We start from the raw sequence: 115343 nt of genomic DNA, 5'->3' as shown, positions 1-115343 counted from the left end.
ATCAGATGACGCTGCTGGGGGTCGATCCACTGCGCCTCGGCAGGTGAGAGCCGGAAGAACCCGGCGTCGAACTCGGTGAGGCCGTCGATGAAGCCAGCCTTGCGCAGGTAGACCGTGCCCGGCTCGCCCTTGGTGCCGTAGTACTCCTCGATGTCCCAGCGGTCGGGCGGCACCTCGCGCAGGCGGTCCTCGCCGGCCATCAGGACATCCCACAGCTCCTCGATGTTCGCGGCGCCGGGGAAGACCCCGTCGAGGCCGATGACGGCGATGGCGTGGCGGTCGTCGTCGGGCGTGCCCGCGGCCTCGGCGGGGGCGGGGAGGGAGCTCGCGGGCCTGCTCCCGGCACCCGCGGCGGAGGCCGGGGGCGCGGGAGGAGACGGCGGGGATCCGGCGTCGGCGCCTGGGGACGGCACGGCCGTAACGCCGTACTCATCGCGCAGCTCGGAGGCGAGCCGCCGGACCGTTCCGACCTCGAGCAGCAGGGTGACCGGGATGTCGACGTTGAGCTTCTCCTGGATGTCCTGGGCCAGCGAGACGGCGAGCAGGGAGTCGAGTCCCTGTTCCTGAAGCGGCCGGTCAGGCTCGAGGGCGTCGGCCTCCCGCTCCAGGGCTGATGCCACCCACCCGACCAGGGCCGCCTCCAGCCCTTCGCCCGCCCGTTCCGGCGCGGCGCGGTGGCCGTTGCGCGCGGCGGGGGCGATGGCGGGAGTGGCCTTCCCCGCCAGCCCGGACAGGCCCGTGCGCAGGGCGTCCCGCTCCGGGCCCGGCTCCGGCACCCGGTCGGGCGGCGACGGCGAGAGCCGCTTCCAGGTGACGCCGTGGGCTTCAAGCACCGGGGTGCTCCCGTCGAGAATCACCAGGCTCGCGACGAGCAGGTCGGCGTCGGGGCCCGTGTCCCGGTCGCGCCGGGCGTATACGCGGGCCGTGCCGGGGAGCCGCCCGAGGACCGAGAGCCGCCCGATGGTGAAGGGCACGTACAGCCCCTTCGCGCCGCACGCGGCGAGCGCGACCTGGAACGCCCCGTCAAGCAGCCGGGTGTCCACCGCGCCAAGCGGTGGCAGTCCCGCCCGCAGCTCGCCGGTGGCCCATCCGGGGGCGGTCGCAAGGGAGGCGACCGTGCGGAAGCCGGGGCCGTAGCGGAGCCCGTCGCGCTCGAACGCGCGGTACATCGCGTCGAGATCCGCCTCCGCGAAAGCGTCGCCCGAGGGGGGCGCGGTGAACGCTGGCGGCTCCGGGTCGACCACCCGGCCGTCGCAGACCAGGGCGCCGGCCGCGTTGTGGAACCTGACCGACGCGCCCTCGCGTTCGGCGGAGAGGGTCTCCGGGCCCTCGACGGTCACGCGGAATGTCAGGTCGCGCAGGCCGAATCGGTCACGGCCGACGAGTTCGGCGACTCGGCCTGGATAGGCCGCGCCGGGCAGGGTCGGCCTGCCGAGGACCACGTGCTCGGCGGCCTCGTCCCGCGCGGCCCACGACCGGGCGGCACGGCCGGTCGGCGTCGCTGGCGCGGTCCCCGCGCTCTCCGCGCGCTCCGCGGGCTCCAACCAGAGGTAACGCTCCTCGTGCGGCGCGGTCGGGAAGCGGACGGGTGCCCGCCCCGGCCCGGCGGCGAGATCGGCCCCGGCGACGAACTGCCGGGCGGCAGCGGCGAGTTGATGCCGGTCCGCCCCGGGCTCCACCGGCACCGACCCGGTCCGGCCACCGCCGGAGGCGACACCCGCGTACAGGGAGCGCGCCTCGCTCACGCCGGCGAGGAACAGCCGCAGCTTGTCCTCCAGTTGCTCCACGCCGTCCACCACGCAGGCCAGGCGGTGCGGCGCCGCGGGACGGCGCAGGCTCGCCTCGCTCAGCGCGGCCAGGGGCGGGCAGTACGCGGCCCCGAGCATCAGCACCAGGCGCCGCGCCAGGGTGCGCAGCCCGGCCTCGGAGGCGGCCGACAGCGTCAGCAGGCGCGGGCCGTGGTCGGCGGCGGGCGCCGAAGGGGGCGCGGCCTCGACCACGACATGGGCGTTCGCGCCGCCGAAGCCGAAGCTGCTGACGCCCGCGACCCTGGGCCCCTCCCAGGGCAGGAGCCGGTCGGCGACGAACAGGGGCGAGCCGTCGAAGTCGAAGGCCCGGTTCGGGGTGCGGAGGTTGAGGGACGGCGGGATCGCGCCAGCCTGGAGCGCGAGGACCGTTTTGATGAGGCCGGCGATGCCGGCGGCGGGCTCCAGATGACCGATGTTGGTCTTCACCGAACCGATGGCGACCGGGCCCGTGGCCGCCCGGCCGACCACCGCGTGCAGCGCCTCCAGCTCGATGAGGTCGCCGAGCTGGGTGCCGGTGCCGTGCGCCTCGACGTATCCGATGCCGTCCGGGGCGGTCCCGGCCGCGGCCAGCGCCTTGCGCAGCACCGCTTCCTGGGCTGGCCTGCTGGGTGCCGTGAGGAACCCGGCGCCGCCGCCGGTGTGGTTGACGGCGCTGCCGCGGACCACGGCCAGCACGGGATCGCCGTCGCGCTCCGCGTCGGCGAGCCGCTTGAGGACGACGACACCGCAGCCCTCGCCGCGGACATAGCCGTCCGCCGCCTCGTCGAAGGCGCGGCACATCCCCTGCGGGGACAGCATCCCGCCGCGCGCGAAGGAACGCGTCTTGTCCGGCGTGAACACCAGGTTGGCGGCTCCGACCACGGCGGCGTCCACATCGCCGACGCGCAGGTGCATGGCCGCCTGGTGGAGGGCGACCAGCGACGACGAGCAGGCCGTGTCGACGGCGAGGCTCGGGCCTGACCAGCCGAAGACGTGCGACAGCCGGTTGGCGATCATGGAGATGGCGGTGCCCGTCGCCGCGTGCGGATCGGCGTGGCCGGTGCTCCGCGCCACGAGTTCGGGGAAGTCGCTCGCGATCGTGCCGACGAAGACGCCGGTGTCGGCGCCGAGAGAGACCTGGTCGTGACCGCTGCCCTCAAGCGCCTCCGCCGTCACGGTGAGCAGAAGGCGTTGCAGGGGGTCCATCCGGCGCGCCTCGCGGTCCGTCAGGCCGAAGCGCGCGGGGTCGAAGTACTCGACGCCGTCGATCCAGCCCATGCGCACGTCGTCGGCGTCCGTCCACAGGTGCGCCCAGCCGCGCCGTCCGGCCGGTGCCTCGCCGATGCCCGAGACGCCGTCGACGAGGTTCCTCCAGAACTCGTCGGGTGTGGCGGCGCCGGGGAACCGGCAGGCCATGCCCACGATGGCCAGGGCGTCGGCCCCGACGGGACGCCGCGCGCCCACGGGCCCGTCGGCCTCCGCCGACGCGGCGGGCGCGACGGGCGCGACGGGCGCGACGGGCGCGGCGGGTGCGGCGGGTGCGGCGGGCGCGGCGGGCGCCGACCGCTCGGGCGCGGCCCGTGCGACCCGCGCGGGGGCGACCGGCTCCGGTGCCTCTGCTCCGGCTGCGGGTGCGGGCCCGTCGGCGGCGCCGTCCTCCCGCGCGGCGACGACGCGCACCGCGCCCTCGTCCGCCAGCAGCCGGGCCAGCCTGGCCGGCGACCCGGTGGCGAAGATGGACGTGGTGCTGATCTGCGCGCCCAGCGCGCGGCTGAGCCGTGCCGCGGCGACGGTGACATTGGCCGACTCGCCGCCCAGGTCGAAGAAGTTGGCCTCCGTCCCGAAGCCGGAGCTCCCCAGGGTGTCCGCGAAGGTGCGCGCGATCACCTCGGCCAGGGCCGCCATGGTCAGGCCGACCGCCTCGCCGGCCGCCTGGGGCGGCGGCGCGGTTCGCTCGGTCGCGGGCGCGGGTTCCGCGGCCCTGACGATGGTGTCCCGCGTCGGCTCGGGCAGCCGCGACCTGGCGACCTTGCCGTTCTCCGTGAGGGGCAACGCCGCGAGGCGCACATAGGCGTCGGGCACCATGTACTCCGGGAGCGATTCCCGGACGAACGCGTCGAGTTCGGCCTTCGTCCCCGGTGCGTCGCCGACCAGGTAGGCGGTCAGCCGTGGTTCCCCCCGCCCCTCGAAGCGCGCCGCCGCGACCACGGCCGCGCCGACCCCGGGGCACCGCTCCAGCACCCGCTCGATCTCCGCGGGCTCGATGCGGTTGCCCCGCACCTTCACCTGGGCGTCGACGCGGCCGAGCCACGTGAGGGCGCCGTCCTCGCCAAGCCGCACCTCGTCGCCGGTGCGGTAGAGCCGTTCGCCGGTGACCGGGTGGGCGGGGAAGGCGTCCGCGGTGAGGTCAGGGCGCCGGCAGTAGCCCCGGGCGAGCCCCGCGCCCGAGATGTACAGCGTGCCGACCGCGCCGGGGGCACACGGCTCCCACCGCTCGTCCAGGACGTGGAACGCGAGCCCTGGCAACGTCTCCCCCAGGGGCGGGGGCGCGTCCACGGAGGTGACGCGGTGGCAGGAGGCCCAGATGGTCGCCTCGGTCGGCCCGTACAGGTTCCACAGCGCGCGCGCCGAAGCGTGCAGCGGCTCGGCGAGGCTGGCGGGCAGCGCCTCGCCACCGGAGAGGACGGTGAGGCCGGGCACCGGTCTCCAGCCGGTCTCCAGCAGCAGCCGCCACATGCTGGGGGTCGCCTGGGCAACGGTCACCTCGCCGACCAGTTCGGCCAGTCGGCCCGGGTCGCGGGCGACTGAGCCCGGGGCCAGCACCACCGTGGCGCCGACCGTCAGGGGCAGGAACAGCTCGAGCAGGGAGATGTCGAAGGCCACCGTCGTGTGTGCGAGCACCCGGTCGCCGGCCGAGACACCGAGGCGTTCGCCGATTCCCGTGAGGAAGTTGGCCAGTGCCCCGTGCTCGATCTCGACGCCCTTGGGTTCGCCGGTGGAGCCGCTGGTGAACAGGATGTACGCCAGGTCACCGCCACCGGGCGTGGCCGGCACCGCCGCCGCCGAGCCGTCCGCCTCCGGCACCCGCAGGGCCGGGCCGAGCGACGCGCCAAGCGCGTGAGTCGCGGCGTCGGTGAGCACCAGGTCGCACCCGGAGACCTCGGCGTAGCGCCGCAGCCGTTCGACGGGGTAGCCGGCGTCAAGCGGCAGGAAGGCGGCACCGGCCCGCAGGACGCCGAGCAACGCCGGCAGCAGGTGGGCGCCCCGCTCCAGCAGCACGCCGACGACCGAGCCGTGCTCGATGCCGTGGTCGTGGAGGCGGGCGGCGATCGCGTCGGCCCAGGCGTCGAGCCCGGCGTAGTCCAGTGTCCGGTTGCCGCAGCGGAGGGCGACGGCCTCAGGCCGCTCGGCGACCGCGGCGGCGACCAGGTCGAGGACCGTGGGCCCCGCCGCCTCGCTGGTCGCGTCCCCGGCCTCGGCGGCGGGGGTGACGGCCGGTTCCTCCGGCTCCGCGGTCGCGCCCCCGGCGTCGGCCGCGACGGGCCGCTCGCCGGCGGGAGCGGCGTCCTCGCCGTGGAACAGCGCGGCCAGGGCGATGTCCTCGACCCGTTCGGTGAACGCCAGCGCCTCGTCGGAGCGCATCGCGGTCTCCCGCACGAAGACCGTGGGCGGGCCGTCGTCGAGGCACAACAGGGCGATCTCGGTGTGCGGTTCCGCGGACGCCTCCTCGCCGGCCAGCCGTTCCAGCACCATGACCCGGGTGAAGGCCGGCTCCTCGGAGCCCAGCGGACGCCCCGCGAGGCCGAGGCGAACCTCGAGGTCGGCGGCGTATCCCTTCCGTTCCGCCGCCTCGTCCAGCTTGTCGAGCAGGGAGCGCGTGCTGTCCGCGTCAAACCGGACGGGGAAGCGGGCGGCGGCGATGCCATGCGTCCGGTCCGCGAGGGCACGCGCGGCCGACGGCGACCACGCGAAGTCGTAGACGGCCTCGCCCGTGCGCTCGGCCACGGCGGCGAGGAAGGCGCGCACGACGCCGACCGCCTCCTCGCGGGAGGCCGGGGTGAACGCCAGCTCATAGCGCCCGTAGTGCGCCGTGGCCGCGGTGAAGTCGTCGGCGGCCAGCGGCGCGGGGCGCAGCTCCGCCAGCCGCGCCCGCCACCACGGCTCGCGGGGCCGCAGCAGTCGCTGGGCGGCGGCGATGTCCTTGAGCCGCTCCGCCGAGACGGCGGGCATCGCGGCGCCCTCGACGATGCCCAGGCGCTGTGCGGCGGCCTGGCCGCTCAGGGCGCTTCCGTCGACGGCGAGGAAGTCGCTGAGGACGAGGTCCGCGTCCGGCGCCGCGAGGGTGAGCGCCGAGGTGGCCACCCCGAGCGCGATGGTGTTCTCGCGGGGTTCGTCACGTGGAATGAGCCTGACCTGCCGGGTGAAGACCGCGCCCTGCTCGGTGACGAGAGTCGGGATGCCGAGCGGGTTCGGGAAGGAGCCGTAGTCGAGGGCCTTGGATATCCGGACGGCCTCGGCGGCACTGGTGCCGGCGTGGATCACGCCGCCGGACGCCATGCGGGCGGACCGGCGGTAGAACCGCCGCTCGCGATCGCCGGTGTCGACCGGCTCGGGCAGGGTGCCGGCCACCACATGCGGGACGAGGTTCCGGAACAGCTCGATGCCGGTCTCGCTCGCCTCGTAGGTCAGGGACAGGGCGGTGGAGTGGTCGCGGATCGGGAACCACCGCTCCAGCAGCACGCCGCCGGCGTCCACGGCCTCCGCCATCAGGTGCCAGGTCGCCGCGTGCCTGGTCGCTCCCTCGTAGAGCGCCCAGGCCGGAACGTTGCTGCCGGAGTAGCGGGGCAGCGGGCCGTCGTGGAAGTTGATCGCGGCGATCCTCGGCAGGTCCAGGATCTCCCGGGAGAGGATCCGGAAGTTGACCACGCTGAACAGGTAGTCGAACGGCCGCCCCGACAGCGTCGCCGCCAGGTCGTCCGGGTCGTGCAGGGCGATGCCGTGCTCGGCCGCCCACGCGGCCGCGGCCGGGTCGTCGCTGAGGACGCCCTCGACGCGTACGCCGGCGTCGAGCAGCTGGGTGGCGCAATGGGTGAGGACCCGGGTTCCGCCGATGATGAAGCAGTTGCTCGGCATGCTCACCCCTCGGCCGCGGCGGGCTCGTCGGGGCGGGGCGCGTCGGTGCCGGGGGAGAGGCCGGTGCCGGGCGCCGGTTCCGCGGTCTCCGCCGCCACCCAGGCGTCGATCTGGGAGACGACCTCCTCGTCGAGGGAGAGCTGCCCCGGCCTCCACAGCGGGTTGGACAGGCCGCGGTGGGTGCGCTCGCACATCTCCCAGTCCTCGTAGTTCGCCTTGTCCCACAGGGCGAAGACGGCCTCGTGGGAGAAGTCCGCCTTGGCGGTCTCCGAGGGATGGAAGAGCCAGAAGTGCCGCACGAAGCAGGTGCCGGGGCTCTCGGGCCAGACCCACTGCATCATCACGTAGTCGGCCGTGAACCCGAACAGCAGGTTGGGCAGGATGGTGATCCAGTTGATCCGCTGCCGGTCCGCCTCCGGCACGAGGGACATGGGCGCCCGTTGGCTGCGCCCCGTCATGGAAACGGAGTTGAAGCCGCTGCGAATGGACTGCCAGGCCCCGACGATGTCGCCCTTGAGGTCATAGGTGCCCGCGTCGTCGAAGTCGGTGATGCGGTGCAGATCCTTGTGGGCGGTCGGGAAGTGCAGGCTCTCGTTGACGTTGTGCGCGACGAGCTTCCAGTTCGAGGCGACGGGATAGTCCTTGGCCTGGGCGCACTCGAGGTCGGCGAGCTCATAGACGCGCGCGAACTCGCCGAACTCACCCAGGGATGCGTCCAGGTCGGGCGCGTCGTCGGAGAAGGTGATGAACACAACGCCGTGGCGGATCTCGGTGCGGATGGGCAGCAGCCCGTTCTTCCCCTTCTCGAAGAAGTGGTCGAAGTATGTGCCGTTAAGGCTCTTGAGCTTGCCATTCCGGTCGTAGACCCAGCAGTGGTAAAGGCACACAAGGCTCTGCCGCTTCCCGACGGCCTCCTCCACCAGCTTGTAGCCGCGGTGCCGGCAGTAATTGTGGTACGCCTGGATTCCGTTGTCGCCGTGGATCAGCAGAACGGACCCGGTGCCGATGTTGAGGGTGCTGTAGGCGCCCGGCTCCCTGAGGCGGGAGACGTGGTCGACCGGCAGCCAGCGCCGGCCGTAGATGCGGTCCATCTCGCGCCGGTGCTGCTCCTCACCGGTGTAGAACTCGTGCGAACGGCCGATGCCGCCGGTTTCGAAGTACGGTCTCTGCTCGGACTGTTCGCTGATCAGCTGGAACATGCTGGATGCGCGCGTCATCTGCTGGCTCCCTCTGGGCCGAGGCGAGTTGTGGGTGTGGCGGAAGCGATGGCCGACGTGCCGGGGCGCGGCGGGCGCACCCGTGCCGTGCGCGACAGGAGCGCTCTCGGACGCGGCGGCGCCGGGGAACGTCGGGGCACCGCCGCGTGTCGCGAGGCTCCGAGGGAGACGGCGGTGCTCAACGGGCCGTCCCTTCCGGGACGGCCGGGGCGGCGGCGCCGTGGCCAGGCGCCGCCGGGGGCCAGCCCGAGGGGTCAGCCCGTGGGGTCGTAGATCCGCTCCTCCTGGGGCACACCCGCGTCGTCATAGAGACGGTCGAGAGCCTCGGGCGCGTAGATCTCGTAGTCCGGGACGATACCGCCGATGAGTCCGAGCATCTTGTTGGTCCACTTCTGGTCCCTGCTCATCGCTTCCATCGTCACGCGGAAGAAGGGCGGCAGCTCGGTGAGTTCCCCCAGGGTGGTGGTGAAGTCGTAGACGCTGGCGCTCTCCTCGTCGCGCACCTTGTTGTACTCAGCCAGCGCCTCCTCCATCGGGCGTTCGCCGGCGAGCCCCTGGTGAACGCGGTCGGCGAGCAGGTCGCCGTGGAGGAACGCGTCCGTGATGCCCCACCCGGTGTAGGGGTCCTTGTGGTACCCGGCGTCACCGACGAGCGCCCAACCGGGGCCATAGGCGCGGCGATAGTAGTTGTCCGGGTAGCGCATGGGCTTGAAGTCCTCTTCGCGCCTGCCTTGGTCGCGCAGCTGGGCGCCCATCTCCGGCTCCACGTCGTCGAAGACAGCCTGGAAACGGGCCTCCACGTCCTGCCGGAACTCCTTGAGCTGGCTCCGGGTGCAGATGGTGGCCAGCATCTGAAGGCCGTCATTGGTGGGCCAGGTTCCGAACCACCGCTCGTTGAGGCCGGTCTTGTGGTGCAGGCCCCAGTCAAGGCCGCTGTAATACGAGTAGTAGATGAAGCCGGCCGCGGGGCGCACGTTGTACAGCTCGGCACCGACCTTCTTGGCGACGGTGGAGTGGAAGCCGTCGGCGCCGATGACCACGGTGGCGCGGAACTCCCGCTCCTGGCCCCCGCCCTCGCGTCCCCGGATGCCCACGACGCGGTCGCCGGAGAAGACCACGTCAGTCATGGTGAATCCCTCGACGACCTCGGCACCGGCCCGGCGGGCGCCGTTGACCAGGATCTCGTCGAGGACGGAGCGCCGCGGACAGTACACGGCGTCGATACCGTCAACCGGGTCGGCGAATCCATTGAGCTCAATCCCGCGGTACGTGTAGTGCATCTTTCTCAACGCCGGGGTCTTGGCGGCGATGACCTCGTCGAGCAGACCCCACTCCTGGAGCTTCAAAAGCCCCGCCTGGTGAATGTAATGGGTCGACACGGTATCGCTCGGAAAAGAGGAGCGATCCACCATGAGAACTCGGTGGCCTTGGCGAGCCAAAAGCATGGCCACCGGCGAACCGGCGCAGCGGGCACCGACAACAATGACGTCGTACACGGGATCCCCTCAATTCATATTGAGATTTCTCCTGCGGCGAACTCCTGCCTGCCCGCACATGGTGCGCAACATCGATAGGGAGAGTATGGGTCTCGCCAAGTGAAGGTCAAGAGATGGATGTTGTCTCACGTGGCTGTGCTGTATACCGGAATCCCGCGGTCCGTTAACAAGGAGGACTTCGCAATGAATGGAGGCGCGCGTCTCGCCGACTCCGGCGAGTAGTCGCGCCCCGCGACCGGAGGCGTTGAGCCACTCGGTTCGCGAAAAGCCGAAGGCGTTTGCACTTCCGAGCCCGAGAAGCGATTGCCACTCTCTCCGCACGAGGGGCGGGCCCCTGTGGTCGGTTGCGCGGCTAATGGCCGGGACCACGAGGGCCCGCGGGTTCCCCGCGTCCGGGTGCCGCCACGCCAGCCGCCTGACACGGCGTGACCAACGGCCCCCGCCTCACCCCGTCCGGATCGAAGACCCGGGTTCACCGCCTCCGCGAGGGAGCGCCCCTCCCGGCCCTGACCGAAGCCGCGGCGACGATCGCCAGCGTCCAGTCCAGGTCGTCCTCCGCACCGCCCTCCCTCGGGACGGCACGGCGCAGGCCGCGCCACACCCCGGCCCGGGTCCACACGGTGAAACGACGGTGCGCCGTCGCCGGCGAGACGCCGAACACCCTCGGTAGTTGCCGCCAAGCGCACCCGCTGGTCAGTACGTATACGACCGCGGCGAACACCGCGCGTTCGTCACAGGGAGCGGTCCCGCCCCCCTGCGGACGGCAGCCGAACCGGGGCAGCAGAGGGCGGGCCAGCTCCCACAGGCCATCAGGAACCAAGCGGCGTGACAGATCCATGTCACGAGCATTGACGACCCATCGGTCACAACACCACCACATGAGACGACTTGTTGTAGAGATTTCGCGAAGCAATCGGCTAACGGAAGGCATCCCTCAACGGTTTGGGACGTCGCACACCAGGGTAACTTGACCCGCCGCGTGCCACTACGCGGCCTTTCTCCCACGGGAGCCCCGCCCCCGCGCCGAGACGACGAGGGCCGCACAGGCGCCGAGCAGGTGGCGGAATTTCGGTCACGATGGAGCGCGGCGCGGCGAGTCCGCCACTGACGATAAGCGCGTCAACCGTCGACCACTCTTGATTCCAGCGCGTCATCGCGCCTCCGGGCACGGAGTCGTGTCACATGATCTCCGGACGATCGCCGACCTCACCAGCCGCTTCCTTCACCGCTGACCACCATCGCCGCCGCAGACGGATCCGTTGGAGACAGAAGAGCCATGCGAGCGTTCGTGTTCGACGAGTACAAGCAGTCCCTCCACGAGGCCGAGGTGCCCGAGCCCACGGTGGGTGACCGTGACGTCCTCGTGCGCGTGACTGCGACCAGCGTGAATCAGCTGGACGAGCGGATCCGGCAGGGCGGGTTCAAGGCGATCCTGCCCTACAAGACCCCGCTGATCCTCGGGCACGATGTCGCCGGAACCGTGATCCGTGTCGGGTCGAGGGTGCGAGGGTTCAACGCCGGGGATCGGGTGTTCGCGCGTCCGCGGGATCACCGGATCGGGACGTTCGCCGAGCGCATCTCGATCGACGAAGCGGATCTCGCGCCCCTCCCGGGGCGGCTCAGCCCCGTCGAGGCGGCGTCGCTGCCGCTGGTGGCGCTGACCGCCTGGCAGGCCCTCGTCGAGCGCGGGAACGTGAAGCCGGGTCAGAAGGTCCTCATCCATGCCGGTGCCGGCGGGGTCGGCACGGTCGCGATCCAGCTCGCCAAGCACCTCGGCGCGCACGTGGCCACGACTGTCTCGGGGAAGGGCGCCGACTTCGCACGGGAACTGGGTGCGGACGAGGTGGTCGACTACCGCACCCAGGACTTCGAGGCCGAGCTGTCCGGATACGACTTCGTGCTGGATTCCTTGGGCGGGGAGAACCTCGCCAAGTCCTTGCGGATCCTGAAGACCGGCGGGAAGGCGGTCGGGATCGCCGGCCCGCCCGACCCTGCGTTCGCGAAGGAGAAGGGGCTGAACCCGATCCTGCGGGCCGCGATCGCCGCACTCAGCTGGAAGATCCGCCGACAGGCGAAGAAGCTCCGAGTGTCGTACGAGTTTGTGTGGATGCACGCCAACGGGGACCAGCTGCGGCGGATCGCCGCCCTCGTCGACGACGGCGCCCTCCGCCCGGTCGTCGGCGCGACGTTCCGCTTCGACCAGACCCCGCAAGCCCTCGACGCCCTCGCCAAGGGCGGCCGACGGGGCAAGGTCGGAAGGAAGGTGGGGAAGGCGTTCGTCGAGCGCCTCAAGGAGCGCGCCACGGATCGGGACAAGCCCATCAGCACCACGGCGTTCCGCACCCAGCTCAAGGCGATCCAGAAGTTCGGCCGCTCTGCCCCGTCAGACCTGTCGGTGATCACCCAGCCCACCCTGATCGCCAACGGCGACAACGACCGCATGGTCCCCTCCGCCCTCTCCGCGGACCTGCACCAGCGGATCAACGGCTCGGAGCTGATCATCTACCCCGACTCCGGCCACGGCGGCATCTTCCAGTACTGGGAGAAGTTCGCCCCCGCCGCCGCGAAGTTCCTCGCGGCCTGAGCCCGAAACGAACACCGAGCAGGAAGAAGACACCGTCGTCAGCGAGACCACCACATCGAAACCGGATGTGCCGAAGCACCTCGCTGGTCGAGCACGGCGTGCTGCAGAAGACCCCCTACCGGGAGCCCGCCCAGCGCACCCGCGACGCCTACCACCCCACCCCGGCGGGCGAGGAGGCAAAGGTCGTCATGGTCGCCATGCGGCAGTGGGGCGAAGCCCACGTCCCCCAGACCCAGGGATCGCGAGTAGCGCCCGTCGCCGTCGATACGAGCGAACGCGTCCACGCACGGCTGCTCGACCCACACGGCCAGATCATCCCCGCGGTCAGCGTCACCTTCGTCCGCGTGAGCACTCCCGAGGCCGTAACCCCATGAGACAAGGGACCGGATCAGTGCGGGAGGATCGCCGCGATCTGGGTGCGGATGCTCGCGAGGAGCTGGGGGATGCCCGCGTCCGCGTTCACGCTGGCACCCAGCTCCAGGAACACGATCGCCGAGACCACACGGGCCAGCGTCGCCGCCTCGGAGGCGGGCAGCTGCGCGCGGCCGGTCAGGACGCCGGTAACGGCTTCTTCGGTCTGGGCCACGATGGACAGCGCCTCGGCATGATGCGGCTCACCCGGGTCCCCGAAGACCATCTCCCGCAGGTAGGTGCGGCCGTTGTCGACCTGGACGCGGTTGCACTCCACGACCGGCGCGATGATCGCCGTCACGGCGTCCAGCGCCGTCTTCTCGCCATCGGCCGCGGCGCCGCCGCGCTCGAGCGCGGCGGCGTAGTGCGCGTTCTGCACGAGAAGCAGCAGCTCGCCCTTGGTCTTCGCGTACAGGAAGAGGGTGCCGGTGCCGATGTCCGCCGCGTCGGCGATCTGCTGCGTGGTGACCTCGTCCACACCGTGCTTCGCGAACAGCTCGCTCGCTGCCGCGGTGATGCGCTTGAGCTTGGCCTGCTTGTTCCGCTCGCGTCGCCCGAGCGGCGGTGTCGCCACTGACATCGTGCTCCTCCTCGGGAACAGACGCTGACTAATCTCAGTTCTGAGCATAGTCACTGCCGTGTGGGCTCGAATGCGCCGCCGCTCATTCTCCCACGCCTGTCCGCGACCACCGCGCGCACGGGAGGCGGTGGCGATCCGTACACCGGAAAGGAACATCACCCGTCATGACCTCCTCGTCTCTCTGGCAGCCGTTGCCCCTCGGTCGGCTCGAACTGCCGCACCGCCTGGCGCTGGCTCCCATGACCCGCAACCGCGCCGCCCCGGACGGCACCCCGAGCGAGCTGTCGGCGGAGTACTACGCCCAGCGCGCGTCGCTGGGACTGCTGATCACCGAGGGCACCCAGCCTTCCGAGGACGGGCAGGGGTACGTCAACACCCCCGGCGCCTACACGCCCGCGCACGTCGAGGGCTGGCGGAAGGTCGCCGACGCCGTACACGAGAAGGGCGGGCACCTGTTCATCCAGCTGATGCACGTCGGCCGGATCTCCCACCCGGACAACACGCCTCACCACCGGCAGCCGGTCGCGCCGTCGGCGATCTCCGCCGAGCAGGACATCTACACGCCCACCGGCCCCCAGAAGACGCCCGTGCCGCGCGAGCTCAGCGTCGAGGACATCCAGGGCGTGATCGGCGAGTTCCGCCACGCCGCGGCGTCCGCGATCGCCGCTGGGGCGGACGGGGTGGAGATCCACGCCGCCAACGGGTACCTGCTGCACCAGTTCCTCGCCCCCAACGCCAACCAGCGCACCGACTCCTACGGCGGGTCGATCGAGAACCGCGCCCGATTCGTCATCGAGGTCGCACGCGCCATCGCAGACGAGATCGGCGCAGACCGCACCGGCATCCGCATCTCCCCCGCGTTCCCCCTCGGCGGACTCGACGAAGGAGACACCGAGGCCGTGCGCGCGCAGTACCGCTACCTCGTGGGCGAGCTGGCGCGGCTGAACCTGGTCTACCTGCACGTGCACCACCTCGGCGACGACGAGCTCCTGCGTTCCTTCCGCGAGGCATGGCCGACCGCGGTCCTCGTCGTCCGTTACGGGCGCGACCGCGACGGCATCGCCGCGGACATCGACGCTGGACTCGCCGACGTCGCACCGCTCGGCCGGTTCGCCCTCGCCAACCCCGATGTCGTCGAGCGGCTCCAGCAGGGCGCGCCGTTCAACGAGGTGGACCCCGCCACCCTCTACACCGGTGGCGCGAACGGCTACACCGACTACCCGGTTCTCACCCGCGCCTGACGTTCACCCACAGCAGGAGAAAGACCAGTCCTCATGACTTCACTCAATGGAGCCGTCGTCCTCGTCACCGGTGCGAACGGCGGCATCGGCACCCACTTCGTCCGCGAGGCCCTCGCCCGCGGTGCCGCGAAGGTCTACGCCACCGCCCGCAATCCACGGGAGTGGGACGACGAGCGCATCGTGCCCCTCACCCTCGACGTCACCGACCCGGCGTCGATCCACGCCGCCATCGAGCAGGCCCAGGATGTCACGGTGCTGATCAACAACGCCGGCGCGAGCGTGTCCACTCCGGGGATCCTCGCGCAGACCGACGACGAGATCCGCAGCAACGTGGAAACCAACTTCCTCGGCCCGCTGTTCCTCGCCCGCGCGTTCGCGCCGATCCTGTCGGCGAAGGGTGGGAACACGGCGATCATCGATATCCACTCGGTGCTGTCATGGTTCGCGGTCATGGGGATCTACTCCGCGGCCAAGGCCGGCCTGTGGTCCGCCACGAACTCGTTGAGGCTGGAGCTGCAGCCGGCCGGCGTGCAGGTCGTCGGCGTGCACGTCGGCTGGGTAGACACCCCCATGGCCGCCAGCACCACCGACCCCAAGCTCGACCCCGCCATCCTCGTCGCCAAGGTGTTCGACGCGACCGAGGCCGGCGAGTACGAGGTTCTCGCGGACGACGCCTCCGTCCGGGCCAAGGCCGCGCTCTCGGCCCCGCTCGAGGCCGCGTACCCGCAGCTGGCCGCGGCCAAGTAGAACGCACGTGTGCGGAGGGCGGTGCGATCACCGCCCTCCGCACACGAGGTCGGGCGTCATCTTCGCGAGCGATCCGGTCTGTTGTCGTACGGTGGAACGATGCCCCTCTACGAGCTTGGTGCCCTCTCGGCCGTGCCCGCTTCCGAGCGGCCTGATCTGCTTGCCCCACCCGTGCTCCAAGCGATCACGACAGCGAGCCTGCTGGAGAAGACCGGCGTCGTCGAGATCGACCCTGACATGTCGGACACGGCCGCGACCCAGGAGGCGTTCGGACTTCCCGGCGATGTCGTAGCGAACTGCGTCATCGTCGCCGGCCGACGCGCCGGGGTTGAGAAGGTCGCCGCCTGCGTCGTCCTCGCCGACAGCCGGGCCGACATCAACTCCACCGTCAAGCGGCTCCTCGACGTCCGCAAGGCATCCTTCGTCCCCACCGAGACCGCGACGAGCACGACCGGGATGGAATACGGCGGGATCACCCCCATCGGACTCCCCGACGGATGGCCCGTCTACGTCGACGCGCGCGTGATCCAGCAGGACCTGGTCCTGCTCGGCAGCGGCATCCGCCCGTCCAAGGTCGTCATCCCCGGCATCCTGCTGTCGTCCCTGACGGGCATCCAGATCGTCGACGACCTCGGGATCTCGGTCGCATAGATCCGTCACACGGCTCGGCACACGGCGTCGGCGGCGCGTGGCAGGCGCGACTGCCCCGCCTCACAGCGTCTGCCGTGTGCCTCCGCTCGGTCCGCCGCGCCATTCTTGACCCGGATCGAGTCGATGCAATCGGGTCGAGCAGTGGAGGCGATACGGGATGTCCGAGGAATGGCCATGGTTGAAGGATCAGCCTGTCTTCACCAGACAGGGGCAGAAGGGCGGAAACGTCACCCGCGTGCCGCACGGTGCTTCAGTTGAGCCGGTGGGAGCCGGGTTTGTGCTTCTCGTCGTCGGGCTAGCCGTCAGCGCCGGGCTCGCGATTGCAGGGACCGGGCTCGCCGTCGCCGGCTCATCGGAGGATCACGGGCCGGACTCGTGGTGGTGGCTCGCTCTCGGGATCCCGGCCGCGGCCGTCGCGGTGTTCTTCCTCGCCGGCGTCTACATACGGGGCATGGAGCTGATGATGCGCGAGCGCCCTCGCACCCTGGTCCTGCTGACCGGGCTGCTCGGCGGCGTCGCCCTCGGTCTGGCCGCCCTGGCGGCATGGTGGGCCCGGCGTGCGAACGACATCGGTCTGCATCCGGAGCTGATCGAGTACGACGGGTGGAACAGAGGGCAGCTTGCCAACGCCGTTGTGTTCGCGACCGGCGCTCTCGCCGCGGCAGCCGCCTGCCTGATCACCGCGCTCTTCGCCATCCGGGGTGTACGCCGAGCTCGGCGCGACGTGGCACGGATCCTCCGACTTCGCGCGACCGGCACGCGGCGAGCGGGCGTCGTCGCCGCGCTGCCGGATCCAAAGGGCTGGGATCGGGGTGGGGACGTCCCGATCCGGTACCAGGAGGAGACCGGCGAGCAGCTGATCCGGATGCGGGTGAACACCTACGCGCATAAGATCCCCGTGCCCGGCACACCCGTGATCGTCTTCACCGACGCGAGCGGGGACCTGCTCGTCGAGCTCGACCCGGACTACCCGCTCGAATACCACCCCGACAACCACCCCTACGAGTCGGACAGCGGCGGCGGCGGAACCTGACGTATCCGGCTCGACGAGGGACGGAACTCACGCAGGGATCGGTGCAGCGTCGCCGATAGGATCGGGGCCGTGGCCACCGGATCACGTTCCCAGACGCTGACCATCGAGCTCGATACGGAACGAGCGCAGGCCCTCAGTGCTCTTGCGGAGCTCTACCACGCGACGCCCGAGCGGGATGGTCGCCTCCTGGGCCGAGTACCACATCGATCGCCTGCGTGCCGGGCAGACGCCCGACAGCGTGCCCTCCGGATGGCACATGGACGGCGGTGCCTGAGATGACGCAGCTGCGCATTCCCCGGTCCCTCAGCGGGCTGCGCCCCGCGCCCCCGCAAGGCGCGGTCACGGACGCGGACCGGTCGTTGCCGCACGGCCTGGGCGACCAGCTCCTGGCGCTGTACGCCCGCTGCGACGGGTTCCTGGCCGACTCGGGAGTCGGGGTCTACGCCGTCGAGGACATCTCCGAGCGCAATGCCACCTTCGAGGTGGCCACGTACGCGCGGGGGTTCGTGCTCTTCGGCGACGACTCCGGTGGCCGGGGATTCCTGCTCGACCCACGGCCGCCGAGCGTGGCCGTGCACACCAGTGATCTCGGGGATCTCGACCCCGCCGGCTTCGAGGCCGTCGCGGACGACCTGGCTGGCTGGATCGGGCGGCTGGCGGCTGCCGAGGCGGGATCGTGACCGGGAAGCGGTCCGGCGAGCGTTCTGCGGCGCCCGAGCGGCGGATCCGGGCCGCGCATCGCGTACATCACCAGGCGTCGAAGGGAGGCCGGTCCGCCCGAGGCGTCGGAACAGCTGCGCGCGTTCGCTGGGCGCGTCCTGGGCGGCCCGCGCACGCAGGACCGGACGAGCACCGAATGGCGGGGGCGTCTCGACGCGTTCGACGACGCGCTCGGAGCGCTCGAGGATGCGGGTGCCGAGGCGGTGACCGAGCACGCGCGGCCGCTGGCGTCGCTGGTCTTGGACGCCGAGGTGCGCCTCCTCGACGCGCGCACGGGCGAGCCGTACGAGGGCGTCTCCCCGGACGCGGGGAAGACGCGGCCACGGGACTCCCACAACCGGGGTGGATCGCGGCCTACTTCTTCCCGCTGCCAGACGTTCCTCCGTGCCGGAACTCCACCACGTCGCCGTCGCGCATCACATAGTCCTTGCCCTCCATGCGCGCCTTGCCGCGGGAGCGGGCCTCGGTGACCGAGCCCGCCTCCATCAGGTCGTCGAACGAGATGACCTCGGCTTTGATGAAGCCCTTCTGGAAGTCCGTGTGGATCACCCCGGCCGCCTCGGGCGCGGTGGCGCCCTTCTTGATCGTCCAGGCGCGGGCCTCCTTCGGACCCGCCGTCAGGTAGGTCTGGAGGCCGAGGGTGTCGAAGCCGACGCGGGCGAGCGTGGCCAGGCCCGGCTCGGTCTGGCCGACGGTCTGAAGCAGCTCGAGGGCCTCGTCCTCATCGAGCTCGGCCAGGTCGGCCTCCAGCTTGGCGTTGAGGAAGATCGCCTCGGCCGGTGCGACGAGCGCGCGCTGCTCGGCCTTGAACGCCTCGTCCGTCAGCTCGTCCTCGTCCACATTGAAGACGTACAGGAACGGCTTGACCGTCAGCAGGTGCAGCTCGTGCAGCGGCTCGGCGCGCTCGGTGCCCTGGGCGATGCCCGCGGAGAAGAGCGTGCGGCCGCCCTCGAGGATCTCCTTGGCCTCCTCGACCGCCGCGACCACCGGCTGGCGGTCCTTCTTGATCCTGGCCTCCTTCGCCAGGCGCGGCAGCACCTTCTCGATGGTCTGGAGGTCGGCCAGCATCAGCTCGGTGTCGATGGTCTCGATGTCGCTCTTGGGGGAGACCTTGCCGTCGACATGGACGACGTTCTCGTCGTGGAAGGCGCGGATGACCTGGCAGATGGCGTCGGACTCGCGGATGTTCGCCAGGAACTTGTTCCCCAGGCCCTCACCCTCGCTCGCGCCGCGCACGATGCCCGCGATGTCCACGAAGTCGACCGTGGCGGGCAGCACCCGCTGTGACGAGAAGACCTCGGCCAGCCGGGCCAGCCGCGGGTCGGGGACGCCGACGACGCCGATGTTCGGCTCGATGGTGGCGAACGGGTAGTTGGCCGCCAGCACATCGTTCTTGGTCAGGGCGTTGAACAGTGTCGACTTGCCGACATTCGGCAGGCCGACGATTCCGATCGTGAGCGACACGTGAGACTTCCCGGGACGAGGGGGCGGACGTAAGGCCGAACGCCAAGTCTACGGCCGGTGGCGCGGCCGCCAGACGGCGCGGGAGGACGGGAGGACAGTCATATGGCCCGCAAGCGTGTCCATCACGCTATCCGTCCCTCACCCCGGCTTACCTTGGTGCCGTGGAACACAGTACGCACACCACCCGTCACCCACGGCTCTCGCCCACCGCCGTGCGGACGCGGGTGCCACGGCCGTCCTCGAACGTGACCGCAGGGAGGGGCCCCCATGACCGCCCGGCGGAACGGTCATGGGGGAGCCAGCGGCGCCGCCTGCCCCGCCCCAGGCTCACCGGCCTCGGCTGCGGCGTGCTCGCGACGGCGTCGATGGTCGCGGCGGCCTGGCTCTGCGAGCCACTGGGCGGGGCGCCAGCGCTCTACGGGACGCTCTACGTGCTGACCTGCACGGCGACGGCGATCTGGGTCAGGCCAGCGGACCTCGCCACGGCGCCGATCGCCGCGCCGATCGCGTTCGCCACGGGCCTGCTGTGCTCGGCGGGCCCGACGCAGACGCTCACGGAGCTCGCCCTGCGCGCGCCCTGGGTCTTCGCCGGAACGCTCACGGCCTGCCTCGTCGTGCTCGTCCGCAAGGGGCTCGACTCGCTCCGCCAGCGGCTGCGCCGCCGCGGGGCCGCGGCCGCGCCACGCGGCTAGCCGACCGTCCAGCTGAGGTCGGTCTCGCCCGAGTACCGCTCGACGCTGGCGACCTCGGAGCCCTCGGGGATGAGGACCGACTTGCACAGCTCGGCCGTCTCGCCCTCGGCCAGCGCGTCGACGAAGTCCGAGTCGGCCGGGCAGCCGCTGGGGATCTCGGGGCTGCCGACGAGACTGGTCTGCCGGGCGTTGTCGGCCAGCGTCAGGGACGCGACGATCCCTGGGCGCGGGCGCTGGAGCGGGTCGCCGCCCGCGTGCTCGAAGCTGAGGAAGATCGAGGCGGGCACGAGCCCTTCGGCGGGCGAGGAGAGGTTCAGCGCCGCGAGGTCGGCGGCCGTGCCGACGTGCACCCGGTCCAGGGTGACCGCCAGGTCGGCGACCGCGTCGCCGTCCTCCCACGCGACCGGCTCGCTCGTCTCCCCCTCCGCGAGGGTGGCCGAGCCCCCGCCCGCCGACTGCTCCCCCTCGTCGGCCTGAGCCTCGTCCTCGGCCGCCGGTGACTCCTCGGTCGTCTCGCTCTGTTCGGCGCCAGCCGAGCCCGCCGCGTCGTCGTCCGAGTCGTCGGATCCGCAGGCCGCCAGCGCCAGCGCCAGCACGGCGGCGGGCGCGACGGCACGGAGCCATGCGGACTTGCCCCGCACCACGTGAATCTCCTGTGTCAAGGGTTGCGCACCAACTACCTCAAGTGCCTTGAGAGGCCCGATCATACGAACGGGACCCCTGGGGCGGGAGACAGAAGAGATACAGGTGAGATACGGGTGGGGTTCGCTAGCCGCGAACCTTCTCCGCGGCCTCCGCGCGCAGGTCGCGGCGCAGCTCCTTGGGGAGCGAGAACTGGATGTGCTCCTCCATCGGCTGCACGATCTCCACGTCGTCGAAGCCGCGCTCGGCCAGCCACTCCAGGGCCCCGTCCACCAGGACCTCGGGCACCGAGGCGCCGGAGGAGAGGCCGACGGTGGTGACGCCTTCGAGCCACGCCTCGTCGATCTCGCCCGCGTTGTCCACGAGATAGGAGGCGTCCGCCCCGGCACCGAGGGCGGCCTCGACCATGCGGGCGGAGTTCGACGAGTTCTTCGAGCCGACGACCAGGACGAGCTGCGCCTCGGCCGCGACCTGCTTGACGGCGGTCTGGCGGTTCTGTGTGGCGTAGCAGATGTCGTCGCTCGGCGGGCTGACCAGCAGCGGGAAACGGGTCTTGAGCGCGTCCACCGTCTCCATGGTCTCGTCGACGGACAGCGTCGTCTGGGAGAGCCAGACGACCTTCTCCGGGTCGCGGACCTCGACGGACGCGGCGTCCTTGGGGCCGTCGACCAGGGTGATGTGCTCGGGGGCCTCGCCGCTGGTGCCGATGACCTCCTCGTGGCCCTCGTGACCGATGAGGAGGATGTCGTAGTCCTGCCGCGCGAAGCGGACGGCCTCCTTGTGGACCTTGGTGACCAGCGGGCAGGTGGCGTCGACCGTGGCCAGCTTGCCGCGCTCGGCCTCGCGGTGGACCTCGGGCGAGACGCCGTGCGCCGAGAAGATGACGATCTCGCCCTCGGGGACCTCGGCGGTCTCATCGACGAAGATGGCGCCCTTCTTCTCCAGCGTGCGCACGACGTACTTGTTGTGAACGATCTCGTGGCGCACATAGATCGGCGCGCCGTACTTCTCCAGGGCGCGCTCGACGGCTATGACGGCGCGGTCCACGCCCGCGCAGTATCCGCGGGGTGCGGCAAGCAGGACGCGGCGGCGCCCGGCGTCCCGCCCGGTGTCTTCGGCGTCTCGATCCATGGGCCCATGGTACGGGGGCTCGGGGGCGGCCCGAGGGGACTGTCAGTGCTCGGCGCTAGCGTGACGGTATGGCAGTGCAGACGACGGCGGAGGCGCCCATCCCGGTGGGCGAGGTGTCCCGGCTCATCGGGGGGTGGATCGACCGGCTCGGCGCGGTGTGGGTGGAGGGGCAGATCACCCAGCTCTCGCGGCGCCCCGGGTTCGGGGTGGTCTTCCTCACGCTGCGGGATCCGGCGCATGACGTTTCGGTGCGGGTGACGTGCTTCCGCGGGGTCTTCGACGCGGTCGCCGACGTCATAACGGAAGGCGCGCGGGTCGTCGTGTTTGCCAAGCCCGAGTGGTACGCGCCGCGCGGCGAGCTGTCGTTGCGGGCGGCGGAGATCCGCGCGGTGGGGGTCGGGGAGCTGCTGCTGCGCCTGGAGAAGCTCAAGCGGGCGCTGGCGGCCGAGGGGTTGTTCGCGCCGGAGCGCAAGCGGCGGCTGCCGTTCCTGCCGCGGCGGGTGGGGCTGGTGACGGGGCGGGCGTCGGCTGCCGAGCGCGACGTCCTGGAGAACGCCAGGCTGCGCTGGCCCGCCGTCAGGTTCGCCGTGCGCAACGTCGCGGTGCAGGGCGTGCACGCGGTGCCGCACGTCATCGACGCGGTCGGGGAGTTGGACGCCGACCCCGACGTGGACGTGATCATCGTGGCCAGGGGCGGCGGGAGCGTGGAGGACCTGCTGCCGTTCTCGGACGAGCGGCTGGTGCGGGCGGTCGCCGCGTGCCGCACGCCCGTGGTCTCCGCGATCGGGCACGAGCCGGACGCCCCGCTGCTCGACCTGGTGGCCGATCTGCGGGCCTCGACGCCGACGGACGCGGCCAAGCGCACGGTGCCCGACGTGCGCGAGGAGATGGCGCGGGTGCGGCAGTTGCGGGACAGGGCGCGATGGGTGCTCGCGTCCAGGATCGAGCGGGAGGAGCGGGGCCTGGCGGCGGCGCGGGACCGGCCCGCGCTGGCGGAGCCGCACCGGATGGTGGAGGCGCGCGCGGAGGAGCTTGCGGCGTTGATGGGGCGCTCGCGGCGCACGTTGGCGCATCTGCTGGATCGCGCGCGGGCGGATCTGGCGCACACGCGGGCGCGGGTGGTGGCGCTGTCGCCCGCGGCGACGCTGCGGCGCGGCTATGCCGTGTTGCAGCGGGCCGACGGCTCGGCGGTGCGGGCGGCCGACGAGGTGGCGGCGGGCGAGGAGTTGCGGGCGCGCGTCGCGGAGGGCGCGTTCCCGGTCACGGTCGGCGAGCGGCCCGGGGCGGGCCGGCAAGGTGGGGCATAGGGTGACCGGCATGACGGAAGCGGACACGACGACGGATTCGGCTCAGGGGGCGGGCCCGGCGGAGGCGGCGGGCTCGGCGGAGGCGGCGCTCGGCTACGAGCAGGCCAGGGACGAGTTGATCGACGTGGTGCGCCGCTTGGAGGCGGGCGGTGCGACGCTCGAGGAGTCGCTTGCGCTGTGGGAGCGCGGGGAGGAGCTGGCGCGGATCTGCGGCCGCTGGCTCGAGGGCGCGCGGGCCCGCCTCGACGCTGCGCTGGCCGAGGAGGAGGGGGCGGCCGAGGACGGCGAAGAGGGGGAGGGGGAGCCGCGCTGACGGCCCCGGCTCAGCCCTGGACGGGCTCGGGGGTGAGGGCCGTGGCGAAGTGGGTGAGCCGGTCGAGGGGCGCGGTGCCCAGGACGACGGTGGTCACATCGGCGTCGCGGAGCACGAGCGCGTCGTACTTGTCGCCCTCGTAACGCGCCCAGTCGCGGCCGCCGACCGAGGCGGTCTCGCCCGTGTCGGTGGCGCCCTGGGTGATCTCCTCGATGAAGTCATCGGGGGCGCCGTCGGCCTGGGCGAGGGCGGCGTACTCCTCGTCCGGGTCGAGGAAGCCGAGGCGCCAGGTCGCGCCGAAGTCGCCCGCGGGCTGGTAGCGCACGGAGGTGGCGCGCCAGTCGGACGACAGGCCCTCGGGGACCAGCAGCTCATAGGGGGCGGCGCGGGCGGCCGTCGCCGCCTCGACGTCATAGCTCACGGTCGGGGTCGAACCCTCGGGCTGATCCCCGGGGTTGAGCGCCACCAGGGCGAACGCCCCGCCGCAGATGACCACGAGGGACACCACCATGTTCCGCACGGAGGCCAGGCCGCGCCGCCCGGCCGACGGCCTCGTGGCCTCGCCGGTCGTGCGGTCATCGGCCGCCGCCATGTCGTTCTCCGCGTCTTCCACCGCGTGGTTCGCCACGGGTCCATCGTCCCTCACGCCAAGGGCGACCGTGCGACCACCCCCGGGTTCGCTCATACGAGAGGAGGGAATGCTCATGTGTACCCCGCCGGTTACAGTCGAGGGGACCGCACCGTGACCGCGCCAGAAAGGTCGTCCCGATGACGGAGCACCATCTCCCTCCCCCGCTGGACGTCGGCCCCCAGGCCCCCGACCGCAACCTCGCCCTCGAGCTGGTCAGGGTGACCGAGGCGGGGGCGATGGCCTCGGGCCGCTGGGTGGGGCGCGGCGACAAGAACGGCGCTGACGGCGCCGCGGTTCGCGCGATGCGCGCGCTGATCTCCACCGTCTCGATGAACGGCGTGGTGGTCATCGGCGAGGGCGAGAAGGACGAGGCGCCGATGCTGTTCAACGGGGAGCGGGTCGGGGACGGTTCGGGCCCCGAGTGCGACGTGGCGGTCGACCCGGTGGACGGCACGACGCTGACGGCCAAGGGCATGGCCAACGCCGTGTCGGTGCTCGCCGTCGCGGAGCGGGGCGCGATGTTCGACCCGAGCGCCGTCTTCTACATGGACAAGCTGGCGACGGGCCCCGAGGCGGCGGAGTTCGTGGACATCGACGCCCCCGCCTCCGTGAACATCCGGCGGGTGGCCAAGGCCAAGGGCGGCAGCCCCGGCGATGTGACCGTGTGCATCCTGGACCGGCCGCGGCACGACGCGTTGGTGCGGGAGGTCAGGGAGTGCGGCGCCCGGATCAAGTTCATCCAGGACGGGGACGTGGCGGGGGCGATCATGAGCGTCCGCGAGGGCACGGGCGTCGATCTGCTGCTCGGCGTGGGCGGCACCCCCGAGGGCATCATCGCGGCCTGCGCGATCACATGCCTTGGCGGCACGATCCAGGGGAAGCTGTGGCCCAAGGACGAGGCGGAGCGGCGCGCGGCCCTCGACGCGGGCCATGACCTCGACCGGGTGCTGCACACCGGCGACCTGGTGCGCGGCGAGAACGTGTTCTTCGTCGCGACGGGCATCACCGACGGCGAGCTGCTGCGCGGGGTGCGGTATCGCGCGGAGACGGCGACGACCCAGTCGCTCGTGGTGCGTTCGCGCTCGGGCACGATCCGGCAGATCGACTCGACGCACCGGCTGTCCAAGCTGCGGGCGTACAGCGCGATCGACTTCGACACCGCGCGCTGAGCCCTGAAGGGCGCGAGATACGGCGCTGGATCCGGTGGGGGGGATCCGGCGGGGGCCCCGGGGCAAACGGCGGGCGGTCCCGGGCGGAGGAGCCGGGACCGCCCGCGGGGGGGGGGGGCCGCGCCGGTGTGGTGTGGGGGGACCGGGGGCGCGGCGTCAGGCGATGCGGCTGATGTCCGCGGGCCTGCCGCCCGCGGCCGCGTCTCGGCGCCGCCTGCGGCTGAGCACCACGCGGCGCTCGGCGGCGGTCAGCCCGCCCCAGACGCCATAGGGCTCGGGCTGGAGCAAAGCGTGCTCGCGGCACTCGAGCAGCACAGGGCAGCGGGCACATACCGACTTGGCCGCCTGCTCCCTGGAGAGCCTGGCCGCCGTGGGCTCCTGGGAGGGGGCGAAGAACAGCCCCGCCTCATCCCGCCGGCAGGCGGCCTCCGAGTGCCAGGGCCCCGCGAGATCTTTCGAACTGCGTTGCGTGGGGACGGCGGGGGACCACTGGGACTCATGTGGCGGTGACGATTGCAGCACGGTCAACTCCTGACGACGGCTACGGGGGTCGCTCCTGGCTGGTGGACCCTCACCCGTCAGGGGGTGCCGCTGTTCGCCTTCCCACCATGCGGCCATACGAGTGACGGTCCCCCCAGCCCTACCCACTGTGCGCACGTCTATGCACGGAGCGACAACATGGTCAGACGTATCAGCCGTCGCTGAGGTTCCTCAGGCGCTTCCCCCGCACGTGCCTCGCCTCGACCCCGCCCCAGATGGCCACACCCTGCACGACCACGATCGGGGCGTGGGGCTCGGGCGACTCGGCCTCGCGCACATCGAAGCTGCCCATGACGCCGCTGCCCGCGCTGCGCAGGCTGACGTTCTCCGGGACGCGGATCTCGATGCCTCCGCAGATGGCCGTGGCGTTGACCACGACATGGCGGTACTCGAAGATCGCCTCGGTCAGGTCCAACTCGACGCCGCCGCACACCGCCACGGCGTTCACCTTGGGGCCGACCCGCCAACGCCCCTGGCGCGTGGAGCCACTGAGGACGGCCACGACGTTCTTCGCGTTGGACACGCTCAACCCGTGCGAGCCGCCGCGCCGTTCGAAGGCGCGCGGAGGCGGGGGCGCATGGCCGGGGCCGGGGCCGGGGCCCTGGGGCTGGCCTGCGGGCAGGTCCTGGATCAGCGGCTCCAACTCGGCGAGTGTCTTGGCCCGGTAGACCGCCTCGACCCGCTCGGCGTGCTCCTCGGCGTCGAGCCGCCCCTCGGCCAGCGCCTCGCGCAGGATGTCGGCGATGCGGTCGCGGTCCGCGTCGGACGCCCGGACAGGCTGCTTCTCCAGCGGCACGGAGGGCCGGTTCTCAGCGTTCACGACGACCAGCGTACAGACACGCGATACATCGCGACCAGACCCATGTGGTAATGTGCTATCACACTGCTAGTACACCATCGACGGGGGCTCCCATGACCACCAACGATCAGACTGTTCCTGCCGACGCGCCCGACGCGCCCGACATGCCGCCGCCCAGCGTCAGGGAGTTCAGGGCGCGCAGCGTCCCCGGCGGCCTCGCGCTGCTGCTCACCCTGACCGGCTCGCTACTGGGCCTCGGCGGCGTCTTCGCGGGCATCGCGATCGCCGCGAACGGCTCCCCCGCCGTCGGCGTCCCGCTGCTGGTGGCGAGCTCGCTGCTCTTCCTGACCGCCCTCTTCCTGATGACCGGGCTCAACATGGTGGCCCCGGGCGAGGCGCGCGTCGTGCAGTTCTTCGGGCGCTACACCGGCACGATCCGCGACGACGGCCTGCGCTGGGTCAACCCCCTGACCACACGCGTCAAGATCTCCACCCGCGTCCGCAACCACGAGACGGCCGTGCTCAAGGTCAATGACGCCGACGGCAACCCGATCGAGCTGGCCGCGGTGATCGTGTGGCAGGTCGAGGACACCGCGCAGGCCAGCTTCGAGGTGGACGACTTCGTGGAGTTCGTGGGCACGCAGACCGAGTCGGCCGTGCGGCACATCGCGATCGAGTACCCGTACGACGCCCCGGAGGCCGACCAGTTGTCGCTGCGCGCCGACGCCGAGGAGATCACCGAGAAGCTGGCCGTCGAGCTGACCGCGCGGGTGCGGGCGGCGGGCGTGCGCATCGTCGAGTCGCGCTTCACGCACCTCGCGTACGCGCCGGAGATCGCGTCGGCCATGCTGCAACGTCAGCAGGCTGGCGCCGTGGTGGCGGCCCGTCAGGCGATCGTCGAAGGGGCCTGCGGCATGGTAGAGAAGGCGCTCGAACGGCTCGGCGACATGGACGTGGTGGAGCTGGACGACGAGCGCAGGGCCGCGATGGTGTCCAACCTGCTGGTGGTCCTGTGCGGAAGCCATGGCGCCCAGCCCGTGGTGAACGCGGGGTCCCTCTACCAGTGACCGAGGGTCCGCACTCCGAGGGGGCCGCGCGGCGCGCGCGCAAGCAGGTGCTGCTGCGGCTCGACCCGGCCGTCCACGACGCGCTCGCGCGGTGGGCGGCCGACGAGCTGCGCAGCACCAACGCGCAGATCGACTTCCTGCTGCGGGCGGCGCTGCGGGACGCGGGCCGCCTTCCCAGGGACGCGGGGCCGCACCCACGGCGCGGGCGGCCGCCCAAGAGGGTGGAGGATTAGGCGGGAGGCGCCATCTCGAACCACACGAGCTTGCCCGTGCTCAGGCGGGTCGCGCCCCACTGGCGGGCGAGGCGCTGGACGAGATAGAGGCCCCTGCCGCCCTCGTCCGCCGGGCCCGCCTGCCGCAGCCTCGGCAGCTGCGGCACGTCGTCGCCCACCTCGCAGCGCAGCACGTCGGTGCGCAACAGCCGGACGGACACGGGGCGTTCGGCATAGCGAACGGCGTTGGTCACCACCTCGCTGACCAGCAGCTCGACGGAGTCCTCCAGCTCTTCGAGCTCCCAGCGCGCCAGGCTGTCCCGCACCAGGCGGCGCGCCTCGCGCACCGACTCGGCGCGCGGGTCGAGGCGGCAGTAGGCGACGTTCCCCGGGGCGATGCCCTCGAACCTCGCGGCGAGCAGGGCGATGTCGTCGTCGCGGTCGCCGGGGCCGACGATGTCAAGGATCTCGTCGCACAGCGGCTCAAGCGGCGCCGCGGCGTCGGGCCGCGTCAGCCGGGAGATCTCCGCCAGCTTCTCCCTCAGGTGCTCCACGCCCGTCCACACGTCGCGGCTGCGGGACTCGACCAGGCCGTCGGTGTACAGCACGAGGGTGGCGCCCGCGGGCGCAGGCAGCTCGACCGTCTCGAAGTCGACGCCGCCCACGCCGATGGGCGCGTTGGGCGGGAGGTCGACCAGCTCGGTCGAGCCGTCCACATGAAGGAGAACGGGCGGCGGGTGACCGGCGTTGGCCGCGGTGATGCGGTGCTCGACCGGGTCGTAGACGGCGTAGAGGCACGTCGCCATCCGGTCGGTGCCCAGGCGTTGGGCCTGCTCGTCGAGGTGGTGCAGCACCTCCTGCGGCGGCAGGTCGAGGCCCGCGAGGGTCTGCACCGTGGTGCGCAGCTGGCCCATGATGGCCGCGGATGTCGTGGAGTGGCCCATCACGTCGCCCACGACCAGCGCGATGCGGCTGCCGGGCAGCGGGATCGCGTCGTACCAGTCGCCGCCGACGCGCGCGGACTGGGCGGCGGGGAGGTAACGGCTGGCCAGCCGCACGCCGGTGGGCTGCGGCAGGTCGTCGGGGAGCATCGTGCGCTGCAACTCGTCGGCGATCGACGCCTCACGGCCGTAGAGCACGGCCTTGTCCACGCCGAGCGCGGAGTGGGTCGCGAGCTGCTGGGCGACCTGAAGGTCCTCCTGCTCGAACGACTCGCGGTCGGGCCGCCGCAGAAACACCGCGGCGCCGATGACCCGGCGCCGCCCACGCAGCGGCGCGAGGATCGCCCGGTGCCCCTCGGGGAGCGCCACGGCCCCGGTCAGCTCGCGCAGCGCCGCCCTGGGCACCTGGGACTCCACGAAGACGGGCCGGACGCCGCGCAGCACCTCGGCGAGCGGCCCGTTCCCCCTGACCTCGACCAGCGGGGTCGCGCTGGCCAGGATCGGCAGAACGGGGCCCGAGCCGTCGCCGTGCACGTCGTCGAGGGATTCGAGCGAGGCGCCGCCGAGCGACAGGGCCTCGGGGATGCGGTCGGTGCGGCGCAGCTTGAGCACCATGGGCGTCACGGGCTGCTCGTCGCCGACCGGCAGGGGGTGTCTGAGGTAGACGAGGATGGCGTCGGAGAACGTGGGCACGGTGGCGCGGCACAGGCCGAGCACGATCTCGTCCAGGTCCATCCCGCGGGCGATGCGACGGGTGGCGGCCCCCACGAACCGCAGCCTGTCGGTGTCGCCCATCCCGCCGTTGAGCCCCTCGCCCGACGCCGGGCGGGCTGGCGGCTGCTCCGTCGACTCGGGCTCGGAGCGGGCGTGCGGCAGCGCCGGTCCTTCGGCGAACGCGGGAACGTCCGCCGTGCGCGCCGCGTGCTGCGGTGGGGTCGGGTCCGTCACAAGGGGAGATCCATCCAGGCGGGAACTAGCATGCGGAGTGGGGTCGTTGTGAGGTTGTGGGGGTCGATCCTACGTTTGGTGGCCAGGGGCGTATCAAGAGGCTCGTGGGTGGGGCCGCCGGACGCGGACATCGGGCACCGGAGCCGGGGCATCGGAAGCCAGGTCACCGGAAGCCGGGGCGTCGGGAGCGCTGTCGTCGGGGGCGCGGTCCCAGTCGGCGGGCAGCCGGGGGATCCGCCAGTGCGGATCGGGTCGCCATGCCACCCAGTCCTCGGAGAACGGCCTGTCCCACGCGCGGATCGCGCGGGTGGCCTCGCGCCCGGCCTCGCGGATGCGCTCCACCTGCCCGGCGTCCAGCAGTCCTGCCTGCTGTGCCTGGGCGAACTCATCCTCGTCCCGCCACTCCCAGCTGCGGTCGGGGTACACCGCGATATCGAGAAAATGGTCCTCCGAATCGACCCCTCCCGGCCACCGGCTCCGGGGTTCTTCAAGATTGACGTACCAGTTCTTGAAGCGCCAGCCCCGATCCCAGAAAAGCCACACCGACCACGGCTCGCCGGGGCGCGCGAGCTTGAGGACCCCGGCGCCGAGCCACCGGCCGTGAACGGTCGTGCGCGGCTTGGTGTAACGGGTGGCCAGCGGCTCGTCGTGCACGGGCGTGCCATCGGCGAGCTCGGGCCTGACGCACTCCGTGCCGGGCGCCATCCACACGGCCAGCAGATCGGGGGTGTCCTGGACAACGGTGACCGGTCGGCAGATGTGGAATTCCCGTGGCTCTCCCCGCCCATTGGCGCGATATCTCCACAGAATGTGGTCCCCCGGCTGCCACGGACGCGCACCGCCGGTCCCGTCTTCTCCCGTTGTCATCTACACATGGTATTCGGGTCGACGCGGAGGGCGGGCGCGGCCGGGGGCTGAAGCTCGAACGCTTGTCAAGGCCATGGCTCGGCCGTGAAGGCCGTGTCGTGGCCGTTGTCGTGGCCGTGTTGGTGCGGCTCGCGTGGTGCGGCGGCTCGGTCGTGCGGCGGTCAGGGGCGGGTCATGCGGAGGACGTCGAGCGCCTCGTCGAGCTGCTCGATCGTCAGGTCCCCGCGGTCGACGTAGCCGCCGTCGAGCACCGTCTCGCGGATCGTCTTGCGCTCGGCGAGGGCGCGCTTGGCGATCTTGGCGGCCTCCTCATACCCCAGGTAGCGGTTGAGGGGGGTGACCACCGAGGGCGAGGACTCGGCGTACTCGCGGGCGCGTTCGGCGTTGGCGGTGATGCCGTCGACGGTGCGGTCGGCGAGCAGGCGCGAGGCGTTGGCCAGCAGCCTGATGGACTCCAGCAGGTTCTTGGCGATGACGGGCAGCTGGACGTTCAGCTCGAAGTTGCCCGAGGCGCCCGCGGTGGCGACGGTGACGTCGTTGCCCGTGACCTGGGCGGCGACCATGAGAACGGCCTCGGGAATCACGGGGTTGACCTTGCCCGGCATGATCGACGAGCCCGGCTGGAGGTCGGGGAGCGCGATCTCGGCAAGGCCGGTGCGCGGGCCCGAGGACATCCAGCGCAGGTCGTTGCAGATCTTGCTGAGCGAGACCGCGATGGTGCGCAGCTGCCCTGAGGTCTCCACGAGGCCGTCGCGGGCGCCCTGGGCCTCGAAGTGGTCGCGCGCCTCGGTCAGCGGGAGGCCGGTGGCGCGGGCCACCTCCGTGATCACGGCGGCGGAGAAGCCGGGCGGGGTGTTGATCCCGGTGCCCACGGCGGTGCCGCCCAGGGGCAGCTCGGCGAGGCGCGGCAGCGAGGCGTTGAGGCGTTCGATGCCGAAACGTACCTGTGCCGCGTACCCGTTGAACTCCTGCCCGAGGGTGACGGGCGTCGCGTCCATCAGGTGTGTGCGCCCCGACTTCACCACCTCGGCGAATTCCGCGCCCTTGCGCTCCAATGCGTCGGCGAGGTGGTTCAGCGCGGGGATCAGCTCGCCGGTGACGGCGCCCGTGGCCGCGATGTGGATGGAGGAGGGGAAGACGTCGTTGGACGACTGGCTGGCGTTGACATGGTCGTTGGGGTGGACAGGGCGGCCGAGGCGCTCGGTGGCCAGGGTGGCGAGCACCTCGTTGGTGTTCATGTTGGACGAGGTGCCCGAGCCGGTCTGGAAGACGTCGACGGGGAAGTGCTCGTCCCAGCGGCCTTCGGCGACCTCGTCGGCGGCCGAGACGATGGCCTCGGCCATGTCCTTCTCGACGACGCCGAGCTGGGCGTTGACCGTGGCCGCGGCCGCCTTGATGCGGGCCAGGGCCGCGATGTGGGCGCGTTCGATGCGCTGGCCGGAGATCGGGAAGTTCTCCACGGCCCGCTGCGTCTGCGCCCGCCACTTGGCGTCCGCGGGGACCCGCACCTCGCCCATCGAGTCATGCTCGACGCGGTATTCGTTCGTACCACTCATGGGAGCGAATCTACCGGCCCCCGGTCAGCCGAGAGCTATCCGTCTGCCGCGCAGCGCCCGGCGCGCACGGCGTGTGCGCCAGCCCCCGTGTGCGCGAAGGAGCTCCTTGGCCACGGCGTCGGCCAGGAGGGAGTCCAGGGAGCCCAGTTGGACGCAGGCGCGCTCGGTGGGCCAGCCGTCGGGGCCGTGGTACGCGGCCAGCTCGGGGATCAGCTCGGCCCACTGCTCAGGCGAACCGGCCGCCTCCGCCTTGGCGGCGCGGCGGCGCAGCTCGTCGGCGCGGCGGCGCCGCTCGGCGGCGCGCCGGCGCAGCTCGTCGGCGCGCCGGCCCGCCTCGGGGCCGGGTCCTGCGCCGGACCCGGGTCCTTGGCGATCGGCGGGTGCCGGGCGGTCGGCAGGTGCCGGGCGGTCGGCAGGTGCCGGGCGGTCGGCGGGTGCCGGGCGGTCGGCGAAGGAGGGCGCGGTGCGGGGCGCGGTGCGGGGCGCGGACGCCGTGGGGCCAGGGGCGCTGCCGGAGGGCGGCGTGGGCCTCGGCTGGGGCTGGCGCTCGGGCTGGGGCCTTCGGGGCGGGGCGGGGGGCGGGGTCGCGGGGGCCGGGGTCGCGGGGGCCGGTCCGGCGTTGGCGCACAGGGCGCGGATCAGGTCGCGCAGCGCTCCCGCGACCTCGGCGGCGCCGCCCGGGCGGTCCTCGGGCGCCTTGGCGAGCAGCCGCAGCGCCAGCGCGTCCACGGCCCGGGGGATCCCGGGGCGCACGGCGCTCGGCGCGCGCGGCGGCTCGTGCACCTGCCGGTACATGACCTGCATCGCGGTGCCGCCGCGCGGGAAGACGGTCTCGCCGGTCAGCATCCCGAACAGCACGCAGCCCAGCGCGTACAGGTCGGTGCCCGGGCCGATGTCGCCGCCCGCGCACTGCTCGGGCGCCATGTAGTCGGGGGTGCCGATCACCGTTCCCGTGGCGGTGAGCGAGGTGCGGCGCTGCTCGCTGATGCCCTCGGCGAAGCGGGCGATGCCGAAGTCCAGGAGCTTGACGCGGCCATGGCTGAGCATCACATTGCCGGGCTTGAGGTCGCGGTGCACGATGCCCACGCCGGGGGCGTGCGCCGCCGCGAGCGCGTCGGCGATCTGCGCCGCCCACTCCAGCGCGACCGGCAGGGGCGGCGTTCCCTCGGCGAGGCGGCGGTCGAGCGACTGGCCTGGCACCAGCTCCATCACCAGGAAGACGGCGGGCCTGCCCGCGAACACGCCGGTGAACAGGTCGTGCACGGTCACGATGTGCGGGTGCGCAAGCTGCGCGATGGCCATGGCCTCCCGCTCAAGGCGCTTAACCAGGTCCGCCTCGGCGCCGTCCGTCGCGGTCTTGATGGCCACGTCGCGCCGCAGCCGCTCGTCATGGGCACGCCAGACCTGCCCCATCCCGCCCTCGCCGAGCTTGCTGACGAGCCGGTAACGGCCTTCCACCACATCGCCGACGGCCATGGGCTTCCCCCGAACTCCCCGATGTCAGTTGTCAGTGGGACGGCTTAGGATCCCACAGCAGCGTCCGGCAGCGGGCGGGGGTGCGGACGAGCGCGACAGGCGGAGCGGGAGGGGCGTGTGATGGCAGGCCGGTCGAGGCGGGGTGCGGGGTGCGTGGCCGCGGTGATCGGCCCCGCCCTGCTGCTCGGGCTGTTCGCCGCTCCCCCGGCGCGGGCGGCGGATGGCCAGCTGGCCGAGGCGGCCCAGGCGTTGGCCGAGGGGCCGGGCGTGTGGGTCGCCGAGGGGTACGAGGGGATCGACGACGACGCGGTCGCCCTGATGAACGCCAGGTACGGCATGGCCCGGACGCCGGTGCGGGTGGCCATGCTCACCGAGGAGATCCCCGAAGGGGACGCGGCCGCCGAGGAGTTGGCGGCCGAGGTGGGTCAGCCCGGCGTCTACCTGGTGTACAACGAAGTGCACACGCCCGTGAGCGACAGCCCCGACACATCCGAGGCGTGGGCGGTGTCAGGGGTGTCCGCGACGCTTGACGAGCTGGCCGCGGAGAACATGGAGCGGATCGGCATACCCTCGGGGAACTTCCTGCTGACCCTGCCCGACGCGCTCGACGGTGACCTGCGCCCCCGGGTGGCGCAGACGGCGGGCGGCGATGACCCGTTCTTCGTGGACCCGGCCGTGAGCGAGGCGTTCCCCGGGCTCGACGAGGAGATGCTGCGCGAGGCGTTCGCCGACGTGCCCTCGGTGCGGGTGGCGTTGGTCTCGGGCCTTGGCGGCGACATGGAGGAGGCGCGCGCGTCCATGCTGGACGGGCTGCCGGACGACGGGGTCGCGCTGCTGATGCAGTGGGAGGACGGCGAGTTCTCCGCGGTGGTGAGCGCCGGGTCGGGGGTGCCGTTCTCCATCAGCGAGCTGGAGATGGTGGTCGGCGCCTCGGGGATCACGGAGGTCCCCGCGGGCGAGCTGCCCGAGCGCGTGGCGCTCCTGGCGTCGGTGCTCGGGGAGGATGTCACGGAGGTGGCACGCGAGGCGCTGGCGGCCGGTCCCTCGGTGTATGTGCACCCCGGCGTGTCCGACGGCCACACGGACGCCGACACGGTGGCCGCGCTGGCCGACGACCTCGCGGCGGCCGACGGGGCGGCGCGGGTGGCTTTCCTGCCGGAGGGCGTCACGGAGTTGCAGACCGGCGACGACTACCCGATGTACGAGCCGGACGCGGCGCGGCTGATCGCCGCCGACGGCGGGAACGCCGCGGTGTTCCTCGTCGACCCCTACCACGGCGGCCGGATCTCCACGGTCTCGGCGACGGGCGACGAGGCGTTCGTGTGGGCGGCGGAGTTCGCGTGGAACGGCGAAGAGAACTTCGTGGCGTCGACGATGACATCGCTGCTCGAAGAGCTCGGCGCGTCGGCGATCTCGGGCGGCGGCGGGGACGCGGACGCCGGGGGCGGCGGTGAGGACGAGGCCGCGGGGTCCGAGGCGGCCGAGGAGCGGGAAGGGGCGGGCCTGCGGCGCTCCGTGCTGATCGTCCTGGCCGTCGTGGCGATCTGGGTGCTCCCGCCCCTGGTCATGCGGCTGACGCGCCGCCAGCGCAGGACCCTGGCGATGGACCGCCATCGCAGGCGCCTGGCGCGGCTGGCGCCCGATGAGGCGCGCGCGGAGCTGGCCAGGGCGAAGCTGGCGGCCCAGGCGGCGCGCGCTGACCTGATACGCCTCGGCGACGAGCTCGCGGACGCCCGGGAGCCGAGCGCGCCCCGCGCGCTGCGGATCCTGCAACGCCTGCGGGCGGAGTACGAGCGGCTGCTGCACGCCCAGGCGAACGTCCTGTCGGCGACCCAGGTGCCGGGGATACGGAAGGACACGGCACGCGTCCGGAAGGCGCTGCGCGCGCTGCGGTGACCCCGCCCACCGCCCCTCCAGGGCTGCCGCCCCGGGGTAACGCCCCCGCGCCGCATGCCCGCTGGCCGCATGCCCGTTGGCCGCATGCCCGTTGGCCGCATGCCCGTTGGCATCCCCGGCCCACCCGCCCCCGCGGGGGCCGCCCGCCCGAGAGGGCCGGAAGGCGCGGCCCGACGCGGCCGTTGCCGCCCCGGCCGCGGCGCCCGCCCGCCTCGTCGAAGGCGAGGCGGGCCACGCCGGTCGCGGCCCACGACCATGGCGGTGCCCACCCGCGCCCCGCGGGGCGGGTGGGCGGGTGGGCCGGGGTGGGGTCACTCCGTGCGGAGGCCGTCGGGGCGCATCATGTGCCACAGCAGGGGGAGGCTCACCAGGGTCACCGTCGCGATCATGCCCGCGCCGACGGCGGCCATCGGGAGGAACGCGAGCCAGCCGCCGACGCGCAGGTCCACCATCGACATCAGCAGGGCGCCGAGCCCCGTTCCGACGATGGCGGCGAGCCCGAGGCCGAGGACGACGGGGACGGCCGTCTGCCACAGGAGCGACGCGCTCAGCGTGCTGCGCCGGGTGCCGAAGGCCACGAGCGCGGACAGCAGGCGGCGGCGTTCCCGCAGCTGCTCCAGCATCGAGACGATCATGCTGGCCGTGATCACCGTCATCACGCCCGTGGCGCCGATGAGCAACGCCCGCTGTATGTCGGCGAGTTCCTCGGAGACCCGCCGGGACTCCAGCTCGAAGACCCAGGCGTCGCGGTGCTCGCCCCAGGCGACGTTCCTGACGTGTTCGAGGGTGTCGGGGTCGTCGCCGTCCGTGCGGACCACCGCGCGGGTCCAGCTGCCCGCCAGGTGCTCATCGCCAAGGGCGCCTGGGGTGGCGAGGATGCCCGCGTTGACATAGCCGGTGGGGTCGGTGCGGGGCTCGACGACGGGCGTGTTCTCGGGGAGGGTCCACGGCACGGGCGCGTCGCCATAGGGCACGCCCTCGGAGTCGACGCCGAGGACCAGCTCCTGGCCCGGCTCGACGGCCAGCTCCCAGGGGTCGCCCTCGCCGGGCGCGACGAAGAGGTCGCCGTTCGCGCACCGTTCGATCCTGGCCATCTCGCGCAGCACGGCGCAGTCGCCCACGACCACCTGGGCCGACGGCGTGATCCCGTCGACGGGCCGCGCGCCGGGGCTCTGCGCCGAGGTCGTCTCCCAGGCCAGGGCCTGGGAGACGCCGGGCAGGCCCTCAAGCTCGCCCGACAGCGCCGCCGCCGTCAGGCCGCCCTCGGTCGACTCGCTGACCTCGATCTGGGCGCGGTCGGGGTCCTGCCCCGTGATCTCGGTCTCCTCGTCGCTGACGCCCATGAACAGCATGTAGAGGGCGGTCGCCCCGGCCACCGCGACGGTGATGCCGCTGACCGTCCTGGCCGCGGCTCCGCTGCTGAGCTGGAGCCTCCTGGTGGCGAGTTGGAAGGAGACGGGGCCGCCGCGCAGGCGCCCCACGACGCGTTCGACGACCCAGGGCAGCAGGACCGTCGCCGCGACGAGCAGCAGCACGACGCCCACCGCGGCCTGGGCCTGCCCGCCGGTGCTTCCGCCGTCGAACGAGCCGCCCAGCATGGGCGCGAGCAGCACCAGGCCGAGCGCGCCTGGCACCAGCCGCCAGACCAGGCGCCGACGGCGTTCGGTGGCGTCGCGCACCACGCCGAGCGGTTCGATCGCGATGCCGCGCAGCGCGAGCAGCGAGACGACGACGGCCGCGACGGGCACGCCGACCAGGATGAGCGCGGCGAGCGGCGGGGCGGGCACGATGTCGTGGGGGAACGCGGAGAAGCCCCACACGGTGACGGTGCCGAGCCAGGCGCGCAGCAGGAGGAACGCGGCGCCGCCGAGCAGGAGCCCCGCGACGGCGCCGACGAGCGTCTCCCCCGCGGCGATGCGCCGCGTCATGTCGATGTCGGCGCCGACGAGGCGCAGCGCGGCGAGCCGTTGGTCGCGCCGTTCGCCGCCGAACCTGACGGCGGTGGCGATGAAGACGGCGATGGGCATCAGCAGGACGACGCAGATGACCACGACGAGCAGGATCAGCGGGGCGGGCAGCGGCTCGCGCCCCGTGGTCGCGTCGCTGAACACGTAGGCGGTGCTCGCGTCCTCGTCGGGGGTGTCCCCGTCGAGGGTGTCGCTGCCGAGGGTGTCGCTGCCGAGGTAGTAGTAGAGGTCGCCGGGGCCCTGGAGCCCTTCGTCGCCGATGGTGTCCCCGATGGGATGGTCGAGGCGTTCGGCGAGGAGGGCGCCCTCGTCGGACGCGAGCAGGCGCGCGAGCGCCGGGGAGACGGCCATCTCGCCGGGCGCGGGGAACGCGTCGAGCCCGGGCGGGGGTTCGGCCTCGGTGGCGGCCCCGCCGTGCGGCTGGAGGACCCAGCCGCCGATGTCCTCGCCGTGGTACTCGGTGGAGCCGCTGAGCGCCTGGAAGGTCTGGGCGGCGGGGGTGTCCTCGATGGCGGTTTCCAGCACCGGGTCGGGGTTGCGGTCGTCGCCGCGGTCGTCGCGCGCGGCGAGCATCGTGGGCACCGAGGCGGCGAGCAGCAGCACGATGACGCCGAGGCCGACGCCGAACGCGGTGAGTGCCGTGCGCGTCCAGCCGGGTCCGCCGGTGACGGCGAACCGCGCGCCAAGGGCCAGCTCCCTGGCCCAGGTGGCGGGGGACGTGGCTGATCGCTCGCTCACAAAGCCCCCGCCATGTCCCGGGCGCGCCCGTCGCGGACGACGACCTCGCGGTCGGAGTAGGCGGCCACGCGCGACTCGTGGGTGACCAGGACGACGGCGGCGCCGGTGTCGCGGGCGGCGGAGACGAGGAGTTCCATGACGCGCTCGCCGTTGAGGGAGTCGAGGGCGCCTGTGGGCTCGTCGGCGAAGAGGACGCGGGGGTTGTTCACCAGGGCGCGGGCCACGGCGACGCGCTGGCCCTGGCCTCCGGAGATCTGTCCCGGCCGGTGGTGGCGGACGTCGTCGACCTCGAGGCGCGTGAGCCACTCGGCGGCGCGCGCCCCCGCCTCCTTGCGGCCGACGCCGGTGAGGCGCAGCGGAAGGGCGACGTTCTCCTCGCACGTCAGCTCGGGCACCAGCTGGCCGAACTGGAAGACGAAGCCGAAGTCCCCGCGGCGCAGGGCGCTGCGCCCGGCGTCGGAGAGCCTGGCGAGGTCGCGGCCCGCGTAGCTGACGGTGCCGTCGTCGGGGGGCACGATGCCGGCGAGGCAGTGCAGGAGCGTGGACTTGCCGCTGCCCGAGGGGCCCATCACGGCGACGACCTCGCCCGACGCGATGGCGAAGTCGGCGCCCGCGAGCGCGGGGGTCGCGCCATAGGTCTTGCGCAGGCCGGACGCGACGAGCAGGGGCGCGGCGCCCGATGGCATGGTGGGGGCGGTGGGGGCGGTGTGGCTCATGCGCGGACCTCCGATGCGAGCCGGTCGAGGCGTGCGGCGGTCAGTTCGAGCCAGCGCAGATCGGCCTCGAGGTGGAACAGTGCGTGGTCGCAGATCAGCTGGTCGGCGAGGTCGCCGCCCATCTTGCGGCGGGTCAGCTCCCGCATGAGCCGCAGGTGCTCGGCGCGTTGGACGTCGAGGAGCGCGGCGGCGTCGCGGCCCGTGAGCAGGGCGAGCACGACCTTGGTGTACAGGACGCTCTGGAGGTACGGCTCGGGCTTCTCGGCGCGGGAGAGCCATATGCCGACATCGGTGATCCCGGCGTCGGTGATGGCGTAGCGCTTGCGCTCGGGCCCGCCGCCCGACTCGGTGCCGTCGACCTCGACCAGGCCGTTCTTCAGCAGCCTTGACATCGTCGAGTAGACCTGCCCGTAGTGCAGGGGGCGGTCGTGGCCGAAGTGGTTGTCGAAGGCCCGTTTGAGGTCGTACCCGTGGCTGGGTCCGGCCTCCAGCAGGCCGAGGAGCGTATGGCTGATGGACATGCCCGCAACTATACACGTGGTGTATACATCGCATGTATACACCACGTGTATACATGCGATGTGGAGTCGGTGGGGCCTCGTGACCACGGGTCCCGTCACCCGGGCAGCACGGAAAGGCTCCAACGTGGCAACGCCGCGTGCCCCGCCCGCGTCTGATCCCCTAGCGTGAGGAAGGACGCAGGGCAGGGCGAACGGGGCGGAGACGACGTGGCTGAGCAGACGGCGCCGGACGCGGAGCCCGGGGGCGCGGCCCTGACGGCGCCGGTCGCCCGAGCCGTGGCCGCGGGCGCGCAGGAGGCGCGCGGCGCGCTGCGCTCGGTCGCGGTCGTGGCGATACGCGTCGCCCGCAAGCCCTACTGGGAACGGCCCGGGTCCCGCTGGGTGGTGCGCCGCTGGCCCGATCTGACCGCGTGCCTGGCCGCCACGTTCTTCTTCTGGCTCTCCCTCACCCCCTCGCTGGTGCCGCGCCCTTGGTACTACCAGGGCGCCATCGGGGGCATCACGGCGGCGATCGGCTACGGGCTCGGCGCGCTGCTCAGCTGGCTGTTCCGGCTCGTCTCGCCATGGCGGCCGAGCCAGCGGGTGCGGGCGCGGGCGTGGCTGGCCTATCTGGCGCTGCTGCCCTTCGCGGTGGCGATCATGCTGGGGCAGAGCGCGGACATGCAGCGGGAGTTGCGCAGGCTCCAGGCGCTGCCGCCGACCCTGACGTGGCACTCGCTGATGATCACGGCCATCTCGCTCGTGGTGCTCGCCCTGCTGCTCGTGGTCGCCCGCGCGGTGCGGCTCGGCACGCGGCTGCTCACCCAGCTCCTGAACAGGTTCGTGCCCTGGCCCGTCGCCGTGGCGCTCGGGCTCGCCCTGTCGACGACCGTCGTGGTGATCGGCACGCGGGACGTCGTGTGGGACCGCGGGATCCTCGAGGTGGCCGACCGGATCGCCGCCGCCAAGGACCGCTCCACCGACCCGGGGGTGATGCGGCCGTTCTCGCCGCTGCTCTCCGGCAGCCCCGACTCGCTCATCGCGTGGGAGGACCTGGGCAACAAGGGCAGGACGTTCACCGGCACCGCCATCTCGGGCGAGGAGATCTCCGGCTTCACCGGCGAGGACGCGATGGACCCGGTCCGCGCCTATGTCGGGCGCGCCTCCTACGACGACTACGCGGACGGCGCCGAGCTGGCCGTGCGGGAGCTGGAGCGCACGGGCGCGTTCGACCGCGCGGTGCTCGCCGTGACCGGCACGACGGGCACCGGCTGGGTCAACCCCACGACCGTGGAGGCGCTCGAGTACATGCACGGCGGCGACACGGCCGTGGTCACCATGCAGTACTCGTACCTGCCGAGCTGGGCGTCGTTCATGGTGGACCGCAACGAGGCGGGCCTTGCCACCGAGGCGCTGTTCGACGCCGTATACGCGCGGTGGCAGCAGGAGCCCGAGAACGACAGGCCGCGGCTGCTGGTCTTCGGCGAGAGCCTGGCCGTCTCCGCGATCGAGTCGGCGTTCGACGACCTGGACGACCTGATCGAAAGGACGGACGGCGCCCTGCTGATCGGGCCGCCCGACTTCAGCCCGATCCACAGCGCGTTGCGGGACGACCGCGACGCGGGCAGCCCGATCTGGCGCCCCGAGTACGACCGTGGGCGGCATGTCCGCTTCGCGCAGTTCCCCGAGCGCGACCTGCTGCGGCCCGACGGGCAGCCGTGGGACACCCCCCGCGTCGTCTACCTCCAGAACGCCTCTGACCCGGTCGTCTGGTGGTCGCCCGACCTGCTGTTCAAGCGGCCCGAGTGGCTGAACGAGCCGCTGGGGCCCGATGTGACGGGCTCCATCGACTGGTTCCCCTTTGTCACCTTCTGGCAGACGACCGTGGACATGGCCGTCTCCTACACCTCCCCCGCCCCGCACGGGCACCGCTATGGCTCGGGGCCCGTGGACGCGTGGGCCGCCATCGCGCGGCCCGAGGGGTGGACGGCGACCGACACGGAACGGCTGGGCTGGCTCCTGGAGGTCCGCCACCCACCGCGGCGCGGCTGGGCGGGCTGAACGGGCCACGGCGCGGCCGCCGTTGGCCCCCCGCACGGCCCCCGCGCGGCCCCCGCGCCCTCCAGGACGGCGGAACGCCCCGGGCCCCGGCCGCCGTTGACGGGACCGAGGCCCGGGGCGTTCAGGGCCGCCCGGGGGCCCGCTCAGCGGGGCGGCTCCACCGCCGGGGAGACCTCGGCGATGGTCGCGCCGCCGCCCGACGACGCCCCCGCGCGGCGGTCCAACTCCTCCTGGTACGCCCGCAGATAGCCGACCACCGTGCTCGTCACCGCGATCAGCGGCACCGAGACGACGGCGCCGGGGATCCCGGCGAGCATCGAGCCCGCCGCCACGCCGAGGACCACCGCGAGCGGGTGCACGCGGACCATGCGGCCCAGGATGAACGGCTGGAGGATGTGGCCCTCGATCTGCTGCACCAGCAGCACGACGCCGAGCACGAGCGCCGCGTCCACCACGCCATTGGTCACCAGCGCGACCAGGACGGCGAGCGCGCCCGAGGCGATCGCGCCGACCAGCGGCACAAAGGCCGACACGAAGACGATCACCGCGAGCGGCACCGCCATCGGCACATCGATGATGAACAGGCCGATCCCGATGCCCACCGCGTCGATCAGCGCCACTATCACCGTGCCGCGCACATACCCCGTGAGCGTGATCCAGGCGCGCGGCCCGGCGCCCGCGACGCCCTCACGCGCCGCCCTCGGCACCAGGCGCAGGAACCAGTGCCACACGCCCCGCCCGTCGTAGAGCAGGAACAGCACCACGAACAGCGTCAGGCCGACGCCGGTCAGGAACTCGACGGCATAGTTGACGCCTTCGAGCCCGGCCGAGGTCAATGTGTCGGTGTTGTCGGCGATCCAGTTGTTGATGTTGTCGACCCACTCGTCGAGGTTCTCCTCGGTGATGTCGAACGGCAGCTCGAGCACCCAGTTCCGCAGGCGTTCCACGCCCTCCTGGATCTGGGTGGAGAGGTCTTCGGTGTTCTCTATGACCTGCCACACCACGAACCAGCCCATCAGGCCGATCACCGCGAACCCGATGAACGCGGTCACCGCGGTCGAGGTCCCGCGCCCGAAGCCGACGCGCTTGAGCCAGCCGGCGAACGGCTGGAGCAGCGCGGTGATCAGCAGCCCCGCGGCGAACGAGATGACCAGGAGGCTGACCGCCCCGACCACCTGCACAAGCACCCAGATCACGCCCGCGAGCACCAGCAGGCGCCACCCCGCCTCGGCCGCGACGCGCACGCCCCACGGGATCGCCTCGGCGGGCTGCGGCCGCAACGGCGCGGGCGGCGCCGGGGACGCGCCCCCTGGCGGCCCCGTCCCGCCCCCCTCGGCGGCGGGCTCGGGCGCGGGCGGCGGTGGCTCGTCGTCCGGACCGGCCTTGGTGGGCGCCGGGCCTACGGCCGTGTCGGCCACCACGCCCGCGGCCTCGGCCTCCGCCTCGCCGCGCGCCCCCGCCTCGTCCTCGCGGCGCTCCTGCTCGCGCTCCGCCGCGGCCCGGAAACCGGACACCCGCGACATGGCGCGGGTCATGCCGGTCTTCACCCGGCCCATTCTCGACATCCCTTGTCCCTCCGCCCCCATGAATCTCACCGCGATGCGGAAGGGACGTTACCGTGCGGCGGGTAGCGGGCGGGTCTCCCCCGGGTAACGCACCGACGCCGAAGCCCCGCGCCAGTGCGGCACGGGGCTTCTCGAACGCGCGAAGTATCTGGCGTCTCAGGGCGCTGAGCGGCGTTCAGTACCAGTTGTTGGCCTGCCAGAACTCCCAGGCGCCGCACGGGCTGCCATAACGGTCGTCCATGTAGTTCAGGCCCCAGCTGATCTGGGTGGCGGGGTTGGTCTGCCAGTCGGCGCCCGCCGAGGCCATCTTCGAGCCCGGCAGCGCCTGCATCAGGCCATAGGCGCCCGAGCTGGGGTTGGTCGCCGTGTAGTCCCAGCCGCTCTCGTGCTCGACGATCGCCGAGAAGCACGTGTACTGGTCGGCGGCGACCATCTGCTGGGCCATGGCCTGGATCTCGGCCTTGGTGTAGGAGGACTGGATCGGAAAGTCACCCGACCCGGCCGACGACGAGGCGGACTGCGCCGCGAGGGCGGCGCGTTCGGCCTCCTCCCGCTCGGCCTGCTCCTGCGCCTCGCGCTCCGCGTCCGCCTCGGCCCTGCGCTCCGCCGCGGCCTCGGCCGCCTGGATGCGAGCGGCCTCCTGGGCCTGGCGCCTGGCGTCGCTGTCGGCGGCGCTCGACTGCGCGTCCGCCTGCTGGGTCAGCGCGGCGGCGTGGGCCTGCACGCTCGTGCCAGCGGGTATCTCGGCGAGCAGCGTCGCGTCTGCTGCGACGACCTCGACATCGCCGGTGGCGGTGGACTGGTCCTCACCCGACGCGACACCGACGGCCGCGCCGACGGTGGTCACCGCCGTGGCGGACGCCACTGCGAATCCCCGGACCGACATCCCGGTCACACGGTTTCCTTCCGACATCGCCCGCTCGGAAACCCTGCGGGCGCAATCGTGCCCCTGACGCGGGCCTCCCGTTGGAACGTTGGGCGGGGAGGCACTGGCCCGGTCGGGGTCCCGCGCGGCGAACCTGCGGAACCTTCGAGTGGTGCGGGCGGCATACGGCGAGCGGCTGTTCAGTTGTAAAAAGCAGTCCTTGCGGTGTCCTTGGGGACATCGGTGCCGTATGCGGGGCCTGACAGACGCACACACTGCCGGACGCGGATACCCCGAAGCAATTCAGCCCTCTGTGGGAAAGCTCACAGGGCCGACGCCCTTGCCAAACCGCGAAAAGGCGTTCGCAGCGCCCCTGCCAGCGCGTTCGCCCGCCAAGACGGCGGCGCCGCGCGGCGATTCGCCCCTCCTCGCCCGTTTCGCTGAATAACGCACGGAATGGGCGCACATGCTCTCGCCCGCGCCTTTCGGCGCGGGCGAGCGGCGGTCACGCCGAGAAGGCGCGGAGAAAAGGCGTCAAATACGGCCGTCCTCCAGCATTTCCGTCACCAGCGCGGCGATCGGCGACCGCTCCGAGCGCGTCAAGGTCACATGGGCGAAGAGGGGATGCCCCTTGAGCTTCTCCACCACCGCGGCCACGCCGTCGTAGCGGCCCACCCTGAGGTTGTCGCGCTGCGCCACGTCGTGGGTGAGGACCACGCGCGAGTCCTGGCCGATTCGCGAGAGCACCGTCAGCAGGACGTTGCGCTCCAGGGACTGGGCCTCGTCGACGATCACAAACGCGTCGTGCAGCGAACGGCCCCTGATGTGCGTCAGCGGCAGCACCTCGAGCATCCCGCGCGCCACGACCTCCTCGATCACCTCGCGCGTCGTGACCGCGGACAGCGTGTCGAACACGGCCTGGGCCCAGGGGTTCATCTTCTCGGCCTCGGTGCCCGGCAGATACCCCAGGTCCTGGCCGCCCACCGCGTACAGCGGACGGAAGACGACCACCTTGCTGTGCTGGCGCCGCTCCATCACCGCCTCGAGCCCCGCGCACAGCGCGAGCGCCGACTTGCCCGTGCCCGCGCGGCCGCCCATGGACACGATCCCCACCTCGGGGTCGAGCAGCAGGTCGAGCGCGATCCGCTGCTCGGCGCTGCGCCCGTGGATGCCGAACGCCTCGCGGTCCCCGCGCACCAGCCTCACCCGGCCTTCGGGGGTGACCCGCCCGAGCGCCTTGCCGCGTTCCGAGGAGATCACGAGCCCCGTGTGCACGGGCAGCTCGGCGACGGCCTCGTCCGCGACGCTCTCCGTGGCGAACAGCTCGTCCACGGCCTCGGCGCCCAGCGTCATCTCGACCAGCCCGGTCCACCCGTCGGAGTCCGTGATCGCCAGCTCGGCGCGGTACTCCTCGGCCGCGAGCCCCACCGACGACGCCTTGATGCGCAGCGGCAGGTCCTTGGAGACGACGGTGACGTCGTGCCCCTCGGCCTGGAGGTTGCGGGCGACGGCCAGGATGCGCGAGTCGTTGTCCGCGAGGCGGCCCCGCTCGTTCAGCATGGCGGGGGGCAGCACGGCCGGATCCGAGTGGTTCAGCTCGACGCGCAGCGTGCCGCCGAGGTCACCGATCGGCAGGGGCGTGTCGAGCCGCCCGAACCGCACGCGGTACTCGTCGAGCCTGCGCAGCACCTGCCGCGCGAAATAGCCCAGCTCGGGATGGTGCCGCTTCGCCTCGAGCTCGGAGATGACGACGACCGGAAGGACGACCTCGTGCTCGTCGAAGCGGGTGATGGCCGCAGGGTCGGCAAGCAGGACACTGGTGTCCAGGACATACATACGCCGGTCGTTCGAACGCTTCTTGCTGATGGCCACGAGTGGACGAACCCCCTCGGATGAGGTGCGGGGAACAAGGCGCCCAGGGCGCCGGGGGTCGAGACGGCCGGCGCCGACCCGACACGCACGGGCCGGGTGCCGGCCCCGCTCCCCCGCTCAGTGAGGGGTGTCGTGGTGCGCAAACGGGCCTCCCGGCGGACCGCACCGACGCGCGGTCCGCGTGGAATATGCCCGCTCGCTGCGCATCTCATGCGAAGAACGCTCCGGGGCGGCACCGCCCCGGAGCGTCGCACGCCACCCGCACCACCCCGCCGCCCGCCCCGCGGCGCGGCGCTCAGACCCCGTAACGCCGGTGCCTGGCGGCGTAGTCGCGCAGGGCCCGCAGAAAGTCGACTTTGCGGAACGCGGGCCAGAAGACCTCGCAGAAGTAGTACTCCGAATGGGCGCTCTGCCAGAGCATGAATCCGGACAGCCGCTGCTCGCCGCTTGTGCGGATCACCAGGTCGGGGTCGGGCTGCCCACGGGTGTACAGGTGCTCCGCGATGTGCTCGACCTCGAGCGACTCGGCGACCTGGGACAGCGACTGCCCCTCGGCGGCCCGCTTGGCGAGCAGCGAGCGGACGGCGTCGGCGATCTCCTGGCGGCCGCCGTACCCCACCGCGACGTTGACCAGTATCCCGGTGCGGTCCCTCGTCAGCTCCTCTGCCTCGACCAGCACCTCGCGGGTGCGCTCGGGCAGGACGTCGAGCGCGCCCACGTGGTTGACCCGCCAGCGGCCGTCCTCGGCGAGGTCGCGCACGGCGCCCTCGACGATGGAGAGCAGCGGGGTCAGCTCCTCGGGGGCCCGGTTGAGGTTGTCCGTGGAGAGCAGCCAGAGGGTGACGACCTCGACATCCGTCTCCTCGCACCAGCCGAGCAGCTCACGGATCTTGGCGGCGCCCGCCTCGTGCCCCTGCTTGGTGGTGCTGCCCGCGGCCTTGGCCCAGCGGCGGTTCCCGTCGAGGATGACCCCGATGTGCTTGGGCCCCCTGTCGGTGTCGAGACGGCCCTCGACGCGCCGGGCGTAGAGCCGCACGGCGAGCCGCCGGAGTGTGTTCCTCATGGTCTGTGTGAACGCCTGCATGACCCTCCGTGCCCTCTCCCCTGCACCGGCACCCACACCCTAGCGCCCGCGGCGCACCGCCCCCGACACAAGAAGCGGGCCGGTCCGTAGGGGGGGATGACGGACCGGCCCGAGGGGGGGATTCCACCGTAACGCATGCGTGGCCCTCGTGGGCGCAACCTTGGCGACAATTCAGCTGGCGAGTCCGGCGACGATCAGCGCGGCGAGCGCGCCCGCGGCCATGAAGGGGCCGAACGCCACCGTCGTTCCCCGGCCCGCCCTGCGGGCGATGACCAGCGCGCCCCCGTATCCGGCGGCGAGCAGGAACCCCACGAACGTCCCCAGCACGAGCGCGTCCCAGCCGTACCACCCAAGGGCGACGCCGATGGTGATCGCGAGCTTGACGTCGCCGAAGCCCATGCCGAGGGGGTTGATCAAGAACAGCGTGAAGTAGACACCGCTGAGCACCGCCCCGCCGAGCAGCGCGCGGCCCAGGCCGCCGTCGGCGGCGTCGAAGAGGGAGGCGATCGCGAGCCCGGCGATCACGCCGACGGCCAGCGGCAGGGTCAGCACGTCGGGCAGCCGCTGCACGGCCAGGTCGACGGTGGCGAGCAGGACGACGACCGGGACGGCGAGCAGCCACACCACCAGCTCGGGCCGCGCGCCGACGGCGGCGGCGAGGGCGGCGCAGCACGCGGCGGTCACGGCGGCGAGGCGCAGCGGCGATGTGCCATAGCCGGGTCCCGGGGCGGCCGCGCCGCCGGCCGCGCCGTTCCCTGCGCCGTTCTCCGCTGGCCCTGAAACGCCGATGGCGGCGGCGCAGTCGGCGCACCGGCCCGGGCCGAGCCAGCCCCTGGGGCGGGGGGCCAGCGGATGCCCGGCCGGGCAGGCGCGGCGCCAGGGCTCCCCTGGTGGCACGGACAGCCGGTACGCGGCCCTGACGAGCAGCGGTCCGGCGCAGGCGCCGAAGCAGAGGGCCACCGCGATCAGGAAGGGACGCACGCCCGCAGCGTAGTCCTAGCGTGGGGCGGGCCGGCCTGCCCGATTGGGGGGGGGAAGGGCAGACCGGCCCGTGGAATGGGGCCGGACCGGAGCGGGGGGGTGGCTCACGGTCCGCCCCGCCAGCCGTCGCCGGGGTGGGAGTGACGACGCTGGCGTAAAAGATGTCAGCGGCTGCCAACATGGGGGGAACGATACCGCACGGTTCTTGGCCGCGTGACCCCCTGGGCGAGGCGACCACTCACCGCTGTCGGGCGCGGACGGTGCGGCGCAGGGACCGCCCGTACCACCGGGCCATCGCGCGCTGCACGACCCCCACGAGAGGCCATGCGGCCCGGGTGTACCACGTGGCGCCCCTGCTGAACGCGGTGACGTTCAGCCACACCGCGCCGTCCTCCGCGCGTTCCACCTCGAACGCCTCCTCGCCGGTGAGCGGGTGCCCCGGCAGCGAGCCATAGGCGAAGCCGACGCGGTCGGGCTCGTCGACCGCCCACACGACGCGGCAGGGCGCGGGGAGCCGCAGCGGCCCCGCGCCGAGGGAGGCGGCGACCGCCACCCCGGGGCGCGCGCGGGGCGCGTCGGCCTCCACCCTGAACCCCGCGGCGCGGTGCATGCCCCAGGTGGTGACGATCCGCCCGGCCTCGGCGAGGTCGTCGGGCCCCTCGCCCACCCTGACGCGCGCCCGCAGCAGCCGGTAGCCGGGCGGGGGCAGCGGGTCGTGGCGCTCCCTCGCGGTCGCGCCGACGTGCGGCGCGTAGGTGAGGTCGCCGGGGGTGGCGTTCATCTGAGCCCCTCCTTCTGCCGGTTCGGGTCCGGCGTCCTACGATGCACCTCACGCCGTCCGCGCACCCGGGGGAGCACGCATGACGCCGCACCAGACACCTTCGCAGTTCACTCCGCTCGGTCCCACGGATCCGCGCGAGGTGGCCGGATACCGCCTCCAGGCGCGGCTGGGCTCGGGCGGCATGGGCAGCGTGTACCTCTCTTATACGCGCGGCGGGCAGCCGGTGGCGCTCAAGGTGGTGCGCAGCGAGTTCGCCGAGGACCCGGAGTTCCGGCGGAGGTTCGAGCTGGAGGTGCGGGCGGCACGCCAGGTGCAGGGCGTCTACACCGTGCCGGTGCTCGACAGCAACACCGAGGGCGCGGCGCCCTGGCTCGCCACCGCCTATGTGCCGGGGCTCTCGCTCTCCGACGTGGTGCGCGGCCATGGCCCGCTGCCGATCGAGACGGTGCTGCTGCTGGTCGGCGGGGTCGCCGAGGCGTTGCAGTCGATCCACGCGGCGGGCATCATCCACCGCGACCTCAAGCCGGGGAACGTCCTGCTGGCGGCCGAGGGCCCCAAGGTGATCGACTTCGGCATCGCGCGCGCGGCCGACGTCACGGCGCTGACCGGCACGGACGTCCGGGTGGGCACGCCGTCGTACATGGCGCCCGAGCAGATCACGGGCGCGTCGGCGACGCCCGCGACGGACGTGTTCGCGCTGGGCATCGTCACGCACTACGCGGCGACGGGCGGCCACCCGTTCGGCGAGGGCGCGGCGCACGGGGTGATGTACCGGATCGTCCAGGAGGAGCCCGACCTGGCGGCGCTGCCCGAGGCGCTGCGGGGGCTGGTCGCGGCGTGCCTGGCCAAGGAACCGGCGGCGCGGCCGACCCCGGCGCAGGTGATCGACGCGTGCCGCGCGCTCGCGCCGGGGCAGACGTTGCAGCGCCGCGATAGCTGGCTGCCCGCGCCGCTGGCCGCCGAGGTCACCCAGCGCCTCCACGCTCGCCCGCCGTCCCCGGCCACCCCGCCCTCTCCCCTTCCACCGCCGCCCACGTCCCCGCCCACCGCGCCCACCGCGCCCGCGGCGGGTTCCGGCGGGGCGCCGCCACGGCGCAGGACGGCGATGCTGGTGGTGGCGACGGCGGTGGTGGCGGCGTTGGTCGGGGGCCTGCTCGCGGTGCGGATCGCGGGCGGCGGCGACGAGCCGGGCGGCTCGCAGGGCAGCGGCACGGACGCAGGAACGGACACCGGGTCGGGCCCCGCGTCGGGCGGGAGCGGGCAGGGGGACGAGGCGGAGGAGACAGCGGCGGACGAGCAGTCCTCAGGAGGCGACAACGAGGGCGGCCAGGACACCCGTCCCCCGGACACCGACCCGGACGCGCCGTACTACGTGGCCCAGGAGAACGTCCAACTGGACATCCGCGCACCGCTGTTCCACGAGGAGCGTAACGTGAGCGGCGGGCAGTGCCTCGGGGCCAACATGACACTGGTCGACCTGGAGGAGCTGACGGCTCAGACCGGCGTGCCCAACGGCAGCTTCGACCACCGAGGGGCCGAACCCGACATCGAGTACATGTTCTGCGACGACGACAGCGTGGTCGAGGACGGGATCTCGTTCACCCCCGAGCTTTTCGTGGGGTCCGTCGACAACCCCGAGCCCACCGCCGAGGAGTGCGTCGGCGCCGCGCACAGCTCACCCCTGCCGAATCCCGTCCCGCCCGACGACATCCTGCGCGACCACACCCTGCGGGAGGACACCGGTATCTGCATGGAGACCCCGGAGGGGACCGTGGTGCTGCTGTGGATCGACAGGGTCGAGGTCAACCCCAACAACCGCGACCTGCGCACCTACATCACCACGGCCACCCAGTGGAAGCCGAACGTCTGAGCGCGGTCACTCGTCGGTGGTGGGCCAGGAGATCTCCACGCGGCGGTTGCCCTCCCTGCCCTCCTCCGTGCTGTTGTCGAAGAGCGGGTAGTCCTCGCTGTAGCCGCGGACGTTGAACTGTATGCCGACCGGGTCCTCGATCAGGTCGAGAAGCACCTGGTGGGTGTTCCTGGCCCGGGCGTCGGACAGGGTCACTCCGCTCTCGTAGGAGCCCTGGTTGTCGGTGAAACCGAAGATGTTGACCTGGGCGGGCTGGTACTCGTCGATGGCCGCGGCGACGCCCATCAGCGCCTCGCGCGACTCGTCGGTGATCTCGTCGCTGCCCTCGCCGAAGATGACGTCGGTCTGCAACGTGAACTTGTGCGTGTCGCCGGTCACTTCCTCGCGCTGCTCGCCGCCACCGCCGCCGTTGGGCTCCTGGCCTCCGTCGTCGCCACCGGTGTCGTCGCCCGTGTCGCCCCCGGTGGCGCCGCCCGTCCCCGGCTCCTCGGGCGGCTGGCTGCCGCCACCGGTCTCGCCCGTGCCCATGTCCACCCAGACGAAGGAGATCTCGACCACGCGCGGCTCGGCCAGCGTCGCCCCGTCGCCCAGCATCAGGCCCGCCGCCTCGGGGTCGATCTCAGGGGGCGCGGGGGGAACGTACTCGGGAGGCTGCTCGGCCGGAGGGCTCGGCTCGTCCTGGGCGGCGGCGATCGCGGGCGCGCCGAGGACCACGAGGGCGGCCCCCGTCATCACGGCCAGCGCCGACCGGCCGGGGTGGTGCGGCAGGTACCTCATCGCGGTCCTCTCAGCGGATCTGGATGGTGGCGGGGGGCATCTGGCCGATGTTGAAGTCGACCTCGGTCGTCTCGGCCTCAGGCTCGGGGAACTGGGCGAACCAGTTCACCGTGTCCCCCGAGTTGATCAGAAGGCCGAAGTTGGTGCACAGGCAACGGCCCTCGGTGTCGCGGAGGATGAGATACCGGCGGCCCTCCTCCTGGGCGACCAGGCTGGCGCCCGCCATGGAGAAGTCGTTCCCCGCGAGCTCGCTCTCGGGGCCCGCCCACGCCGAGTCGCCCTCGCCCTCGCCGGCGGGCTCGTCGCCGCTGTCCTCGCCGTCGCCGTTCTCCGCGTTCTCGCCCGACTCCTGTCCCGTGGCACCCTCGTCGCCGTCGCCGTCGCCCCCTCCGCTGCAACTGGCGACGGCGATCACGAGCGCCGCGCCCAGGGCGGCGACGATCAAGATGAGGCGCGACTTGCTGTCACGGAGGTCCATCAGGCGCCATTCCTTTGTCTTCGATGCGTCGGTGGTGGGTGATGGTCGATCTTCGGTGGTCAGTCTTTGGCGTCAGTCAGTCTTCCAGGTGGATCTCGAACAGGTCGCGGGCGTCGGGGCGTTCGTCCTCGTCCGGGTCCTCTTCGCCCGGGTCGAAGATCCAGCCGGGGCCGTCCTCGCACTCCAGCTCGACGCGTTCGTCCTCGTCGGTCCGCAGCTCGCACGCCCCCGCGATCACGGCGGTCGCCTCGGCCCTGGCCGTCTGACTCTCCGTGCCGGGAATCAGCGACTCGCCCACGGTGTCGCGCGTTTCGACGACAACGGTGAAGCCGATGCCGTCGGCCGCCGGGCCGCAGTCGCGGACGACCGCGTCGTTCCTGTCGGCGAGCCGGGCCGCCGCGTCGCACGCGGAGCCCGTCTCGAAGCCGTCCCCGTCGAGGATGTCGCCGGGGTCGGTCTCCCCGTCCTCGCCGATGGCGTCGAAGAACGCGTCGAACAGCTCGTCCCTCGACTCCTGCGCGGCGGCAAGCGCCGCCGCGTCGGCCGCCGACTGCCCCGCGCTGCGGGTGACGGCGGCCTGGGCGAAGACGAACAGCGTCAGGGCGACGCCGAGAAGCGCGCTGACCATCCAGATGTAGAGCGGGAAGACCGCCCCCCGGTCGGCATGCGCTACTCCGCGCCCACGACGCGACCGACCGCGTCCCTGATGGCATTGGCGATGGTGGTCTCCAACGGGAGGGCCAGCACGGCCACCACCACAGCGGCGATCAGCAGCAGCAGGCCCGCGTACTCCACGAAGCCCGCGCCGCGGTCCGAGTAACGGCCGCTCAGGCGGCCTCTGATCGTCTGTCTCCAGCTCGACAGCAGCCTGCTCATGGCGTCCCTCTCCTGCGGCTGACCCGACGTCAGCCGGACTCTCCTGGCCACGGTACTGCGGAGCGCGGCGTACGAAGGCGGGGTGCACCATGCCCGATCCCCTCCCAGCGGGCCGACGCGTACAGCTATCGGCACCGACTGTGCCATACCGAGCGCGGCTTGGGCAGAGAGACCTGGCCGTTCCGTTGGCATGGTGTTGCCATCGATAGCTGAGCGCGACCCTCGACTCCGCGCAAGGGGCACCGTGCCCCGTGCGCGCGATCGCGAAACCCCCTGACACGGGCGGGAGTCAGCCGCCGCCCCCGCCGCCCCCGCCGCCCCCGCCGCCCTCGGTGAGGGAGCGGGTCAGCTCGTTCTCGTAGTCGTTCACCGTGGTGACCACCGTGTCGGCCATGTCCGCGAGGCCCGTGAGCTGTTGGGTGATGTCCTCGCGGCCGTCCTCCCAGCCGCTGACGAAGTCGTCGAGCGCGTCCACCACCCTGCTGTCGCCCAACGCGTCGTTGTACTGGTCGAACGTGTTCCCTGTGCGGTTCATGAAGTCCTTGACGCTCCGCAACCGCGGGGCGAACTCGGACAGTTCGCCGAGCGGGATCGCGAGCCGCTCGTCGCTGCCTGGCATCCTGTGCGCCTCCCCTCACTTCACGAGTTACTTCACACATCACTTCACACGTCACTTCACGAGTGTGACTCTCAGATGAACCGGAACGTCGACGTGATCGCGTCGAAGACGTCGAAGAACGAGTCGGCCAGGTCGAGCACCTGGCTGCTGCCCGCCACCAGCGCCACCGACCGCTCCCCCGGAACGGGGATGTACGTCTGCATCAGCACCGCCCGCACATGGCGCGTGTCGCCCGGCACCGGGATGTCCTCGATGCCGCGCGTGCGGGCCGCGGGGCCCACGTCCCTGATGTCGACCGTGGAGACCTCGCGCCATGGCTCCCCGGGGCGCACCCGGGGGCGGCCGCCCAACTGCCCCACGATGGACGCCGGATCGGTCGGCAGGACCTCCCCCGACGACGTGCGCGCGCCGACGATGGAGACCGTGAGCGACGCCGTGATCGGCGGGCTGCCGCCGAAGCTCTGCGCCATGCAGCCGCAGTACACGGCGCCCGAGTCCCACGCCTGGCGGGCCTGGCGGCGCAGGAACGACGCGATGACCTCCCGGTGCTCGCCCATCTCCGGCTGGGCGGCGACCCGTTCGTCGATCATGCGGCGGATGCTGTTGTCCCTGGTCTCGGGGCGCAGGTCGAACTCCCACCAGGAGTCCGGCACCGAGATGCGGAACTCGCGCCGCTCGACGACGACCGCGTCGACCCACTTGTCGGCCATGACCGCTCCTCCCTCTTCCCCCCGGCCCGCTACTCCCGCAGCGACTGCCCCAGCTTGTGGTCGAGGTCGCTGAACCCGTCTGCGGCGCCCTTCAGGAAGTCCCCCAGCCCCTGGAGCGCCTCGACCGCCTGCGTCCCACCGTCGTGGAACAGCTGGTACTGCTCGTCGAACGCCCCTGAGGACGCGGACGTGACATAGCCGTTCCTGACCAGGTCCGAGACATACGTCCGCAGCTCGATGAGCTTGAGCTGCAACTCGCCCTTGGCTTCGATCAGGTCGTCGCCCGCATCGCGCATGTCCTGATAGGTGACATCGATGTCGCCGTCGCGGCCCATGGGCAGCACCCCCTCCCGTCCAGCGTAAGGGGCGAGCCCGAAGGGCGCCCCGACGAATGCGTAACAGGAAGCCGACGGCGGCGCAACGCCCGCCGACCTCACGGGACTTGGCGTCTCAGTCGCCGCCGAGGATGCCGGAGAAGTCCGTGCCCGAGCCCAGGATCATGCCGGTGACGATGATGATCATGGTGGCGGGGACCATGAAGAACAGCGTCGCCATCGTCGCCATCGGGATGGCCCGCGCGGCCCTGCGGCGGGCGTTCTGGGCGTCGGTGCGGCGCATGTCGCGGGCGATCTGGATCAGGGTTTCGGCGATCGGCGCGCCCAGCTCCTCGCCCTGCTGAAGCGCGGTCACGAACTGGTTGACGGGCTCGGAGTCGTTGCGCCTGCGCAATTCGTCGAACGCCTGGCGGCGCGAGACGCCCATGTCCATCTGGCGCAGCGCGATGCGGATCTCGTCGGCCCAGGGGCCCGCGTAGCGGATGGAGACGCGGTCGAGGGCCTGGCGGAAGCCGAGCCCTGCGGAGACCACCACGGCCAGCACGTCGAGGAAGTCGGGCAGCGTGCGGTCGATGGCGTCGCGGCGCTTCCTGATGCCCTGCCATATGACGGCGTCGGCGGCCAGCGCCCCGAAGGCGATCGAGAACAGCGCGAAGAACGGCCACCCCGCCGCCACGAAGACCACCGTCGTGACCGCGCCGAAGATGCCGTAGACGGCGCGGCGTGCGGCGTAGCGGTCGAGGGTGAGCCCGTCGGGGTTCCCGGCCTGGTCGATGCGCAGCCGCTTGCGGTCCACCGCCTTGCGGCCCATGAGCCGCAGCACGAGCGGCGCGAACCGCATGCCGAGCCGGTCGACGGCCGAGCCCGTGGCCGTCACGCGCGACGCGCCGACCTCGAGGGCCAGCGCCAGGTCGGCGGGGAGCGGCGTGCCCGAACGCAGCATGCGCACCGCCGAGATGATGCCGAAGACGGCCGCGCCCATGGCGAGCCCGAGAAGCAGTCCCACGACCCAAGCCTCCTACAGCCACCGTCAGACGTCGATCCGGCCGAAGCGCCGGACCACCACGAAGCCGACCACATACAGGGCGAGCGCCACGATCATGGCGATCTGCCCGCCTGGGCTGCCGGTGACGCGGCCGAGCGCGCCCGGCTGCATGGCGTTGATCATCAGCAGCGCGCCGAGGCCGAGCAGCGGAACGGTGACGGCGGTGGCGTTGATCTCGGCGAGCATCGTGCGCACCTCGCGGCGGGTCTCCTTGCGCTCCTCGAGCGTGGAGGTGAGGTTGCGCAGCGACGCGACGATGGTGCCGCCCGCGCGGTTGGCGAGGATGAGGGTGGTCACCAGGACGTTGAGCTCGCGCGATGGCAGGCGTTCGCCCAGCTCGTGCAGGGCCTCCTCGAGCGAGCGGCCGACCGCCAGCTGGTTGGCGACGTCCGCGAGCTCGGCGCCCGCGGGGTCGTCCATCTCCTCGGCGGCCATGGACAACGCGGTGCGCATGGCGAGCCCAGCGGCGATGCCGTTGGCGATCAGCCGGGCCAGCTCGGGGAGTTGGCCGATGAAACGCTCGGTGCGGCGCGCCCGCTGCCAGCCGAGGAAGAGGTTGCCGCCCCACAGGGCCACGGCCGCGAACACGGGCCCGAAGAACGGCGCGAGCACCACCGACGCGATCAGCCACAGCGCGGCGACGGCGATCACGACATAGGCGGCGTACTCGCCGACGCCCAGGTCGAGGCCCGTGGCCTGGAGCTTGAGCCGCAGCCGCCGCCCCGCCTTCGTCGAGCGCAGCCGCCGGTCGAGCGCGTCGAAGCGGCGGCGGCGCCCCGGCTGCCCTGGATGCCCTGGATGCCCTGGATGCCTCGGCGGCCCGGTCTGTCCAGGGGAGCCGTCGGCGCCTTCGGCGGCGGGCACGGGGGCGGCGAGGCGCTCGATGAGGGCCTTGCGCTGGGCGCGCCCCGTGGCCCACAGCCGCAGGCCCGCGACCGCGCACACGAGCGCGAGCAGGGTGAGGCCGAGGGCGAGGAGCGAGAGGGAGTCCATGGTCAGCTCGCCTCCCTGGTGGTGAGATGGCTGTCGTCGAGGTGGACGCCGAACGCCTGCGGCACCTGCTCGCCCGCCAGATACAGGCGGTCGGCGACGGCACGCGGCACGGGGTAGTGCCTGAACCTGCCGCGCACGCGCCCGTCGTGGCCCATGGGCTCGGCGCGGAACTCCGCGGCGGTGGCGATGCGGAACGGCTCGCGCCCGTGCGAGGCGAGAAAGGCGATCTCGGCCATGCGGCGCGAGCCGTCGGGGTGTCTGACGAGCTGGACGAGGACGTCGACGGCGCTGTTGATCTGGTCGCGCAGCGCCTCGAACGGCACCTGGAGCTCGGACATCGAGGCCAGGGTCTGGAGGCGCAGCAGCGCGTCCTCCGCGCTGTTGGCGTGCACGGTGGCGAGCGAGCCGTCGTGGCCGGTGGACATGGCCTGGAGCATGTCCAGGGTCTCGCCGCCGCGGACCTCGCCGACGATGACGCGATCGGGGCGCATGCGCAGGGAGTTGCGCACCAGGTCGCGGATGGTGACCTCGCCCTTGCCCTCGATGTTGGGCGGGCGGGACTCAAGGCGGATGACATGGCTCTGCTGGAGCTGGAGCTCGGCCGCGTCCTCGACCGTGACGATGCGCTCGCCCTCGGGGATCAGGCCGCTGAGAGCGTTGAGCAGCGTGGTCTTCCCCGAGCCCGTGCCGCCCGAGACGATGACGTTGAACTTGGCGCGCACCAGGCCCGCGAGCAGCATCACCAGGTGCTCGTCGACCGTGCCGAACCCGATGAGCTCGGGGAGGGTGTAGGCGCGGGGGAAGCGGCGGATGGTGAGGGTGGCACCGCTGAGGGAGAGCGGCGGGATGATGACGTTGACGCGCTCGCCGGTGGGGAGGCGGGCGTCGACCATCGGATTCGACTCGTCCACACGGCGGTTGACGGTGGAGACGATGCGCTCGATCGTCTGCATCAGCTGCTCGTCGGAGGCGAAGCGGAGCGGCAGGCGCTCGACGCGGCCCGAGCGTTCGACATAGATCTGGTCGGGGCCGTTGACCATGATCTCGGTGATCGAGGCATCCTCCAGGAGCGGCTCGAGGATGCCGAGGCCAAGCGCCTCGTCGACGACGCGGCGGATCAGCAGGGCGCGTTGCTGGGTGGAGAGGACCGGGCCCTCGCGGCTGAGGATGTGGCCGAGGACGCGTTCGAGGCGGTCGCGGCGCTCGCTCAGGTCGAGGGACGACATCTCGGCGAGGTCGATCTCCTCGAGCAGCTTGGCGCGGTACGTCGCGACGAGCCGCCCGTCGCCGGGATCCGCGGCCGCGGGCTCGTCGGGCGCGGTGACACGGGAACGCAGGCCCATCGCTCGCTCCTTCCCCTCCGTGGTGTACATGTGTGTGGCGTGACGGTCGGTGGCTGAACGGTCGGTGGCTGAACGGTCAGTCGCAGGGCATCGTGACGGTCCTCGACGCGTCGCCGAAGGCGTCCATGAACGGCAGGACGGACGGGATGGCGACGCGGGCGGTCACGGTGGCCTCGTCGCCGCACAGCGCCTGCGCCTCGATGCTGACGGACAGCCACTCGCTCACGGCCGCCCGGCCCGCGCTCTCGTACTCGTCCTCGATGTCCTCCTGGGCGGCGGTGCGGGCCGCGGCGCGGGCGGCCGAGCCCGCCTGCTGGGCGGCATACCCGACGACCCCCAGCTGAATCGCGGCCAGCGCCACCAGGATGAGCAGCGGCACCCAGCCGATGAACTCCACGGCGGTGACGCCCTCGTCGCGCGTCCGCCGCGCCCTGCGCCCGGCCATGGCTCAGCCCTCCTCGGCGGCGCCCGCGGTGCCGGTGATCGTGATCGGGAGGTTGAGCGCACCGGGGAACAGCACGGGGACGCGCAGCGCGACGCGGGCCTGGCGGACGTTGCCGGAAAGGGGGCAGGAGATGTCGGCGGACCACGCGCTCGGCAGGTGCTCGCGCGCCGCGGTGGCGCAGGCCGCGCCGGGGTCGCCATCGGCCGCGGCGGCGGCACGGGCGGCCTCGTCGGCGGCGTTGCCCGCGAGGGAGAACGTGTAACCGATCACGATGCACTGCCAGATGACGCCCACCATCACCAGGATCAGCGGGAAGAGCCCCGCGAACTCGACCAGCACCGCCCCCCGGTCCCGCCGCATCGCCGCCGCCCGGGTCATGACCGTCTGCCCCGCCGTCTGCCCCCCGCGGGGGCCCGCTCGGGGGCGGTCAGGCCGAGCTCGGCGGCCAGCGCCCACATCGCGCGGCGCACCTGGCCACGGGCGTCGAGGTCCTGGATGCGGCCCGCGTCCTGGGCCTCCTGGAGCTCCTTGAACCCCGCGGGGACGACGTTGCGCGCCACCTGGGTGCCGGTGATGCGGGAGATCAGCTGGGGCTGGATGGCGCTGTTGCGGGCGAGGCGGTTGACGACGGTCAGCGTGTCGGCGGCCTTGCGGATGCGCAGCCGGTCCCACATGCGCACCATGCGGTTGACGGCGCGCACGGCGATGACGTCGGGCGTGGTGACGAGCAGGGCGACGTCCGCGGTCTCGACGGCGGCGGCGTTGGCGCTGTTCATGTGGGAGCCGCAATCCACCACGACGATGTCGTAACGGGCCCTGACCGCGCCGAGCAGCTGCCGCGCGGTGGCCTCGCTGACGTCCTCGCCGCGCTCGCCCTCGGCGGGCGCGATCAGCATGGAAAGCCCTGTCTCGTGGGCGAAGACGGCCTCGGCGAGCACCTGGGGCGCGATGTCCGCGATCCCGGCGAGGTCGGCGACCGAGCGCCTGAACTGCACGTCGAAGTACGAGCCGACGTCGCCGCACAGCAGGTCGAGGTCGACGAGGATCGCGCCGCGTTCGAACGCCCCCGACGTCTGCGCCGCCAGGGCGAGCTGGGTGGCGATCAACGTCGCGCCCACGCCGCCCTTGGCGCCCGAGACGGTGATCACGCGGCCGCCGGGGCCCGCGGGTGCCTGCTCGCCACCGCCGAGGTGGCGGCGCATCCCCGCGGCCCACTGGGCGGCCGCGGTCACGCGCGCGCCCAACTCGTCGTAGGACAGCGGGATCCCGGCCAGGCCGCGGGCTCCCGCGTCCATGGCCGCGGAGTACAGCTCGGGCGTGGGCGCGGCGGAGACCAGGACGACGCCCACCGCGGGGAAGCGCAGGGCGACCTCGCGGATCAGCTCGAGCGCGGGCAGCGGGCCCATGCGCTCGTGGACGACCACGACGTCGGGCAGCTCGGCGACGGACTCGTGGGTGAGGGAGGCCAGGGTGTCGAGGAGGGTGGTGGAGTCGGGCACGGGGCGCATCGGCTCGCTGTCGGGGAGCTGGCTCAGCAGCGTGATCAGCGAGCGGGCGGTGTCGGGGTCGCCCACCGCGGGGAGAATGCGCGTGGTCATCGGGTCACCTGGTTCTACGGGAAGAGCTCGTCGAGCCCGGCGTTGGGAGTGCCGCCGATGTCACCAATGATGGTGTACGTGCGCTCCTCCTCCGGAATCTCCTCCTCGTCGCCAGGGGCGACCAGGGCGAGCCTGACCTGTTCGGCGAACGCCTCGGCGTAGGTGACGCGTTGGGCGTCGGTGTTGTCGAGGGCGAACGTGATCGGCACGGCCTCGCGCCTGACGTCGTCGTCCTCCACCTCCGTCAGGTCGCCGACCTCGATGACCTCGGCGTTGTTCACCATCAGCCTGACGACCTCGTACTCGGACTCCTGATCGCCCTGGCGCTCGCGGACGTTGAACGCCGCGTACATGTTGATCGAGGCGCCGGGATAGATCTTGCCCGCGACGCCGGTGGAAGCGTCGATCATGACGGCGATCTCCTGCTGGCCCGGGTCGAGTTCGGGCCGGTCGGCGAGCATGTCGCGTTGCAGCAGGGATCCCTCGGCGAGGGGGCCGACGGCGACCTGGTCGTCGAGCTGGCCCAGGTCGGTGATGGCGGATGGCGGTATGTACCGCTCGGGGATGCGCACTTCGCGCACCTGGTCGGCCGTCACCTCCTGGTAGGGCTCGACGTCGGTGGTCAGCTCGAAGGCGGTCGCCTCGGGGCCGACCTTCGACTCCACGTCGTTGATCACCGCGAGCACGCCGGCGAAGGCGCCGACGGCGAGCAGGACCGATGCGAGCAGCAGGAGCATGCCGCGTCGCTGGCGAGCGTTCATGAGGCGTCTTCTACCCTCTCCGTCGTGATTCCCGTCATCCGCCGCCGGGGGCGAGTGCCCGGCGGCGCGCGGGCGCTATGGCGCGCGGGGGGCGATCCTGCCGCACGGGCGCGGAGCAGAACGCGCAGCGGTCGCCGATGAGCGTGAGGCCGCACCAGTGGCAGGCTTCCTGCCGCATCTGGCTCACCATCTGGTAAAGCAGCGACACATCGGGGATCGCGGCGGCGAACTCGACCAGCTTGGCCGTGGCCCACCACGCGGTGGACTCGGCGGGCATGGGCACGGGGTGGAGGGCCTGCACCTGCCACTGCCTGGCGAGGCGGCTGGTGACCCACTCGCTGCCCAGGGTGCCTGGCGCGTAGGTGAGGGTGGTGGAGAACTGCGGCCCGGCGAGCGTGACCTCGCCGTCGGCGCGCACCAGTTGGGGGGTGGGCCCGGCGAGGACGGCGCACTGGCCGCCGGGCGGGCGGGCCCCGGCCTGGGCGGGGAGGGTGACGGGCACCTTGTCGATGCGGCTGCCCGAGGCGAGCAGCGCACCCGCGTAGATGTAGTGGGCGAGCAGGCGGGCGGAGGCGCCGAGAACGCCGGGGCTGAAGTCGCAGGCGGACAGCTGGCGCAGCTGACGGACCAGCACGGCCGTGCCGAGCGGCGGGAGCGCGCTGGGCAGCAGGGCTATGCGGTCGGACTCCAGCATGGCGCGCACCGCGTGCAGCCGCTGGACGTAGGGCAGCGGCGTGGTGGTGGGGTGGACGGCGATGACATGGCCGTGGCGGCCGACGAGGTCGTTCATCTCGGCGAGCGCGGTGGGGAAGTCCTGGTCGCGGGGCGGGGTGAGGACATGGGCGCCGGGGGTGTGCTGGTCGGTGGGGGGCAGCACGAGGTCGGCGCTGGTGACCGCGATGGCAATCGGCATACCGCTCCCCCCAGGGCTGAACACCCGTCGTGTCCGCTTCCTCGTCCGCCAGTTGGGCAGCTTATCGACTCCGCCACCGAGGGGAACAGCGCGGAGAGGGCGGCGTCCCGCGCCGCCCCGCGCCAGCGGGCCCGGTCCGCCCCATTGACAGCGCTGCTGGTCTGGACCAATGTGTCTGCCCAACGGTGGCCACCGTTTCCTCCAGCAGCACCCCACCAACTGACGCTACGGAGGCGAGCGTGGAGAGCACCAACAGCTCCAACGGGACTAACGGCACCAACGGCACCAACAGCACCAGCCCGCGCCGGTACCGGCTGCTCGGGGCCACGGCCCTGGCCGGCGCCCTGGCCATGACCGGACCCGCCCTGACCGCGGGCGCGAACGAGACCGGCCCCGCCAGCACGTCCGCGTCGTCCGACACCGGGACGGCCGCGGTGCCGCGGCACGCCCTGACCGGCTACTGGCACAACTTCGACAACGGGTCCGTCGTGCAGAAGCTGCGCGACGTGTCCGACCAGTACGACATCATCGCCGTGTCGTTCGCCGAGTCCACGGCGACCGCGGGCGAGATCGACTTCACCCTCGACCCCTCGCTCGGCTACGCGTCCGAGCAGGAGTTCAAGGATGACATCGCCGCCAAGCAGGCCGAGGGCGCCTCGGTCATCATCTCGGTCGGCGGCCAGAACGGCACCGTCACGGTGAACGACGACGCCTCGGCGCAGGCGTTCGCCGACAGCGCCCTGGGGCTGATGGACGAGTACGGCTTCGACGGCGTGGACATCGACCTCGAACACGGCATCAACGCCGAGTACATGACCCAGGCGATGCGGGCGATCCACGCGGGCGCGGGCGACGACCTCGTCTACACGATGGCGCCGCAGACGATCGACATGCAGAACACCGGCACGCCCTACTTCCAGCTGGCGCTCGACACCGCGGACTTCCTGACCGTCGTCAACATGCAGTACTACAACAGCGGTTCGATGCTGGGCTGCGACGGCCAGGTGTACTCGTCGGGCAGCGTGGACTTCCTCACCGCGCTGGCCTGCATCCAGCTGGAGAACGGCCTGGCGCCGTCCCAGGTCGGGCTCGGCGTCCCCGCCACGCCGAACGCCGCGGGCTCGGGCTATGTCGACCCCGGCGTGGTGAACGACGCGCTCGACTGCCTCACCCGCGGCACGGGCTGCGGCAGCTTCGTGCCCGACCAGACCTACCCGGATCTGCGCGGCGCGATGACGTGGTCCGTCAACTGGGACGCGCACGCGGGCAACGCCTGGTCCGAGGCGGTGGGACCGCACGTGCACGGCCTGCCGTGACGCGAGGCCCGCGCCGCGGCCTCACCAGGCCGCGGCCTCACAAGAACGTACGGCCTCACAAGAACGTACGGCCTCAGAAGAACGTACGGATGTAGTCGGTGACGGTGCCGTCGCCGGCGACGAGCGGGATCAGCGGCCATTTGTCGAAAATGGTGCACGGGTGCGACATGCCCAGCCCGACCCAGTCGCCGACGCGCGGCACCTCACCGGTCCCGGTGATGAACGCGTGCTGGTCCGCCACCTTGCCGACGACCAGCCCATGGCCGCCGCGCACCACGCCGTCGGGGGTGCGCACGGCCTGCACCTCGGGCAGGCCGAAGTCGTAGGCGATGTCGCGCTTACCCGCGTTGACCAGGGCGAGCGAGGGCTCGGGCTGGGAGACCACCTGGGCCCACAGCCGGAACGCGGGCAGCAGCGAACCCTCGTGCGGAACGCGGTTGAACGGCGTGATGTCCCGGTATCTGCCGTCGTCGTGGCTGATGTAGGCGCCGGAGCGGAGCATCGCGCAGACCGGGCGCGACAGCTCGGGCAGCTCGGTGAACGCGGCGGCCACCTCGTCGAACCACGCGCTGCCGCCCGCGCTGACGACGATCTCGTCGGCCGCCGAGAACCTGCCCGCCTTGTCGAGCTCGGCGGCGAGCTCGCACAGGCCGTCGAGCCACGCGCGCACCGACTCGGCGTCGCCGCCCGGGACTTCGCCCTCGTACCCGGCGACCCCGACGAGCCGCAGCGTGGCCGTCTCGGCGGCCGCGGCGGCCACGTCCGCCGCCGCGCGGGCGTCGCGGACGCCGCTGCGCCCACCGGGCGCGCCCAGCTCCACCACGACGTCGAGCGGGCGCCGCGCCCCCGCGTCGCGCAGGGCGGCGTCCATCAACTCCACACCGCGCCCCGAGTCGACGTAGACCACGCAGCGGAACCCGGGGTCGGCGTCCTGCTCCCCCGCGAGCCAGGCCAGGGCGACGGGGTCGACCAGCTCGTTGGCGAGGAAGATCCGCTGGACGCCGAACGCCCTGGCCACGCGCGCCTGATGGGGCACGGCCACGGTGATGCCCCACGCGCCGTGGTCCAGCTGGCGCCGGAACAGCTGGGGCGCCATCGACGTCTTGCCGTGCGGCGCGAGGACCAGGCCGTGCCGGGCCGCGAACCGCTCCATCGAGCTGAGGTTGTGCTCGACGGCCTCGGCCGAGAGCGTCAGCACCGGGGTGGTGAACCCGCCGGTGTACAGGCACCGGCGCTCGGCGGCCAGGGCGCCCACGGTGCGCCCCTCGGCGTCCGGCGGCAGCCCCTTGAAGCGGTGATCGACGATCTCGTTCTCGAGCCGGGCGAACGGCGTGCTCATGGCGACTCCGGGGGTGACCCATTGCAAGCGTGATCGGATACCCGACCCTACCTAGCACCCGGTACAGAGATGGTCAACGGAGTGCGATCGACGGTCAACGGCTCGCCGACGCGGAGCGGAATCTGCCCCGGCAGGCTGACCTGCGCGAACGCCACCGCGTCCCCGACCGCGCAGTCGTACACGGCATATCCGCCCTCCCCCGCGGCCGTGCACGCCACCACCGTGGCGAGCCCGAGGCGCCGCTGAAGGAGCGACTGCCGCACCCGTATCCCGCTGACCGCCTGGCGCCGCAGCGCCGAGGTGACCCGGGTCAACGCGCCCGCCCTGACCACCAGATGGTCCCCCGCGACCGCGTGGCCGAGCGAGCGGTACCCGGCGATCGCCAGGCCGAGCGCGGGCGGCAGGACGACCAGCGCCGCCACCCACCAGGCGCTCCCGCCCAACGGCGCCAGGAGCAGGGCGCAGCTGCCCGCGGCCAGCGTGGCCCACAGGAGCCTGCGGCGCAGGGCCGCCACGGGGTGGCGGGTCAGCGGGGCGTCGAGCGCGGGTGAGCCGATCACCGCGGCGGCCACCCGGCGGGCGATGTCGACGGGGCCGCGCGGCAGGATGGTCACGGCGCTGCTCCATATCCGCAGCCCGGTGGTGATGAGCATGGTGTCGGCCGTCCCCAGCCAGCGCCACAGCAGCGGCTGGGACACGGATATGCCGCGCACCCTGCTCTCGTCCCTGGCGATCTCGCGGGTCCTGAAGAGGCCCGAGGTGGTACGCAGCACGGTCGTCCCCTCGCCGTCGACCCGCTCGAGCCGGAAGTGGGCGTACTCGGCGAAGAACGCCACCGCCATCCCGACCGCGCCCACCACGCTGACCGCGAGCACGGCCACCGCCGCCGTCCAGCCGGGCCCGAGCGCCTCCCAGTCGGCGAGCGAGCCGACCGCGTCGGCCAGGTCTATCCCGACCATCTGGGCCGTCCAGTACCCGCCCCACAGCACCCCGGCCGCGCACACATAGGCCCAGAACCCCTGGATGTTGTGCACCACCCAGCGCGGCTCGAAGGTGGCGAGGGGCCCGTCCGCCGCCTTCTCGGGCGCGCCCGTCAACTCCTCGCGCAGCGCCGCCGCCTCACGCCGGGTCACGGCGTCCAGCGTCAGGGCGGCCTCCATCGCCGTGGTCATCTGGCCCGCGCCCACGGTGACCCGCCGCAGCCCGAACAGCCGCCGCAGCGGCTTGGCGTCCGCGTCCACGCTGCGGATCCGGTCGCGGCTGATGGACCGGCGCGTCCGCACGAACAGCCCGGTGCTCCGCTCCACATGGGTCTCCGTGACCCGGTACCTGGTGGTGGCCCAGCGCACCGAGTCCGCGACCGCGCCGACCACGCCCCACGCGGCCACCCCGGCGAGCGGCGCGAGGGTCATCGGCTCCGGCTCGGTGTCCAGGACGAGCAGCACCAGCACGCCGGGCAGCAGGGAGAGCGCCACCCGCAGGGCGTCGACCAGGATCATCCGCGGCGCGAGCCGCCGCCAGCCCACCTCAGGCCCCTCGCTCACCTCGCGCCCTCCGCTCATGTCCCGCCCCCGCTCGTCCCGCGACCGCTCATGTCTCGACCGTCCATGTCTCGACCGTCCATGTCTCGACCGTTCATGTCTCGACCGTTCATGTCGCGTCGCCCGGCGTGAGCCGCGTGATGTGGGCCAGCCGCTCGGCGGCCTCGTCCGCCACCTCGGGGGCCAGGCCGCTGATGTGGATGGCGCCACGCGAGGAGGCCGTGGTGACCACCAGCGTGGCCAGCCCCAGCGCCTGCTCCAGCGGGCCGCGCACGGTGTCCACCGTCTGGATCCGGGACAGGGGGGCTATGCGCCACTCCCGCACGAACCACCCCGTCGTCGCGTACACCGCCTCATCCGTCGACTCCCAGCGGTGCACGGCATACCGCCACGACGGCATCACCGCCACATACAGCGCGCCGATGACCCCGACCGCCGCCAGCGCGGGCCCCGTCCACGGCCGCGCCGCGTCCCACAGCGCGTGCGCCGCGGCCAGCGCGCCGCCGAGCACCAGCGGCACCGCGAGGGCGCGGACGGCCCAGAGCAGGACGGCCCGCCGCTCCACCCGGTGGCGCGGCGCCCTGAGCGGGACGACCTCGCCCCGCCTCCCCGATCGAACCAGCCGACTCACCATGGGATACAGTGTCCCACAGGAGGACGACAAGTCCAACCCCTTTTCGCTTCCCTACCATGAGCCCATGGCTTCCACGGCGTCGTCCGCCCCCGGCACCCTGGCCCGCACCCGCCGGGCGATCCTCGACGCGGCGATCGCCGTCTACACGGAGGACAAGGCCGCCCCGCTCGGCGAGGTCGCCAGGGCGGCGGGCGTGGGCCGCAGCACCCTCCACCGCTACTTCCCCGACCGCGCGGCCCTGGTCAGGGGCCTGCTCGAGGACTGCACCGAGACCATCGAGCGGGCGCTCGCCGACGCCGCGCTCGACCAGGGCCCGATCGCCGAGGCGTTCCCGCGCCTGGTGCGGGCGTTCTTCGAAGCGGGGCCCCGGGTGGAGTTCCTGTTCAGCGAGCCGTCGCTCACCGCGGACGACTGGGCGAGCCCCTCGTGGGAGGCCGCGCAGCTCCCGGCGGCCGTGCTGTTCGCGCGGGGCCAGGCACAGGGGTTCTTCTCCCGGGAGATGGACATGGAGTGGTTCTTCCGGATCCTGTGGTACGCGGTGGCCGCGGGCTGGGAGGCGGTGTCCGAGGGCAGCCTGGCCCGCCACGAGGCGCTCGACCGCGTGACCAGGACCCTTCAGGGCGGCGTGCTGGCCCATGACTCCTGATCGGGGGGCCGCCACCCGGGTGGGCGAAAACACAGGGCGGTCCGCGTAACACAGCCGTAAGGTGGCGGGCATGCAGGTGATCCAGTCGACCAAGCTCGCCAATGTCTGCTATGAGATCCGCGGCCCGGTGCTCGAAGAGGCACAGCGGCTCGAGTCGGCAGGCCACCGCATCCTGAAGCTGAACACCGGCAACCCCGCGGCGTTCGGCTTCGACTGCCCGCCCGAGATCCTCGAGGACATCCTCAGGAATGTCTCGATGGCCCACGGGTACGGCGACGCCAAGGGCCTCCTGTCCGCCCGCCGCGCCGTGATGCAGCACTACCAGACCAAGGGCATCCACCTCTCCGTCGAGGACATCTACCTCGGGAACGGCGTCTCCGAGCTGATCCAGATGTCGATGCAGGCGCTGCTCGACGACGGCGACGAGGTGCTGGTCCCGGCCCCCGACTACCCCCTGTGGACGGCGTCGGTCTCGCTCGCGGGCGGCACCGCGGTGCACTACCGCTGCGACGAGCAGGCCGAGTGGATGCCCGACCTCGCCGACATCGAGCGGAAGATCACCGACCGCACCAAGGCGTTGGTGATCATCAACCCCAACAACCCCACGGGCGCGGTCTACAGCGAGGAGATGATCCGTCAGCTCGCCGAGCTGGCCAGGCGGCACCGCCTCGTGCTGTGCTCCGACGAGATCTACGACCGGATCCTGTACGACGGCGCGACCCACACCTCGACGGCCGCGCTCGCGCCCGACCTGCTGACCCTGACGTTCAACGGCCTGTCGAAGAACTACCGGGTGGCGGGCTTCCGTTGCGGCTGGATGGCCGTCTGCGGCCCCAAGGAGAACGCCACCAGCTACATCGAGGGCCTGACCATCCTCGCGAACATGCGGCTGTGCGCCAACATGCCCGCCCAGCACGCCGTCGCCGCCGCCCTCTTCGGCCGCCAGTCGATCGAGCAGCTGGTCCTGCCCGGCGGCCGCATCCTCGCCCAGCGCGACACCGCGTACGAGATGCTGACGCGGATCCCCGGCGTGACATGCGTCAAGCCGAAGGGCGCGCTCTACGCGTTCCCTCGCCTCGACCCCAAGGTCTACAAGATCAAGGACGACCGGCAGATGGTGCTCGATCTGCTCCGCGCGGAGAAGATCATGATCGTGCACGGCACCGGGTTCAACTGGCCCGAGCCCGACCACTTCCGCATCGTCACCCTGCCGCAGGTCAGCGAGCTTGAGCACGCGATCGAGCGGATCGGCTCGTTCCTCGACGGCTACAACCAGTACTGACGCGAAGCCGGTGATGACGCGGCGAGGAACCCCGGCGCTCCATCGAGCCGGGGCCCCCGCCGCGCGCGTCCGCGCCGTTCGGTCGGCTCAGCCGCCGCCGAGCCGTTCCAGGCGCTCGACCAGTGCCTCGTACTCCTCCCAGAGCCCGTCGGGCGTCTTCGCGCCGAACGTCCTGAGGTGGTCGGGGATCAGCTCGGCCTCCCGGCGCCAGACGTCGGGGGCCACCTCGAGCAGGAACGCCACCTGCTCGTCGGTCAGCCCCAGCCCTTCGGTGTCGAGCGCGCCGGGCGCGGGCACCACGCCGATGGGCGTCTCGACGCCGTCGGCCCGCCCGTCGAGGCGCTCGACGATCCACTTGAGCACCCTGATGTTCTCGCCGAACCCTGGCCAGACGAACGCCCCTTCGGCGTCCTTCTTGAACCAGTTGACGTAGTAGATCTTCGGCAAGGCGCCCTGCTCACCCGCGCGTTCGCCGGTCCTGAGCCAGTGCGCGAAGTAGTCCCCCATGTGGTAGCCGCAGAACGGCAGCATGGCGAACGGGTCGTGGCGCAGCTCGCCCACCGTGCCCTCGGCCGCCGCGGTCTTCTCTGAGGCGACGTTGGCCCCGAGGAAGACGCCGTGCCGCCACGAGAACGACTCGGTGACCAGCGGAACGGCCGTGGCGCGGCGCCCGCCGAAGAGGATCGCCGAGATGGGCACGCCTTCGGGGTCCTCCCACTCCGGCGCGATCGTCGGGCACTGCGCGGCGGGCACCGTGAACCGCGCGTTGGGGTGGGCCGCGGGGGTGCCGCCGCCCGGCGTCCAGTCGTTCCCTCGCCAGTCGGTGAGGTGGTCGGGGGTCTCGTCGGTCATGCCCTCCCACCACACGTCGCCCTCGTCGGTGAGGGCGACATTGGTGAAGACCGCGTTCCCCCACAGGGTGCGCATGGCGTTGGCGTTGGTGCGCTCGCCCGTGCCAGGGGCGACGCCGAAGAAGCCCGCCTCGGGGTTGATCGCGTAGAGGCGGCCGTCCTCGCCGAACCGCATCCACGCGATGTCGTCCCCGACCGTCTCCACGCGCCAGCCGGGGAGCGAGGGCCGGAGCATGGCGAGGTTGGTCTTGCCGCAGGCGGAGGGGAAGGCCGCCGCGATGTACCGGGCGGGGGCGCCGCCTGGCGGGGTGAGCTTGAGGATCAGCATGTGCTCCGCCAGCCAGCCCTCGTCCCTGGCCATGACGGAGGCGATGCGCAGGGCGTAGCACTTCTTGCCGAGCAGCGCGTTGCCCCCGTAGCCGGAGCCGAAGGACCAGATCTCGCGGGTCTCGGGGAAGTGCGAGATGTACTTGACGGAGTTGCACGGCCAGGGCACGTCCTCGCGCCCCTCGGTCAGGGGCGCGCCGACGGAGTGCACGGCGCGGACGAACGCCCCGTCCGTGCCCAGCTCGTCCAGGACGGCGCTGCCCATCCGGGTCATGGTCCGCATGGCGACGGCGACATAGGCGGAATCGGTGATCTCCACGCCGAGGGCGGAGAGCGGCGAGCCCAGCGGGCCCATGCAGAACGGCACCACATACATGGTCCGCCCGCGCATCGCGCCGCGGAAGTGCCCGTCGGGGCCGCTGAACGTCTCCCGCATCTCGGCCGGGTCCATCCAGTGGTTGGTCGGTCCCGCGTCCTCCTCCCGCTCCGAGCAGATGAAGGTGCGGTCCTCGACGCGGGCGACGTCCGTGGGGTCGGACGCTGCGTAGAACGAGCCGGGGCGCTTGTCGGGGTCGAGCTTCACAAAGGTGCCCTTGGCGACCAGCTCGTCGCACAGGCGGTCGTACTCCTCCTGGGAGCCGTCGCACCAGACCACCCGGTCGGGCTCGGTCAGCGCGGCGATCTCCTCGACCCAGGAGACGAGCTTGTGATGCCGGGTCGGGGCGTGGGCGGCGACGGGAGCTGCTGAGGTCAGCGTCACGTTCGCTCCAGAGGGTTGAGGGTCGTTGAGCGAGCGCTCATCCGAAAAGGGGAACGCTCATCTGATGGTGCCGCCTTCTCTCTTGTGTGTCCAGTCGGGCTCATATGAGCGACACATCACACCCGAGGGCGAGGGAACGACCCCCGCCTCTTGACAGCTACTCACTTTTGAGAGTCACCACCAATGAGACGACCTGGAGCACGACCTGGAGCACGACCTGGACGACTCGGCCCCCGGCGCCGACGAGGCGGCGGGGTGGGGCCCTCACGCCCCCGAGGGGGCGAGCTGGGCGGCCAGTTCGGCGGGGTCGTTCGTCGGGGCAGCGCACACGAAGCCCCGGCACACATACGCCGTCGGCCGCCCTTCACGCAGGGGGCGCCCGGCCAGCAGGGGCGGCGGGTCCGCCGCGCCCGGCTCCCCGCGCGTCACCACCGCGCCAGGCGCCGTCGAGCGCAGCGCCGTCCGGTGCAGCTCGCCCGTGGCCGGGTCGTCGGCGGGGCCGACCACCGCGACCTCGCGCGGCCCGTCGAGCGCGGCCTCGGCGACCGCGAGCCCCCACCCGATGAAGCGCGGCGCCCGGGTGCCGAGCGCGGTGACGATGCCCAACGCCCGCTCCGCCGCGCGGCGGTGCCGGTCGCTCCCGGTGTGCGCGGCATACGAGAGCAACGCGCCCGCCGCGGCCGTCCAGCCCGCCGGGGTCGCGCCGTCCGTCGGGTCCTGCGGGCGCCTGATCAGCCGCTCGGCGTCGTCGGCCGTGTCGTACAGCGCGCCGTCCTCGCTCGTGAACCGCTCAAGCACGACATCGAGCAGCGCCCCGGCCCCATCGAGCCAGCGGCGTTCGCCCGTCACCGCGTGCAGGGCGATGAACCCCTCGGCCACATCCGCGTAGTCCTCGAGCACCCCGGCGCTCGCTCCGGCGCGACCGTCGCGCGAGGTGCGCGCGAGGCGGCCGTTCGCGCCCAGGTGCACGGCGCACAGCAGCTCCGCCGCGCCCACCGCGGCCGCCACCAGGTCCTCGCGGTCGAAGCACGCGCCGGTCTCGGCCAGCGCCGCGATGGCGAGGCCGTTCCACGCGGCCACCACCTTGTCGTCACGCTCGGGCCGCGGCCTGCGCTCGCGCGCCGCGCGCAGCCGCTCCCGCAGCGACGCGGGCGGCTCGGCGCCGGGCAGCCGCAGCGTTCCCCCCGCGCCCAGGCCGAACACGTCGGCCGCGAGCGCCGCGTCCGCGGGGCCGAGCGCGTCGGCGAGCTGCGCGGGCGTCCACGTGTAGTAGGCGCCCTCCGCGTGCCCGCCCCCTTCGGGGGCCTCGCTGTCCGCGTCGAGCCCCGACGCGAACCCGCCCTCGCCCGTGCGCAGCTCGCGCACCATGAAGTCGGCCGTCTCCAGGGCGATCCCGCGCCAACGATCCGACCCCGTGGTCCGCCACAGCTGCGTGTAGACGCGGCCGAGCAGGGCGTTGTCGTACAGCATCTTCTCGAAGTGCGGCACCTCCCACGCCGCGTCCACCGCGTACCGCGCGAAGCCGCCGCCGAGCTGGTCGAAGATCCCGCCGCGCGCCATCGCGTCACACGTGCGCTCCGCGAGCCGCAGCGCCTGGGCCGAGCCCGTGCGCGCGTGGTGACGCAGCAGAAACGCGAGCGCCGACGACGGAGGGAACTTGGGCGCGCCACCGAACCCCCCGTGCTCCGCGTCGAACTCGCCCGCGAGCCCGCCGACCGCCATCGCCAGGTCCTCGGCCGCGGGCGGGCGGGCGTCGCCGTACTCGAGCGCGCGCCCCGCCAGCTCGCGCGCGATGCGCCCCGCGACCCCGGCGACCTCGTCGCGCCGGTCGGTCCACGCGGCGTGCACGCCTTCGAGCAGCTGCCGGAACGAGGGCAGCCCGGCGCGCGGCGAGGGCGGGAAGTAGGTGCCGAAGTAGAACGGTTCGCCCTCGGCCGTCATGAACACGGTCATCGGCCAGCCGCCCTGGCCCGTCGCCGCCTGCACGGCGTCCATGTAGACGGAGTCGATGTCGGGCCGCTCCTCGCGGTCCACCTTGACGGGCAGGAAGCGCGCGTTGAGATAGCCCGCGAGCGCGTCGTCCTCGAAGCTCTCGCGCGCCATGACATGGCACCAGTGGCAACTGGCATACCCGACGCTGAGCAGCACGGGCACATCGCGCCGCCGCGCCTCGTCGAACGCCTCGGGCCCCCAGGGCCACCAGTCCACGGGGTTGTCCGCGTGCTGGAGCAGGTACGGCGAGGTCACACCAGCCAACCGGTTCATGCAACCCAGGCTCTCACGCCGACCCCTGGCCCTGACGGCGAACGGACGGGGTCCGCGAGGGTCACTTCACGGCTTCCGCGATGACGGGACCCATCCGCCGGACCACCGCGGCGTCCATGACCTCAGCGTGGGCGCAGTCCAGTGGGTGGGTCTCGACCCCGCGGCCGACGAGGTCCGCCCAGCGGACCCCGACCCGGTCGCGTTCGGGTTCCGTCTCCTCGGCCTCGAAGCTCACCGCGCCCCCGCCGTACTTCCGCGAGCGGTGGGCCCGCAGGAGACCGAGACAGTGGGCCGCGATGTCCGAAAGGTCGTTGAACACCGACTCCGTCAGCTCGCCGGACGCGCCGCCCCCGGCTCCACGGATCGACTCCGCGATGGCCTTGAGCTGCTCCTCGGACAGCTCATCGCCCGCGGTCGACCCGCCGACCGCGGGAACGGCGTCGAGCAGCACCAGGTTGCGGACCTCGGCGCCCGATGCCTCCAACATCACGGCGATCTCCTGCGCGACCACGCCGCCGAACGACCATCCCATCAGGAAACACGAGCCATGAGGGCATACGTCGCGGATCAGTTCGAGGTACGTCTCGGCCAGCGCACGGACCGACTCCGGCCGGTCGACCTCCCCGGTGAGCCCGGTGGCCTGCAAGCCGTACACCGGGCGTCCCTTCGGGATGTACGGCAGGAACCTCGCATAGGACCAGCTCAGCCCGCCGATCGGGGGCAGGAAGAAGACCGGGTCCAGGTGTCCCTTCGCGCGCAGCGGAAGGAGGGCCGCCAGTGAATCGGACGCTCCGTCGTCCAGCCGCCCGGCCAGACCCGCAACCGTCGGAGTCTCGAACAGCCACTGGACGGCCAGCTCCACGCCCAGGACCGACCGCGCCCGCGACACCAGGCGTCCGGCCAGCAGCGAGTGGCCGCCCAGGTCGAAGAAGTCGTCGTCGATACAGACGTCCTCGGCTTCCAGGACCTCGGCGAACAACCCGCACAGGATCTCTTCCCTGGCGTTGCGCGGCGGTCGGCGGAGGGCCGGCCCACCGGGCAGCACCGGGATGGTGGCTTCGGTGTCGGCTCGGCCCCAAGGCGCCGGTGCGTGCGGCCGGTTGGGCTGCCCGCCGGGCCGCGCCAGCAGCTCGTCCAGCTCCACGTCGGGATGCGCGACGGCCCGGCCCAGGATCGCCACGAAGTCCTCGGCGAGCGACTCGACCGTCGGCCGGTCGAGCACAGCGGTGCGGAAGCTGATCTCCCCCTCGAAGCCCCGCCCGGTCGCGTAGATCGAGAACAACGCGTCGAACTTCGCGCTGACTCCCTCGGTGTCCACGGGCGCGACCTCGACACCGGGCCACGCCTCCTGATCCGATGAGCTGTAGTCCATCGCCAGCGCGGTGTCGAACAGCTCCTTCCGGCCGCCGGGGCCTGACCGCAGGTGGGCCACCAGCTGTGCGTACGGGTAGTCCTGGTTCTCGTACGCGTCCAGGAACACCCCCCGTACCCGCCGCAACAGGTCCCGGAAACTGCGGGCGTCCGTCGAATCGACGCGCAGCGGCACCATGTTCACGAAGTAGCCGATGGCATCCCGCATCCCCGCTTCGTGGCGGTTCGCCATCGGGGTGCCCACCACGCCGTCCCGCTGCCCGGTGGCGCGGGCGAACGCCACGTGGTGCGCCGCGAGCAGAAACATGAACGGCGTCGCCCGCTCCTGGGTCAGCAGGCGTTCCAGGCCCGCGCCGACCTCCCGGTCCACCTCGAACTGCACCAGACCGGCGGCACCTGACCCGGCCGTCGACTCAGGCCGGGCGGTCGGCACCCTCAGCGGCTCGGCTCCGTCCAGCGTGCGGAGCCAGAACTCGAGCTGCTCCGCACACTCCTCGGTCCGCAGCCACTGCTGCTCCGCCACCGCGAAGTCCGTGAACTGCGCCACCGACGGCTCCACGTCAGGCGCACGGTCGTCAACCGCCGCCGCGTAGAACTCGCGCAGCTCGTCCAGGAGGATGTCGAGCGAGACTCCGTCGAACACCGCGTGGTGCACGGCCAGGAGCAGGACGTGCTCACGTTCGGCCAGCCTCAGCAGGCCGGTCCTGAACAGGGGGCCCGCCTCCAGGTCGAAGGCGCGCTCCTCCTCCAGGAGCAGCCGGTGGTACAGTCCGTCGTTCCCCGACACGTCCTCGACGACGAGCCGCACGTGAAGCTCGTCGGCGATCCTCTGGAGCGGCTTCCCGTCCTCCTCCACGAAGGTCGTGCGCAGCGCCCCGTGCCGTGCCACCACCTGGTTCACCGCCCGCTCGAGAGCGGGCACCACCAGGTCTCCACGGAAGCCGTAGGCGAACACCATCGAGTACTCCGTCGACCCGCCACCCAGCTGATCGACCAGCCACAGCGCCTCCTGCCCCACCGACGCCGGTACCAGCCCCCTCGGCGCGTCAGGCTCCGACGAGTGCCGCGTTCGCGCGTGGTCCAGGTCAGCACTGGCAGTCATTGAGCTCCCCCGCATGGGTGAGTAGGCACTGGCGTCAACGGCGGTCTCGACGGGGATGGCCGCGCCGACCGGGCACACGACGGGACGAGACGGCGTCGCGGTCGCTCACATCTCGGGCATCGGGGTGGTCAGGACCTTTCCCGCGGTCCCGCCCTCGGTGCTCGGCAGGGACCTGTAGATCCTTCCCATCCCGCCGAGCACACCGTCCAGGCGGGGCAGCTCCGCGTACACCGGGTCGCGTTGCAGGATCGCGTCGACCTCCCGCAGCCGCCACATCGGCGTCCGCGGGAACAGGTGGTGGACCAGGTGGAAGCCCTCGCCGTCCTTCTCCCCGAACAGGAAGCGCGTCCCGAGGCCGTACACCCGGTTCCAGGACATGAAGATGTCCACTCGGGGCGCGGTCTCGATCAGCGGGAAGTGCTCCATGAGCTCGGCGACAGCGCCGATCCACACCTGCGTCGTGACCATGGGCACGAACCAGAGCAGGAGAAGCCAGATCCACCAGCCGCCGAAGACCGCCCACGCCAGCACCGCGGCGATGAGGGCGACCCGCAGCCAGCGCTCGGACGTCCGCTCGCCCTTGGCCACGATCCGGTGCCGCAGCAGGTAGAGGATGTACGAGGCGGTGGCGCGCGGGCTCAGGACGGACCACATGTACCGTCGCAGCGCGGCCCGGCTGAGGTTGTCCCCGCACAGCGCGTTGTCCTGGTACTGCTTGTAGTCGGGGTCCCGCTCCGGGTCGCCCAGGCGGCCGTGGTGCTCGCCGAGGTGCGAGGCCCGGTAGCCGGTGAAGCTCTGGAGCACCGGATATCCGCCGAACAGTGCCCCGATGACGCTGCCGACGCGTCGGTTCGCCATGAACGCGCGGTGGGTGGCCATGTGCAGCACCCCGGCGAGGGCCCGCTGGCGACCGCCGATGAAGAACACCGCGACGACGTACACCGGGATCGCGGCCCAGAGCGGGGCCTGCTGGAACGCCAGCACGGACGCCGTGCACCACGCCGCGATCCATAGCCAGTGCTCGACGACTTCGAGTGGTCCGTGCCAGTTGTCCGGACGGGACGCGGCACGAACCGCCGCGAGGATCTCCGGCGAGAACCGGTGCCGCTCGGCACGATCAGCGCTGGCCACAGTATTGCCCTCCCCCTGCGATGCACTTGCTGTCCCGTCGGAGAGGGAAGGCCACTCCAGAATGTCGGCGACCCCAGCGGGATCTGGCCTTCTGCCCCTCTCCGCGACAGGAACGGGGCCAGTGTTCTCCACCGATAGATACCCTGTCAAGGGTCCTACTTCAACCTGGAGTTGACAGGGCGAGCGGCCCACCGGACGTCGCGCACCCGCCTCCGCCATGCTCCCGGACAACGGTACTCCCCACCGGTCTACCGGCGAATACCGGAAGAGGGCATTTCGCTACCGACAAGCCCAACGATCCACCGTAGGAGAGGGCTTGACCTCGTCACAACCCACAGTGTTGAATGCGGCTCCGTGAGGCTATCCCAACTGATCGCTGATAACGGGCAGTTGCCGAGCAGGGCGTCTTTCGTGAGCGTCGACCGAGGCGATCTGCCCAACTCACAGAAGGCGGGAGCCGATCCGTCACTACGGGGATCATCAGTCACTACGAGGATCATACGACGTCATTCATTTTCCTGCGGGGCCATGCGCATACCCACATGCCTCTTCAGCTCTTGGATGTGCGTTCCTGTGATCGCGAAACGCCCGTGGTGGGCCGAGGCGCGCACTGACGCGCATCCGTTTCAGCGCACACGACAACGCAGAGGTATCAGGCTCATGGAAGACCGGAAATCCCGTGTGTTCCGGAACGGCCCTATCGACGCCCTTCTGGTTCTGTTCAGCATCACTCAGTTCGCGGTGACGATCTGGCTCGCCGCGGTCGATCCCACCGGGCTGTGGCCGATGGTGGGGTCATTCGCGCTCGTGACTTTCATGATGACATACAGCGTGATCATTGTATCTCATTTGTTCTCGCACCAGCCATGGTTTGTCTCTTCGCGCCACAACGCGGTGATGTCGCTGATCAATTCGGCGAACATCGCGCAATCGGTGCAGGCGTACCGGCTGACCCATGTGCGCAACCACCATCGCTACAACAACGACCGCAAAGGCGAGGACGGAACGACGCGCGACGTCACGTCCACCTTCCGCTACAGCCGGGACGACGGCCACGCACCGCTGTGGCGGTACCTGTTCTTCAGCCTCGCCGAGTCGGCCCGCGAGTTCCTCGGTACGTTCGCCGCCCTGCGCCGGGGCTGCCGGGTCGGCGCCGACGAGACGCTGCTCCAGGAGCTCGCCACCCGGAATCCCGAGCGACGCAGGGCGGAGCTGCGCCAGATCCAGGCCGACCGACTCGCGCACCTCGCGCTGCTCGGACTGCTCGCGGTGCTGTCCTGGCAGTGGCTCCTGATCTGCTACCTGCCCGCGATAGCGGTGGCCTTCACGCTGGTCAACGTGCAGAACTACTACCGGCACTACGGGGCCCACCCGGAGAGCCGGTACGCGAACTCGGTCAGCCACTACGGCCGTTTGTACAACTGGCTGACCTTCAACGACGGCTACCACCAGGAGCACCACCTGCGCCCGACCACGCACTGGAGCCAGCTGCCGCGAGTCGCCGAGCAGTACGGCGCGTCGTTCCGCGAGGACGGCCACGTCGTGTCGCCGGTCCCGGCGGTGGCCGGGTTCCTGGACATCCGCCGCGAGGGCCTGCCGTCGGCGGCCAAGCGGACCCCCGGTGATCCGGAGGCGTGTTGACCGGGCCGAACGACGAGAGGCAGCCATGACCGAGGCCGACACCCTCTTCACCGTCGTGCGCAACCACGAGCTGCAGTACTCGATCTGGCCCGCGGGGCGGGACGTCCCCGAGGGATGGGAACGGGTCGGCGGCCCCGCGGAGCGGTCCGCCTGCCTGGACCGGATCGGCGAACTCTGGACGGACATGCGTCCGGCGAGCCTGCGCGCGCTCATGGACCGAGACGGCTGACGGCGAGCCACGTGCCGCGTGCCGTGATCGTGGTCCGACAGCATTCCTGACACCGACCAGCAAAGGATGCGAGATGAGCGAGTCAGAGGCCTCCACCGAGTGTCCCGTCAGCTCCTTCAACGAGTGGGACCCCCTGGAGGAGGTGATCGTCGGCGCCGTCGACGGCGCCCGCTTCCCTCCGTGGCACCCCTCGGTCGGTGCGCCGCTTTCGCCAGAGCAGCGCGCCATATTCCAGGAGCGCGCGGGGCAGCCGTTCCCCGCCGACCGCGTCGCGGCCGCGCGGGACGAGCTCGACCAACTGGTCGAGATCCTGGCCGGCGAAGGAGTCAGGGTCCGTCGGCCCGAGCCGCGGGACCACAGCAAGTCCTACGGCGCGCCGGGATGGTCGAGCACGGGTCTGTACGACGCGATGCCCCGCGACCTGCTGCTGGTCGTCGGCGACGACGTCATCGAGGCGCCGATGTCCTGGCGTTCGCGCCACCACGCGGCGTCGGCCTACCGGCCGCTGCTCAAGGAGTACTTCCTGCGGGGAGCCCGATGGAGCTCGCCGCCCAAGCCCGAGCTCCCCGACGAGCTATACGTCGACGGCTGGACCGACCAGCCCGAAGGGGAGCCGTTCCGCTCGGTGATCACCGAGTTCGAGCCCACGTTCGACGCGGCCGACTTCATCCGGTGCGGCCGCGACATCTTCGCCCAACGCAGCCATGTCACCAACGCGTTGGGCATCGAGTGGGTCCGCAGGCACTTGGGCGACGCGTACCGGGTGCACGAGGTGACCCTGGCCGACGACCACCCCATGCACATCGACGCGAGCCTGATGCCGCTGGCCCCTGGCAAGCTGCTGATCCATCCGGACCGGGTGCCGGAGGTTCCGGAGATATTCAAGGACTGGGAAGTGCGCACGGCACCGCCGCCGGTGATTCCGGGCGACCACCCGCTCTACATGACCAGCACATGGATCAATATGAACGTGCTCATGATCGACGAGGAGCGGATGGTCGTGGAGGCGCAGGACGAGCCGATGCGCCGCCTCGCCGAGGATTGGGGAATGGCCGCGATCCCGTGCCCGTTCCGGAACTTCAACAGCTTCGGCGGCTCCTTCCACTGCGCGACGGTCGATGTGCGGCGGCGCGGTGGGCTGAACTCCTATTTCTGACACTCCCGATACTTCCGGCCCCGGGGCCGACTGCCGTCCCTGCGTTCCGCCGACCTTCCGTTGGCCTTCCGTTGACCTTCCACGCGAAGTGCCGACCCGTACCGCTCGATCCGGAGATGGGATTTTCATGCCCGGTACCTGCGTTCATCACCTGTTCGAGGCGCAGGCTTCGCTGACCCCTGACGCCGTCGCGGTCGTCTCGGACGGTGGCGTCCTCACCTACCGCGAACTCGACGAACGGGCCGCCCGGTGCGCCCATCTGCTGGCCGAGGCCGGTATCGCAGCCGAGCGCCTGGTCGCCGTCGTCATGGAGCCGTCGCCGCGCCTGCTGGTCACGATGCTCGCGGTGTGGAAGGCCGGCGGGGTGTATGTGCCCGTCGACCCGTCGCTCCCCGCCGATGTCGCCGAGGCGATGATCAAGGACATCGGAGCCAGCCTCCTCGTCCGCGACGGATCGGTGACCGTGGCGCCCTCCGGCGTGCCCGTCGTGGACCTGGAGCAGGCCGGCCTGCCGGACCGGCCGACCACCGCCCCGGCCCCCGCCGTCGCCCCGTCCAACCTCGCCTACTGCGTCTTCACCTCGGGCTCCACCGGTAAGCCCAAGCCCGTCGCCGTCACGCACGCCAGCTTCGCCAACCACGCCGTGTCCCTCAGGGACGAGCTCAAGCTGGTCCCGAGCGACCGGTTCCTGCAATCCACCCCGATCGCCTTCGACGCCGCGCTCGAAGAGATCATGCCCGCCTGGGTCACCGGGGCGGCCGTCGTCATGCCCGATCAACGGCACTTCACCAGCCTGGAGTTCACCGAGCTCATCGACCGTCTCGCGGTGACGGGGGTGAGCCTCCCCAGTGCCTACTGGCACCAGTGGGTGGACGATCTGACGTCCGGGCTGGTCAGCCTGCCCGCCTCGCTGCGCATCGTGTTCATCGGCGGCGACAAGATCCTCGTCGACAAGCTCGCCGCCTGGTACCGGATCCCCGGAGCGGAATCCGTCGACTGGGTCTCCGACTACGGGCCGACCGAAGCCAGCATCAGCGTGGCGTTGTACCGCCCGGAGCCGGACGAGCTGTCGGGCCCCGGCCGCTCCGACTACGCGCTCGCGCCCATCGGCCGCCCGTTCGCGCAGGCCACGTTCCACATCCTCGACGACGACATGCGACCGGTGCCGGACGGTACCCCGGGAGACATCTGGCTCGCCGGACCGCCCTTGGCCCGCGGCTACCACGCCGCCCCGGCCGCCACCGCCGACCGCTTCCTTCCCGACCCCCAGGGCCCGCCCGGATCGCGCATGTACCGCACCGGCGACCGCGGCAGCCGACGGAGCGACGGGACCCTCCTGTTCCTCGGACGCTCCGATCGCCAGGTCAAGGTCCGCGGGCACCGCGTCGAGCCCGGCCAGGTGGAAAGCGCCATGCATCACTGCGCCGGGGTCAGGGACGTCGTCGTCATCAGCGTCGACGACCCGCCGTTCGGGTCGCGCCTCATCGCCTATGTCGAGGCCGAGGACGGGGTGTCCGAGGCGGCGATCCGCGCCGACATCTCGGGCCGACTGCCCGAGGCCATGGTGCCCCGGTCCATCGTGCTGCTCGATCGCATCCCGCGTTCGCCGCTGAACGGCAAGGCGGTCCGCTCGGCCCTTCCCCCCGTCGCGCCGCCCCACGCCGACCGCGCAGGCCGCGCCGACCGCACGGGCCAGGCCGACCGCACGGGCCAGGTCGACCGCACGGGCCAGGTCGACCGCACGGGCCAGGCCGGGATGACGACGCTGGAGCGCGTCGTCGCCCTCCTCGTCAGCGACGTGCTCGACGGGCGGTCCCCGTCGAGGGACGAGGACTTCTTCGCCGCCGGAGGGGACTCCCTGCGGGGTCTCCAGCTGCTCAGCCGGGTCGCCGATGTGACCGGTGTGGGGCTGTCGTTCGCGCAGTTGCGGATGGCTCCGCACGTGGCCGGGGTCGCCGCCCTGGTGAAGCAGGCACACGGCCGCGACGCGTCGGAGAGCGCGGTCGTGCCGTCGCGCGAGCGCGACGACCGGTGCCTCGCCTCACGCGGGCAGCAGGCCCTGTGGTTCCTCGACCGGGTGCACCGCGGGGCGCCGACCTACGCGGTCGTGCTCGGCTACCGGATCAGGGGGCCGCTCGACCTTGACCGTCTGGACGCCGCGCTGACCGGGATCGTCGCCCGTCACGAGGCACTGCGTACCGTCTTCGAGGAGCGGAACGGTCGCGTCTGGCAGCGGATCAGGCCCGCGAGCCCCGTGCGTACGGAGGTGACCGTCGCCGCCGACGCCGACAAGGCCGGTCGCCTGGCCGAGGAGGAGGCACGGCGCCCGTTCGACCTGTCCGCCGGCCCACTGCTGCGGTCAGCCTGCTACCGCATCGACGCCGAGGACCATCTGTGGCTGCTCAACGTGCACCACGCGGTGTTCGACGCCTGGTCCCTGGCCGTGTTCTGGCGTGAGTTCGCCACGCTCTACGCCGGGCGTCCGCTGCCCGAGCCGACCATCCAGTACGCCGACTACTGCGCCTGGCAGGAGCGCTGGCTGCGCGGCGCGGAGGCGGAAGGGCAGCGGGACCACTGGCGCGCCCGGCTCGAAGGGGACCCGCCGACCGTCGAGCCCGGCTTCCCGCGCGGCTCGGGGAAGCGAAGCGGCACCGAGGGCTTCGCTCTCCCCCTGCCGCCCGAAGCCGTCGATCCGACCGCCGTCGAGCGCGTCGCCCGCGGCTGCGGGAGCACCGCGTTCACCGTGCTGCTCGCGGCCTTCCTCGCGACCCTGCGCCGCACCGGTGGCGTCGACGACGTGGTCGTCGGGGTGCCGATGGCCGGTCGGAACCGGCCGGGCACGGAGGATCTGATCGGCTACCTGGTCAACACGGTACCGCTGCGGATGCGCTTCACCGCGGGCATGACCTTCCGCGAGCTGGTCGGCCGCACCGACGAGGCGCTGGCGGAGGCACTGACCCACCAGGAGCTGCCGCTGGCCGACGTGGTCGCGTCCCTGCCGCGGCGTGAGGGGGGACAACGCCCGCTGTTCCACGCGATGTTCGCCTTGCAGTCCACCCCGCTCGACATCGAGGGCGGGATCGAAGGGCTCGACATCGCCGAGCAGTTCATCCACCAGGGCACCGCGAAGGCCGCGCTGACCTGGTCCGTCCGGCAGTACTCCGACGGTCTGGCCGGCGAGTTCGAATACGCCGCCGACAGGTTCGACCGGACCTCGGCGCGCGACTGGCAGAACACCCTGCTGGCCCTGCTCGCCAGCGGTCTGGCCGACCCCGGCGCGCGACTCGACGAGCTGCCTGTGCCGACCGGTGAAGGCGGCTGGGCGGGAGGTCTGTCCGCGGATCAGTAGGCTTGCCGTCGGCCCCTCGCGATTCCCCGATGACCACCATGACCACCATGGCCACCCGGCTCCGACCCGACATCAGGAGACTCTTGATCATGCCGCCCGGCGAATACCCCAGCGAAGGCGACAGCGAAGCGACTCTCGTCTACGACGTGGTGGTCAACCACGAGGAGCAGTACTCGATCTGGCCCGTGAGCCGACCCGTCCCCGCGGGCTGGAAGGCCGCGGGCTTCCGGGGCGGGAAGTCCGAGGCGCTCGACCACATCGAGAAAGTGTGGACCGATATCACGCCCTTGAGCGTCCGCCAGGCCGCCGCCGGGCCCCCGAGTCAGTAGCGACACCGCGCCGAGGGGCGTCATGGGCCTGCTCCGTCAACCTCACCCGCCACCCGCTCACCCATCGAGAGAAAGTCCCACCACATGGCCGCGGTCGGTCCTGAAAAGGCCATCCGCTCAATCATCCACCTGCGCTGTCCCATTTCCTGGACTCGATGCCTTGTGCTGCGGAGAAGCGCCCGCATACCATGACGTCGACTCAGCGATCTGTCAAGATTCGGGGGAAAGGCTGTCAATCATGCCTGTGCAAGAGCAGGACGTCGCCCGGATATGGGCCGAGGTGATCGGGATTCCGGAAGCAGACGTGGGCACCAATTTCTTCGACCTCGGTGGTCATTCGTTGCAGCTGATGGAGCTCGCCGATCGCCTCAACCAGAAACTGGATATCAGTACGGACATCCTCGCGTTGATGGAGTATCCGACGGTGGCGGCGTTCACCTCTCATTGGAACAGCGTGGAAGCGCTCGCCGACGGTGACCGCTGACGATGGCCGACCTGTCGGCCATGGCCGAAGGCGGGGAATCGGTCACTGCGCCGCATGAATCCCCGGCGGACAGCTCAACTTCCATAGGTTCGCGTCCACGATTGTGTCGTCGGGGCCATGATCCCGGCGTAAGGAGGGGGCCCTCATGGGCACACCGCAGGTACTCGATCGGATCATCCGCGTCGCCGAACGTGCCCCCGATCGGGCGGCCGTACGGGCCGACGGCCGGTCGATCGACTACGGCGAGCTGGTCGCGACCGCGACCGACATCGGCGAGCACCTGCGCCGCGACCACGGAGTCGGTCCTGAGAGCGTGGTGGCCTCCGTCCTGCCACGCGGCGACAAAGCGATCATCGCCCTCCTCGGAATCTGGATGTCCGGTGCGGCCTATCTGCCCATCGATGCGAAGTGGCCCGAGCGCAGGCGCGAGTTGGTGCTCGACACGTCGGCCACTCATGTCCTGGAAGAGGCGGGTGAGGGCGGCGCGGAGGTCCTCATGCCTGACGGGACGGGGATCCGGTTCAAGCAGCTGAAAGGCGGCCCGGGCCGCTCGGGGGACCGTGGCTCTCCGGCGGCGCACCATCTCGCCTACGTCCTCCACACCTCGGGATCGACGGGCACGCCCAACGCCGTCGGCGTCGACTTCGGCGCGTTGGACAACTACGGCGACTACCTCTACGGCCTGGTGAAGCAGCCGGACCTGCACACCGACGACGTCATGCGCGTGCTGTTGTCCGCGAGCCTGAGCTTCGACGCCTCGCTCCGGCCGGTCCTCCTGCTCGCCGCCGGTGCCACGCTCGTCGTGGCTCCCGACCTCATGGACGGGTCCTGGCAGGACCATATCGACTGCATCAGGGACAACGGAGTCACCGTCCTCAGCGGAGTGCCTTCCTGGTATTCCGGCTTGCTCGGCGCGGGCTACCGACCGTCCGAGTCCGGCCTGCGACTCGCCTTCGTCGGCGGTGAGGCGGTACCCAACGGCGTGGTGCGGGAGTTGACCGCCCACGGAGGCACCGTCGTGGTGCAGTACGGCCCCACCGAAACGGCGATCGCGGCGACGGGCACCGTTCTGACCGGCGATGACTTCACCGAACCGCCGATCGGTGAGGCGATTCCCGGGGTCAGCGCCCATCTGTACCGGGACGAGAGCCTGGCGAAGGTGGCCGAGGGCGAGCACGGACACCTGTACGTGGGCGGCACCGGCGTCGCTCGCGGATACCTGGGCAATCCCCGGCTGACCGCCGAGCGGTTCGTTCCCGACCCCGAAGGCCCGCCCGGTTCGCGCATGTTCCGGAGCGGCGATCTCGCGAGAAGGCTGCCAGGGGGCGGGTACAGCTTCATCGGGCGGCTGGACGACCAGGTGAAGATCGGCGGTCAGCGTATCGAGCTGGGTGAGGTCTCGTCCGCTCTGAACCGGCACCAGGCCGTCGCCCAGTCGGTCGCCTTCGTCCAGCGCGGGGGGGCGCATCCCCGCCTGCTCGCCTGCTATGTGGGACACGGCGAGAAGGAGGCCACGGGCACGGACAAGAGCATCCGGGACCACCTTGCGGCCGAGCTGCCCCCCTATATGATCCCGGCGCTGATCCAACGAGTCGAGCATCTTCCTGTGACGGAGCACGGCAAGGCCGATATCTCCGCGTTGGAGCGTCATATGGATGCCGGTGACGCCGAGGCACCGGCGGACGACTCCGCTCTCGACGACGTCGCGGAACGACTGATCTCGATCGTGCACAAAACGTTGGGCGCCCCGTGCACACTCGACGACAGCTTCTTCGAGCTCGGGGGCGGCTCACTCGACGCGCTCGACGCCTTGGCGAGCATTCACAAGGAGTTCGGGGTGCGCATACGTCTCCGCGACTTCTACCGGGCAGGAACCATACGCGAACTGCGTCACATGATCGGGGACGTGGCATGACTACCGACAGCAGTGACTCGATGACGGACACACTGCCGATCGGCCCACTCCAAGAGGGCATCTGGCTTTTCTGGCGGCTGAATCAGGCGAGCCCCGCCTATATCATGCCGGAGATATTCCACTTCGAAGGCGAATTCGACACGGCGGCGGTGGAGTTCGCATTCAACGAGGTCATCCGACGCCATGAGTCCCTGCGTACGACATTCCGCGAAACGGACTCGGGCGTCGTGCAGGTCATCGCCCGTGACCCGGAGCCGGTTCCGGTCCACGTGGTGGATCTGCGGGGGCTTCCGGAAGCCGAGCGGTCAGAACGGCTCCAGGCGACCATCGACGCCGCGTCGAACCGGCCTTTCGACCTGGCGACCGAGCCGGCGATCAGGCTCACCGCCGTCCAGGTGACCGACAGCCGCACCACGCTCGCCCTGGTGGTCCATCACATCGCGTGTGACGGCATCTCGATGACCGTCGTCCTCGACGAGTTCGGTGAGCTCTACCGATCGGCACGCCGGGGAACACCGCCCGACCTCGGCCCCGTTCCGCCGGGCTACAGCACCTTTGTGAAAGGGCAGCTCGCCGCGCTCGCCGACGGCACCCTCAAGGAGGAGGAGGCCTATTGGCGGGAACGGCTCGCCGGAGTCACCGGCAGCGTGCTGCCCGGAATCGACCACGCCGTCACGCGGGCCCCGACGTCGCTGGACACGGCCGTGGTGTCCCTCACGCTCGACGACCAGCTGGCCGACTCGGTCTCGGCCTACGCGCGCCGCACCAGGTCGACGCAGTTCTCCGTCCTGCTGTCCACGATGAAGGTCATGATCGCCGCCGCCGCCGGTGACGGCGTCAAGGCGTTGGGGATGGCTACGAGCGGCCGCACGCCCGAGTTCGCACGCACCGTGGGCATGCTCGCCAACATGATCGTCATCCAGTCGCGGATCGATCTGTCCCGAACGTTCACCGACACGCTCGACGAGGTGTCCCTCGACCTCATGGACGCCATCGACCACCAGGCCCTGCCGTTCAGCAGGATGGCCACCGACCTCAACACCGGGCAGGACCCAGGGGCTGGCATCGTGCGCATGTTGTTCTCCGCGGGGGCCGTCGGTCGCCTGAAGCTCGGCGAGGGCAAGCTGTCCGAGGTCATCACGCGCACGGTGCAGGGGCCTTTCGACATGTACGTGGCCTGCGACATCAGCCCTTCGGGGATCGCTCTGGACTGGGAGTACGCCCTGCGTACCTACTCACCCGAGCTCGCGCAGGGCTACTGCGCCGCTTATCACGAAGTCCTGGCGACGTTGCTGCGCCAGCCCGACGTACCGATGGCCTCGCTCGGCCTGACCGAGATCCTGGCCCGTGTCGCCGGGCTCCCGCAAGGTGACGCGACCACCGCGGGCCACGGGTCCCCCGCCGCGGAGCCGGATCAGTCCGCGGACACCGGGCCCGCGGCGGACGCCACGGATTCCCGGCTCACCCCGGTCGAGGAAGCGGTGGCCGCCATCTGGAGCGAGGCGATCCGCGTGCCCGTGGAGTCGCCCTACGACGACTTCTTCGAGCTGGGCGGTCACTCGCTGAAGGCGGGGGCGGTCGTCGCGTCGGTGCGCAGGCGGATCTCGCGCACCGCGACCCTGCGACTGCTCTTCGACCACCCGCAGTTGCGCGACTTCGCTTCCCGCCTGGATGTCGGAGACCAGACCGACGGCGCGTCGGCGAGGCACTGAGGAGCTGTCAGATGCAGGAGTCGTTGGCCATCGTGGGTATGGCGTGCAGGGTTCCGGGGGCAGCCGATTACCGCTCACTGTGGTCCAACATCGAGGCCGGTGCGACGGCCATGGTGGAGGTCGGGGAGGAGGACCGCCGACGCGAGGGGGTCCGTCTCGACCCGGCGGTCCGCAACAGCTACGTGCCCGTGGTGGCGCCGCTGGACGGATACGACCGGTTCGACAGCGCCGCCTTCGGTCTCAGCGCCGGTGAGGCAGCCGGGATCAACCTCAACCACCGCGTCATGATGGAGGTCGTACTCGAAGCGCTCGAGGACGCCGGCTGTGACCCCTTGCGGTATCCCGAGGACATCGGGCTGTTCGCCGCCGGAGGGGGCGCCTCGCCCATCTCGGTCATGCAGCGCGTCGGGGACCCCAGGTACGGAGACGTCTCGCGGCCGCTCAAGCTGTCGGAAGCGATCAACTGGACAGCGCTCCTCGACAACGACTTCCTGGCCACCCGGATCTCCTATCCGCTGAACCTGCGCGGGCCGAGTCTGACCGTCCAGAGTGCGTGTTCCAGCTCCCTCGTCGCCCTGCACCTCGCGAGTCAGAGCGTGCTCCGCGGCGAGTCCGACATGGCCGTGGCCGGCGGAGTGAACGTCGAGCTCCCGCACCGGGTGGGCTACTACCACCAGGAGGGGAGCGTCTGGTCCGTCGACGGCTACTGCCGACCGTTCGACGCCGCCGCCACCGGCACCATCACCGCGAGCGGCGCGGGCGCGGTGGTGCTCAAGCGCCTGGACCGGGCGCTCGCCGACGGTGACGCCATCCACGCCGTCATCCGCGGCAGTGCGATCAACAACGACGGCAACCAGAAGGTCGGCTTCACCGCGCCGAGTGTGAGCCAGCAGAGTCGGGTCATCAGCGCGGCGCTGACCGCCGCGGGGGTGGACAAGCGCGACCTGGGCTACCTGGAAGCGCACGGCACCGCCACCGCGATCGGAGATGTCGTCGAATGGGCGGCCATCGAACGCGCCCTGGGCGCGGAAGGGGTGCGGTGCGCCATCGGGGCGACCAAGGCGAACCTCGGCCATCTCGGCGCCGCCGCGGGCATCGTGGGCCTCATCAAGGCGGCACTGGTCGTCGCCCACGGCCGGATCCCCCCGGTCGCCAACTTCGCGGAGCTCAATCCGCGGATCAAACCGGCGAGCGACCGGCTTTTCGTTCCCGACACGTGTGGCGAGTGGGAGGACAAAGGGAAGCCGCGGCGGGCCGGAGTGAGCTCGATGGGCATCGGCGGAACCAACGCGCATGTCGTGCTCGAGCAGGCGCCGGTCGCCGAGACTGCCGACGAGCCGGGCGATTACGTCGGTGTCCTGCCGGTGACCGCCGCCTCCCGGCGCAGCGTCGAGGACACCGCCGACCGGGTGGAGGAGTTCGCCAAGGAGAATCCGCGGCGTCTGCGGAGCCTCGCCCACACGATGAGGACGGGTCGGCGCGTCCTCCCCCACCGCGAGGCGATCGTCGTCGCCAGGCGGAACGACCAGGTCACCACGTGGCGGACCGGCAGCCGACTGCCCAGGCGGAGCCACGAGAGCGCGCTCGTCTTCCCTGGCCAGGGAAGGCCGGCGGGCGATCTGACGGCGGCCGAAGCCACGATCGACGGATTCGCCGACCTGCTCTCCGATGCGCTTCAGTGCCTGTCGGCCGAGGACAGGCCGCTGGTGCGAGGGCTCCTCACGGGGGCCGCCGAGTCCCCGCCCGAACCACGGCTCACCGAGCTCGCGATGCTCGTGCAGTCCGTGACAATCGCACGGTCACTGCTCGCCGACGGCCTGCGCCCCGGATCCCTGTGCGGCTTCAGCCTTGGCGAGGTCGCCGCCGGCGTGGTCGCCGACGTGGTCGACCTGGCCGACGCGGCCGCGATTCTGACGGAGCGTGCCCGGATACTGAAGGACGCCCCCGCGGGCGGGATGATCCGCGTCCGGCTCCCCGAGGTGTCCGTCACCCCGTACCTCGGCGCCGACGTGTCACTGGCGATCGTGCCCGGCGGCAGGGACTGCATGATCAGCGGCGCGCAGAGCGCCGTCGACGCGCTGGCCACCCGGCTGCGCGGCGAGGGCATCGCCAGCGTCCCTGTCCCCGTCGTGTATCCGTACCACAGCGAGGTCCTGAAGGACGCCGTCGCGGAGTACACGACGGCCTGGTCCCAGGTCGGCCTGCGGCCGCCGGGTCTCCGGCTGATATCGCCGACGACGGGCGACCTGCTGGACGAGGATACGGCCCGCGACCCCGCGTTCTGGGCGAGCCACCTGGTCAGGACGGTCCGCTTCGGCGCCGCCGTGAACACGCTCCGCGCGAACGGCACCGACCTCGTCCATGTCCTGGACTCCGAAGCCGGTATCACACCGTTCGTCAGAGAGGTGTTCGGCACGGACGTGGTGGCCATGACCACCGGCAGGCAGGCGGGCTACGACGCGTACTCCCGGGCCCGGCTGCTGGCGTCCGCGTGGTCGGCCGACCGGGACCAGGCCGCACCGGCAACGGATGGGACCGGCCGAGAGAGCGGCTCGGGCGCCACCACCACGCTCGTCCACGCTCCCACCTACGCGTTCGACCGGAGCGTTCAGAAGGAGCAGCCCTCCATGCAGAAGGAAGCAGAGCCGACCCCCGATCCGGTGCCGGCGCCGACTCCGGCGTTCGAGGAGGCTCCCGCACCGGCGCCGACCCCGGCGCCCGCCGACGGGACATGGATCGCGACCGGGGTCCGGCAGATCGTCGCGAAGCTCGTGGGGTGCGCACCGCACGAGGTGGACGTGAGCGCCTCCTTCATCGAGCTGGGCTATGACTCGTTCCTGCTTATCCAGCTCGCGGACGCCCTGTCGGCGGAGTTCGGGACCGACATCGACGTACGCATGCTGTTCTCCGAGCTGGACTCGTGCGTCGGCATGAGCGAGCACCTCAAGCGCGCCGTCCCGGCCGCCGTCCCGTCGGCGCCCGTCGGCGCCGCTGAGCCGGAGCCGCTCCCGATCCCCGAGCCCGCCCCGATCGCCGAACCCACCCCGATCCCCGAGCCCGCCCCGATCGCCGTCCCGTCAGCCCGCCCGGTCCCCGAGCGGCCCGCCGAGGGCGCGGAGCTGTTCGCGGCGGAGGTCGAGTGGGCCAGGCGGACCACGCTGTCGAAACGCGTCACCGAGGAGGACAGGTTCGCGCTGGCGGACCAGCGGAACCTGATCGCCTCGCGCAAGGGACGCCGTGAGGTGAGCTACCCGGTGGTCGGGGTCCGTGGGCAGGGCGCCCGCTTCACCGATGTCGACGGCCAGGAGTTCCTCGACTTCTGCATGGGCTTCGGCGTCGTCCTGCTGGGCCATGCGGCGGAGCCGCTCGCCGCGGCCCTGAGCGACTTCACCCCCTCCGACCTGCTGATCGGCCCGCAGTCGTCCACGGCGGGCGATGTCGCCCGCGGCATCGCGTCGATGACCGGAGTCGACCGGGTCGCCTTCACCTCCTCGGGGACCGAGGCGGTGATGGGCGCCGTGCGCGCCGCGCGCGCCAGGACCGGAAGGACGGTCGTGGCACAGTTCGCCGGCTCGTTCCACGGCACGTTCGACGGCGTGCTGGTCGCGCCCCGGGCGGGCGGCGAACGGGGTGAGACGACCCCTCTCGGCCGGGGCACGCCCGCCTCGATGGTCCAGGACGTCATCATCCTGCCGTACGACGACTCCGCGATCCCCGTCCTCGAGTCCTACGGCGACCGACTGGCGGCGGTGCTGGTCGAGCCGGTCCAGAGCCGACGCCCGGGGCATCAGCCCGTCGAGCTGCTGCACCGTCTGCGCGCGCTCACCAGCGCCCACGGCGCCGCCCTGATCTTCGACGAGATCATCACCGGCTTCCGCTGCCACCCCGGCGGCGCGGCCGCGCACTTCGGTGTCCGCCCCGACCTGGTGACCTACGGGAAGGTGATCGCCGGAGGGATGCCCATCGGGGTCATCGCGGGCGACGCCGAATTCATGGCCCCCATCGACGGCGGGCGTTGGCGGGAGGGCGATGTCGGCTTCCCGCAGCGGCCGAGCATGGTGTTCGCCGGAACGTTCAGCAAGCACCCGCTGACCATGGCGGTGGCGCAGCGGATGATCTGGCATCTCAAGAGGGAATCGCCCCGGCTGCAGAACTCGCTGACGGACCGGACCGCCGACGTGGCCAGGAGGATCAACGCCCACGCCGCCGCCCACGGGTACCCCCTCGAGGTCGAGTACTTCTCCTCGCTGTTCCGCATCGGCGTCGACGCCTCCCCACTGGCCGAGGACATGTTCTTCCTTGGCCTCCTCACCCGAGGCATCTATGTGTGGGAGGGGCGCACCTGCTTCCTGAGCGCCGCGCACACCGAGGCGGACTGCACGCGCCTGGTGGAGGCGGTGGCCGAGGCCGCGGCCGAAGTCGCCTCGCAGGGCCTGTGGGAGAAGCCACGCACGCCGCGCGCACCGGCACCCGTGCACCGGCCGTCGCCACCGGCCGTCGTCGGCGAGGCCCCGCTGACCGACGGCCAGAAGCTGCTGTGGCTGGCCGCCGAGCTGGGCGGCGAGCTCGGTCAGTCGTATCAGATGTCCGAGGCGCTTCGTATCGAGGGCGTCCTGGATGTGGAGAGGCTGCGGCACGCGGTCGAGCGGGTCGCGGAGCGGCACGAGGTGATGAGGATCGGACTGGACGAGAACGGGGAGTCCCAGACGAGCGTCGCCCACGCCGTTCCGAAACTGACCGTCAGCACCCTGAGCGACGCGTCACCTGGCGACGTGGAGGCGCTGCTGCGCCGGTTCGCCCTCAGGGAGGTGGACACGTCGGCGCCCTCGTTGTTCCGGTTCCACCTCGTGCAGACCGACGATGCCGCGCTCCTTCAGGCCACCGCGCCGCACGCGGTGGTCGACGGCTGGTCGTTCGAGGTCCTGTGGTCGGAGCTGTCCGCCTGCTACCTGGGCGGTGCGGCGGGTGACGCCCTGCCCGAACCGGCCGGGTTCCTCGACTACGCGCGGTGGAAGCGCGGCGACGAGGACGCACGGTTCGCGGCGAACGAGACCCGGTGGCGGGAACGACTCGACGCGGTATGGGAATCGGCCAGCCTGATCGAGGGCGGGGGGCCCTGGAAGCCCGTCACGCGCGTGGAACCCCTGCCTCGGGAAAGCCTCTCGGGCCTGCGCGAGGTGTCGCGGTCCAGCGGATCCACCAGGCACACCGCTGCCCTGGTGGCGCTCGCGGTGGCGTCGTCGCTGCTCACCGGCGCCGAGCAGGTCTTCGTGATGGCCCACAGGACCGGGCAGCCTCGCCGCACGAACAAGCCGCTCATGGGCTTCTCCGTCGACCTGCTGCCGGTGATCGTCGACCTCCCCGACGACAGCACCGTGATCGACGTGGCCAGAGCCGTCCAGGGGCAGATCCTGGACAGCTCGGAGCACACCTCAGGGCTGTACCGCCTCTTCCAGCACAAGCGGTATCGCCGACTGCCGAGCGGGCTCATCGCGTTCAACTACGAGGTTCTGGGCTCGGGGGCGATGTTCGGCGCCCCCGCCGCGTCGGTGGTGCTGCCGCGCGAGACCATGCCGTGGCCCGCGATCGTGACCATCGAGGAACATGACGACAAGGTCGAGATGATCAGCGAGATCTCCGAAGCCAGCGACCTCGCACCGCTGAAGTCCCGGCTGGCGGAGCGAGTCAGGCACGTCCTCTCCTCTCAGGGCGCGACGCTCGGGGAGCTGCGTCGGCCGTGAGCCTGCCCGGTCGGCCCGGTCGGCCCGGCCCGTTCCCCCGTCGTCGGAATCAGCGCCCGCTCCCGGAACATGACAGGTAGGTCATGGAATCTCTCATTCAACTCCTGGGCTCTCGGGTGTCCGCGACCCCCGAGGCGACCGCCCTGATCTGCGACGGTGTACGGCTGAGCTATGCCGATCTTGACCGGGCCGTCGACCTTGCCGCCGGTCGTCTCGCCGCGGCCGGAGTGCGCCCGGGCGACCTGACCGGAGTGATGGTCGAACGAGACGCGCTGACCATCGTCTGGCTGCTCGCGATCCTCAGGCAGGGCGCCGCCTACGTACCGCTCGACCCCGACTATCCGTCGGAGCGGACCCGGTTCATCGCCGAGGACGCGCGGCTCTCCTGCGTCGTCGGGGCGCGCGCCACCGCCGAGCGGCTCGGGCTCTCGGGCCATCGCCTCATCGACCCGGCGACACCGGCGGCGGATCCCGTGTCCACCGTCGGCCGCGTGGCAGCGCCAGCGCCGTCCCCGGACAGCCCGGCCTATGTCATCTACACCAGCGGCTCGACGGGCAGGCCCAAGGGATGTGTGATCACGCACGGCAACGTGCTCGCGCTGTTGGAAGGAGCCCTGCCGCTCTTCGCGTTCACGGCCGACGACCGGTGGGCGATCCTCCACTCCCTGTGCTTCGACTTCTCGGTCTGGGAGCTCTGGGGCGCGCTGGCGACCGGCGCGACCGCGGTCGTCGTACCGCGGCACACCGCCATGCTCTCCACCGATCTCATCGACTTCCTGCGGGAGCAGCGGATCACCGTCCTGAACCAGGTGCCTTCGGTCTTCCGGTACACCGCGCAGGCCCACGCCGAGAGCGGTGGTCCTGAACTCTCGCTGCGCTATGTCATCTTCGGCGGCGAGAGCGTGGACCTCGACGTCGTCAGGGACTTCGTCGCCGAGGCCGGACCGCGCGGCCCGCGGATGGTCAACATGTACGGAATCACCGAGAACACGGTGCACTCGACGTTCAAGGTGCTCGACGCCGAGACGCTTCGGTCGGGCTCCGTCGCCTCGCCCATCGGGCGTCCGCTCCCGCATGTGGGCGCCCATGTGCTCACCCCCGAGCGGACGCCGGTGGCGGAGGGCGCGGCGGGCGAGCTGTGGCTGTCCGGTGCGAGCGTGTCCGTCGGCTATCTGCACCGTAATGACCTCACCAAGGAGCGGTTCGCCGAGCTCCCCGTGGGACCGGGTGCCACGCCGGTCCGCTGCTATCGCACGGGGGACCTGGTGCGGCGGCTGCCCGGCGGTGAGCTGGCCTACCTGGGCCGTGACGACGACCAGGTCAAGATCCGCGGCTTCCGGATCGAGCTGCGCGAGATCGAGACCGTCCTCGGCTCGCACCCCGGCGTGTTCAGCGCCGCAGTGTGCGTGTTGGACACCGCCCTGGGACCGGCGCTCGCCGCGTGCCTGGTGGCGGTGGACCCCTCTTCCGACCCCGACGCGCTCAGCCGGTCGGTCAAGGAGCTGCTGGCGGCCTCGTTCCCCGCCTATATGGTGCCTCGGACGTATCGGACCGTCGAACGGCTGCCCCTGACCCCCTCGGGAAAGCTCGACCGGGCCGCCGTGGCGGCGCTGTTCTCCCGGCGGAAGGCGGGACGGCAGGCAGGCTCCACGCGCGGCGGCACCACGGGGGCCGGATGACCGGGGACGCTCAATCGGACGGGGAACGGTGACGCAGCCGGATCGTCAGGATGACAGATGCGATCTCGCGCACTCCTCGTTCGACAAGATCCCGCATGTAGGAAGCTCTTTCCCCTGGATGCGACACGAGCAGTGTGTGTTCGGGAAATTTCCGTGAGTGTATGAAGTCGGCACCGACCGAGAAGGGGGAATTCGCATTCTCCTGGATCTCCATGTCGAATCTGTCCGGGTTCTCGATGGACCGCAGAAGCACATGCCCAAGGCTTCGATCCTCCGCCCCGACCTCGCAGTTCAGCCACACCTGGGCATGCCCCGCACGGGACAGTATTCCTTCGAGACCACGGCCTATGAAGTCGAACGCGACCGAAGGGTCGGGCGAATTGAACACAATGTGATCATAAAGCCTGTCCGCGCGGAAGGATTCCCAGGAGCTCACTTCATATCGACCGGAGAGTCCATTCATGGCCGCGTTCACCTGGGCGAACTCCACCGCCCTTTGATCCACATCGAATCCCGCCACACACTCGTAGTCGGACGCGAATACGACCGACTGGCAGCCGCTCCCACACCCCACATCGAGAAATGACCGCGCAGCGGCGGGCTTCTTCAGACCGGAGAGCAACTCGACGGATGAGGCATGGGGAGGCATGCAGCCACTACTGCCATCATGAACGGTAAAACGGCCTGGCGCGTTCTCAAACAATTTATCCGAGATAAAGTAGTTCGACTTGAGTTCGACGAGTGCCACCGTGGCGCGCACCAGCGGCTCATCACCTGCGATACCTGCGACCTGTTCAACGAGGCCCAGATGCCAAAGCAGTGCTGCCAACTCCGGGTCGATACGGTCAAGATCCACCGCAGGCACATGGCCGCAGAACAAGAACAGTCGCGCGATGACGGCGACAGGGGACTCACTCCGCTTCAGGGCGCCCATGTAGAACAGCGAATACCGGCCGACATTGGCGAGCACCGCCTCCGCGGGTTCCCGCACTTCAAGCACATTCCGGACCGCTTCAGTCGTGTAACCGTGCCTGCGGAGGAGGGTACCGAGCTTCCGCCACAGAAGGCCGCGCTCCCCCTCAACGTTGAGGTTCACCATTTCTCTCCCCGCTCTCGTTCATGCCGGTACGAAACAAGGGTCAGGCCAACTGGTCGGCTTCCCCGAGAGGCTGGCTGGGCTCAGTGGGCCTCGATGATGCGACGTGCCGCCTCAAGACCCTGTCGGACGGCCTGGTCCATGTTGATATAGCTGTAGGTCGCGAGGCGCCCCGCGGCCACGAGCGGATTCCTCGCGTAGGCGGCGAGCTTCGCCTCGTAGGAGGCTTGAAGTGCCCTGTTGATCCCGGCACTGTCGGGAACCGGGTAGTGCTTCGCCGACGCGCCGGGGTACTCGCGCATGACGACGGTCCCGGGAGTCGTGTGGAGCTTCTCCAGCGCCCACTTGGTCTCGATCGTCCTGGTCCATGGGACGGCCAGGTCGGGTTCGTTCATCACCATGGACGACTGGAAGAGGCTGACGTCCGGCATGAACTGGCTTTCAAGACGGACTCCCCGCCATTCCAGTGGCCCCAGTTCGCCGCTGAAGAAGTCGTCGAGCGCCGAGGTGATCACGACAGGCTCACCCGGCCGCGTCAGCTCGGCCAGGTCGGCGCAGGTGACCGGCGTACCGAGATGAATTTCCGCGGGTTCGACGAGAGCTTCCACCAGGTCGGCATAGCCGCGCTCCGGCCACCCTTGATAGGGGTCCCGAAACAGACCTCGGTAGCCGTCGTCACGGAGCTCGACCCGGCCCACCGCGACGGAAGCCGAGAGCTCATCGGGGGCTCGCCCCCACTGCTTCAGCGTGTAGTTGCGAACGCATAGGCCGTAGAGGGTGTCTCCCATGAGCGACCGGCAATAGGTCTCGAAATTGGTCGCGTCGGGCTCGGGCGGAAGCGAAGAGAGCTCCCGCTCCACCTCGGGCCACTCCTCGAGTTGAGGCAGTTCGCTCCTCTGGAGCGGCCAGCTCAGCTGATGGGAGCGCAGCCGCGTGGTGACGCGGTGTCGATAGGGAACGAAGTCGGTGAATTCGTTGACGAGTTGCCATATCTCGCTGTCAAACGTATGGAAGATATGCGCCCCGTGCGGCTCGTACGGTATCCCCCTGATCCACTCGGTCCGCACATGCCCGCCGACCACATCGGCCTGTTCGTGGACACGAACGTGGAAGCCCTGCCGCGCCAGCACCGACGCGGCCGTGGCACCGGTGAGACCGGCGCCGACAACGACACAGCTGTGGGGTGCCCTCACTCCGACTCTCCCGTCTCATGGGGGTGCCGCGCGCCTCATGACGCGCAGCACCGGTGACCGTGGCTCCGCGAGAGCTTACGCCGGAGGGCGGCGCCTGGCCTCGCCCGAGCCGTCGCGAACCCACAACCATGCGGGATAAACAGGGCAAATCACCGAGCCAATCAGCAGTTACCCCCCACGGGTTGGGCGAAGCGGACAATGCGATGGTAGCCTCTTCTCAACGCATTCGGCATCACATTCGGCGACCGCTGTTCGGACACCCAATATCCATACCCAGGCTGTTCGGAATCCGATCGGCAGGCCCTGATCAATCTCCGGTCGATATCAACAGCGAGAGCCGCAAACTTCGTTCGCCGTACCGGACGAACGTCCGAATGCCTGCGCGAGCCTGAGGGAGCCGTCGTCAATGCCTGACCAAGTCACGAGCCTGCATGTGTCGCGACCTTCGCGACAGGCGCCTCCGAAGGAGGATCGGCGCGCGTTTGTGACCTTCCTCATGTTCAACGACAGTTACCTTCCAGGATGCCTGATGGCCGCGTACGGGCTCAAGCGTCAAGGCAGCCGCTCGGACCGTGTCTGCCTGGTCACCAAGGATGTCTCGGATCGCGCACGTCATGCCCTTCTGACTCTCTATGACAAGGTCCTCCCCGTGGAGGAGATCCCCATCCCCGGCTACCAGGAGTCGCCCTCCTCGGCCTCCCAGCGGACCGGATCGGCGCGAGTGCAGGGCGCCGCACTGACCCGCTTCGCCTCTCTGCGTCTCGGGCCTGACGGAGATTTCGGATGCTCGTACGAGAAGGTCGTCAACATTGACGCCGACCTCCTTCCACTACGTGACTTCGAGCGACTCTGGGACATTCCCGCACCCGCCGGAATCATCAACGAGCGCCGAGCCCATATGGCGGACATCGATGAACGGGGGCAACTGGTCGAGCGGCCTGACGCGCTCACGACCGGCACATGGGTGTGGCACGACGTGTACGGGGACATCTGCCCACCTGGCGCGCCGATCCCGCGGGAGATCACCGACCGGGTGGCCGTGGATTTCGAAAACTATGGTGTCAATGCGTCGTTGCTGATGGTCGAGCCGTCGATGTCGACCTACCACAGGTTCATGGACTGGGTCGGCCAAGGTGAGATCCGAGACCTTGTGCGGAATCGCTGGTCGTGGACCGACCAGCAAGCGGCAACATTGTTCTGGTCCGGCCAGTGGACAAGCCTGGATCCGAGGTACTCGATTTTCTACGGCTACCCGACGATAGATGTGGCCTGCGGGCTGCACTACGCGGGGATCAAGCCATGGTCGTGGCGAAAGAAGGGTTTCGCGCGCCGGCTCGATCGCTTTCCCGACTATGCCCTCTGGGGTCGGCGATTCCTCGAAATGCTCGACGAGCTGCCCCGGCTACGGGATATCGGAGGGCTCAAGCGGCTCGAGCGAGAGCTCGCCCAGCACTGCCCCCGGTGAGTCCGACGCCGTGAGCGCACGGCCGGCGCGTCGGTGACGCGGGGCCTGGGCCGAAGGCGGGCGGCTGGTCATACCAGGCACCGCACTCGGTGACGGTTCCACAACTACCGCCGGAGAACTGGAAGTTCATGATCCAGAGGGCTTGACAATAGCTCATGTCGCTGCCAGTCTCTCCCAAAGGTTCGCTACACGAGCGAGAAATTCTCCAGGATTGCAATGTCGCAAAAGGCAGATTCGATACGCCCGCGCTATGTGGTTTCCGGGATTGACGACGGATCGAACGGGTCCGCTGGGCTCGGGATCGCGCGCAGCATTCGCCTGTTCGAGCCTGATGCCTTGATCGTCGGAGTTGGCTATGCGGTAGTGCCAAGTGCTCTGCACTCGGAAATTCTCGATGAGATGCACTGCCTTCCGGACTGGGACGAGGTGCACCTCGATACCTGGGTCGCCCAGCTGAAGGATCTGGCAAGCGACTCCTTTCTGATCCCGGGTCTCGCGCTCGAAGCCCGGCTTCTCGCACGGGAGCTGCCACCGAGCGCGCACCTGCTCACCCCCGACGAGCACTGCGTCTCGCGTCTCAAAAGACCCGCGGAGCGGCTCTCGCGCCTGCTGGACATACCACTGCCTCCGTCGCTCGACGCGCACTCGGTCAACGAAGTCTCGAGGTTCTTGCGGCGATGCGAGCACGGGGCCTGGGTCAGGGGCGAGCTCGGCGGGTCCCAGTGGGTCGACAGGACACCGGCCGCGCTCCGTGCGGGAGCGCGGATCGAGGCATCGTGGGGTACCCGCTGGTACATGGAAGAGCACATTCCCGGTCAGGCGTGTTCCATCGCGTTCGCCGCCCTCGACGGGGAGCTCGTCGACGCCGTGTTCATGTCGACCACGGAGGTCGCGAGCGGAGGGACGACATGGTCGGGCGCGGTGACCGAGCTCTCAGGTGCCCTTCGCGACCGGCTGCGAACGAGCCTCTCCGAGCTGGGCTGGAACGGCGGCGGCGAAGTCGAGCTGATCCGGACAGGGAGCGGTGAGCTGCGCCTGATCGCGGTCAAGCCGACGCTGCCGTCCTGGATCTACGGAGCAGCCGCCGCGGGCCTCAACGTCGTCGGGTCGCTCATCTCCGGATCCCCAGCCCGTACGGAGTCCCCTTCGAGCGCGGCTTTCACACGGCTCGTCGTCGAGTCCACAACGCCATCGGTGGAGGCCGGTCGGTCTCAGCGGGCGGGCGGCTCGTCGCCGACCGGGGGCCGAGACCGCTCGGCGACGGTACCGGCGTTCATCAAGCCCCGCTCCGTCACCGAAGAGCCAGAGGTCGACCACCCCCGGGACGATCAGGCCACGGAGCGACTCATCGAGCTGCTCGAGAAGGGCTCGCACGAAACGGGCGGCGGCAGTGGCTCGTTCGCCGTCGACACGAGTGACTTCGAACGCCGGGTCGCGCGGATGCGTGAGACGCTCGGACCGCACACGGTGATCGGCTACAGCGTCAAGACCTTTCCCCACCCGGGACTGATGACGATCGCCGCGGCCTCTGGCCTCGTGGCCGAGGCCACGTCGCAGCACGAGCTCGACGCCGCGGTGCGTGCGGGGTTCGAGCGGCGGGACGCGATCCTGAACGGGCCCGCCAAGTGGTGGCCCACCCCCACGGCGGCCGTGTGCGGTGTCGCGTTCGCCGACTCGCTCGACGAGTTGCGGATGCTCGGCGACGTCGGCCACCGGCCCTTTCAGCTCAAGCTGAAGACGGTCGGTGTGCGGCTCCATCCGAGCTTCGAGAGCCGGTTCGGCGTCGAGATGGACACCGCGGACGCGATCGACCAGGTGGCTCATCAGCTCAGCCGGACGGCGACCCTGCTGGACGCGACGTGGGGCATTCACTTCCACCATGCCGAGGCCATCATCGGAAGTGCCGTGTGGCGCCGCGAAGTCGAGCGGCTCGCACGGATCACGCGGGTGCTGACCGACACGATCGGATCGCCGCCCGCGGTGGTCGACGTCGGTGGCGGCTGGCACGCCGAGGACTTCGAGGACTACTGCTCGTCGGTGGCACAGGCGCGTCAGCTCTTCCCGTCCATCCGCGACGGGGCGACGAGGCTTGTCACCGAGCCGGGCCGGGTGCTGACGCAGTATGCGGGCATCCGCTTCGCGACCGTGCTCGCTCGGCGTACCGACGCGTCGGAGTGCGATGTCGTGGTCGACATCGGTGACCCGGAGATGTCTCAAGCGATGACGTTCGATCGCCCGGTGGCCGTGCTCCTCGGCGACCGGTGGACTCCCCTGCGCCGGGGAAGGTCGCGCGTGTTGGGCCGCACCTGCATGGAGAGCGACGTGCTCCTTTCGAACGTCGACACGACTGATCTGCGGATCGGCACAAAGATCGCGATCGGCTCGTGCGGGGCGTACGACTACTCGATGAGCTATGAGTTCGGACGGGGATCGGCCCATGGATGAGCCCCGATGACCGGTCGCATGGTGCCCGACTCGCAGCGCCGGGTGAGCTTCTCGCAGGACCTCGCACGTCTCGATCCGGCGACCGACGTGGAGCGGGACGCGGTGCGCGCCCTGTTGGCGTCGATCCGGGCGGGTGCCGACGAGGACGGGATCCACGCGGCGAAGCTGCGCCTCAGGGACGCGCTGCTCCTCTCGACGTGGCAATCGCCGGTGAGGGGAAGCCGCCACGGGAGCGGGACGTTGCAGGGGCCCTCGTACCCCTCGCACTACGAACGTGAGACGCTCGACCCGGACCTTCTCGAGCGCCTGTTGTCGAATGACACGCGGGAGGCGTTGCTTTTCAGGAGCGTCGGCTGTGCCCGCGAGGCCCACCGCTACGCTGCCGACTACATCGCCGCGAAGCAGCCGGCGAGACGAGATCGGCTGCCGATTCCCGAGATCGAGTCCCTCCGCGTACTCGATCAGGAGTTGGGCGTGCTGTGGCTCCCGGCCACCGGGGCGGATGTCCTTCGGCATCTCGCCATCGACGCCCGCAAGCTCGGCGGTGCTCCGACGCTCATCCAGCTGACCTCCGGCTACCTCGATCTCGAACAGCTGCCGACCGATTCGTCATGGTGTGTGGGCCAAGCGCCATCCGGCACCACCCCCGCGGACGTCCGGCCGGTCCGGCTCCGATCCGCCCAGGCGGCGTCCCACGGTCGCCACAGCGTCGTCGAGGAATGCGAGCGTGCGCTGGCGGAGGCCCACCGCCCGTTCCTGGCCGGCATCGAACGAGTCGACTGCATCGTCACGTCGAGCGGCATGTCCGCGCTCGGTTCGATTCTGCGGCAGGCGGAATTATCAGGCTCATCGGTGCTGGCCGGGCACAGCTGTTACCCCGAGAACGGCAAGCTGCTCAAGTATGTCTCGCACCGATGCGATGTCCGGCGCATCGAGGAGGAGCATCCACTGAACGGGGTCTTCCCCGGAGCGGCTCCCGACGCGCCTTCGGCAGTGGTGTTGCTGTTGGAGCCGGTTTCGAACAACGCCTCGACCGCCTATGTCTCGGAGTTCACCGACTGGGCGCCGAGCAAGGCCCGCGACCTCGCGGTGTGTGATGTGCCGTCAACGATCCGCGAGCTCGGGAAGGAACGCGGAAGTGGTGGGGGCCTCGTGGCTGTTGACGCGAGCGTCCCCGGTCCAGGGCCCTGGCTGCGACGGGTCGCCGAATCGGCCAAGGAGTCCGGCGTGCAGGTCGTGGTCTGGTCGAGCCTTCAGAAGCACTTCATGGTCGGCGAGGACTGGGCCCCCGGTGGATACCTGCTCACCGTCGTACCGGACCGATGCGACCCGCTGTTCTCGTCCACTCAGCTGCGCCGCACGGTGGACCTCGCCGGCGCGTACGAGCCCGCGCTGAGGCTCGTCGCTCGGTCCGCCGACGGCGCCGCGGCTCGCGCCGAACGGTTGGGGCAGGCCGCGGCCTGGATCGCGACGGAGCTGGGCAGACCAGCGTTGGAGGTCATTCACCCGGCGAGAACCGATCACCCGGACCATCACGCCTGGGTCTCGCTCGGTCGCCCCGCGGTGCCCTTCGTACTGCTCAGGCTCGGCCCCGAGCGGGCGGAACGCGTCCGCAACGTCCTGCGCGCCGGTTCGCCGGATCTCCCCGAGATCGTTCAGCGGGGCAGCTTCGGCTTCTCGGAACCAACCGTCACCGACATCTTTCCTGAGCAACCCGACGAGATCATGCGGGTCTCACCAGGGGACCCCGAGCTGGTACCCCCGGCCTCGGTGCTTCGCGCCCTGCGAGCGGCGCTCGCCGCCGCCGGAAGCGAGACCGATCCCTTGTAGGGGACACCCGGGCGAGGACGCCGCCGCGCGGTGCCACACGCCCGGCGTACCGCACGGGTGGCGGCTCATGTCCCGCTCGACCACAGTCGGGCGTAGGTGCCTTCCCGGTCGATCAGCTCCTCGTGGGATCCGATCTCGACAATGCGCCCGTTCTCCACGACCGCGATGCGATCGGCGTCGCGGGCCGTGTGGAGCCGGTGTGCGATCGAGATCACGGTCCGCCCTTCCAGTACGGCCGCGAACGACTGCTCGAGCTCTCGAGCGGAGCTCGGATCCATCTGGGACGTCGCCTCGTCGAGGATCAGGACACTCGGGTCCGCCAGGATCAGCCGGGCCAGCGCGAGTTGCTGGACCTGCGCATCCGTCAGGTCCTCCCCGCCGACGCCCACCGTGGTGTCCAGCTTCTCGGGGAGGGCGTCCACCCATCCGTGCGCGCCGACGGCTTCGAGAGCGCCGAGGAGTGCGGCGTCGTCGGCCCCGTCCCGGCCGTCCCGCGTGGCGTGCGAGGCGGCCAGCTCGAGGTTCTGCCGAAGTGTGCCCCCGAAGACGTACTGGTCCTGGCTGACCAGTACGACGTGCTCGCGCAGCTCGTGGTGCGGCAGCTCCCGCAGGGGGACGCCGCCGAGCGTGACGTCGCCACCGTGCGGTGGATAGGTCCCGGACAGCAACCGGGCGAGCGTCGACTTGCCGCTTCCTGTCGGTCCGACGACGGCGATCCGCTCGCCGGGGCGCACGGTGAGCTCGACTCCGTGCAGGACCTCGGGCCCGTCGTCGTAGGCGAACCTGAGATCGCGGGCGGCGAGTTCCGCGGAGGTGATCGCGCCGTGCCCGGCGGGCTTCTTCACGGGGTGGGAACCGTCCTGCTCGGACCGGTCCGCCACGCCGAGCAGCCGGGCCAGCGACGCGCCGGCTTGCTGGAGTGTCCCCACCCAGTCGAGCAACGTCTCGAGCGGGAACATCATCTGGAGGATGTACACCGTCGCCGCGGTCACCTGGGCCAGGCTGACCCAGCCCTCGGTGTAGGCGTATCCGCCGAGGAGCAGGGCGACGGCCAACGGCAGGGTGTAGAGGAACTCCTCCGTGGAGTACAGGACGGTACGCAGGTACAAGGTGTATCTCATCGCCTCATACCCCGCCTCCGTGTCACGCTCCGCGCGGCGGACGCGGTGGGACTCCAGGCCATAGGACTCGACCGTGGCCGAGCCCTGGATGGTCGCGTCCAGTCCTTCGGTGATGCCGGAGGAGGCCGCGGCCTCGCGCAGGAAGCCGGCGCGTGCCCGGGCCAGGTACCACCGGAACCCCGCCATCAGCGGCGGCAGGATGATCAGCATGGCGAGCGACAGCAACGGCGACACCAACACGAGGGCGATGAAGCCGAGGACGATCCACACCAGCGCCTCGATGACCTGAGGCACCGCGAGCTGCATGGTGCGTCGCAGCATCTCCGAGTCCTGCGAGGCACGCGTCACCAGATCGCCGTCGTCGGACCGCTCGACGGAGGACAGCGGCAACTCGAGCACGTCGTCGACGAACTTCTCGCGGATCTCACCCTGCACCGTGGCGGCGAGTCGGCCCGCCGCCCGGAAGGCGAGGCGGGTCAAGATCACCTGGAGCAGGATGAATCCGGTCAGCACGGCCACGACGACCGTCACATGGCCCGAGGTCGTACCGTCTCGCACGTCCTCGACCAGGGCGCCGAGGAGCCGGGGGCCGACCAGGCCGCTGCTCACGGCGATGCCGTACAGGGCCAGCACACCGGCCAGTTCTTTGCGGTGACGCCGCGCCGTCCGCCCGAGAAAACGTCGGACGAACCTCGCATCGGCGACCGGGAGAGTACGAGCCTTCATTTCCTCACTCGCGGAACCTCGTCACGCCCCACCGACGTCCGGTAGGCGGAGTGACGTGCCAGTATGTCGTCGTGCGTCCCCGTGGCGACCACGCGGCCCTCCTCCACATACGCCACGCGGTGCGCTTGTCGGAGCAGGAGCGGACTGAGGGTGAACACGACCGTGCTCCGCCCGGCCGCGTGCGTCGCGTGGAACGCGGCGAGGTTCCCCGCGATGCGGTGCTCGGTGTACGCGTCGACCGCGTTGGTCGGCTCCACGAGCACGGTGAAGTCGGCGTCCGCCAGCAGTGCCCTGGCGAGGCGCAGGCGTTGCAGCTGGCCGCCCGAGAAGGTTCTGCCACGTCCCGTCATCCGGCTGTCGAGGCCGTCGGGAAGGGCGTCGACGATATCCGTCGCCGACGCGATCCGCAGGGCGGCACTGATGGCAGCCGTGTCGATCGTGCCGGATGGCGCGAGCTCCTCCCGTAGCGTCCCGGCGAAGAACCGGTCGCTGTTCAGGCCCAGCAGGATCCGTGACCGCACCACCGAGACCGGCAGCGACGCCAACGGCTCGCCGCCCAGCGTGGGTTCGCCGGAATCCTCGAAGCGGGCCAGTCGCCGGGCGAGCTCGGCGGCGTCCGAGGGGTCGGCGCAGGCGACCGCCATAAACGTCGACGGTGGCACGGACAGCCCCGAAGCGCTGTCGCCCAGAAGGGCCTCGCCCCGGGTCCACGGCACGGTACCGGCCGTCTCGTTAGGCGAACTCCCGGTCCGCGGCCGGACGTTCAGCAGCCGCGTCACCCGGCGGGCGGCCACCATCCCCCGAGTCACCTGGCTCATGCCCTCCATGAAGTCGGTGAGCGGCAAGGTGAGGAAGGTCGCGAAGCCGTAGAACGCGACGACCTCGCCGATCGTCAGGCGCTGGTCGAGCGCGAACTGGGCCGCCGAGTAGGTGACGACCACGGTGACCAGACCCGGCACGAGGACCCGCGCCGCCTCGAAGTCCGCCTCGGCGCGCGCCACTCCGACATCCGCCTCCCGCAGCCGTGCCGAGTCCGAGCGGAAGCGCGCGGCGAACTGCCGCTCGCCACCCACTCCCTTGAGAACCCGCAGTCCCGAGGCGATGTCGATCGCGCGTCCCGCCAGCCGCCCCTGCAACGACCGGTACTCGTCCTGGTTCCTGTGCAGGGGACGCAGCAGCAGACCGGTGAGTCCGCTGAGCACGGGGACGACCACGAGGACCAGGAGTCCGAGCGGGACCGAGATGATGAGCATCATCACGGTGACAGCCGTGATGGCCGCCACGGAACCCATGATCCGACCGGCGTAGAGCAGGCCGATCCCGATCGCGACGCCGTCCGACGTGCTGGTCGCGATCAGGTCGTCGGCGTCCCTCCGACGCGGGAGCGACGCGCCGAGCCGCGTGACATGCCGCGTCACCATGCGCGTGGTGAGGGAGGCCGACACCGTGCGTGTGATAATCGAGTGCCGGTAGAACGCGATGCCGGTCGCTGCCCTGATAAGGCCGAGCAGTAGGACGGCCATCGACCACCGGACCACCTCGCCGCTGTCGTTCTCGGCGATTCCCCGGTCGATCGCGAGGCCGACCATGAGCGGGAGCAGGGCCTGGCTGGTCATCCACACCGTGGACATGGCCGCACCCCAGAGCGTGGCGGCCTTCTGCTTGCCGACGAGCGCGAGCAAGAACCTGGCCGCCGACCGGTGGTCAAGTCCTTCTGGCCCGAGCGCGGGAATCCGTTGCATGATCGAGAGATCGATCCCTTTCGGTAGCCGAGCCTCGCCCTCATGAGCATCTGCCGGACGGCGGCGGCCATCGTACGACCGGCTGTCGGGCCCGGCAAAGTCGTTGAGACCACTGACAGTTGTGGAACGTCCTCGGGTCTGGCGGATCGGGGGCCGCCGCTACGCCCCTCCGTCAGCCTGCGTCGGCGTACCGACAAGCTCGGTCAACGCGGCGGCGAGGTCGAACAGCACCGGATGCCGCTCGATCACCGCGGCGTCCACCTCGATGCCGTGGGCCTGTGCCAGACCTGTCGCGATCCGCCGGGCGATGTGTGCGTTCCCGCCGAGCGCGTAGAAGTTGCCGTCCGGCACCGCCGGTACGCCCAGATACCGCTCCCACAGCTTCGAGAGCGTCTCGAACACCACGCCGTCCCAGGCCCAGGTGTCCTCGGGGGACCGCAGGGCGCTGTGGTCGGTCTTGCCGCTACTGGTCATGGGGATCTCGGGGACCAGGTAGATCCGGGTGGGCACCATGTAGGCCGGGATCCGATCGGCAAGTCCGCGGCGCAACGACACGACATCGCAGTGGGGATCGGCGACGAACGCCGCGATGTACGGGCCCGCCACGCGATGCGTGTCCATCCGGACCGCGACGCGACCGTGGCCGAGCCGCTCGGCGAGTGCGGCCTCCACCTCGTCGAGCTCGACGCGGTTGCCGCGGATCTTCGCCTGGCGGTCCAGCCGCCCGGCGTGCACCAGCAGGCCGTCGGCCCTGCGTCGGACCACATCACCGGTGGCATAGCACGACCCGCCGTCCAGGAAGCGCTCCGCGGTCAGATCCGGCCGCCCCACGTAGCCGAGGGCGAGGCCGGGGCCGCCGATCAGGAGCTCGCCGACCTCCTCTCCACCGTCCGAGAGCGGCTGGATCCGCGTTGTCGCGCCGTTGACCGGCGATCCGATCGGCAGGTCAGGCTCCGGGTCGTCGGGGACCAGCGGAAGGCACGCGTGCGCGGTGGTGTAGATCGTGGCCTCGGTGGGCCCGTACAGGTTCCACACCTGCCGGACGTGCGCGACCTGGGCCACGAGCGAGCGCCGCAGCCGCTCCCCGGCGAGCATCAGGACGGTGTCCTTCGGCAGCGCCAGCCCGCTCCTGAGGAGATGCTCCAGGACCGTCGGCGTGGTCTGCACGAAGACGTCGCGCCCCGGCGCCTCGAGCGACGCTCCCAGCTGGTTCGCCAGGATCTGTAGCTCGGGGACGATGACCAGTTCGCCGCCGACCGACCACGGAGCGAAGATCTCGAACACCGAGATGTCGAAGGCGAAGGAGGACAGGGCGACGAACACCGAGTCCTGACCCATCCCGATCAGCGACGCCACCGACTCCACCAGTCCGCCTGCCGCGGCCGACCGGACCTCGACGCCCTTGGGCGTACCGGTCGATCCTGACGTGAAGATCACATAGGCGGCGCCCGGGTGCGGACGGGGGCGCGGGGAGGAGGGCGGGGCGCCCGGGGCCCGCAGCAGCTGGGGCGTCGTCAGGTCCAGGCGCGGCACGTCATCGGGCGTCTCGTGCGCGGTGTCGACCGCCACCACCGTCCGCGCCTCGGCGCCCCGCAGGACCGCCGCGCGCCGGGCGGCAGGCCAGCCGGGGTCGATCGGAACGTACGCGGCTCCGCTCCACAGGGCGGCCAGGATCGCCACCGGGCCGCCGGCCCGGCGCGCCGCCATGACCCCGACCCGGTGGCCCGGCTCGACCCCGGCGGCGGAGAGCCGGTCGGCCAGGTCCGCGGCCGCGGCGGCGGTCTCGGCGTAGGTCCACGAGCCGCCGCTGTCCCGGATCGCGACGCGATCCGGTGTGGCCTGTGCGGACTTCAGGAACATGGCTACGAGCCGATCGGGCTCACCGGGGTTCACCGCTGGCTCCTTCCGTGGCGAGCGTGCCGGGTGAGAAACGCGTCCATGCGGTCGAGGGCGAGCGGGAGCGAGGTGCGGCCCAGGCCGATGCGGAAGCGGTTGTCGGTGGTGTCGAAGACGCTGTCCGGCAGCAGCAGGACGCTTTCCTCACGCACGAGATCGCTCACGAACTCGTGCGCCGGGGTGGGGAGCGTCAGCTTCGGGAAGGCGACCATTCCGGCGCGCGGCGGCTCCCAGGCGAAGGCGTCAGGGTGCTTCCTGAAGAACGAGTCGGCGTGCCCCAGGTTGTCGAGGATGATCCGCTTGCTGCGTTCGACCAGCTGGTCCCGTGCCCTGAGGGCGATGAGGGAGAGGATCTCCGCGGGCGCCGAGGCGCAGACCGTCGTGTAGTCCTTGAGGGTACGGGCCGCGGCCGTCAGAGCTGTGTTGCGCGTGGCCATCCAGCCGACGCGCAGCCCTGCCAGGGCGTACGCCTTCGACATGACCCCCACGCTGACGGCGTTCTCGTCCAGGTCGGCCGCGGCGGGGAGCGTCGCTCCGGGCTCGAACTCCAGATGGCGATAGACCTCGTCGGAGACGACGGTGACTCCCGCTTCGGCGCCCAGGGCGACCAGGGCCTCGAACTCCGCACGGCTCGGCAGCGCTCCCGTCGGGTTGTGCGGGAAGTTGATGAACAGCGCACGGGTGGTGGGCCTGATGGCCCGGCGGACCGCGTCGAGGTCGAGCCGCCAGCCGTTCTCCGCGTCCAGCGGGACCGGGGTGAACTCGGCGCCGAGGGCCGGGACGATGCGGTGCAGGGGCTCGAAGGCAGGCCAGATGACGACGGCGTGGTCACCGGGGCCGATGAGGGCATGGCTGACGAGGAACAGCGCCTCGACCGCTCCGCCGCCGCAGACGGTGATGCCGTCGGCGTCGGTCTTCGTGTACTCGTCGGCGATCGCCTCGCGCAGCAGCGGGTGCCCTGTGGTCTCGGTGTAGCCGAGCTCGAGTCCCTCCCATAGGGCGAGGGTCTCGGGATCGGCGAGGTCGAGCACCTCGCGCAGGGTGAGGCCGTCCACGTCCGAGGCGCAGGCCACGTACTCGACGGCGAACTCCCACTCCCCGAAGAAGCTCTCGATCTTGCAGGTCTTGGGTATCACAGCGGGTACGGCTCCTTTTCCTCGGTGTGGCGAAGGTGTCGGATCACACCGACGTCGCGGCGGGTCGTGTGCTCGGCCGACACGCGTCGATGTCCACGGGGTTGCCCATCGCCACGACGATCTTCCGCTCTCCTCGGAACGCGTCACGTCCATGGGCGGCCAGGATGTTGTCGACGAGCAGCAGATCGCCCACCTCCCACTGCTCACGCACGGTGGCGTGCTCACGCACGGTGGCGGCCTCGTAGGCGGCCTGGATGGTCCGAAGGTCTTCCCTGGTCAGCGGTTCGCCATCGCCGAAGGCCGAGTTGAAGGGCAGTCCGTCAGGACCGAACTCGTCCAGGAGGGCTTCCCTGACCCGGTCGTCCAGGGCCCACTCGTTCCAGAAGGCCAGGTGGTTGAACCAGACCTCGGCCCCGGTGGACGGGTGCCGGATGACCCCGGGGCGCAGCTGGCGGGTGCGGAGGCAGGCTTCGTCGATGTCCTTCGGACCGTCGATCCTTGTCGTGGCGGGCCTTCCTGACGTCACCTGCCAGACCGGCGCGCCTGTTCGTCCCTCCGCGTAGGTGCTCATCGAACGTCCTCCCCTTTGCGCGTGACTGAGGCCGGGATGGTGCCAACTCGGCGGCGGGGCGGCCGGTTGCTCCCCGTCGTGGCGTGGTGTCCTCACCGGTGGCTGCCGAAGCGTCGGCGAGCGGGCGCCGCCTGACGTGTCGAACGGGGCGTCAGAGCCCGCCGCACGCCTGGCGGTCCACCTTGCCGTTGGCGTTGAGCGGCAGCGCGTCGAGCTGGACGAATCGGTCAGGGAGCATGTGTACGGGCAGGTGGGGGCGCAGTTGGTCGCGCAGGTCGGCGGGCGCGGTCACGGTGCCGCTGTAGACGGCGGTGAGTCGCGGCTCGCCACCCGGTCCCGGCGCGGCGACGACCACCACGTGGTCGACGCCTCCCCAGCGGCGGATCGCGGACTCCACGTCGCCCAGCTCAAGACGTCGGCCCATGATCTTGACCTGTTGGTCGAGTCGGCCGATGTGGACGAGCTCACCGTCCTCGACCGCCACTCGGTCGCCGGTCCGATACCACGCCCGCGCACCCGGCCCCGAGCCGGGGTTCGGTCCTGGGTCCGGTCCTGGCTCATGGAAACGCCCGTCGTTGTCCGCCGGATCGAGGTAGCCGTCGAATCGCTGCGGCCCGCGGACCTGTAGCTCGCCGGTGTCCGGATCGATCCGTTGGTCGAGATGCGGGTAGACGCGGCCGATCGGGACCGTGCCATTGGAGGACTTCGGCCACGCGGAGCGGTCGGCCGGGAGCCGGTAGGCCGTCACCGTGACGGAGAGCTCGGTGGGCCCGTACAGATTCTCCACCGTGCTCCCCGGCGCGGCCTCCGACCAGACCCGCGCCTGCTCAAGCGTCAACTGCTCGCCGGCGAAGAGGCTGCGGCGCAGGGTCGGCAGGCTGCCGGGGTCGAGGGAGCCGCTGTCGCGCACGAGCGAAACGATCGAGGGCACGGAGTACCAGTGGGTCAGGGCGTGGTCGTTGACGAAGCCGACCGGGTCGACCAACTCGCCACGTGAGGGCACCACCAGCGTCGCTCCGCCGCCCCAGGCGACGAACATGTCGAAGACCGAAGGGTCGAAGGTCAGGCCGAAGGTCTGGGACATCCGGCAGCCGGGCCCGACCTGGTATCGGTCCAGGTGGAAGCGGAGGAAGGCATCCAGGTTCCGGTGCCGGATCGGCACCCCCTTCGGGACACCGGTGGACCCCGAGGTGAAGAGGATGTACGCGACCGCGTCCGCGCTGAGCGCGTCGTCGAGCGGGGCACCCGGGACGGCCGGAGCGGCTCGCAGGGCGCCCCGCACGTCGTCCTCGGCCACTGCGATCACCGGCACTCCGGTGCCGTCCGCGAACGAGGTGTCCCTGCCTTCGTCGGCCAACACGATGTCGAGCCGGGCGAGCTCGAGGATCTGGCGGTTCCTGTCGGCCGGGTAGTCCTCACTCAGCGGGACCACGGTGCCGCCGGCGCGCAGCACGCCGAGGTAGCCGGCGTAGGCGACCACGCTGCCCGCGGCCAGCAACCCGACCCTGACCGGCCGCGTCCCGGCCGCCGTGGCCACCAGGGCCGCCACCTTCCGTGAGACGGCGTCCAGTTGTGCGTAGCTCAGCCGTTGCCCGGCGACGACCAGCGCGTCCTGGTCGGGGACGCGGCGGACGCTGTCGGTGAACCAAGAGTGCAGGGTCTTCACGGGCAAGGAATCGCCCTCCCTCCGCGGGGTTCCCCCGCAGCGTCCCGAGCGGCCAGCAGATGAAGAAGAGGCGGGTGGTGCAGGTGACGAGCATACAGACTCGCGAAGGGGAACGTACGGGTCTTTGAAATCGGGCATGGCTGCCATGAGTTGACGGTTCGCGTGCCGGATCGGACACGACGACCGCGAGTTGGCCGACCGACGCGGGCATCGTCGCACGGGCGGGCGACGCACGCGACCGACCGGCCAACCACAGCGCCTCACCGCCGGTCGCGGGGAAGGCGGAGAGCTGCTAGGCGTCGCCGAACGTGCCGCAGCGCCCATCGCGAACAGGTGCGAGGCGCTGGCCGTCCAGCCCGCGCCGTCCACGCACTCGTCTCCGCCCGGCACCTCGGGCAGCGCCGCTCCCGTTCCCCTCGCCGGAGACCGCCTCCCCGTCACCGCCGCGGGCCGAGAGCGCCAGGCTCCCGGTCACCGCGAGCGCCAGCGCGGCACCCCGGCGTACCGCGGCCTCGGCCGCGTCGTCAGTCATGAATGGTCCTCATCTCTCGGGCGCGCCTGCCGAACCCCCGAACGACGGTGGCGCGTTGCCTCAGCGAGAGCCCATGAGGCACCGGCGATTCTGAGCGGCCCTCACCGGGGCCCGTCAGCCCGCCTGGTACGGCTTCGCCTCGAGTACCTTCACGCGCGCGACGTTGCCGTTGGGAAGGGTGTACTCCGCGTCGTCGCCGACCTTCTTGCCGTTGACGCCACCGCCGAGCGGGGACTGCGGCGAGTAGGTCTCGATGTCGGACGTGGCGAACTCGCGGGAGGCGAGCAGGAACGTCATGGTGTCGTCCTCGTCGCCGTCGAACGCGATGGTGACCACCATGCCGGGGGCCACGACGCCGGTGTCGGCGGGGGCCTCGCCGACCTGCGCACTCTCCAGGAGCTGAGTGAGCTGGCGCACGCGCGCCTCCATCTTGCCCTGCTCCTCCTTGGCCGCGTGATACCCGGCGTTCTCCTTCAGGTCCCCTTCTTCGCGCGCCTGCTCGATCTTCTTCGCGATCTCGGTGCGGGCAGGACCCGACAGGTGATCCAGCTCGGCCTTGAGCTGGTCATACGCCTCCTGGGTCAGCCAGGTGACAGTGTCGCTGGTCTGCGTCACAGGTGCTCCTCGAAGTAGACGAGAGGGAATAAAAACAAGGCCCGACCCAGACATCCTCAAGTCTGGGCGGGCGATCGTCGATCGAAATATCGACTCTAACAATGCCTGTCGATGTCCGGAAGGATTACCCTCCGCTGCCGGGTCAAAACCCACCGGGTCTAGTTCGCGGCTTGTGCCGCCTCGGAACAGCCCATCAGCTCGGCCGAGGTGGCACGCTGCGTAGTGCGCAGCGTCACGGCGCGGTGCACGCTGTCGCCGTCCTCCTCGAACCTGAAGTCGCCCCTGCCCACCTCGAGGCCGTCGTCGGCCTGGGCGCGGACGGTGCACACGCCATCGGCGCCCGACGGCTTGCGCACCGCGACGTTGACCTGGATCTCCTCGTCCGAGACCACGTCGAAGCCGGTGAGCTGGCCCGTGACCTTCTGGTCGCCGATGTAGGAGAGCCCGGCCCACGCGACGAAGCCGAGCAGCACGGCCCCGAGCGCGAGGCCGATGACCGTCAGCCGCCGGTCGGTCCTGGCGTCGTCGGAGCCACGCCTGCCGTAGCGGCCCTCGGGAAGCCTCGCTCGCAGATCAGCCATGGCACTCGGTCCTCGTGGTGAGACGACGACCGGCGGAAATGCGGAACAGCCGCGCCGGTCCATCCGTCACTATAGAAGGCGACGGCCCATGCCCGATGACCGACCGGACCCCAACGACGAGGGAACAGCCTTGACCGAGCAGCTACGACTCATGGCGGTGCATGCCCATCCGGACGACGAGTCCAGCAAGGGCGCGGCGACCATGGCGAAATACGTATCGGAGGGCGTCGATGTGCTCGTCGCGACCTGCACGGGCGGGGAGCGGGGCTCGATCCTCAATCCCAAGCTCCAGGGCGACGCCTACATCGAGGAGCACATCCACGAGGTGCGGGCCAAGGAGATGGCCGAGGCCCGCGAGATCCTCGGCGTCAAGCAGGCGTGGCTCGGCTTCGTCGACTCGGGGCTCCCCGAGGGCGACCCGCTGCCGCCGCTGCCCGACGGCTGCTTCGGCCTCCAGGACGTCGAGGTGGCGGCCGAGGCGTTGGTGCGCCTGATCCGTTCGTTCCGGCCGCACGTGATGACGACGTACGACGAGAACGGCGGCTATCCGCACCCCGACCACATCATGACCCACAAGATCTCGATGGTGGCGTTCGAGGCGGCGGGCGACCCGACGCGTTACCCCGAGGCCGGGGAGCCGTGGACGCCGTTGAAGCTGTACTACAACCAGGGCTTCAACAAGCCGCGCACCGTCGCGCTCCACGAGGCGCTCATCGCGCGGGGCCTGGAGTCGCCCTACGGCGAGTGGCTGGAGCGCTGGGACGACGGCGGGCGGCCCGAGCGGCAGCTCACCACGCGCGTGCCGTGCGGCGACTTCTTCGCGATCCGCGACAAGGCGCTGATCGCGCACGCCACCCAGATCGACCCCGACGGCGGCTGGTTCAGGGTGCCGCTCGAGCTCCAGCAGGAGATCTGGCCGACCGAGGACTACGAGCTGGCCCGCACCCGCGTGGACACCTCCCTACCCGAGTCCGACCTCTTCGCGGGCATCCGGGAGAATTGACGGCATGAGTGAGTTGCTGCCCCTCGCCGAGGAGCTGAACGAGTACACGGTGACGCCGGGCGTGCTCGGCTTCATCGTGTTCGCGGTCCTGGGCGTGGGGGTCTGGATCCTGTTGAAGTCCATGAGCAAGCACCTCGGAAGGATCGTCGTCCCGGAGAACGAGCCGGTGGCGGCGGCCCACGGCGCACACCACGGGAAGGAAACGGAGAAGGAGACCGCCGGCGGCGACCGGCAGCCCTCCCGCTCCTGAGCGTTCCCCTTCGAGCACCACCGAGCAGCACCGAGCACCACCGAGCAGCACCGAGCAGCACGTGCGCGACGATCAGCGGCGATCGGCGAGGACCGGTGACGGTCTAGGCGGTCGTCACGCCGATCACATCCCGGGCGCCGCGCCGCGGGACCATGCCGAGCCGCCAGGCGGTCCAGCCCGACTCAGGGCCCTGGCCACGCTGGAGCATCATGGCGTAGGTGTGCGCGGCGTCCGTCAGGCGCGGGTCGCGCAGCGGGTGCTCGGCGCGCAGGAGCTCCGCCAGCTCCTCCTGCGCGACGGCCTCGCCGACCTCGGAGCCGCCTGGTGAGGCCAGCGGCAGCAGGGTGCACCGCAGGAACCGCGCCCAGTCGCCGCCCCGCGCGTCGGGCCCCTCGCCATACCCTTCCGTGAACAGCCGCAGCGCCTCGTCGGCGAGACCGAGCGCCTGCCCGAGCCGTTCGTTCCCCGCCTCGATCACCGTCAGCTCGAGGCAGCACCACGCCTCGCCATGGTTCACCCCGGCGCGCTGGAAGTCGCGCCTGGCGTCGGTCAGCAGCTGCCGCGCGAAGCCGCTGTTGCGCAACGAGCCCGTGCTGTCCGCCCTGATGTCCCGCGTGATCCTCGCCGAGTGGTGGCGGGCGCAGGCCAGGCCGTAGACGTCCCGCATGCGGCTGAACATGTTCCGCGCCTGCTCAAGGGTGCGCACCGCGCCCGTTCCGTCGCCCGCGTCCTCCAGGGCGTGGCCCAGGTCGTACAGGGTCCATGCCTCGCCGCGCGCGTCCTCCGTCTCGCGGTGCCTGGCCAGCGCGGTGGTCAGCTGCTCCTGGGCGGCCACGGGGTCGCCGTCGTGGACGCGCGCCAGGCCCAGCTCGGTCATCGCCCAGGCGACGCCGCGGACGTCGCGCGAGCGCTCGTACAGGTCGAGCGAGAAGCGCAGCTCGCGCTCCGCGGGCGCGATCTCCCCGGCGAGCAGGAGCGTCTGCCCCAGCTGGAAGCGCGTCCACGCCTCGCCGTGCACGCTGCCCGAGCCCTGGTGCAGCCGCAGCGCCTCGCGCAGCATGCCGCGCGCGGCGACGATCCTGCCGCGTTCGCGCTCGACGGCCGCCAGCGCGTGCAGCGTCCACGCCCGGTCGCCGTCCAGCCCCTCGCCCTCCTGGAGCGCCAGCGCCTCCCGCAGCTTCTCGCCCGCCTCGCGCAGCTGGCCCTGGTGCTGGAGCGTGATCCCGAGGTCGCGCAGGGCGCGCGCGGTGCCCGCCTCGTTGTGCGCGCGCTGGTAGAGGGTGACCACGGACGTCAGGGTCGAACGCGCCTTGTCGAGCTCGCCGAGCTGCCGGGCCGCGACGCCCGTGCGCCACTGGACGGAGCGGGTGAGCAGGCCCTGGTTGACCGCCTGGGTCAGCTCGTTCAGCTCGCCGAGGCGGTAGAGGTCGCCGCGCAGGAGGCAGTAGTCGCACAGCGCGCCCAGGAGGTGCTGCACGGCCGTGCGGTCCACGCGCTCGTCGGCGTGGCGCAGGGTCGAGGTGATGAAGCT

Annotated in this window: 90 protein-coding genes and 1 pseudogene (2 of these 91 cut by a window edge); 34 read left to right on the top strand and 57 right to left on the bottom strand. The window is 71.4% G+C overall.

Translation table 11 applies throughout. From position 1 onward, the window contains the following. The 4 genes from DEH69_RS21195 to DEH69_RS33675 form a co-directional block, all read right to left on the bottom strand. On the bottom strand, nt 1-6920 hold the 5' portion of the coding sequence (locus DEH69_RS21195) for a polyketide synthase (protein ID WP_113688557.1). The gene continues 2386 nt to the left of window position 1, outside the view; only the first 6920 of its 9306 coding nucleotides appear in the window; it begins with the start codon at nt 6918-6920; its stop codon lies beyond the left edge, outside the window. 2 nt (nt 6921-6922) lie between these two features. Beyond that, on the bottom strand, nt 6923-8137 hold the full coding sequence (locus DEH69_RS21190; RefSeq protein ID WP_258534847.1) for an aromatic ring-hydroxylating dioxygenase subunit alpha: 1215 nt from the start codon (nt 8135-8137) through the stop codon (nt 6923-6925). A 254-nt stretch (nt 8138-8391) separates the two neighbouring features. After that, nucleotides 8392-9633: an NAD(P)/FAD-dependent oxidoreductase gene (locus tag DEH69_RS21185; protein WP_113688556.1), complete on the bottom strand. Its 1242-nt coding sequence runs from the start codon at nt 9631-9633 to the stop codon at nt 8392-8394. Nucleotides 9634-10105: 472 nt separating this feature from the next. After that, nucleotides 10106-10471 (bottom strand): transposase, encoded by a 366-nt coding sequence (locus tag DEH69_RS33675; RefSeq protein WP_181727537.1) that lies wholly within the window; start codon nt 10469-10471, stop codon nt 10106-10108. A 438-nt stretch (nt 10472-10909) separates the two neighbouring features. Between DEH69_RS33675 and DEH69_RS21175 the strand changes: the two are divergent. After that, nucleotides 10910-11884: pseudogene (locus tag DEH69_RS21175) on the top strand (NADP-dependent oxidoreductase); the annotation flags it as partial. Between the two features lie 398 nt (nt 11885-12282). After that, on the top strand, nt 12283-12591 hold the full coding sequence (locus DEH69_RS21170; protein ID WP_113688553.1) for a helix-turn-helix domain-containing protein: 309 nt from the start codon (nt 12283-12285) through the stop codon (nt 12589-12591). 14 nt (nt 12592-12605) lie between these two features. Here the strand turns inward: DEH69_RS21170 and DEH69_RS21165 are convergent, their stop codons facing one another. Further along, nucleotides 12606-13208 carry a TetR/AcrR family transcriptional regulator gene (locus tag DEH69_RS21165; protein ID WP_113688552.1) on the bottom strand — a complete coding sequence of 201 codons (603 nt, stop codon included), beginning with the start codon at nt 13206-13208 and terminating at the stop codon, nt 12606-12608. Nucleotides 13209-13372: 164 nt separating this feature from the next. On the opposite strand from DEH69_RS21165, the gene DEH69_RS21160 reads away from it, so the two are divergent. The 5 genes from DEH69_RS21160 (at nt 13373) to DEH69_RS21140 (ending at nt 17560) form a co-directional block, all read left to right on the top strand. After that, nucleotides 13373-14449: an alkene reductase gene (locus DEH69_RS21160; RefSeq protein WP_113688551.1), complete on the top strand. Its 1077-nt coding sequence runs from the start codon at nt 13373-13375 to the stop codon at nt 14447-14449. Nucleotides 14450-14482: 33 nt separating this feature from the next. After that, nucleotides 14483-15196, top strand: a complete 714-nt coding sequence (locus tag DEH69_RS21155; protein ID WP_113688550.1) for an SDR family oxidoreductase — start codon at nt 14483-14485, stop codon at nt 15194-15196. 99 nt (nt 15197-15295) lie between these two features. After that, the gene (locus tag DEH69_RS21150; protein WP_113688549.1) at nt 15296-15847 is read left to right on the top strand and encodes a YbaK/EbsC family protein; all 552 of its coding nucleotides are present in this window, start codon (nt 15296-15298) and stop codon (nt 15845-15847) included. A 157-nt stretch (nt 15848-16004) separates the two neighbouring features. Next, nucleotides 16005-16880: a hypothetical protein gene (locus tag DEH69_RS21145; protein ID WP_147255746.1), complete on the top strand. Its 876-nt coding sequence runs from the start codon at nt 16005-16007 to the stop codon at nt 16878-16880. A gap of 275 nt (nt 16881-17155) precedes the next feature. Continuing rightward, nucleotides 17156-17560 carry an SMI1/KNR4 family protein gene (locus tag DEH69_RS21140; protein ID WP_258534846.1) on the top strand — a complete coding sequence of 135 codons (405 nt, stop codon included), beginning with the start codon at nt 17156-17158 and terminating at the stop codon, nt 17558-17560. 394 nt (nt 17561-17954) lie between these two features. Here the strand turns inward: DEH69_RS21140 and ychF are convergent, their stop codons facing one another. After that, nucleotides 17955-19064: a redox-regulated ATPase YchF gene (gene ychF / locus DEH69_RS21130; RefSeq protein WP_113688547.1), complete on the bottom strand. Its 1110-nt coding sequence runs from the start codon at nt 19062-19064 to the stop codon at nt 17955-17957. A 245-nt stretch (nt 19065-19309) separates the two neighbouring features. Between ychF and DEH69_RS21125 the strand changes: the two genes are divergently transcribed. After that, nucleotides 19310-19756 carry a DUF6542 domain-containing protein gene (locus tag DEH69_RS21125; RefSeq protein WP_147255744.1) on the top strand — a complete coding sequence of 149 codons (447 nt, stop codon included), beginning with the start codon at nt 19310-19312 and terminating at the stop codon, nt 19754-19756. On the opposite strand, the gene DEH69_RS21120 is transcribed toward DEH69_RS21125, so the two are convergent. Both DEH69_RS21120 and DEH69_RS21115 read right to left on the bottom strand, forming a co-directional pair. Beyond that, nucleotides 19753-20418 carry a hypothetical protein gene (locus tag DEH69_RS21120; RefSeq protein WP_147255742.1) on the bottom strand — a complete coding sequence of 222 codons (666 nt, stop codon included), beginning with the start codon at nt 20416-20418 and terminating at the stop codon, nt 19753-19755. The genes DEH69_RS21125 and DEH69_RS21120 overlap by 4 nt on opposite strands. A 106-nt stretch (nt 20419-20524) precedes the next feature. Continuing rightward, nucleotides 20525-21529 carry a 4-hydroxy-3-methylbut-2-enyl diphosphate reductase gene (locus DEH69_RS21115; RefSeq protein WP_113688544.1) on the bottom strand — a complete coding sequence of 335 codons (1005 nt, stop codon included), beginning with the start codon at nt 21527-21529 and terminating at the stop codon, nt 20525-20527. A 68-nt stretch (nt 21530-21597) separates the two neighbouring features. Between DEH69_RS21115 and xseA the strand changes: the two genes are divergently transcribed. Both xseA and DEH69_RS21105 read left to right on the top strand, forming a co-directional pair. Further along, the gene (gene xseA, locus DEH69_RS21110; RefSeq protein WP_113688543.1) at nt 21598-22836 is read left to right on the top strand and encodes an exodeoxyribonuclease VII large subunit; all 1239 of its coding nucleotides are present in this window, start codon (nt 21598-21600) and stop codon (nt 22834-22836) included. 10 nt (nt 22837-22846) lie between these two features. Then, nucleotides 22847-23149 carry an exodeoxyribonuclease VII small subunit gene (locus DEH69_RS21105; RefSeq protein ID WP_113688734.1) on the top strand — a complete coding sequence of 101 codons (303 nt, stop codon included), beginning with the start codon at nt 22847-22849 and terminating at the stop codon, nt 23147-23149. A gap of 10 nt (nt 23150-23159) precedes the next feature. Here DEH69_RS21105 and DEH69_RS21100 read toward each other — a convergent pair whose 3' ends face one another. Continuing rightward, nucleotides 23160-23777, bottom strand: coding sequence for a DUF4245 domain-containing protein (locus DEH69_RS21100; protein WP_258534845.1), 618 nt, complete (start codon nt 23775-23777; stop codon nt 23160-23162). A gap of 140 nt (nt 23778-23917) precedes the next feature. Here DEH69_RS21100 and glpX point away from each other — a divergent pair, with 140 nt between their 5' ends. Beyond that, entirely contained in the window at nt 23918-24949 is a 1032-nt protein-coding gene (gene glpX, locus DEH69_RS21095) for a class II fructose-bisphosphatase (RefSeq protein ID WP_113688542.1), read from the top strand. Between the two features lie 156 nt (nt 24950-25105). Here glpX and DEH69_RS21090 read toward each other — a convergent pair whose 3' ends face one another. Further along, nucleotides 25106-25471 (bottom strand): WhiB family transcriptional regulator, encoded by a 366-nt coding sequence (locus tag DEH69_RS21090; protein ID WP_113688541.1) that lies wholly within the window; start codon nt 25469-25471, stop codon nt 25106-25108. A 169-nt stretch (nt 25472-25640) separates the two neighbouring features. Next, the gene (locus DEH69_RS21085) at nt 25641-26309 is read right to left on the bottom strand and encodes a DUF1707 domain-containing protein (RefSeq protein ID WP_258534844.1); all 669 of its coding nucleotides are present in this window, start codon (nt 26307-26309) and stop codon (nt 25641-25643) included. A 92-nt stretch (nt 26310-26401) separates the two neighbouring features. On the opposite strand from DEH69_RS21085, the gene DEH69_RS21080 reads away from it, so the two are divergent. Next, nucleotides 26402-27355 (top strand): SPFH domain-containing protein, encoded by a 954-nt coding sequence (locus DEH69_RS21080; RefSeq protein WP_113688539.1) that lies wholly within the window; start codon nt 26402-26404, stop codon nt 27353-27355. Then, on the top strand, nt 27352-27588 hold the full coding sequence (locus tag DEH69_RS21075) for a hypothetical protein (protein ID WP_113688538.1): 237 nt from the start codon (nt 27352-27354) through the stop codon (nt 27586-27588). Before DEH69_RS21080 ends, DEH69_RS21075 begins: the two co-directional genes overlap by 4 nt. Here the strand turns inward: DEH69_RS21075 and DEH69_RS21070 are convergent. From DEH69_RS21070 to DEH69_RS21055, 4 genes are all read right to left on the bottom strand, one after another. Further along, complete coding sequence (locus tag DEH69_RS21070; RefSeq protein WP_113688537.1) at nt 27585-29456, bottom strand: SpoIIE family protein phosphatase; 1872 nt, start codon at nt 29454-29456, stop codon at nt 27585-27587. The two genes, DEH69_RS21075 and DEH69_RS21070, sit on opposite strands and share 4 nt — an antisense overlap. Before the next feature lie 93 nt (nt 29457-29549). Continuing rightward, a complete protein-coding gene (locus tag DEH69_RS21065) occupies nt 29550-30323 on the bottom strand; it encodes a DUF402 domain-containing protein (RefSeq protein WP_113688536.1) in 774 nt (257 codons plus the stop codon). A 161-nt stretch (nt 30324-30484) separates the two neighbouring features. After that, nucleotides 30485-31879, bottom strand: a complete 1395-nt coding sequence (locus DEH69_RS21060) for an aspartate ammonia-lyase (RefSeq protein WP_113688535.1) — start codon at nt 31877-31879, stop codon at nt 30485-30487. Nucleotides 31880-31903: 24 nt separating this feature from the next. Beyond that, on the bottom strand, nt 31904-33355 hold the full coding sequence (locus tag DEH69_RS21055) for a serine/threonine-protein kinase (RefSeq protein WP_113688534.1): 1452 nt from the start codon (nt 33353-33355) through the stop codon (nt 31904-31906). A gap of 153 nt (nt 33356-33508) precedes the next feature. Between DEH69_RS21055 and DEH69_RS21050 the strand changes: the two genes are divergently transcribed. Beyond that, complete coding sequence (locus DEH69_RS21050; protein ID WP_113688533.1) at nt 33509-35251, top strand: hypothetical protein; 1743 nt, start codon at nt 33509-33511, stop codon at nt 35249-35251. 311 nt (nt 35252-35562) lie between these two features. Here the strand turns inward: DEH69_RS21050 and DEH69_RS21045 are convergent, their stop codons facing one another. From DEH69_RS21045 to DEH69_RS21035, 3 genes are read right to left on the bottom strand one after another with little or no spacing between them, the layout of a single operon-like run. After that, nucleotides 35563-37956 carry an ABC transporter permease gene (locus DEH69_RS21045; RefSeq protein WP_113688532.1) on the bottom strand — a complete coding sequence of 798 codons (2394 nt, stop codon included), beginning with the start codon at nt 37954-37956 and terminating at the stop codon, nt 35563-35565. After that, nucleotides 37953-38672: an ABC transporter ATP-binding protein gene (locus DEH69_RS21040; RefSeq protein WP_113688531.1), complete on the bottom strand. Its 720-nt coding sequence runs from the start codon at nt 38670-38672 to the stop codon at nt 37953-37955. The genes DEH69_RS21045 and DEH69_RS21040 overlap by 4 nt, the downstream gene beginning before the upstream one ends. After that, nucleotides 38669-39193: a PadR family transcriptional regulator gene (locus tag DEH69_RS21035; RefSeq protein WP_113688530.1), complete on the bottom strand. Its 525-nt coding sequence runs from the start codon at nt 39191-39193 to the stop codon at nt 38669-38671. The genes DEH69_RS21040 and DEH69_RS21035 overlap by 4 nt, the downstream gene beginning before the upstream one ends. A 327-nt stretch (nt 39194-39520) precedes the next feature. Between DEH69_RS21035 and DEH69_RS21030 the strand changes: the two genes are divergently transcribed. Continuing rightward, a complete protein-coding gene (locus DEH69_RS21030; protein WP_258534864.1) occupies nt 39521-41233 on the top strand; it encodes an alpha/beta-hydrolase family protein in 1713 nt (570 codons plus the stop codon). A 143-nt stretch (nt 41234-41376) separates the two neighbouring features. Here DEH69_RS21030 and DEH69_RS21025 read toward each other — a convergent pair whose 3' ends face one another. The 6 genes from DEH69_RS21025 to DEH69_RS21000 form a co-directional block, all read right to left on the bottom strand. Then, nucleotides 41377-42789 (bottom strand): AI-2E family transporter, encoded by a 1413-nt coding sequence (locus DEH69_RS21025; RefSeq protein WP_113688529.1) that lies wholly within the window; start codon nt 42787-42789, stop codon nt 41377-41379. A gap of 184 nt (nt 42790-42973) precedes the next feature. Continuing rightward, nucleotides 42974-43711: a transglycosylase SLT domain-containing protein gene (locus tag DEH69_RS21020; protein WP_113688528.1), complete on the bottom strand. Its 738-nt coding sequence runs from the start codon at nt 43709-43711 to the stop codon at nt 42974-42976. 486 nt (nt 43712-44197) lie between these two features. Beyond that, nucleotides 44198-45499, bottom strand: a complete 1302-nt coding sequence (locus DEH69_RS21015) for a PhoH family protein (RefSeq protein ID WP_113688527.1) — start codon at nt 45497-45499, stop codon at nt 44198-44200. Between the two features lie 331 nt (nt 45500-45830). After that, nucleotides 45831-46598: an isoprenyl transferase gene (locus DEH69_RS21010; RefSeq protein WP_113688731.1), complete on the bottom strand. Its 768-nt coding sequence runs from the start codon at nt 46596-46598 to the stop codon at nt 45831-45833. A 192-nt stretch (nt 46599-46790) separates the two neighbouring features. After that, complete coding sequence (locus DEH69_RS21005; RefSeq protein ID WP_113688526.1) at nt 46791-47600, bottom strand: A24 family peptidase; 810 nt, start codon at nt 47598-47600, stop codon at nt 46791-46793. Nucleotides 47601-47838: 238 nt separating this feature from the next. Next, nucleotides 47839-48381 (bottom strand): DUF1990 family protein, encoded by a 543-nt coding sequence (locus DEH69_RS21000; protein WP_113688525.1) that lies wholly within the window; start codon nt 48379-48381, stop codon nt 47839-47841. Between the two features lie 79 nt (nt 48382-48460). Here DEH69_RS21000 and DEH69_RS20995 point away from each other — a divergent pair, with 79 nt between their 5' ends. Beyond that, a complete protein-coding gene (locus tag DEH69_RS20995; RefSeq protein ID WP_113688524.1) occupies nt 48461-50251 on the top strand; it encodes a serine/threonine-protein kinase in 1791 nt (596 codons plus the stop codon). 6 nt (nt 50252-50257) lie between these two features. On the opposite strand, the gene DEH69_RS20990 is transcribed toward DEH69_RS20995, so the two are convergent. The 15 genes from DEH69_RS20990 to DEH69_RS20920 form a co-directional block, all read right to left on the bottom strand. After that, a complete protein-coding gene (locus DEH69_RS20990) occupies nt 50258-51028 on the bottom strand; it encodes an OmpA family protein (protein WP_113688523.1) in 771 nt (256 codons plus the stop codon). A gap of 10 nt (nt 51029-51038) precedes the next feature. After that, nucleotides 51039-51506 (bottom strand): hypothetical protein, encoded by a 468-nt coding sequence (locus DEH69_RS31690; RefSeq protein ID WP_181727536.1) that lies wholly within the window; start codon nt 51504-51506, stop codon nt 51039-51041. Nucleotides 51507-51582: 76 nt separating this feature from the next. After that, nucleotides 51583-52134, bottom strand: coding sequence for a hypothetical protein (locus DEH69_RS20980; protein ID WP_113688522.1), 552 nt, complete (start codon nt 52132-52134; stop codon nt 51583-51585). A 41-nt stretch (nt 52135-52175) separates the two neighbouring features. Continuing rightward, on the bottom strand, nt 52176-52382 hold the full coding sequence (locus tag DEH69_RS20975) for a hypothetical protein (RefSeq protein ID WP_113688521.1): 207 nt from the start codon (nt 52380-52382) through the stop codon (nt 52176-52178). A 289-nt stretch (nt 52383-52671) separates the two neighbouring features. Next, nucleotides 52672-53001, bottom strand: coding sequence for a hypothetical protein (locus DEH69_RS20970; RefSeq protein WP_113688520.1), 330 nt, complete (start codon nt 52999-53001; stop codon nt 52672-52674). A 71-nt stretch (nt 53002-53072) separates the two neighbouring features. Next, a complete protein-coding gene (locus tag DEH69_RS20965; RefSeq protein ID WP_113688519.1) occupies nt 53073-53711 on the bottom strand; it encodes a hypothetical protein in 639 nt (212 codons plus the stop codon). Nucleotides 53712-53740: 29 nt separating this feature from the next. Beyond that, nucleotides 53741-54046 carry a WXG100 family type VII secretion target gene (locus DEH69_RS20960; RefSeq protein ID WP_220131321.1) on the bottom strand — a complete coding sequence of 102 codons (306 nt, stop codon included), beginning with the start codon at nt 54044-54046 and terminating at the stop codon, nt 53741-53743. Nucleotides 54047-54161: 115 nt separating this feature from the next. Further along, nucleotides 54162-55052 carry a type II secretion system F family protein gene (locus DEH69_RS20955; protein ID WP_258534843.1) on the bottom strand — a complete coding sequence of 297 codons (891 nt, stop codon included), beginning with the start codon at nt 55050-55052 and terminating at the stop codon, nt 54162-54164. A gap of 24 nt (nt 55053-55076) precedes the next feature. Beyond that, complete coding sequence (locus tag DEH69_RS20950) at nt 55077-56084, bottom strand: type II secretion system F family protein (RefSeq protein ID WP_113688517.1); 1008 nt, start codon at nt 56082-56084, stop codon at nt 55077-55079. Nucleotides 56085-56086: 2 nt separating this feature from the next. Then, nucleotides 56087-57427, bottom strand: a complete 1341-nt coding sequence (locus DEH69_RS20945) for a CpaF family protein (protein WP_113688516.1) — start codon at nt 57425-57427, stop codon at nt 56087-56089. A gap of 76 nt (nt 57428-57503) precedes the next feature. Further along, a complete protein-coding gene (locus tag DEH69_RS20940) occupies nt 57504-57872 on the bottom strand; it encodes a TadE/TadG family type IV pilus assembly protein (protein ID WP_113688515.1) in 369 nt (122 codons plus the stop codon). Nucleotides 57873-57875: 3 nt separating this feature from the next. After that, nucleotides 57876-58250, bottom strand: a complete 375-nt coding sequence (locus DEH69_RS20935) for a TadE/TadG family type IV pilus assembly protein (RefSeq protein WP_113688514.1) — start codon at nt 58248-58250, stop codon at nt 57876-57878. Next, nucleotides 58247-59470 carry an AAA family ATPase gene (locus tag DEH69_RS20930; RefSeq protein ID WP_113688513.1) on the bottom strand — a complete coding sequence of 408 codons (1224 nt, stop codon included), beginning with the start codon at nt 59468-59470 and terminating at the stop codon, nt 58247-58249. Before DEH69_RS20930 ends, DEH69_RS20935 begins: the two co-directional genes overlap by 4 nt. Nucleotides 59471-59484: 14 nt before the next feature. After that, complete coding sequence (gene cpaB / locus DEH69_RS20925; RefSeq protein ID WP_113688512.1) at nt 59485-60231, bottom strand: Flp pilus assembly protein CpaB; 747 nt, start codon at nt 60229-60231, stop codon at nt 59485-59487. Between the two features lie 34 nt (nt 60232-60265). After that, on the bottom strand, nt 60266-61144 hold the full coding sequence (locus DEH69_RS20920) for a hypothetical protein (protein ID WP_258534842.1): 879 nt from the start codon (nt 61142-61144) through the stop codon (nt 60266-60268). Nucleotides 61145-61383: 239 nt separating this feature from the next. On the opposite strand from DEH69_RS20920, the gene DEH69_RS20915 reads away from it, so the two are divergent. After that, on the top strand, nt 61384-62460 hold the full coding sequence (locus DEH69_RS20915; RefSeq protein ID WP_309302885.1) for a chitinase: 1077 nt from the start codon (nt 61384-61386) through the stop codon (nt 62458-62460). A gap of 73 nt (nt 62461-62533) precedes the next feature. Here the strand turns inward: DEH69_RS20915 and DEH69_RS20910 are convergent, their stop codons facing one another. The 3 genes from DEH69_RS20910 to DEH69_RS20895 form a co-directional block, all read right to left on the bottom strand. Beyond that, nucleotides 62534-63799: an alanine racemase gene (locus DEH69_RS20910; protein WP_113688511.1), complete on the bottom strand. Its 1266-nt coding sequence runs from the start codon at nt 63797-63799 to the stop codon at nt 62534-62536. Between the two features lie 47 nt (nt 63800-63846). Beyond that, the gene (locus tag DEH69_RS20905; protein WP_147255740.1) at nt 63847-65343 is read right to left on the bottom strand and encodes a PH domain-containing protein; all 1497 of its coding nucleotides are present in this window, start codon (nt 65341-65343) and stop codon (nt 63847-63849) included. Between the two features lie 106 nt (nt 65344-65449). Then, nucleotides 65450-65974: a PH domain-containing protein gene (locus DEH69_RS20895; RefSeq protein ID WP_113688509.1), complete on the bottom strand. Its 525-nt coding sequence runs from the start codon at nt 65972-65974 to the stop codon at nt 65450-65452. Nucleotides 65975-66038: 64 nt separating this feature from the next. On the opposite strand from DEH69_RS20895, the gene DEH69_RS20890 reads away from it, so the two are divergent. Together DEH69_RS20890 and DEH69_RS20885 are read left to right on the top strand one after the other, a co-directional pair. Beyond that, nucleotides 66039-66620, top strand: a complete 582-nt coding sequence (locus DEH69_RS20890; RefSeq protein WP_181727535.1) for a TetR/AcrR family transcriptional regulator — start codon at nt 66039-66041, stop codon at nt 66618-66620. 70 nt (nt 66621-66690) lie between these two features. Then, a complete protein-coding gene (locus DEH69_RS20885; protein ID WP_113688507.1) occupies nt 66691-67902 on the top strand; it encodes a pyridoxal phosphate-dependent aminotransferase in 1212 nt (403 codons plus the stop codon). A gap of 87 nt (nt 67903-67989) precedes the next feature. Here DEH69_RS20885 and DEH69_RS20880 read toward each other — a convergent pair whose 3' ends face one another. The 4 genes from DEH69_RS20880 to DEH69_RS20865 form a co-directional block, all read right to left on the bottom strand. Then, on the bottom strand, nt 67990-69840 hold the full coding sequence (locus DEH69_RS20880; RefSeq protein ID WP_181727534.1) for a phosphoenolpyruvate carboxykinase (GTP): 1851 nt from the start codon (nt 69838-69840) through the stop codon (nt 67990-67992). 264 nt (nt 69841-70104) lie between these two features. Further along, nucleotides 70105-72105, bottom strand: a complete 2001-nt coding sequence (locus tag DEH69_RS20875; protein WP_113688506.1) for a thioredoxin domain-containing protein — start codon at nt 72103-72105, stop codon at nt 70105-70107. A gap of 61 nt (nt 72106-72166) precedes the next feature. Continuing rightward, nucleotides 72167-74578, bottom strand: coding sequence for a condensation domain-containing protein (locus DEH69_RS20870; RefSeq protein ID WP_181727533.1), 2412 nt, complete (start codon nt 74576-74578; stop codon nt 72167-72169). A gap of 105 nt (nt 74579-74683) precedes the next feature. After that, the gene (locus tag DEH69_RS20865; protein WP_220131320.1) at nt 74684-75709 is read right to left on the bottom strand and encodes a fatty acid desaturase; all 1026 of its coding nucleotides are present in this window, start codon (nt 75707-75709) and stop codon (nt 74684-74686) included. An 816-nt stretch (nt 75710-76525) separates the two neighbouring features. Here DEH69_RS20865 and DEH69_RS20860 point away from each other — a divergent pair. From DEH69_RS20860 to DEH69_RS20815, 10 genes are all read left to right on the top strand, one after another. Then, entirely contained in the window at nt 76526-77350 is an 825-nt protein-coding gene (locus tag DEH69_RS20860; RefSeq protein ID WP_309302889.1) for a fatty acid desaturase, read from the top strand. 25 nt (nt 77351-77375) lie between these two features. Further along, nucleotides 77376-77579 (top strand): MbtH family NRPS accessory protein, encoded by a 204-nt coding sequence (locus DEH69_RS20855; protein ID WP_113688504.1) that lies wholly within the window; start codon nt 77376-77378, stop codon nt 77577-77579. Nucleotides 77580-77652: 73 nt separating this feature from the next. Then, nucleotides 77653-78735, top strand: coding sequence for an amidinotransferase (locus tag DEH69_RS20850; protein ID WP_113688503.1), 1083 nt, complete (start codon nt 77653-77655; stop codon nt 78733-78735). Nucleotides 78736-78862: 127 nt separating this feature from the next. Next, nucleotides 78863-82084, top strand: a complete 3222-nt coding sequence (locus DEH69_RS20845) for a non-ribosomal peptide synthetase (protein ID WP_113688502.1) — start codon at nt 78863-78865, stop codon at nt 82082-82084. An 89-nt stretch (nt 82085-82173) separates the two neighbouring features. Further along, nucleotides 82174-82413 (top strand): MbtH family NRPS accessory protein, encoded by a 240-nt coding sequence (locus DEH69_RS20840; RefSeq protein WP_113688725.1) that lies wholly within the window; start codon nt 82174-82176, stop codon nt 82411-82413. Nucleotides 82414-82651: 238 nt separating this feature from the next. Further along, nucleotides 82652-82897: an acyl carrier protein gene (locus DEH69_RS31685; RefSeq protein ID WP_181727532.1), complete on the top strand. Its 246-nt coding sequence runs from the start codon at nt 82652-82654 to the stop codon at nt 82895-82897. A 145-nt stretch (nt 82898-83042) separates the two neighbouring features. Beyond that, entirely contained in the window at nt 83043-84812 is a 1770-nt protein-coding gene (locus DEH69_RS20830; RefSeq protein ID WP_113688500.1) for a non-ribosomal peptide synthetase, read from the top strand. A gap of 20 nt (nt 84813-84832) precedes the next feature. Then, a complete protein-coding gene (locus DEH69_RS20825; RefSeq protein WP_181727531.1) occupies nt 84833-86524 on the top strand; it encodes a condensation domain-containing protein in 1692 nt (563 codons plus the stop codon). A gap of 11 nt (nt 86525-86535) precedes the next feature. After that, nucleotides 86536-92265, top strand: coding sequence for a type I polyketide synthase (locus DEH69_RS20820; RefSeq protein WP_113688498.1), 5730 nt, complete (start codon nt 86536-86538; stop codon nt 92263-92265). 83 nt (nt 92266-92348) lie between these two features. Continuing rightward, the gene (locus DEH69_RS20815) at nt 92349-93944 is read left to right on the top strand and encodes an amino acid adenylation domain-containing protein (protein WP_113688497.1); all 1596 of its coding nucleotides are present in this window, start codon (nt 92349-92351) and stop codon (nt 93942-93944) included. A gap of 10 nt (nt 93945-93954) precedes the next feature. Here the strand turns inward: DEH69_RS20815 and DEH69_RS20810 are convergent, their stop codons facing one another. Further along, a complete protein-coding gene (locus DEH69_RS20810) occupies nt 93955-95043 on the bottom strand; it encodes a methyltransferase (RefSeq protein ID WP_113688496.1) in 1089 nt (362 codons plus the stop codon). A gap of 80 nt (nt 95044-95123) precedes the next feature. Continuing rightward, a complete protein-coding gene (locus tag DEH69_RS20805) occupies nt 95124-96233 on the bottom strand; it encodes a UDP-galactopyranose mutase (RefSeq protein WP_113688495.1) in 1110 nt (369 codons plus the stop codon). A 484-nt stretch (nt 96234-96717) separates the two neighbouring features. Between DEH69_RS20805 and DEH69_RS20800 the strand changes: the two genes are divergently transcribed. From DEH69_RS20800 to DEH69_RS20790, 3 genes are all read left to right on the top strand, one after another. Then, the gene (locus DEH69_RS20800; protein WP_181727530.1) at nt 96718-97698 is read left to right on the top strand and encodes a glycosyltransferase; all 981 of its coding nucleotides are present in this window, start codon (nt 96718-96720) and stop codon (nt 97696-97698) included. Between the two features lie 216 nt (nt 97699-97914). Next, nucleotides 97915-100143, top strand: coding sequence for a hypothetical protein (locus DEH69_RS20795; RefSeq protein ID WP_113688493.1), 2229 nt, complete (start codon nt 97915-97917; stop codon nt 100141-100143). An 18-nt stretch (nt 100144-100161) separates the two neighbouring features. After that, nucleotides 100162-101973 (top strand): hypothetical protein, encoded by a 1812-nt coding sequence (locus DEH69_RS20790; RefSeq protein ID WP_147255736.1) that lies wholly within the window; start codon nt 100162-100164, stop codon nt 101971-101973. Between the two features lie 65 nt (nt 101974-102038). On the opposite strand, the gene DEH69_RS20785 is transcribed toward DEH69_RS20790, so the two are convergent. The 8 genes from DEH69_RS20785 to DEH69_RS20750 form a co-directional block, all read right to left on the bottom strand. Continuing rightward, the gene (locus DEH69_RS20785) at nt 102039-103820 is read right to left on the bottom strand and encodes an ABC transporter ATP-binding protein (RefSeq protein WP_113688491.1); all 1782 of its coding nucleotides are present in this window, start codon (nt 103818-103820) and stop codon (nt 102039-102041) included. Further along, a complete protein-coding gene (locus tag DEH69_RS20780; protein ID WP_113688490.1) occupies nt 103817-105562 on the bottom strand; it encodes an ABC transporter ATP-binding protein in 1746 nt (581 codons plus the stop codon). Before DEH69_RS20780 ends, DEH69_RS20785 begins: the two co-directional genes overlap by 4 nt. Nucleotides 105563-105721: 159 nt before the next feature. Further along, entirely contained in the window at nt 105722-107455 is a 1734-nt protein-coding gene (locus DEH69_RS20775) for a non-ribosomal peptide synthetase (RefSeq protein ID WP_113688489.1), read from the bottom strand. Continuing rightward, nucleotides 107452-108594, bottom strand: a complete 1143-nt coding sequence (locus DEH69_RS20770) for an aminotransferase class I/II-fold pyridoxal phosphate-dependent enzyme (protein ID WP_220131318.1) — start codon at nt 108592-108594, stop codon at nt 107452-107454. Before DEH69_RS20770 ends, DEH69_RS20775 begins: the two co-directional genes overlap by 4 nt. Nucleotides 108595-108637: 43 nt before the next feature. Next, nucleotides 108638-109165 carry a TauD/TfdA family dioxygenase gene (locus tag DEH69_RS20765; RefSeq protein ID WP_113688487.1) on the bottom strand — a complete coding sequence of 176 codons (528 nt, stop codon included), beginning with the start codon at nt 109163-109165 and terminating at the stop codon, nt 108638-108640. A 151-nt stretch (nt 109166-109316) separates the two neighbouring features. Continuing rightward, a complete protein-coding gene (locus tag DEH69_RS20760) occupies nt 109317-110831 on the bottom strand; it encodes an AMP-binding protein (protein ID WP_258534862.1) in 1515 nt (504 codons plus the stop codon). Nucleotides 110832-111477: 646 nt separating this feature from the next. Continuing rightward, the gene (greA, locus tag DEH69_RS20755) at nt 111478-111978 is read right to left on the bottom strand and encodes a transcription elongation factor GreA (protein WP_113688485.1); all 501 of its coding nucleotides are present in this window, start codon (nt 111976-111978) and stop codon (nt 111478-111480) included. 158 nt (nt 111979-112136) lie between these two features. After that, nucleotides 112137-112559 carry a DUF4307 domain-containing protein gene (locus DEH69_RS20750; protein WP_113688484.1) on the bottom strand — a complete coding sequence of 141 codons (423 nt, stop codon included), beginning with the start codon at nt 112557-112559 and terminating at the stop codon, nt 112137-112139. 130 nt (nt 112560-112689) lie between these two features. On the opposite strand from DEH69_RS20750, the gene mca reads away from it, so the two are divergent. Next, complete coding sequence (gene mca, locus DEH69_RS20745; RefSeq protein ID WP_113688483.1) at nt 112690-113562, top strand: mycothiol conjugate amidase Mca; 873 nt, start codon at nt 112690-112692, stop codon at nt 113560-113562. Between the two features lie 4 nt (nt 113563-113566). Beyond that, nucleotides 113567-113812: a hypothetical protein gene (locus tag DEH69_RS20740; RefSeq protein WP_113688482.1), complete on the top strand. Its 246-nt coding sequence runs from the start codon at nt 113567-113569 to the stop codon at nt 113810-113812. Nucleotides 113813-113915: 103 nt separating this feature from the next. On the opposite strand, the gene DEH69_RS20735 is transcribed toward DEH69_RS20740, so the two are convergent. Further along, nucleotides 113916-115343, bottom strand: the 3' portion of a protein-coding gene (locus DEH69_RS20735; RefSeq protein ID WP_113688481.1) for a tetratricopeptide repeat protein. The gene runs 1851 nt beyond the window's last position; the window shows 1428 of its 3279 coding nt (coding positions 1852-3279); its start codon lies off the right edge, out of view; it ends in the stop codon at nt 113916-113918.

The sequence above is a fragment of the Streptomyces sp. PT12 genome (assembly GCF_003311645.1).
Classification (GTDB): domain Bacteria; phylum Actinomycetota; class Actinomycetes; order Streptomycetales; family Streptomycetaceae; genus Streptomyces.
This window is presented reverse-complemented; position numbering and strand designations above follow the sequence as displayed.

Coding starts and splice junctions, on each gene's coding strand:
- DEH69_RS20830 (WP_113688500.1), top strand. CDS start 83,043: ATGGGCACACCGCAGGTACTCGATCGGATCATCCGCGTCGCCGAACGT.
- xseA (WP_113688543.1), top strand. CDS start 21,598: ATGGCAGTGCAGACGACGGCGGAGGCGCCCATCCCGGTGGGCGAGGTG.
- DEH69_RS20850 (WP_113688503.1), top strand. CDS start 77,653: ATGAGCGAGTCAGAGGCCTCCACCGAGTGTCCCGTCAGCTCCTTCAAC.
- DEH69_RS20820 (WP_113688498.1), top strand. CDS start 86,536: ATGCAGGAGTCGTTGGCCATCGTGGGTATGGCGTGCAGGGTTCCGGGG.
- DEH69_RS21155 (WP_113688550.1), top strand. CDS start 14,483: ATGACTTCACTCAATGGAGCCGTCGTCCTCGTCACCGGTGCGAACGGC.
- DEH69_RS33675 (WP_181727537.1), bottom strand. CDS start 10,471: ATGGATCTGTCACGCCGCTTGGTTCCTGATGGCCTGTGGGAGCTGGCC.
- DEH69_RS20940 (WP_113688515.1), bottom strand. CDS start 57,872: ATGGCCGGGCGCAGGGCGCGGCGGACGCGCGACGAGGGCGTCACCGCC.
- DEH69_RS20980 (WP_113688522.1), bottom strand. CDS start 52,134: ATGGTCAGCGCGCTTCTCGGCGTCGCCCTGACGCTGTTCGTCTTCGCC.
- DEH69_RS20935 (WP_113688514.1), bottom strand. CDS start 58,250: ATGACCCGGGCGGCGGCGATGCGGCGGGACCGGGGGGCGGTGCTGGTC.
- DEH69_RS21065 (WP_113688536.1), bottom strand. CDS start 30,323: ATGACAACGGGAGAAGACGGGACCGGCGGTGCGCGTCCGTGGCAGCCG.
- DEH69_RS21010 (WP_113688731.1), bottom strand. CDS start 46,598: ATGAGGAACACACTCCGGCGGCTCGCCGTGCGGCTCTACGCCCGGCGC.
- DEH69_RS20785 (WP_113688491.1), bottom strand. CDS start 103,820: ATGAAGGCTCGTACTCTCCCGGTCGCCGATGCGAGGTTCGTCCGACGT.
- DEH69_RS20780 (WP_113688490.1), bottom strand. CDS start 105,562: ATGCAACGGATTCCCGCGCTCGGGCCAGAAGGACTTGACCACCGGTCG.
- DEH69_RS20960 (WP_220131321.1), bottom strand. CDS start 54,046: ATGGGCCGCGACGGCGACATCGATGTCACCTATCAGGACATGCGCGAT.
- DEH69_RS20870 (WP_181727533.1), bottom strand. CDS start 74,578: ATGACTGCCAGTGCTGACCTGGACCACGCGCGAACGCGGCACTCGTCG.
- DEH69_RS21105 (WP_113688734.1), top strand. CDS start 22,847: ATGACGGAAGCGGACACGACGACGGATTCGGCTCAGGGGGCGGGCCCG.
- DEH69_RS21080 (WP_113688539.1), top strand. CDS start 26,402: ATGACCACCAACGATCAGACTGTTCCTGCCGACGCGCCCGACGCGCCC.
- DEH69_RS20875 (WP_113688506.1), bottom strand. CDS start 72,105: ATGAACCGGTTGGCTGGTGTGACCTCGCCGTACCTGCTCCAGCACGCG.
- DEH69_RS20945 (WP_113688516.1), bottom strand. CDS start 57,427: ATGGGCCTGCGTTCCCGTGTCACCGCGCCCGACGAGCCCGCGGCCGCG.
- DEH69_RS21190 (WP_258534847.1), bottom strand. CDS start 8,137: ATGACGCGCGCATCCAGCATGTTCCAGCTGATCAGCGAACAGTCCGAG.
- DEH69_RS20950 (WP_113688517.1), bottom strand. CDS start 56,084: ATGGACTCCCTCTCGCTCCTCGCCCTCGGCCTCACCCTGCTCGCGCTC.
- DEH69_RS20920 (WP_258534842.1), bottom strand. CDS start 61,144: ATGCCGATTGCCATCGCGGTCACCAGCGCCGACCTCGTGCTGCCCCCC.
- DEH69_RS20855 (WP_113688504.1), top strand. CDS start 77,376: ATGACCGAGGCCGACACCCTCTTCACCGTCGTGCGCAACCACGAGCTG.
- DEH69_RS21165 (WP_113688552.1), bottom strand. CDS start 13,208: ATGTCAGTGGCGACACCGCCGCTCGGGCGACGCGAGCGGAACAAGCAG.
- DEH69_RS20815 (WP_113688497.1), top strand. CDS start 92,349: ATGGAATCTCTCATTCAACTCCTGGGCTCTCGGGTGTCCGCGACCCCC.
- DEH69_RS20845 (WP_113688502.1), top strand. CDS start 78,863: ATGCCCGGTACCTGCGTTCATCACCTGTTCGAGGCGCAGGCTTCGCTG.
- DEH69_RS20840 (WP_113688725.1), top strand. CDS start 82,174: ATGCCGCCCGGCGAATACCCCAGCGAAGGCGACAGCGAAGCGACTCTC.
- DEH69_RS21140 (WP_258534846.1), top strand. CDS start 17,156: ATGACGCAGCTGCGCATTCCCCGGTCCCTCAGCGGGCTGCGCCCCGCG.
- DEH69_RS20995 (WP_113688524.1), top strand. CDS start 48,461: ATGACGCCGCACCAGACACCTTCGCAGTTCACTCCGCTCGGTCCCACG.
- DEH69_RS20790 (WP_147255736.1), top strand. CDS start 100,162: ATGGTGCCCGACTCGCAGCGCCGGGTGAGCTTCTCGCAGGACCTCGCA.
- DEH69_RS20930 (WP_113688513.1), bottom strand. CDS start 59,470: ATGACCACGCGCATTCTCCCCGCGGTGGGCGACCCCGACACCGCCCGC.
- DEH69_RS21060 (WP_113688535.1), bottom strand. CDS start 31,879: ATGAGTGGTACGAACGAATACCGCGTCGAGCATGACTCGATGGGCGAG.
- DEH69_RS20910 (WP_113688511.1), bottom strand. CDS start 63,799: ATGAGCACGCCGTTCGCCCGGCTCGAGAACGAGATCGTCGATCACCGC.
- DEH69_RS20795 (WP_113688493.1), top strand. CDS start 97,915: ATGTCGCAAAAGGCAGATTCGATACGCCCGCGCTATGTGGTTTCCGGG.
- DEH69_RS21020 (WP_113688528.1), bottom strand. CDS start 43,711: ATGTCGGAAGGAAACCGTGTGACCGGGATGTCGGTCCGGGGATTCGCA.
- DEH69_RS21150 (WP_113688549.1), top strand. CDS start 15,296: ATGCCCCTCTACGAGCTTGGTGCCCTCTCGGCCGTGCCCGCTTCCGAG.
- DEH69_RS20825 (WP_181727531.1), top strand. CDS start 84,833: ATGACGGACACACTGCCGATCGGCCCACTCCAAGAGGGCATCTGGCTT.
- DEH69_RS21000 (WP_113688525.1), bottom strand. CDS start 48,381: ATGAACGCCACCCCCGGCGACCTCACCTACGCGCCGCACGTCGGCGCG.
- DEH69_RS21115 (WP_113688544.1), bottom strand. CDS start 21,529: ATGGATCGAGACGCCGAAGACACCGGGCGGGACGCCGGGCGCCGCCGC.
- DEH69_RS20895 (WP_113688509.1), bottom strand. CDS start 65,974: ATGGTGAGTCGGCTGGTTCGATCGGGGAGGCGGGGCGAGGTCGTCCCG.
- DEH69_RS21025 (WP_113688529.1), bottom strand. CDS start 42,789: ATGGGCCGGGTGAAGACCGGCATGACCCGCGCCATGTCGCGGGTGTCC.
- DEH69_RS20750 (WP_113688484.1), bottom strand. CDS start 112,559: ATGGCTGATCTGCGAGCGAGGCTTCCCGAGGGCCGCTACGGCAGGCGT.
- DEH69_RS21145 (WP_147255746.1), top strand. CDS start 16,005: ATGTCCGAGGAATGGCCATGGTTGAAGGATCAGCCTGTCTTCACCAGA.
- glpX (WP_113688542.1), top strand. CDS start 23,918: ATGACGGAGCACCATCTCCCTCCCCCGCTGGACGTCGGCCCCCAGGCC.
- cpaB (WP_113688512.1), bottom strand. CDS start 60,231: ATGAACGCTCGCCAGCGACGCGGCATGCTCCTGCTGCTCGCATCGGTC.
- DEH69_RS20765 (WP_113688487.1), bottom strand. CDS start 109,165: ATGAGCACCTACGCGGAGGGACGAACAGGCGCGCCGGTCTGGCAGGTG.
- DEH69_RS20990 (WP_113688523.1), bottom strand. CDS start 51,028: ATGAGGTACCTGCCGCACCACCCCGGCCGGTCGGCGCTGGCCGTGATG.
- DEH69_RS21035 (WP_113688530.1), bottom strand. CDS start 39,193: ATGTCCATCAGCCATACGCTCCTCGGCCTGCTGGAGGCCGGACCCAGC.
- DEH69_RS21015 (WP_113688527.1), bottom strand. CDS start 45,499: ATGTATGTCCTGGACACCAGTGTCCTGCTTGCCGACCCTGCGGCCATC.
- DEH69_RS20965 (WP_113688519.1), bottom strand. CDS start 53,711: ATGGCCGACAAGTGGGTCGACGCGGTCGTCGTCGAGCGGCGCGAGTTC.
- DEH69_RS20890 (WP_181727535.1), top strand. CDS start 66,039: ATGGCTTCCACGGCGTCGTCCGCCCCCGGCACCCTGGCCCGCACCCGC.
- DEH69_RS20970 (WP_113688520.1), bottom strand. CDS start 53,001: ATGCCAGGCAGCGACGAGCGGCTCGCGATCCCGCTCGGCGAACTGTCC.
- DEH69_RS20885 (WP_113688507.1), top strand. CDS start 66,691: ATGCAGGTGATCCAGTCGACCAAGCTCGCCAATGTCTGCTATGAGATC.
- DEH69_RS21170 (WP_113688553.1), top strand. CDS start 12,283: ATGTGCCGAAGCACCTCGCTGGTCGAGCACGGCGTGCTGCAGAAGACC.
- DEH69_RS20810 (WP_113688496.1), bottom strand. CDS start 95,043: ATGGTGAACCTCAACGTTGAGGGGGAGCGCGGCCTTCTGTGGCGGAAG.
- DEH69_RS31690 (WP_181727536.1), bottom strand. CDS start 51,506: ATGGACCTCCGTGACAGCAAGTCGCGCCTCATCTTGATCGTCGCCGCC.
- DEH69_RS20860 (WP_309302889.1), top strand. CDS start 76,526: ATGATGACATACAGCGTGATCATTGTATCTCATTTGTTCTCGCACCAG.
- DEH69_RS21055 (WP_113688534.1), bottom strand. CDS start 33,355: ATGGCCGTCGGCGATGTGGTGGAAGGCCGTTACCGGCTCGTCAGCAAG.
- DEH69_RS21160 (WP_113688551.1), top strand. CDS start 13,373: ATGACCTCCTCGTCTCTCTGGCAGCCGTTGCCCCTCGGTCGGCTCGAA.
- DEH69_RS31685 (WP_181727532.1), top strand. CDS start 82,652: ATGCCTGTGCAAGAGCAGGACGTCGCCCGGATATGGGCCGAGGTGATC.
- DEH69_RS21040 (WP_113688531.1), bottom strand. CDS start 38,672: ATGAGCCACACCGCCCCCACCGCCCCCACCATGCCATCGGGCGCCGCG.
- DEH69_RS20740 (WP_113688482.1), top strand. CDS start 113,567: ATGAGTGAGTTGCTGCCCCTCGCCGAGGAGCTGAACGAGTACACGGTG.
- DEH69_RS20975 (WP_113688521.1), bottom strand. CDS start 52,382: ATGAGCAGGCTGCTGTCGAGCTGGAGACAGACGATCAGAGGCCGCCTG.